Origin of the sequence: Micromonospora rubida (genome assembly GCF_009908295.1) — a bacterium.
In the GTDB taxonomy this organism is placed as follows: domain Bacteria; phylum Actinomycetota; class Actinomycetes; order Mycobacteriales; family Micromonosporaceae; genus Micromonospora; species Micromonospora rubida.
The window spans coordinates 343,188-430,438 of sequence record NZ_JAAALO010000006.1; the positions used below are offsets into that span (position 1 = coordinate 343,188).

Genomic DNA, 87,251 nt, shown 5'->3' on the forward strand with positions numbered 1-87,251 from the left:
CCGGGCACCCGCCGACCCCAGCCCGGCACCCGGGGCCGCAGAGCCGGATGCCGGTGCCGGGACGCCGGACGCGGCCGAGTTGCCGTCGCCCCGGCGAACCGAGGACGTCAGCCCCGCCGAGCGTGCGGAAGCACGGCCGGTCCCGCGCCAGCCGGAGCCCGCCGAGGAGTCGATCGTCCCGCTGCCTGCGGTCCCGGAGCCGCTGCCTGCGGTCCAGGTCACCCCTGGGCCGCTGATCGAGCCGGATTCGGGCACAGCCGATCCACGGCCCGCCGAGCCGGACGCCAGCCCGACGGGCGTCGACGGGTCGGACAACGCCGGCGTGGACAGCGACGGTCTCGGCGAAACCGACGGGCCGCGTGTCGGGGCCATTGAGGAGACGCCGCCGACGCGGCAGGAGGTCGGGCAGCCCGGCAGACAGCGCGTTGACGAGCTGTCGTCGGCTGTGACCGTCCCCGCGCCGCAGGACACCGTGACCACGGCCGACTCCCCCACGGCGCGGCCCGTACCGCCGCCGGACCGCCCCGACGCCCCGGTGTCGACCGGTCCTCCACGCGCTCCCGCGCCCGCACCGGACCACTCGGACGCCTGGTTCCGACCGAGCAATCCCGCGCCGCCGGCCCCCGAGCCGTCGACCCCGGACGCGGCCCGCCCGCCGGCCGCGACGGCCACCTCGGGAACCTCGTCCGTCGCGGTGCCGGCGGAGGAGGGACCGGCTTCCGCGCCGGGGGGCGGGGCTGCGGCGGCACCGGTGTCGGCACCCCCGACGCCGGAGCAGCCGACGCGTCCCGTCTCCGCGCCACCGGCACAACCCGTCTCGGGGCCACCCGCACAACCCGTCTCGGGGCCACCGGCGCGGCCGGTCTCGGGACCACCGGCACAACCCGTCTCGGGGCCACCGGCGCGGCCGGTCTCCGGGCTGCCGGCGTACCCCGTGTCAGGGGTGCCGGCGTACCCCGTCTCCGGGCCGCCCGGGCGGCCGGTGTCGCCCGCCGGGCCAGGGTCCGTCCCCGGGGTGGAGGCGCGGCCCGGGCAGGACCGGCGGGGCGCCGCCCCGGCCGACGGGGCGGCCGGGGCCGCTGACCCGGAGCAGACGCTCGCGGCGTTGCGGTGGCGCCTGCACCCGGAGACCCTGCGGGAGGAGACCGACGCCCCGGAGCGGTTGCGTGCGGTGCGGGACGGGCTCACCGCCAAGCTGGCCGTCGCCCTGGACAACCGGTCCCGGGCCCGGCTGCTCAGCCTGCGGGCCGTCGCGTCCCGGATCCTCGGCGACCTGGACGACGCGCTCGACGACGCCCGGCTCGCCCTGACGTACGCCGAGAGCACCGGCGAGTTTCGGCGGACCGCGCTGGCGCGGGCTCGGCTGGCCCACGTGCTGCGCTGGCGGGGCGAGTTCGCCGAGGCCGACCGGCTGTTCGCCGAGGCCAACTCGACCGAGCTGCCCGACCGGCTGCGCGCGGCCCTGCACGAGCACGCCGGGCGGTGCAGCTACGACCAGGGCCGGCTGATCGAGGCGTGTCACCACTTCGAGCGGGCGCTGGACCTGCACCGGGCGGCCGACGCCGAGCTGACCGGCCGGACCCGGGTGGCCCTCGACGCGGTCGCCGAGCGGGCTGGCCGGGACGGCTTCGGCCCGTATCCGCGCGGTCGGGACGAGATCCTGCACACCGGCCGGCCGCCGGTGCCCACGTACGACGAGGACCTGGACCGGTGGGGGTACGCCGACGCCGACGGCAACCTGATCGTCGGCACCGACTACGCCGAGGTGCAGCCGTTCCGGGAGGGGATGGCCTGGGTACGCCGCCCGGAGGGGGCCCGCTGGGCGCTGATCGACGAGGCCGGGCGCACCCTGATCCAGGCGAACAACGGCTACCGCGCGGCCGGATCGTTCTCCGACGGCCTGGCCTGGGTGTCGATGGACGGCACCGGCGACTGGATGGCGATCACCCCGTCCAACACGGTGGTGATCCCGCCGGGCTTCGACGACGTACGACCGTTCCGGCGCGGCGTGGCGGCGGTCCGGGTCGACGGCGGCTGGGGAGCCGTCGACCGGGACGGCGCGATGGTCGTGCCGACCCGGTACCACGGCCTCACCACGGCGCTCGCCGACGGACGCTACGTCGACGGCTTCACCGACGAGGGCCTGGCCGTGGTGGAGCTGAACGGCCGACGCGGGGTGGTGGACCGCACCGGCCGGATGGTCGTGGCGCCGACGCACCCCGCACTGGTCGTGCACCCGGTCGCGTTCCTGGTCGGCGACGGCGCCGGCCGCTGGGGCGCGCTCGACCGGCGGGGCGAGCCGTTGCTCGACCCGGTGCACCCGAGCCGGGACCAGGTGATCGAGCAGATCGACCGGCTCCTGGCCGATACCAGCCCGCTGCTGTGACCCGTGCCGGTGCGCCAGTGCGCCGGCCCGCCGGCAGGTGACCCTGATCCCGACCGGGCTAGGGTCGGAGCATGAAATTCCGACACCTGGGCCGCTCGGGCCTGATGGTCAGCGAGATCTCGTACGGCAACTGGATCACCCACGGCTCGCAGGTCGAGGAGGACGCGGCGACCGCCTGCGTCCGGGCCGCGCTGGAGACGGGCATCACCACCTTCGACACCGCCGACGTGTACGCCGGCACGAAGGCCGAGGCGGTGCTCGGGCGGGCCCTCAAGGGCGAGCGCCGCGAGGGTCTGGAGATCTTCACCAAGGTCTACTGGCCGACCGGCCCGGGCCGCAACGACCGCGGCCTGTCCCGCAAGCACATCATGGAGTCGATCAACGGCTCGCTGCGCCGGTTGCAGACCGACTACGTGGACCTCTACCAGGCCCACCGGTACGACCACAGCACGCCGCTGGAGGAGACGATGGAGGCCTTCGCCGACGTCGTGCACTCCGGCAAGGCGCACTACATCGGCGTCTCCGAGTGGCGGGCGTCGGAGATCCGCGAGGCCCACCGGCTCGCCCGCGAGCTGCGCATCCCGCTGGTCTCCAACCAGCCGCAGTACTCGATCCTGTGGCGGGTCATCGAGACCGAGGTCGTCCCGACCAGCGAGGAGCTGGGCCTCGGGCAGATCGTCTGGTCGCCGATGGCCCAGGGCGCGCTCTCCGGCAAGTACCTGCCGGGCCAGCCGCCGCCGGCCGGCTCCCGCGCCACCGACGAGAAGTCCGGGGCGAGCTTCATCGCCAAGTTCCTCACCGACGACGTGCTGACCCGGGTGCAGCAGCTCAAGCCGCTGGCCGAGCAGGCCGGGCTGACCATGCCGCAGCTCGCCATCGCCTGGGTGCTGCAGAACCCGAACGTCTCCTCGGCGATCATCGGCGCGTCCCGCCCGGAGCAGGTGCGCGACAACGTCAAGGCGGCCGGCGTGAAGCTGGACGAGGCCCTGCTGAAGGCGATCGACGACATCTTCGACCCGATCGTCGAGCGTGACCCGGCGAAGACCCAGTCCCCGCCCCAACGGCCGTGACCCTCGGGTCCGGCCGGCGCGAATGTGCCGGCCGGACCCGGATCAGCCGCGCCAGAAGCGGATCAGCTCCAGGCCGGCGGCGTAGAGCCACGGGGGCAGGCCGAGCAGGTCCGCCACGGCGAAGACCGCGTCGAAGAACCAGCCGCCGATGCGCGGGTTCCACAGCAGCGCGAAGAGCAGGATGAACCCGTACGGGGCGAACAGGTCGTACATCCGCCGCCACTGGGGGTTCAGCCACGGCTGGATCATGTTGCCGCCGTCCAGGCCGGGCACCGGCAGCAGGTTCAGCACGCTGGCGGTGAGCTGGAGGAACGCCAGCAGCGCCAGCCCGGCCCAGAACTCCACCGGCCCATCACCGCCGAACCCGATCCGCAGCACGGCCACCAGCATCAGGGTGAACAGCACGTTGGTGGCCGGGCCGGCGAGGCTGACCAGGGTGTGCCGCAGCCGCCCCGGGATGGCGTGCCGGTCCACCCACACCGCGCCGCCGGGCAGGCCGATCCCGCCGAGCAGCACCACCACCACCGGCAGCACGATCGACAGCAGGGGGTGGGTGTACTTGAACGGGTTGAGCGTCAGGTAACCCCGGTGCGCGACGCTGCGGTCCCCGGCCCGGTAGGCGACCACGGCGTGGGCGTACTCGTGCAGGCAGAGCGACACCAGCCAACCCGAGACGACGAGCAGGAACACGTCGAACCGGACGTTGCCGATCCGGTTCCAGGTCAGCACGGCGCTGGTCACGAACAGCGCGACCAACGCCAGGAACACCGGGCTGGGCCGGAACGCCGCCCGGGGTACGCCGAGCACGAGCGGCTCGCCGCCGCCCGGACGGTCCGACACCATCACTCGGCCGGGGGCTGCAGACTCATCCGGTAGTCCACCCGGTCGTCCTCGACGAGCGCGACCGAGGTGACGCCGGACGCCGCGAGCTCCCGCCAGGCCTGACCGATCCACGACTCGGCGTCCGCCTGGCTCCCGAACGTCTCCGTCGACCCCTCGGTCGACTCGCCGCTCGCGCCCTCGTACCGCCAGCTCCACGCCATGCCGCGTCTCCCCTCGCCGCTGAAGTCCCCTGTGACGAACCCCGCAAGCGTAGTCGGCCGCGGCCCCGGACGGCCCGACGCTCCGCCCGGGGACCGTGACTGGCCTCGGCGGGCGGTGGGTGACCGTGGTCGGCGCCGCCGGTACGGTGACGCGGTGTTGACTCAAGGGGTGGTGCTCAACGGCCGGTACCGGCTCGACGAGCGCGTCGCGACCGGGGGCATGGGGGCCGTCTGGCGGGGCACCGACACGCTGCTCGACCGCGAGGTGGCGGTCAAGGTGTTGCTGCCGTCGCTGGGCGACGATCCGGAGTTCACCACCCGGTTCCAGGCCGAGGCCCGGATGATGGCCGCGCTGAGGCACCCGGGCATCGTCGCCGTGCACGACGTCGGGCAGGCCGTCCTCGACGACGGCAGCCGGGTGAGCTACCTGGTGATGGAGTACGTCGACGGCGAGTCGCTGGTGGTCTGGCTGCGCCGCGCCGGGCGGCTGGATGCGGCGTCGACCATGTCGGTGGTGGCGCAGGCGGCGGGGGCGCTGCACGCCGCGCACACCGGCGGGATCGTGCACCGCGACGTCAAGCCGGGGAACCTGCTGGTCAAGCGGGACGGCACGGTGGTGCTGGTCGACTTCGGCATCGCCCGGTCCCGGAGCACGGCCGGCATCACCGCCGCGCACATGGTGCTCGGCACCGCGTCGTACATGTCTCCGGAGCAGGCCACCGGGCAGCCGGTGTCGGCGTCCTCCGACATCTACGCCCTCGGCGCGGTCGCGTACTACTGCCTGGCCGGCAGGCCGCCGTTCGACGGCGAGAACCCGTTGCAGGTGGCGCTGCGGCAGGCCCAGGACGAGCCGGAGCCGCTGCCGCCGGACACCCCGGCAGCGGTGGTCGAGCTGGTCGCCCGGGCGGTGGCGAAACGCCCGGCCGACCGGTACGCCAGCGCGGCGGAGCTGGCCGCCGCGGCGGAACAGGCCCGAGAGGCGACCCTGACCCGTTTCCCGGTCTCGGCCCGCCCGCCCTGGGCGGTCCCCGCCCCGGCTCATCCCGTCCCGGCACAGGCACAGGCACAGGATCAGGCACTGGCGCCGCCTGTTCCCGGCCCAGCCCAGCCTGCTCCCATTCCCGCCCAGGCCCCAGCCCAGGCCCCAGCCCGGGCTGTTTCCGGGCCGGCCTGGACAACGGGAGAAGCCGGCGCGGCCCGTTCGGGGAAGGAACCCGGCCCGGCCCGCCCAGTGGAAGGACCCGGCGCGGCCGATCCGGTGGCGGCACCCAGGCCCGGGCATCCGGTGCCGTGGTCCGTCGGGCCGGCCCGGCAGCCCGACAACCCCGCCGTCCGGCCCGGCACGCCGACCCCGCCGCCCTTCCCGCCGGCCCCGCCGACCCCACAGTCCGGCACGCCGACCCCGTCGACCCGCCCGCCGGCCCCGCCGCCCGGTGGTGGGCCGGTCCCGTGGCCAGCCTGGTCGCCGGCCCGGCCCGCGAGCCCGGAAGCCCGGCCCGTCGACGGGGCTCCGCCGCCGGGCGGCCCGAGCCCGTACCCGGCTGGTTCCGCCCCCATGCCCGGCGGGCCCAGCCGGGCGGAAGCCGACCCGGCACCCACCCGCGAGGATCCGGCCGGGCGGCCGCGCCGGAACCGGCGGCTCGCCCTGGCCGGGGTCGCCGGCGCGGTGGTCGCGGTGCTGGCCGCCGTGGTCGCCGTGACGACGCTGTGGCCGGACGGGGACCCGGTGCGACCCGAGCAGCGGACGGCTCTGACCGTCGGCTCGGCGTCCGCCACGCCCGCGCCGGACGGCACCGGGTCGGCACGCCCGGCGCGGCCCGGCGCGACCGGTGCCGCCGACCCGACCACGCCGTCCGGGTCCGCCCGCCCCAGCGCCTCCGCCCGGCCGACCCGCTCGGCCGGCGACGGGGCCACGGCCCGCCCCTCCGGCGCCGCGAGCGCCACCACCGCGCCGACCACGGCCGCCCCGCCGAAGCCGAACCCGTACACCGCGGCGCAGGCCTGCGGCAGCGGGTACCAGGTGATCGACACGGCCACCCTCACCGGCTCGGACAGGGTCCGGCGGGGCCGGGTGTTCCTGCTCTACCAGGCGTCGACCGGCCGGAACTGCGTGGTGACGCTCAAGGACACCGCCGTCGGCGTCAAGTCGGCCGTGTCGGCGTACCTGGAGGTGAAGGGGAAGGCCCGCAGCACCGACAGCGGCTCCTTCGCGTACTACGCCGGGCCCGTCCGGGCGGACGCGGACCGGACCTGCGTGCGGTGGGGCGGCGCGGTCGGCGGGGTCGGCTACGGCAGCCCCTTCGAGCACTGCGGGTGAGCCGGGCGTCGACGCCAGGGGATCGGCCGGCGCCGGGGCCGGGGCGGCAGCGCCGGGATGGCGGTCGACGATACGGGCCGGCGGGCGGCGCGGCGTCCGACGGCTTTAAGGTACGGGCATGTCCGTTGACGGGTGGAACACGGTCCTGGTGCTCGGCGGTATCCGCTCCGGCAAGTCCGAGTTCGCGGAGTCGCTGGTAGCCGACGCGCCCACGGTGCGCTATGTGGCGACGTCGGCGCCCGGCGACCCGGAGGACGCCGAGTGGACGGCTCGCCTGGAGGCGCACCGGAGCCGTCGCCCGGGGAGCTGGACCACCGAGGAGACCGCAGTCGACCCGCGCCGGCTGGCCGATGTCGTCTCCTCGGCCGGGCCGAACGACACGCTGCTCGTCGACGACCTCGGCGGCTGGGTGACGGTGCTGCTCGACCCGGCCCACCAGCCGGCGGACGACACGGCGACCATCGCCGAGCTGGCCACGGCGCTCCGCGACTGCCCGGCACGGGTGGTGCTGGTCAGCCCCGAGGTGGGGCTGTCGCTGGTGCCGACCACCCCGCTGGGCCGGGCGTTCACCGATGCCCTCGGGGCGGCCAACCGGGCGGTCGCCGACGCCTGCGACGCGGTGGTCCTGGTGGTCGCCGGCCAGGCGTGCTGGTTGAAGCCCTCCGCCGTCCCGCGCGCCACCACCGCCACCGTCCCGGCACAGGCCGGCCAGGGTGCCCAGGCCGCGCCGGTGACGGGGACCGCGGACGCGTCCGCGCGTTCGGAACCGGCCGCCGCGCGGCCCGACGACGGCGAGCGGGGGGCCGCTCTGCCGGACGTGCTCGCCCCGACCGCCCCGCCGGAACCGGCCGGCGTGCCGTGGTCGGCGCCCACCATGGCGCTGCCGGTGGTCGCCACGGGGCTGGTCATCCAGGCCGGCATGGAACTGCCCATGCCCGACGAGTACTCCGGGCCGCAGGCGACGGAGCGGCTCGCCACCCTGGACGTGCCCGGCGCCGGGCTGGGCGTGCTGGAACGGGTGGTCGGCTTCGCCGCCGCCACCCAGGGCACCGCCACCCCGGCGCCCTGGGGCACCGTGCGGGTGCTGCTGCTGCACGGCGACCATGCCGGGGGCGCCGCCGCCGGCTCCGTGCCCGGCGAGTCGGCCCGGCGGGCCGCGCAGGCCCGCGCCGGCCAGGGCGTGCTGGCCCGGCTGGCCGCCGAGAGCGGCGCCGGCCTCCAGGTGGTGGACGCGCCGACCGCCGAGCCGATGGAGGGCGTTGCGGCGCTGGACCACGAAACGGTGGAGAAGGCCCTGCGGCACGGCTGGCGGCTGGCCGAGGAGGCCGCCGACGCGGGCGTACAGCTACTGGTGTTGGCGTCCTGCGGGGCCGGGGCCGACGCCGCAGCGGCGGCGGTGCTCGCGGCGACCGCCGGCGCGGAGCCGCCGGCCGTGCTCGGCCGGGTGGTGACGGCGAGCGGCGAGATCGACGACGCGGCCTGGATGCGGCGCTGCGCGGCGGTCCGGGACGCGATGCACCGGACCCGGCGCTCCCCCCGCAACGCCAAGGACGTGCTGGCCGAGCTGGGCGGCGGGGACATCGCGGTGGCCACCGGCGTGCTGCTCGGCGCGACCGCCCGCCGGATCCCGGTGCTGCTGGACGGCCCGGTCGGCCTGGCCGCCGGCATGGTCAGCCGGGACCTGGCCGGGCAGGCCCGACACTGGTGCCTGCTCGCCGACTGCGGTGGCCACCCGGCGGTCCGGCTCGCCGCCGACGTGCTGGGGCTGACCCCGCTGCTGGACCTGCGCCTCGACCTGGGCGAGGGCGCCAACGCGCTGGCCGCGCTGCCGCTGCTGCGCTCGGTGCTGTCGCTGGCCGCCGCGCTGCCCACCCGCCCGGAGCCCACCCACCCCGGCCCCGGCGGCGACGAGCCCGGCCGCGAGGGCGACGGCGGGCAGGGCCCGGGCGACGGGGAGCCCGACTTCCGCGAGCCGGAGCCGGCCGGCCCCGGACCGACCACCCCCAGCCCGGCCGCCCCCAGCCCGAGCGAACCCGGACCGGCCACCACCGGCTCCGCCATCACCGGCTCCGCCACCACCGGACCGGACCAGCCGGCCCAGCCGGACCCGGCCGGCTGGCGTGCCGGCTGAACCCGACGACCGGGCCGGGCACGCCGGGCCGGCCGGGCACGCCGGGCACACCGGGCGAGGGCTCGCCGACGGCGTCCGGCTCGCGCTCACCACGTTCACCGTCCTGCCGGTACGCCCCGGCCGGGTCGACCGGGCCACGGCGGGCGCCGCGATGGCGCTGGCCCCGGCGGTCGGCGCGCTCCTCGGGACGGTGCTGGCCGGGACTCTGCTGCTCCTCGCCGCCGCCGCCGCACCGCTGGTCGCGGCGGGGGTGACGGTCGCGGTGGGCGCCCTGCTCACCCGGGGGCTGCACCTGGACGGGCTGGCCGACACCGTGGACGCCCTCGGGTCGTACCGGCGCGGGGCGGCGGCGCTGGAGATCATGAAGAAGCCGGACGTCGGCCCGTTCGGGGTGGCCGCGCTGGTGGTCGTACTGCTGGTGCAGGCGGCGGCACTCGCGGAGCTGGCGGGCCGGTCGTGGCCGGCGGCACTCGCGGCGGTGGTGACGGCGACGGCGGCCGGCCGGCTCGGGGTCACCCTGGCCTGCCGGCGCGGGGTGCCGGCGGCCCGGCCGGACGGGCTGGGCGCGCTGGTCGCCGGCACCGTCGGCCCGGTCGCGGCGGCGCTCGGCACGGCCGCCGTCGCGGTCGTCGCGGTAGCCGCCGTGCCGGGCCGCCCATGGCAGGGGCCGCTCGTCGTGCTCGCCGCCGTCGCCGTCGCGGTCGCGCTGCTGCGCCACGTGGTACGCCGCCTCGGCGGGATCACCGGCGACGTGCTCGGTGCTGTCGTGGAGCTCGTCACCACGCTGGTCTACCTCGGTCTGGTGCTGACCCGCTGATCCGGGCCCTCCGGGCCGGGTAGCGTTCGGGCGACAGGCCGGCACGGGGAAACGGGAGACCCACATGCTCATCACCGACGACTTCATGCCCGTCCCGGTCCCCGAGTCACTCAGCGCCACCTACCTGGTGCCGATGGCGGGGCTGCCGAGGGTCAGCGCGAAGACCGCCGTGCGGGCGCTGGCCGGCCGGCTCGCCGAGCCGGTGTACGGGCTGGCCGCCCAGATGCTGGACAGCCCGCTGATGAGCGTGGACACCCGGCCGATCGCCGAGTTCCCCGCGCTGCCGCCGGACCTGCTCACCGCGTTCGGGGCGACCGGGGAGCAGCTCGACCGGCTCGCCGCGGCCACCCACCTGGTGGTGGTGCAGGCGGAGTACCGGCCGGGCTGGCCGCCCGCGCACGAGTGGGCGGCCCGGGCGGTGGCCGCCGCGGTCGCCGAGAGCGTCGGCGGCGACGTGGTGGACGTCTTCGGGCTCCAGTTCCTCGACCCGGCGGCGGCGCTGCGTTCGCTGCCCGACGACCAGGGCCGGATCCGGCTGGTCGACTGGGTGCTGGTGCCGTACTCCTCGGACGCCGACGGGCTGTGGTTCACCACCAAGGGGCTGCGCCGGTTCGGGCTGCTGGAGTTGCAGACCCAGGGGGTGCCCGACCATCTCACCCGGGCCTGGGGCGCGGTGATGACCGGGGCGGCCCGGCGGCTGCTGCGGGACTGGACCGACGGGCTGGCCGGCGAGGACGTGCCGGCGTTCGTGCAGCTTCCGGTGCTCGCCACGATCACCGGGCACGACATCGCGGTGGCGTACGGCAATCCGGAGCAGCACGGGGCGACCGCGCCGGTGCTGCTCCGGCTGGAGCTGGACCCGGCCACGGACCCGGAGGCCGACTCGTTCCTGAGCCTGCGCCCGCCGACGGGGCACCCGGGGCCGGCGGGAAGATACTTCGCGGCGGCCTGCGCCACCCTGTTCGACGGCATCCAGCCGGACGTGCGCTACGCCCGCCGGGGCGACGCGATGAGCGCGGCGATCGCCACCGCCCGGGCCGGCCTGGACGACATCCGGGCCCGGTTCCTGGCCGACGGGCTGCCCGGCGAGTCACAGCTCGTGGTCAAGTACGGCCTGCCGGCCGACGAGGGCCCCGAGTACGTCTGGGCGGCGGTGACCTCGTGGGAGTCCCCGGAGCGGATCGTCGGGGCCAGCGTCACCGACGCCGACACCGACCCCACGGTCCGCATCGGCTCCCCCGTGACGATCGAGGCGACGGACGTGGTCGACTGGGCGATCCTCGACGGCACCGGCGTGACGGAGGGCGGCTGGACCCAGGCGGTCCTGGACACCGACGACCGCCCCGCCCTCCCCTGAGCAACGGCGCCCGGGCGGGGCCGGGCGAGGGGGCAGGCGGGGCCGGGCGAGGGGTCAGCGGACCGAGGGGGTTACGAAAGGCGGGCGGGTGAGGCGCATGGGGGTGCGGCGGCCGCGGATGTCGACCTCCACCGTGTCGCCGTCGGCGAGGGCGGCGGACGTGTCGAGCAGGGCCAGGGCGATGCCCTGCTTGCGGGTCGGCGAGAACGTGCCGCTGGTCACCGTGCCGACCTGCGTGTCGCCGGCGTACACCGCCATGCCGGGGCGCGGGATGGCCCGGTCGACCGCCTCCAGGCCGCGCAGCGTACGCGCCGGCCCGGCGGCCTTCTCGGCGCGCAGCGCGTCGCGGCCCCAGAACGCCGGCTTGTCCCAGCCGACCGCCCAGCCCGAGCGCCCCTGCACCGGGGTGATCTCCGGCGACAGGTCCTGCCCGTGCAGCGGGTACCCCATCTCGGTGCGCAGGGTGTCCCGCGCCGCCAGCCCGCAGGCCCGCAGCTCGTACGCCTGGCCCGCGGCGAAGATGGCGTCCCAGACCGCGACGGCGTGCTCGGCCGGCACCACCAGCTCGTAGCCCAGCTCACCTGTGTAGCCGGTGCGGCACACCACCAGGTCGGCGCCGGCCAGGGTGGCGGCGCGGAAGCTCATGTAGCCGTGGTCGGTGGGCAGGCCCAGCGCGTCGAGCAGCTCCCCCGAGCGCGGCCCCTGCACGGCCAGCACCGCGTACGCCTCGTGCTCGTCGGTGACGACCAGCCCCTGCGGCGCGGCGGCCCGCAGGCGGCGCACCACCTCGGCCGTGTTCGCGGCGTTCGGGATCAGGAAGACGTGGTCCTCGGCGTGCAGGTAGGCGATGATGTCGTCGACCACGCCGCCCGTCGCGTCGTCGCAGCAGAGCGTGTACTGCGCCTGGCCGGGGCCGATCCGGCCGAGGTCGTTGCTGAGGCAGGCGTTGACGAAGTCCGCCGCCCCGGGCCCGACCACCCGGGCCTTGCCCAGGTGCGACACGTCGAACACCCCGACCCCGGTACGGACCGCCGCGTGTTCCTTGAGCACTCCGCCGCCGGTGTACTCCAGCGGCATCTCCCAGCCACCGAACGGGGCGAACTTGGCGCCGAGGGCGGTGTGCCGCCCGTGCAACGGGGAATGACGCAGCCGGGTCGCGGCGGCGTCGGAGGTCACGTCGGTCATGGGTGGCAACTTACCGGTGCCTGAACGTCTGGTTAGCATCGGCGGGAGCCCGCCGAAGCAGTTCGGTGGGACAGCCAATCGTCCGGCGGTAGGTTACGCCGGAGACCTTCATCGCCGGTACGCGACGACGCGACCGGCCCGGCCCGCCCGGAGTAGCTTCAGTGACATCGCCCAGCACCACCATCAGCCTGGTCGACACCGACCCCGCCGAGCTCGCCGTCGACGCGATCGTGATCGGCCTGCACAGCCAGACGGGAGAGCAGGACGTCGCCGGTCCGGCCGGCGCCCTGCTGCTCGCCAGCGGCGCCGAGAGCATCGCCGCCGCCTTTGACGGCAAGCTGACCGAGACGCTGGCGCTGCTCGGCGCGACCGGCGCCCCGGGCGAGGTGATCAAGCTGGCCACCCTGGGCACCGTCACCGCCCCGATCGTCGCCGCGGTCGGGCTCGGCGCGGAGCCGACCGGTGCCGCCCCGGCGCCGGAGACGCTGCGCCGGGCCGCCGGCTCGGTGGTCCGGGCCCTGGCCGGGGCGCGCCGGGTGGCGCTGACCCTGCCGCTGCCCGACGACGCCGACGCCCCCGCCGCGCTGCGCGCGGTCGCCGAGGGCGCGCTGCTCGGCTCGTACCGCTTCGCCGGGTACAAGACCCGGCCGCAGCCGGCCCGGCGGGAGCCGGTGGCCGAGGTGCTGATCGCCGTCCCGGAGGCCGGCGACGCGACCGCCCGGGCGGAGGTCGAGCGGGCGCAGGCGGTGGCCGGCGCGGTCCGGCTGACCCGGGACTGGGTGAACACCGCCCCGAACATGCTGCGTCCGCCGGAGTTCGCCGACGTGGTGGCCGAGGCCGCGCGGGCGGCCGGGCTGGGCGTCGAGGTGCTCGACGAGGAGGCCCTGGCGGCCGGCGGCTACGGCGGCATCATCGCCGTCGGCCAGGGTTCCGAGGCCCCGCCGCGCCTGGTCAAGCTGACCTACACGCCGGAGGGTGGCGGCACCGGCAAGCGGGTGGCGCTGGTCGGCAAGGGCATCACCTTCGACACCGGCGGCATCTCGATCAAGCCGGCCCAGGGCATGTGGGAGATGAAGTCCGACATGGGTGGCGCGGCTGCGGTCGGCGCGGCCATGCTGGCGATCGCCGCGCTCAAGCCGGCGGTCACGGTGACCGGGTACCTGCCGATGGCCGAGAACATGCCGTCGGGCACGAGCTACCGGCCGGGCGACGTGATCACCATGTACAACGGCAAGAAGGTGGAGGTGCTCAACACCGACGCCGAGGGCCGGATGGTCCTGGGTGACGCCCTCGCCCGGGCCTGCGAGGACGGCGCCGACTACCTGTTCGAGACCTCCACCCTGACCGGCGGTCAGGTGATCTCGCTGGGCAAGCGGATCGCCGGCGTGATGGGCAGCCCGGAGCTGTGCGAGCGGGTCCGGGTGGCCGGCGACGCGGTCGGCGAGCCGGCCTGGCCGATGCCGCTGCCCGACGAGGTGCGCAAGGGCATGGACTCCGACGTCGCCGACATCTCGCAGGTCAACGCCGGCATGGACCGGGCGGGTCACATGCTCCAGGGCGGCGTGTTCCTGCGCGAGTTCGTCACCGACGAGGTGGCCTGGGCGCACATCGACATCGCCGGCCCGAGCTACCACTCGGGCGAGCCGACCGGCTACTGGACCAAGGGCGGCACCGGAGTCCCGGTCCGCACCCTGATCCACCTGGTCGAGGACGTCGCCACGAACGGCTGACCCCCCCCGCGCACTTTCACGGAAAGAGTGGCCATTCCGCGCGGAATGGCCACTCTTTCCGTGAAAGAGGGGCCCGTAGGGGCGGGGGTCAGGGGTGGTGGGGGCGGCGCTTGCGGCGTTCGTTGTAGTCGCGCATGCGTTGTGGGTAGCCCATCAGGCGGACGTCGTAGACGGGGATGGCCAGCTTGTGGGCGAAGCGGCGGGCGCCCTCGGGGCCGTCAACGCGGCGGCGGGTCCACTCCCCGTCATCGGCGATGAGGATCACGGTGGTCTCGGTGACGGTGGTACGCGGCTCGATGAACGCCTCGACACCCCGACGGGTTCGGACGAAGTTCTCCAGGTGTTCGAGATCGGCGCGGTCGAGTGCGCGATCGCGGCCCGCCGGGCGCGCCTGCTTGCGTCGTCGGAACAGCGCCACCGACCGTCTCCCCCTGTGTCCGTCATCGAAGCTGGCGCCAAGCGTACGTGTCGGTGACGTGTCGTTGGGCACCTCACTACGCGGCCGGTAGGCGGTGGTGACAAGATGACCGAGGTGGGGACTGTCCGTGCCACCCCGCCGTGACCCCCGATGCAGTGACGCGAACTGGGAGTTGAACGTGAGCGAGCCGAACGACGCAACCTTCGACATCGTCATCCTCGGAGGTGGCAGCGGCGGCTACGCGGCGGCGCTGCGCGCCGCCCAGCTGGACCTGTCGGTCGCACTGGTCGAGAAGGGCAAGCTCGGCGGGACCTGCCTGCACAACGGCTGCATCCCGACGAAGGCCCTGCTGCACGCCGCCGAGATCGCCGACCAGACCCGCGAGTCCGAGCAGTTCGGCGTGAAGGCCGAGCTGGTGGGCGTCGACATGGCGGGCGTCAACTCGTACAAGGACGGGGTGATCTCCCGCCTGTACAAGGGCCTCCAGGGCATGTTGAAGAGCAACAAGGCGATCACCGTCGTCGAGGGCCACGGCAAGCTGGTCGCCCCGAACGCCGTCGAGGTCGACGGCAAGCGCTACACCGGCCGCAACGTCGTGCTGGCCTCCGGCTCGTACGCGAAGAGCCTGCCCGGCCTGGAGGTCGACGGCGAGAAGATCATCACCAGCGACCACGCGCTGAATCTCGACCGGGTCCCCTCCTCGGCGATCGTGCTGGGCGGTGGCGTGATCGGCGTCGAGTTCGCCAGCGTGTGGAAGTCCTTCGGCGTGGACGTCACGATCATCGAGGCGCTGCCCCGGCTGGTCGCCGCCGAGGACGAGGAGTCGTCGAAGGCGCTGGAGCGGGCCTTCCGCAAGCGGAAGATCAACTTCAAGGTCGGCAAGCCGTTCGAGAAGGTCGAGAAGACCGACAAGGGCGTCAAGGTCACCATCGCCGGCGGCGAGACCGTCGAGGCCGAGCTGCTGCTGGTCGCCGTCGGCCGCGGCCCGAACACCGCCGACCTCGGGTACGAGGAGCAGGGCGTCAAGACCGACCGCGGCTACGTGCTGACCGACGAGCGGCTGCGCACCGGCGTGCCGAACGTGTACGCCGTCGGCGACATCGTGCCCGGCCTCCAGCTCGCCCACCGCGGCTTCCAGCAGGGCATCTTCGTCGCCGAGGAGATCGCCGGCCAGAACCCGGCCGTGATCGACGAGGCCGGCATCCCGCGGGTCACCTACTGCGACCCGGAGCTTGCCTCGGTCGGCCTCACCGAGGCGAAGGCCAAGGAGCAGTACGGCGCCGACAAGGTCAAGACGTACAACTACAACCTGGGCGGCAACGGCAAGAGCCAGATCCTCAAGACCGCCGGCTTCGTGAAGCTGGTGCGGGTCGAGGACGGCCCCGTCGTCGGCGTGCACATGGTCGGCGCCCGGGTCGGCGAGCTGGTCGGTGAGGCGCAGCTCATCTACAACTGGGAGGCCTACCCGGCCGAGGTGGCACAGCTCGTGCACGCCCACCCGACCCAGGGCGAGGCCCTGGGCGAGGCGCACCTCGCCCTCGCCGGCAAGCCGCTGCACGCGCACGCCTGATCGAGAACTGATTCCGCGGCGTCCGGCGACAGACGGGCGAGATCGCACCAGGGGAATGAAGGAGTCTTAGAACATGCCGGTATCGGTCACCATGCCTCGGCTCGGCGAGAGCGTCACCGAGGGCACCGTCACTCGCTGGCTCAAGCAGGAGGGCGACACCGTCGAGGTCGACGAGCCGCTGCTCGAGGTCTCGACCGACAAGGTCGACACCGAGATCCCGTCCCCGGCGGCGGGCGTGCTGAGCCGGATCGTGGTGGGCGAGGACGAGACCGCCGAGGTGGGCAGCGAGCTGGCCGTCATCGCCGGCGAGGGCGAGTCGGCGGGCGGCGAGGCCGCCGCGCCGCAGCAGGAGGAGCCGGCCGAGGAGGCCGCCGAGGCCGCCGCCGAGCCGCAGGCCGAGGCGGAGCAGCCGGCCGTCGAGGAGCCGGCGGCCGAGGCCGCCCCTGCTCAGGCTGCCCCGGCCCCGTCGGGCGAGGGCACCCCGGTCAAGATGCCGGCCCTGGGTGAGAGCGTCACCGAGGGTACGGTGACCCGCTGGCTCAAGCAGGTCGGCGACGCCATCGAGGTGGACGAGCCGCTGCTGGAGGTCTCCACCGACAAGGTCGACACGGAGATCCCGTCGCCGGTCGCCGGCACCCTGCTGGAGATCAAGGTCCCCGAGGACGAGACCGCTGCCGTCGGCGCCGACCTGGCGATCATCGGCGCGGCCGGTGCCGCCCCGGCCGAGGCGAAGCCCGAGCCGAAGGCGGAGGCCAAGCCGAAGGCAGAGGCCAAGCCCGAGCCGAAGCCGGAGCCGAAGGCTGAGGCCGCCCCGGCTGAGAAGGTGCAGGAGCCGACCCCGGGCCAGTCGTACAACGAGCCGGCGGCGGAGGCCGAGACCTCGGCCAAGCCGGCGCAGGCCGAGCAGCAGGCCCAGCCCGCGGCCCCGACCGCCACCCCGCAGCGCCCGTCGGCGCCCGCCGAGGGCGGCGGCGAGGAGGCTGCCGGGTACGTGACCCCGCTGGTGCGCAAGCTGGCCGGAGAGCACGGGGTGGACCTGTCCTCGATCAGCGGCACCGGTGTGGGTGGCCGGATCCGCAAGCAGGACGTGCTGGAGGCGGCGGCGAAGGCCAAGGCGGCGAAGGCAGCCCCGGCCCCGGCGGCGCAGCCGGCCGCCACGGCGGCCCCGGCCAAGCCGGCCGCGAAGCCGCAGCCGAGCGCGAAGCGCGGCACCACCGAGAAGCTGCCCCGGATCCGGGCGACCATCGCCAAGCGGATGCAGCAGTCGCTGCACGAGATGGCGCAGCTCACCACGGTGGTCGAGGTGGACGTCACCAAGGTCGCGAAGCTGCGGGCCCGGGCCAAGGACTCGTTCCAGCAGCGGCACGGGGTGAAGCTGTCGTTCCTGCCGTTCTTCGCCCTCGCGGCGGTCGAGGCGCTCCAGGCGTACCCGATCGTGAACGCCAGCATGGACCTCGACGCCGGCACGATCACCTACCCGGAGGCCGAGCACCTCGGCATCGCGGTGGACACCGAGCGCGGGCTGATGGTGCCGGTGATCCACGGTGCCGGCGACCTGAACCTGGGCGGGCTGTCCAAGCGGATCGCCGACCTGGCGGAGCGCACCCGGACCAACAAGATCAGCCCGGACGAGATCGCCGGGGCGACGTTCACGCTGACCAACACCGGCAGCCGGGGCGCGCTCTTCGACACCCCGATCGTGCCGTCGCCGCAGTCGGCGATGCTCGGCACGGGTGCCGTCGTGAAGCGCCCGGTCGTGGTGAACGACCCGGAGCTGGGCGAGGTCGTCGCGGTCCGCTCGATGGTGTACCTGGCCATGTCGTACGACCACCGGCTGATCGACGGCGCGGACGCGGCCCGCTTCCTGGTCGCGGTCAAGGAGCGGCTGGAGGCCGGCAACTTCGAGGCCGAGCTCGGCCTGTAGCTCCCGCTGTCCCACCCGACGGGCGTCCCGGTCACACCGACCGGGGCGCCCGTCGCCGTAGTCCTCGAAGTACCGCCCCGCCGGGCTGAGCCGAATCGACCCAGGGCCCGCCGCGCGCTGCGAGAGTGGACGGGTGGGCGGCAACCGGCGGCGGAGGCTCGGCCCCGCCGTGGCGATCGCCCCGGGCGCCCGGGTCGACAGGTTCGAGGTCTTCTTCGACCTGGTCTTCGTCTTCTCGTTCTTCATCATCACCCGGGCGACCGCCGCCGAGATCACCGGCACGTCCCTGCTGCACGCCATGCTGGTGCTCGCCATGCTCTGGTGGGCCTGGGTGTGGCACAGCCTGGTGGCCGCCCGGATCCGGCTCGGCCAGGGCTTCGTCCCGGTGCTGATGGTCGTCGGGATGGCCGCGCTCTTCTGCTTCGCGCTGGCGCTGCCCCAGGCCTTCGACGACCCACGGGAGGGCTCGGCCGGGCCGGTGGTCGTCGCGATCAGCTACGTGGTCCTCCGCGGCGTGCACCTGTTCCTCCTCTACCTGTACGCCGGGCGGGAGAGCCCGGAGGAGCGCCGGCAGCTTCTCCGGTTCACCCCGGAGGTGGCGCTCAGCACCCTCCTGCTGCTTGCCGCAGCGCTGATCCCCGCCACGATCGACGACCTGGACTGGGCGACCCTGGTCCGGGACGGGCTCTGGTTGGCAGCGGTGCTGATCCAGTACGCCACGGGATTCCTCTGCACCGACGGGTGGCAGGTGCAGTCGGCGGAGCACTGGACGGAACGCTACGACCTCATCCTGATCATCGCGCTGGGCGAGTCGGTCATCTCGGTCGGCGTCGGCAGCAACCTCCTCGGCCAGCCGCCCACCTGGCCTGCGGTCGCCGCCGCCGTCCTCGGCATCTTCTTCACCGCGGCGCTGTGGTGGGCCCACTACGACGTCGTCGGGCCGGCCGCCCGGATCGCGCTGCACGTTGCGAAGGGCCGCCCCCGGGCGGCGCTGGCCCGCGACGCCTTCGCCTACCTCTACCTGCCGATGATCGCCGGGATCATCCTGTTCGCCCTGGGCGCCGAGGAGATCGTGCACGGGATCACCAGTCCCGGGGTGCCCGTCAGCGAGGCGGCCCACGGCCCGGCCGTGCCCCTGCTCTTCGGCGGGGTGGGCTGCTACCTGTTCGGGAACATGCTGTTCCAGTTCCGCACGCTGCAGACGCTCTCCTGGACCCGGGTCGCCGCCGTCGTGGTGCTCGCCGTCTGCATTCCGGTCGGCGCGCGCCTGCCCGGGCTGGCCGCCATGGCGCTGTTGACCGCGATCTGCGTGGGCCTGGTCGCGGCCGAGGTGATCATCATGGCGGAGGGCCGGCTCGCCCTGCATGAGGAGGTCATCCGCGAGCGCGACAGCCACGAGGCGAGCGAGGCCGCCTGGCGGGCCCGGTGGCGCGAGGACGCCTCCGGGGAGCAGCAGGCCCCGCCGAGGATGACCGGTTCGCCGGCCGACCGCACCGGGCCCGGGTCCGCTGGGTCGGCGCGCGACGGCCACGGTGGGTAGGATCATCGCCAGCGTCGCGGTGCACCCGGCAAGGAGACCGCCGAGGGCATGGAGGCGCGGGACGTACGGGACTGACGTGCACCCTTCCCCCCGGCCGGGCGACCGCCTCACGGCGCTCGGCACCCAGTTGATCGAGATCCACCACTGGCTCCGCGAGGAGCTGGCCCGACTGCGGGCGAGCCTCGAACCCGGCGCCGCCCCGCCGGCCGGCGACGACCGGCTGCGCAGCCTGCGGGCTCACTGCCTCAGCTTCTGTTCCGCCCTCACGGCGCACCACACCGGCGAGGACGCCGGCGCGTTCCGGGTGCTCGCCGAGGAGGAGCCACGGCTGCGGCCGGTCCTGGAGAAGCTCGCCCAGGACCACCGGATGATCGACGCCATCGTCCGCCGGATCGAGGACCTGGCCGCCGGCCCGCCTGCTGCCGATCCGGCCGCCGCCGCCCGGGTGCTCGCCGAACTGGACGGCCTCACCGCCATCGTCGAGTCGCACTTCGGCTTCGAGGAGCGGACGATCATCGCCGCGCTCAACGCGCTGCGCGCCGACGCCGGCACCGCCGAGGAGCTGTTCGGCCTCGCCCCACCGGCCTGGTGACACCCCACCCCACCCGACCCGCCCCGTTGATCAAGGGGTTTCCGTCAGCCGGTCCGGCGTGTCGTGACTAAAACCTCTTGATCACCGGCGCGAACCGGGGAGAGGGTGGGAGGGGTGGGGTCAGTGGACCGGTGGGCGGGGGCGGCTGGGCGGTCGGCTGATTCGCCGGTTGGCAGAATCCGGCCCGGTGCGCTGGCCCGACGCGCGTGGACGCCGCACCCTGGGGCGATGGCGACCTTCTCCCTCCAGTCCACCCCCACCGACGCGGCGAGCTGGCTCGACCTGGCCCGCCGGGCCGAGGCCGCCGGCTTCGACGCGCTGCTCTCCGCCGACCACCCCGGCTCCTGCGCCAACCCGTTCGTGGCGCTGGCCGCCGCCGCATCGGTGACGTCGACGATCGGGCTCGGCTCGTACGTGTCGAACCTCGGCGTCCGCGAGCCGATGCTGCTCGCCGTCGACGTGGCCACCCTCGATGTGGTCTCCGGCGGGCGGGCCCGCCTCGGCGTCGGCGCCGGCCACACCCCGGCCGAGTGGCGGGCGGTCGGCCGGGAACGCCCCGACGTGGCCGGCCGGGTCCGCCGCTGTCTCGCCGTCACGGAGGCGGTCCGTGCCCTGCTCGACGGGCAGGAGGTGACCGTGGACTCCCCCGAGCTGACCGTGCACGCCGCCCGGCTGACCGCGCCCCGGCCGGTGCAGCGACGCGTCCCGCTGACCGTCGGGACGTCCAACTCGACGCTGTTGCGCTGGGCGGGGGCGCACGCCGACGTGGTCGGGCTGGCCGGCTTCGGCCGTACCCTCGAAGACGGCCACCAGCACGAGGCCCGGTGGCGGGCCGACCAGATCGAGGCGCAGCTCGCCCGTGTCGCCGAGGGGGCGGCGGGCCGGGACGTGCCGCCAGCCCTGGAGGCGCTGGTGCAGACGGTGCTGGTGACCGACGACGCGGAGGCCGCCGCCGCCGATCAGGCCGCCCGGACCGGCCTCACCGTCGCCGAGCTGCTGGCCACGCCGTTCGTGCTGATCGGCACGGAGGACGAGATCGTCGCGGCGGTCGCCGAGCACGAGCGCCGCTGGGGCGTCACCCGCTTCGTGGTACGCGCCAACGCCCTCGACCCGCTCACCCCGGTGCTTCCGCGCCTCGCGCCACTGGTCGAGGCCACGCCGCAGGAGCGATCCGCGTAGCACCTCGTAGCACAATTTCGACAGAATGCTCCCGTGGCTGAGCACGCTTCTCGCGAGATCACGCAACGCGAGCTACGGAACGACTCCGGCGCGATCATGCGCGGGGTGGAGCGTGGAGAGTCGGTGGGAGTCGATCCTGGGCCGCTGGCCGGCCATCGTGCTGGCGTCGCTGGTCTGGGCGGCCTGGCACGTCGGCATCCAGGGCACCGGACAACTCGGGACCGACCTGGCGGTCGTGGCGGTCAACCAGGGCGTGACAGGCCTCTTCCTCGGCTACCTGTGGTCCCGGTACCGGCGGATGTGGCCACTGCTCGTGACACACGGCGCGATCAACGCGGCACCCATCCTGCTCGGCCTCTGACCGGGGTCGTCAGCCCGCCGGCCGCTCGGCGACGAACACCCCAAGCCCGTGGACACCCTCGACCAGCCCCTCGGTCTTGAGCACGATCATGGCGTGGTTCACCACGCCGGCCGACACGCCGTGCTCTTTGCACAACTGGGCCGTGGACGGCAACTTGTCGCCGGGGGCAAGTTCTCCGGACGCGATCTGCCCGCGGATGAGATCCGCGAGCTGCGCCCACTTCGGTTTGGCGGGCATGTGGTCTCCCTGGTCTGCACCGCCATTCGATCACGCCTTTCCTTCTACTGACAAGTAAGCGGTAGTCAGTGGTTGACCTATGGGGAGTACTAAGTATAAGTTCGTGGCGGCTGGCTCCCTGGTCTGCAACCTGGAGCCGGTGGTCCTGCGCAGGACGCACCCGGTCGACCATTCCCCCGGTCGGCCGGGTGCCACCACCCCACCGATCCGGCGAGGAAGGGCGGGAAGGCGTGTGCTCAACAATCGACAAGGAGCGGTTCCGCGTACCCGAAGGATGGCGGTGATGTGGCCGGGCCGGCGGCGCTCCGCGACGCCGATTCCCCTCGGCCCGCGCCACCGGCGGACCTGGCGCGGATGGCAGCGCTGGTGCTCGTGCGGCCTGCGCTGGACGGCGTGCCCGGACCGGCACGCGACCCCGCCCACCGAGCCGCCGGCCCCGCCGCCGCGCAACACCCGCTGGCGGGACGGGTCGGCCGGGCCGGGCGCGCGGATCCGGCGGAACAACGGCGGTCGCTGGTGACGGGGGCCGGCCAGCACCTGCCGCTACGCCCGCTCTGGCTCTGCCGGGCCTGCGCCGCCCCCTGGCCGTGCGCGGTCGCCCGGCTCACCCTGCTACGCGAGTACGCCGACGCCCGGGTGACGCTCCTGATGTACCTGGCCGGGCTGCTGCACGACGCGGCCGACGAACTGTACACCCTCAACCCGCACGACGCCCCGGAGCCGGGGCAGCTCTTCGACCGGTTCCTGGCGTGGGCCCGCGTCCGCCCCACCACAGGGCCAACCCGACGCAGTCGCGCAAATACACGGAATTAGTGGCCTCCCACCGACGACGAGGCCACTAATTCCGTGAACTAGCGGGGTCTGCGAAGCCGGGTGCGGGACGCAGCTAACCCTCAGCCGAGCCGGTCGTAGAAGTTGATCTTCTCGCGGAGGTGGTCGTACTGGCGCTGGAGCAGGCGCGTCTGCTCCTCGACCCGCTCCGCGTGCCGGACCAGCAGCTCCCGCCGCTCCCCCGTCGTGTGGTCGCCCGCCCGGGACAGCTCGGCGTACCGGCGCATCTCGGCGATCGGCATGCCGGTGTCGCGCAGGCAGCGGAACAGCACCAGCCAGCTCAGGTCCTCGTCGGTGAACACCCGACGGCCGGCGGAGGTGCGGCCGATGCCGCTGAGCAGCCCGATCTTCTCGTAGTACCGAAGGGTGTCGAGGCTGAAGCCGCTGCGCCGGGCGGCCTCCGAGGGCGGGTAACCGGACATCGGCAGAGGATAGCGCTTGACCTGGAGCGCACTCCAGGTTGGAGGCTCGCCACATGACCATGACACGGACACTGGGCCGCAGCGGCATCGAGGTCAGCGCGATCGGGATGGGGTGCTGGGCGATCGGCGGCCCCCTCTGGGGCGACGGCGGGCAGCCGTTCGGCTGGGGCGAGGTCGACGACGACGAGTCGGTGCGCACCATCCACCGGGCCCTCGACCTCGGGGTGACCCTCTTCGACACGGCCAGCAACTACGGTGCCGGGCACAGCGAGCGGGTCCTCGGCCGCGCCCTCGCCGGCCGCCGGGACCAGGCGGTGATCGCCACCAAGTTCGGCAACCGCGCCGACGAGGCCACCCGGGCCTGGACCGGCACGGACGCCTCCCCGGCGTACGCGGTGGCGAGCCTCCACGAGTCGCTGCGCCGGCTCGGCACCGACCACGTCGACCTGTACCAACTACACATCAACGACCTGCCGGCGGCCGCCGCGCTCGACCTGGTCGACACGCTGGAGGGCCTGGTCGACCAGGGCAGCATCCGGGCGTACGGCTGGAGCACCGACAACCCCTCCTCGGCGCGGGCGTTCGCGGCGGCGGGCCCGCACTGCGCGACGGTCCAGCACGACGAGTCGGTGCTGAGCGACAACGCCGCGATGCTCGCCGTCTGCGCCGAGCTGGACCAGGCCAGCCTCAACCGGGGGCCGCTCGCGATGGGGCTGCTCACCGGCCGCTACCAGGAAAGTCCGGCGGCACGGGGCGCCGACGACGTGCGCGGGCGGGCACCGCAGTGGCTGGTCTGGTTCACCGACGGGCGGCCGACGCCGCAGTGGGTGGCCCGGGTCGCGCAGGTACGGGAGGCGCTGACGGCCGACGGGCGTACCCTCGCGCAGGGCGCGCTGGGGTGGTTGCTGGCCCGCAGCGAGCGGGCGGTGCCGATCCCCGGCTGCCGAACCGTGGCCCAGGCCGAGGAGAACTTCGCCACCCTGGCCCTCGGCCCGCTGCCGGCGGACGCCTTCGCCGAGGTGGAGCGACTGCTGGCCGACCTGCGCCCGGCCGCCGTCAACTGACCCGACCCGGCCCGGTCAGCGCCGGCCGCGCCGCCCGGCCCGCACTGTGATCGAGATCCGCTCACCGCGTCCGACCGGGGCCGCGTAGCCGAAGATGGGGGTATGCGCATCCTCATGGCCGGCGCGTCCGGCTTCCTCGGTACCCGGTTGGTCGATCGCCTGAAAGCCGACGGGCACCAGATCACCCGCCTGGTCCGGCGGCCGGCGCGCACCCCCGACGAGCGACGGTGGAATCCGTCCGGCGCGCAGCTCGACCCGGCGGTGGTCGCCGACGCCGACGCCGTGGTCAACCTGGCCGGCGCCGGCGTCGGCGACAAGCGGTGGAACGACGCGTACCGGCGGCTGATCCGGTCCAGCCGGGTCGACACCACGACCACACTGGCCATCACGATCGCCGGCATGCCGACCGCCGACCGGCCGGCGGTGCTGCTGAACGCCTCGGCCGTCGGCTGGTACGGCAACACGGGCGACCGGGTGGTCGAGGAGGACGCCCCGGCGGGCGAGGGCTACCTGGCCGACGTCTGCCGGGTCTGGGAGGCCGCGACCCGGCCGGCCGAGGACGCGGGAGTGCGGGTGATTCGGCTGCGCACCGGGCTGCCGCTGCACCGCGACGGCGGGCTGCTCAAGCCGCAGCTGCTGCCGTTCAAGCTGGGCGTCGCGGGGCGGCTGGGCAGCGGCCGGCAGTGGCTGCCGTGGATCTCGATGGCCGACTGGCTGGACGCCGTGCGGTTCCTGCTGGACCGCGACGACGTGGCCGGCCCGGTCAACGGGGTCGGCCCGGCCCCGGTCACCAACGCCGAGTTCACCAAGGAGCTGGCCCGCCAGCTGCACCGCCCCGCGATCGTGCCGATCCCGGCGCTGGCGTTGAAGGTGGTGCTCGGCGGTTTCGCCCACGAGGCGCTGACCAGCACCCGCGTCCTGCCGGGCGTGCTCACCGGATCCGGCTTCACCTACCGCCAACCCGACCTGCCCACCGCCCTGCACGCCGCCCTCACCGACTAGCCACACCACGCGCGGCTGTACGCGTACGCGGTCAGCCGGGCGGGCCGGCGATTCGCCGACAACGTGGTCAGCGCGAGGTACCCCTATGGGGCGGGTATGCGGGCCGCCGGGCGGATCCTACTCGAAATCGTCGTCGACGGCGGCAGAGAACTCAGCAGCGAACATCTCTGTGCCCAGCGTCGCGAGGACCTCGACCGTGATGCGGTCGACGTCGCCGCGCTCGGCTTCCGGAAGCGGCGCGCCGGAGGATTCGCGGGCCCGGACGGCGGCGCCCAGGAGGCGGGCGGCCCGCACGGGTTGGCCTGCGAGGGCGTATGCCCCGGCGAGGCCCTCGCGGGCGAGCGCGAGGGCCCGGGGGTCGCCGCTGTCCCGGGCGACGGCGAGGCCTTGGCGGTGCAGGGTGAGGGCCTCGGGTGCGTCGCCGCGTTGTTCGGCGAGGAATCCGAGTTCGGCAAGAAGGAGTGCCGGGCCCGGGCCGAATTCGACCTGGCGGTGCCACGCGAGAGTCTTGCGCAGGTATTCCTCAGCGAGGTCAAGGTCGCCCTCGCGCCGGGCCCCGAGAGCAAGACCGATCTCGGCGTGGATCTCGCCCGCCGTGTACCCGTGCTCGGCAGCCAGGGCCATCGCCCTAGCGTGGAGATCGGCGGCCTGCCGGAAGTCACCGGTGAGAAGAGCGATTCTGCCGAGCCCGGTGATCCGGTCGGCGGCCTCCGTCCAAAAGCCCAGTTCTTCGGCCAGGTGCAGGCCGGCCTGGTGCAGGTGTGCCGCGAGTGTGTAGTCGCCGGTGATCGTGGCCAGTGCCGCCAGCGGATAGGTGGTCCGCAGTTGTCCCCAGCGGTCGCCGAGTTTCTCGAAGTGCGCGTGGGCCTCCTTGGCGTCGCGACTCAGCGCAATGAGATCTCCCCGCAGCAGAGCCTGCGTGGCCCGGGTGCTGAGTGCTGCGGCGATGCCCCAACGGTCACCGGTCACACGGAAGTCGGTCAGGGCGCGGTTCACCAGTCTCTCGCTGCGGGCCAGGTCCTCGCCCGCGCCGAGCGAGGCGTGGCCGAGGAACCAGTTGGCGCGTGCGCAATCCGCCCGGCCGTCCACCTCCGCCTCGTTCGGGCGAGCCGGGCCATTCCATTTTTCCCCGGCCAACAGGGTGAATCCGGCGTACCAGAGCACGGCCTGGGGCCGGAGAACGTTGGGGGTGCTGCCGCCGACCCGCACGGCTTCGCCCAGCGATCGTCGGGCCTCGCTCAGCCGACCGCGAAGAAACCAGTACCAGGTCGAGGCCAGCGCCGTCCGCAGGGCCCCGGTGGCATCGTTCCGGCGCACGGCGCACTCCAGGGCGATGCGCAGGTTGGCGCTCTCGTGGTCCAGGAGGTCCAGCCCGCGCTGCTGCTCGGGGCCGTAGAGCTGGGCCGTCACCTGTTCGGCGAGTTCGGTGTAGTAGGCGTGGTGGCGCAGGTGGAGCGCCTCGGACTCGTCCGCCTCCCCCAGGCGTTCCAGCGCGTACGCCGCCACCGACTCCGGCAGCCGGTAACGAGGGCCGTCGGCCACGGTGACCAGCGAGCGGTCCACCAGCCGGATCAGTGGGTCGAGAACCTCGTTGTCGCCGCCGCACACGGCCTCGGCCGCGCTCAGAGTGCAGCCGTCGGCGAAGACCGCTAGGCGGCGCAGGAGCCCACGCTCGTCGTCAGCGAGAAGTTCCCAACTCCAGTCGATCACCGCCCGCAGCGTTCGCTGGCGCGGTGGAACGCCGCGTCTGCCGCCGGCAAGCAGCCGGAACCGGTCATCCAGCCGGCTGGACACCTCGTGCACGCCCAGCGCGCGGACCCGGGTGGCGGCCAGTTCCAGTGCGAGAGGTATCCGGTCGAGGCGGCGGCAGATGGTGGCGACGGCGTCCGTGTTGTCCGCGGTAACGGCGAACCCGGGCGCGGCGGCGGCGGCGCGCACCGCGAACAGCCGCTCGGCGTCGGCCTGCGGCAACGGCGGCACGGCCCACACCGCCTCACCGGCCAGCCCGAGAGGTTCCCTGCTGGTGGCCAGGACGCGCAAGCCCGGTGAGGCGGACAAGATCCGGCGTACGACATCGGCCGCCGCGTCGATGACGTGCTCGCAGTTGTCGAGGAGCAGCAGGAGCCGCCTCGAACGCAGCGCGTCCTCCAGCCCTCCTGGCCCCACTTCACGGATGCCCAGCGCTGCACTCAATTGCTCGGCCACCTCAGTGGATCCGGCGAGGCTGACGGTCCGGACGCTGTGCGGATACACGTCGGCCGCCCGGGCAGCGGCCTCCTCGGCCAGCCGGGTCTTGCCGACCCCGCCGGGGCCGGTCAGGGTCACCAGCCGGTGGGAGATGAGCAGTTCACCTACCGCGGACACGGCGTCGTCCCTGCCGATCAGGGCGGTGAGTGGAGCCACTGGCTCACCGCCGCGCTCCCGGAAGGTGGGGGCCGCCTCCAGCGCGGCGTCGTGCCCAAGGATGGCCTGGTGCAGGGCGGTCAGTTCCGGCCCGGGATCCACGCCCAGTTCGTCGGCCAACTGGTGCCGTAGCTGGGAATAGGCGGCCAGGGCCTCGGACTGCCGCCCGGCCTGGTAGAGCGCCCGGATCTGCGCGGCGCGCAGCCGTTCCCGCAGTGGGTGGCGGGCAACCTGCTCACTCAACCCATCGGTCAGCGTGCGGTGCTCGCCAAGCTCCAGACGAGTTTCGGCGAGTGCCTCAACGGCGGTCAGCCGCTGTTCCTCCAGCCGCCCGGCCACGGTCCGCACGAATCTGTGGTCACCGAGGTCAGCGAAGGCGTCCCCTCTCCACAGAGCCAGAGCTTCCGTCAACAGGCCCGCCCTGGCGTGCAGGTCCTCGGTGCGGTAGGCGGCGTTGGTCATCTCGGTGAACCGGTGGGAGTCGACGTTCTTGGGGTCAATCCGCAGCAGATATCCCGGCGGCCTTGACTCCACCAGCGCCCCGGCCCCGGGCTCGGCCCCCGCCAGGGAACGACGCAGTCGCGACACCTTCGTCTGCAGGGCACCGGCAGGGTTCCCGGGTAACCGGTCCGCCCACAGCTCGTCCACCAATCGGTCCACCGAAACCGCACGACCCGCGTGGATCAGCAGCAGAGCCAGCAGCGCGCGGACCTTCGCCTCGGGGACGTCGACCGCGGTCCCGGTGGCCGTCCGGACGGCGAGCGGGCCCAGCACGCGGAAGTACATGGCGGCACAGTATCCGGCCACCGACGGCGGCCGCCTGAAGACCGACAGCGGCTCGACAGAGTTCCGCCAGCGCCGGTCGGCACTGTGAACACACCGAACGAAGCGTCCGGCGACGCCGGCCGAAGGAACAAAGGAGGCATCAGATGTCGAAGAACGACAACCACGAGCGATCCGCGGTGTCAGTGATCGGCCTGGGGCAGATGGGGACCCGGCTCGCCCAGGCATTTCTGGCTGCCGGACACACGACGACCGTATGGAACCGTACGGCAGCAAAGGCCGACGCCCTCGTCGTACAGGGTGCCGTCCGGGCGGCGACCGTGGAGGCGGCGGTCGCCGCGAGTCCCCTCGTCGTGGTCTGCCTACCGGACTACCCGACCGTGCGGGATCTGCTCGGGCCGGTGGCAGAGAGTCTGCGGGGTCGGGCCCTGGTGAACCTGACCTTCGGCACCCCGGAGGACGCCGCGACGATGGCAGGGTGGGTGGCCGGGCACGGCGCCGACTACCTCGACGGTGCCATGATGGCCCTCCCCGAAACCGTCGCCACCCCGGAGGGCTTTTTTCTCTACAGCGGATCCCAGCATGCCTTCACCACCCACCGGCGCGATTTGGAGGTAATGGCACCGGCGCACTACTTCGGCACGAAGGCGGGCTCTGCGGAGATTCATGACCTGGCCCTGCTGGGCACCGGGTACGCGGCCCTCACCGGATTCCTGCACGCCGCGGCGCTACTCGACGTTGTGGGCACCACCCCGGAGGTGTTCGCCCCGCTGGCGGCACAATGGCTGCGCGGCATGGCCGAGTTCCTGCCCGAGCTGGCGCGCGAAGCCGGATCATCGGAGTACACGAATGCAGTCTCCACGGTCGACATGAACCGGGCCGGAGTCGACAGTCTCATCCAACTCAGCAAGGCCAACGGTATTGCCGCCGCCGTCCATGAGCCGCTGAAAGCCCTGCTCGACAGGCGGTCGGCCGACGGTCACGGCCAGGACAGCTTTTCCAGCGTGTACGAGCTGTTGAGATCACGAGCCCTGGGGGGCGATGAGCGCGGAACGCGGATCGGCTGACACACGGCCTTTCCGGCCCAGCGGCAGGGGACAAGGCAGACTTGGCCCCTGCCCGAGCTGGGCGCGATACCGAGCCGTCTCCTCAATCTCGGGGAACCGGGACGAATACGAGTTCGAGGTGCACGAGCCGCCGGAACTCGTCGCGTACCTGCGCGAGATCGCGGACGGGCCGACCGGGCGGCGGCCGGTACGCGTACCCGGTGAGGTTGCCGGGGTTCGAGTGCGTCCTGACCGGCGTGCCCGCTGCGGTTGGTAACGTCCCTGGGTGTCGACCTCCCCGTCCCTGGCGCCGTCGCCGGTCCCGCCGCCCCGTGTCGTCCGCCACCGGCGGGCCGACCTGACTGTGGCGCTCATCGCGCTGGCGCTCGCCGTCTGGGTGACCAGCGGGCTGTGGCGGGACCCGAACGCCCGCGCCATCACGGTCAACTCCAGCGACCAGGCGCTCTTCGAGTGGCTGCTGGCCTTCGGCGGGCACGCGCTCACCCACGGCGAGAACCCGCTCTTCACGTCCCTGATCAACGTCCCCGACGGGGTGAACCTCGCGGTCAACACCTCGATCACCGTGTACGCGGCGGTCTTCGCCCCGCTGACGTACCTGGTCGGGCCGCCGGCCACGTTCCTGGTGATCCTCACCCTCAACCTGGCCGCCACGGCGGTGGCCTGGTACCTGCTGCTGTCCCGGCAGTTCGTCCACAGCCGGCTCGCGGCGGCGGTCGGCGCGCTGTTCGTCGCGTACTCCCCCGGCATGGTGTCGCACGCCAACGCCCACCTGAACTGGACGGCCGGCTGGCTGGTGCCGCTGCTGGTCTGGCGGCTGTTCGCGCTGCGCCGCCCCGCGCACTGGCTGCGCGACGGAATCGTGCTCGGCGTCACCGTCGCGGTGGCCTTCTCCATCGCCGCCGAGGGGCTGTTCTTCACCGCCCTGGCGCTCGGCGTCTTCCTGCCCGTCTGGGCGCTACACCCGAGCCGGCGGGCCGCCGCCCGGGCCGCGCTGCCCACCTTCCTGCGCGGGCTGGGCGTCACCGCGCTGACCGCCGGGGTGCTGCTGGCGTACCCGCTGTGGCTGCACTTCGCAGGGCCGCAACGGTTCCACGGCACCGGCTTCGACCCGATCATCCACTCCGAGGACGTCGCCGCGTTCGGTGCGTACCCGCGCCGGTCGCTGGCCGGCGAGGCCGGGTGGGGCACCTCGCTCGCGCCCAACCCGACCGAGGAGAACTCGTTCTTCGGGGTGCCGCTGCTGCTGCTCGCCGCCGTCTGCCTCGGCTACCTGTGGCGGCGGGACCGGGCCCGCCGGGCCACCGTGTGGGCGCTGGGCGTCACCGGCGTGGTCTTCGCGGTGCTGTCCTGGGGCCCCCGGGCCACGTGGAACGGCGAGCGCACCGACCGGCCGCTGCCCTTCCTGCTGCTGGACAACCTGCCGGTGGTCAACGCCGCCCTGCCGTCCCGGCTGGCCCTGGTGGTGGCCCCGGTGATCGGGCTGCTGCTGGCGTACACCGTCGACCGGCTGCGCGCCGACCCGCCCCGGCACCGCGCCGTGTCCGCCGCCTGGGGCCTCGGCTTCGCGGCGGCGCTGCTGCCGCTGCTGCCCACCCCGCTGCTGACCAGCGTCCGCGAGCCGGTGCCGGCGTTCGTCACGGCGGGCACCTGGCGACAGTACGTCTCCCCGGGCGGGGTGCTCACCCCGCTGCCGCTGACCCTCGACGTGACCCCGGACGGGCAGCGCTGGCAGGCGTACGCGCTGGCCCACCGGCAGGGCGAGTTCCGCATCCCGGCCGGGTTCTTCCTCGGCCCGGGCGGCCCGGACGGCCGGGGCCGGATCGGCCCGCCGCCGCGCACCTTCGACACCCTGATGGACCAGGCCGGCAGCACCGGGCTGGTGCCGATCATCACCGAGGGCAGCATCGAGGAGTCCCTGGCCGACCTGCGGTACTGGGGCGTCGAGGTGGTCGTGCTCGCCGACCGGGTGCACGGCGCCAAGTACGACCTCGACGAGGAGGCCCTGCGCCGCACCGCCACCGCCCTGCTCGGCCCCCCGCAACGCGTGGACGACGTCTGGCTCTGGAAGATCCCCCCACCCTGACGTGGGGTGTGCGGGGCGGGGTGGGGGGTGGTGAGCCGGCTCACCGCAGGTGACCGGCGGGTACGGGGCTAGGGTGGTGGCGTGACCGCGACGATTTCGGGGCTGACCGCTGTACGTGCAGGGGTGCTCGACTACCAGGCCGCATGGGACGAGCAGCGGCGGCTGCACGAGTCGGTGGTGGCCGGCGAGCGCGGCGACACGGTGCTGCTGCTGGAGCACCCGAGCGTCTACACCGCAGGCAAGCGCACCGAGCCGTGGGACCGGCCGATGGACGGCACTCCGGTGGTCGACGTCGACCGGGGCGGCAAGATCACCTGGCACGGGCCGGGGCAGCTCGTCGGGTACCCGATCGTGCGGCTGCCCGACCCGGTGGACGTGGTCGCGTACGTGCGCCGCACCGAGCAGCTCCTGATCGACGTCTGCGCCGAGTTCGGGCTGACCGCCGGCCAGGTCGAGGGGCGCAGCGGCGTCTGGGTGCCCGAGGACGACCGGGGCCCGGCCCGCAAGGTGGCCGCCATCGGCATCCGGGTCGCCCGGGGAGTCACCCTGCACGGCTTCTCGATCAACTGCGACTGCGACCTGACATCCTTCGACCGGATCGTGCCGTGCGGCATCCGCGACGCCGGGGTCACCTCGCTCACCGCGGAGCTGGGCCGCCCGGTCACCGTGGCCGACGTGCTGCCGGTGGTCGAGCGGCACCTGCCCACCCTGGTCACCCCGCCCGCCTGACCCACCCAGGCCCGGCGACGCCTTCTAGGCTCGGCGGATGCAGATCGATCTCGTCACCCTCGTCGTCGCCGAGTACGACCCGGCCGTCGCCTTCTTCACCGAGGTCCTCGGCTTCGAACTGGTCGAGGACAGTCCCTCGCTGACCAACGACGGCCGCCCGAAGCGGTGGGTGGTGGTCCGCCCGCCGGGCGCGCAGACCGGCCTGCTGCTGGCCCGCGCCGACGGGGAACGGCAGGAGGCGGCGATCGGCGACCAGACCGCCGGACGGGTGGGCTTCTTCCTCCGGGTCGACGACTTCGAGGCCACCCACCGTCGCCTCGTCGACGCGGGCGTCGAGTTCGTCCGGCCCCCGCGCACCGAGCCGTACGGCCGGGTGGCCGTCTTCCGCGACATCGCCGGCAACCCCTGGGACCTCCTGGGCACGGGGTGAGGGGTGGGGTGGGCGACGAAGCGTTCCGCCCGACGGCGAAGGCGCCGGGGCCTCCATCAGCCGGGGCCTTCGCCGTCGGGCCCACCATCAGGCGGGCCCACCATCAGCTGGTTTCCGGATGCCGGGCCGCAGCCACGGGCCGCACAGGATGATCGCGACACCGATGCCGGCGCCGATCACCGTCTCGACCCCCCGGTCGTACAGCAGCGACGAGACCGGGCGGGCCGCCGCGAGCTGGCCCATCAGCAGCGCCATCGGCGTGACGAACAACAGGGCCAGACCGTAGTTGCGCCCGACCAGCAGCTCCGTGACGATCTGGAGCACCGCCACCACCAGCACGGTGGCGACCGCCGGAAGCTCCGGCGCGAGCAGCGCCGCGCTGGTCAGCAGGCCGAGCAGGGTGCCGAGGACCCGGTGCCCGGCCCGCACCAGCTGGGCACCCCGGCCCCGGGCGCTGAGCGGGGCGACCGCCGCCACCATGGCCCAGTACGGGTGACCGATCCCGACGGCGGTCGCCGTGCCACCGGCGAGCGCCACCGCGAGGGCGTAGCGGGCCGGCTCCCAGCTCCACACGTGCGCGAGCCGGGCCGGGCGGCTGTCCAGCCGGCGGAGGAAGCCGCCGACGTTGCCGACGGCCAGCGCGAAGAGGCTGCTCAGGCCGGCCACCATCGCGGCGACCGGCACCTCGGAGAGGACGTGCGGGGTCGATGCCACGGCGCCGAACCCGAAGACGAGGAACAGCGGCCCCGGCGGGTGCCAGTCCTGCGCGGCGGCGAGGACTGAGCCCAGGGCGGCGACGACCGCGGCGACCGGCACCGCGACCCAGGCCCGGTGCTCCACGGTGCCGACGAGCGCCCCCAGCACGACCGACGCGGTGAGCGCGGCACCGGCACTCGCCTGCATCGCCGCCCGGGACAGGTGCACGTGGTTGCGCCCGTACAGCGACGTGAACGCCCCGAACGCGGCGTAGGGGGTCCAGCTCGGGCGGCCCAGCACCAGCACCACGAGCAGCGGGACTCCGACGCTGACACCGGCCCGCAGCGCGACCCGGTGGGCGCCCTGCACCTCGCGGACGTGCAGCAGCCCCCGCAACGCCGCCCGAAGCCGCTCGGCCATTCCACTCCCCCGCCCGCTCGCGCGGGTTTGGCGACGGCCACAGGACGCGAGTCCGGGTCCCTCCTTCATACCGCGCGCGGGGTGGCCGCCCGCACCAACCGGGAGAATCGGACCGCCCGTAACGCCTACCAGCGGATGTGCCGCCCGCACCAACCGGGAGAATCGGGCCGCCCGTAACGCCGGGGACCAGCGGATGTGCCCGTCCCGCCGGTTCGACGGGACGGGCCATCGGCTACGGGGTGAGCCGGTGCAGGTCGCGGGGGAACGCGGTGACCTCGCGGACGTTGGCCGCGCCGACCAGGCGGGCGACGAAGCGTTCCAGGCCGATCGCGAAGCCACCGTGCGGCGGCATGCCGTGCCGGAACGCGTCGAGGTAGCCCGCGTACGGCCCGATCGGCTCGCCGCGCGCCGCGAGGGCGGCCAGGTAGTCGTCGTACCGGTGCAGGCGCTGCCCGCCGGTGACCAGCTCCACCCCCCGGAACAGCAGGTCGAACCCGTTGGAGTACGCCGGCCGGGCCGGGTCGGGGTGGGTGTAGAACGGCCGCTTCGCCATCGGGTACCCGGTGACGAAGACGAACTCCGAGGAGTGTTCGACGCGGGCCCACTCCCCCAGCGCCCGCTCGTGGGCGGGGGCGAGGTCCGGCTCGTCGGGCGGGGCGCCGGCGATCCGCAGGGCCTCGGCGAAGTGCACCTCCGGGATCCGCGCCGGCACCTCCGGCGGGGTCACGCCCAGCGTGGCCAGGGCGGTGCCGGCCCGGTCCGCCACGGTCGCCAGCATCCCCGCGAGGGTGTCCCGCAGCACGGCCATGACGTCGCGGTGGTCGGCCACGAAGCCCAGCTCGGCGTCGAGCGAGGTGTACTGGGCCAGGTGCCGGACGGTGTCGTGCGGCTCGGCCCGGAACACCGGCCCGACCTCGTACACCCGCTCGAAGACGCCCACCATGAGCTGCTTGTAGAACTGCGGCGACTGGGCCAGGTACGCGTTCCGGCCGAACCAGTCCAGCGCGAAGACGTTCGCGCCGGACTCGGTGGACGAGCCGACCACCTTCGGGGTGTGGATCTCCACGAAGTCGCGGGCGTCCAGGGCGGCCCGGAAGCCGGCCACCGCCGCCGCCGAGATCCGCAGCGCCGCCGAGCGGGTCGGGTGGCGCAGGGCGACGGGCGCATGGTCGAGCTGGGTGGGCAGGCTCGCGGTCAGCGCCGGCCGGTACAGGTCGAACGGGGGCGGGACGGCGGGCGGGCCGAGCGGTCGTACCGTCGGGTCGGTCAGCTCGACCCCGGCGGGGGCCGCCGGGTTCGCGGTGGCCGTGCCGACCACCTCGACGACGGTCTCCTCGGTGAGCGCCCCGACGGCGGCGCGGACGGCCGGGTCGGTGACCACGACCTGGGTCAGGCCGGCGGCGTCCCGCACGATCAGGAACGTCACCGACTTGAGCAGCCGGCGGCGGTGCACCCAGCCGGCGACCCGGACGGTCGCGCCGGCGTGGGCGGGAAGCTGGGTGGACAGGATGCGTTGCACGGTGGGCTGCTCCTCGATCGATCGCAACGCCTTCGCCGCCGCAGGGCGGCGAAGCGTCGCCTCAGCCCCGGGAGGTGTGGGCGAGCGGGTCCTCGCGGTGCCACCACACCTTCGCCCCCGCTCGCGCGGGGGCCTCGTCGTCGCCTGATGACCGGGGCCAGCCGGGCGGGCTCTACTGGGCGGGCGCCGGCAGGGTCGCCGCGCACGCCGTTCTTCCCGCAGCTCGGGAGGGTCTTCGCGCGCCGACGCCAGACCGCCTCGCAGCGTTCGGCGGCTCTCTCGACTGGCGGGGCGGCGCGCTACTCGGCTCCGTCGCAGCTTTGCCGCAAGCTAGCACCCGGGCGGGGGGCGGGTAACGGGATTTTCGGCGGTGGCGGTGGGCGGCGTCACAGGAATTGGGGGGTGACGGCCGTCGCCTCACGTTCATCGACGGCGGCCGTCCGGCGTAGGCTCGATTCGTGACGATCGAGCACTTCGCGCCGACGACGCCGACCACCGAGCAGCCGACGACCAGCCCCGCTGCGCGTACCGCGACGGTCGCCCCCGAGGGGCGGCGCATGCTGCGGATCGAGGCGCGCAACGCCGAGACGCCGATCGAACGCAAACCCCCGTGGATCAAGGTCAAGGCCAAGATGGGGCCGGAGTACACCCAGCTGCGCGGGCTCGTCTCGCGCGAGGGGCTGCACACCGTCTGCCAGGAGGCCGGCTGCCCCAACATCTACGAGTGCTGGGAGGACCGGGAGGCCACCTTCCTCATCGGTGGCGACCAGTGCACCCGGCGCTGCGACTTCTGCCAGATCGACACCGGCAAGCCGGCCGAGTTCGACGCCGACGAGCCGCGCCGGGTGGCCGAGTCCGTGGTGTCGATGGGCCTGCGCTACGCCACGATCACCGGTGTCGCCCGCGACGACCTGCCCGACGGCGGCGCCTGGCTGTACGCCGAAACGGTCCGCCAGATCCACGCCCTCCAGCCCGGCTGCGGCGTGGAGCTGCTGATCCCCGACTTCAACGCGGTCCCCGAGCAGCTCGCCGAGGTCTTCGGCTCCCGCCCCGAGGTGCTGGGGCACAACGTCGAGACGGTGCCCCGGATCTTCAAGCGGATCCGGCCGGCGTTCCGCTACGACCGCTCGCTCGACGTGATCCGGCAGGCCCGCGCCGACGGCCTGGTCACCAAGAGCAACCTGATCCTCGGCATGGGCGAGGAGCGGGCCGAGGTGTCCCAGGCGCTGCGCGACCTGCACGAGGCGGGCTGCGAGCTGATCACCATCACGCAGTACCTGCGCCCGACGCCCCGACACCACCCGGTGACCCGCTGGGTCAAGCCGGAGGAGTTCGTGGAGCTGCGCGAGGAGGCCGAGGAGATCGGCTTCGCCGGGGTGATGAGCGGTCCGCTGGTGCGCTCGTCGTACCGGGCCGGCCGGCTCTACCGGCAGGCGCTGGACGCCCGCGAGGCCGTCCGCGCCTGACCGGTCGGCCCGGCGCGCGCCGGGCCGGGCCGGGCCGGGCCGGACGACGTACGCCGGAGCCACGGCGGCCGCTGGGGCTACCCGCCCGGATGACGTACGCCGGACGCCTTCGGGGCCGCAGGCGGGGTCTGCCGCGTGCTAAATTCCGCGCGGCCCGGCCCCCCGACGTCCCACCCAGCGGGGCGACTCTTGCCGAGAGACGTCGAAGATGATGAATTTAGTCATGCCCCTGCCACATACTGTGATCATCGGCGCCGGCCCCGCAGGCCTGACCGCCGCCTACGAACTGACCAGGCGGAACGCCCCCGTCGAAGTGGTCGAGACAGACGACGTGGTGGGCGGGATCAGCCGCACCGTCGAGCGGGACGGCTGGCGGTTCGACATCGGCGGGCATCGGTTCTTCACCAAGGTGGCCCGGGTCGAGGCGTTCTGGCACGAGGTGCTGCCCGACGGCGACTTCCTGCTGCGCCCCCGGATGAGCCGGATCCACTACCGGGGCCGGCTGTTCGACTATCCGCTGCGGGCCGGCAACGCGCTGGGCAACCTGGGGATCGTCGAGGCGGTCCGCTGCGTCGGGTCGTACCTGTGGGCGCGGGTGCGACCGCCGGCGGACCAGAGCCACTTCGAGGGCTGGGTGTCGGCCCGCTTCGGCACCCGGCTGTACCGGATGTTCTTCAAGACGTACACGGAGAAGGTCTGGGGCATCCCAGCCACCGAGCTGCAGGCCGACTGGGCGGCCCAGCGGATCCGCAACCTGTCGCTCGCGGGGGCGGTGCGCAACGCGCTGCTGCCCCGCCTGGCCCGCGCCGACATCACCAGCCTGATCGAGGAGTTCCAGTACCCCCGGCTCGGCCCGGGGATGATGTGGGAACGCTGCGCCGCACTGGTCACCAAGGCCGGCGGCGTGGTGACGCTGGGGGCCCGGGCGGCGACCGTGCACCGCGCCGACGGCCGGGCGGTCGCGGTGACCGTGGCCGGGCCGGGCGGCACGCGCCGGGTCGCCGCCGACCACGTGATCAGCAGCATGCCGCTGGGCGCGCTGGTCCGGGCCGTGGACCCGCCCGCGCCGCCGGAGGTGCTGGCCGCCGCCGACGCGCTGCGGCACCGCGACTTCCTCACCGTGGCCCTGGTGGTGCCGGCCGCCGCCGGCTTCCCGGACAACTGGATCTACATACACACCCCGGGGGTACGGGTCGGCCGGGTGCAGAACTTCGGCTCCTGGTCGCCGTACCTGGTGCGGGAGGGGTTCACCTGCCTGGGGCTGGAGTACTTCGTCGACGTCGGCGACGACCTGTGGGACGCCCCCGACGACGAGTTGGTCACCCTGGGCACCGCCGAGTTGGAGGCGCTCGGGCTGGTCGACGCCGATGCGGTCTCCGCCGGGTACGTGGTCCGGATGCCGAAGGCGTACCCGCTCTACGACGCCGGGTACGAGCAGGCCGTGGAGACCGCCCGCGCCTGGCTCGCCGAGGCGGTGCCGAACGTGCACCCGGTCGGCCGCAACGGCATGCACCGCTACAACAACCAGGACCACTCGATGCTCACCGCGATGTTGACCGTGGAGAACATCCTCGACGGCCGCGAGCACGACGTGTGGGCGGTCAACGTCGAGGAGGAGTACCACGAGCAGGCCGGCAGCTCCCCGACAGCCGGGGCCTCCGGCCGGCACGGCACCGGCCGGGCCGCCCCGGTCCTGCCTCGCCGACCCTGACCGGCCGGAGCACCGGGCGCGGATCAACCCCGTTGCACGGCGACCACTAGACTCTGCGACATGGCAAAGCCCCAGGAGAAGGTCTCGTTCGGCCAGCGGCTGAAGCAGATCGGGATGGTGTTCCAGTTCACCGCCAAGCAGGACCGGTGGTTTGCGCCGCTGACCGCCGGCGCGGTGCTGATCCCGCTCGCGCTGACCGTGGTCGCGGTGATTTTCTGGGGCTGGTTCTGGCTGCCGCTGGGCATCCTGATCGCCCTCCTCGCCGCGCTGATCGTGCTCAACCTGCGGTCCAACAAGGCGATGATGAACGCTGCCGAGGGGCAGCCCGGCGCGGCGGCGCAGATCATGGAGAACATGCGGGGCGACTGGCGGGTCACCCCGGCCGTCAGCTCCACCACCCAGATGGACATGGTGCACCTGGTGATCGGGCGCCCCGGCGTGATCCTGCTGGCCGAGGGGAACCCGCAGCGGGTCCGCGGCCTGCTGGGGCAGGAGAAGCGGCGGCTGACCAAGGTCATCGGCTCCGCCCCGCTCTACGACTACGTGATCGGCCAGGCCGAGAACGAGCTGCCGATCCGCAAGCTGCGAATGACCCTGATGCGGCTGCCGCGCAGCCTCAGCGGCAAGGACGTCAACGCCCTCGACAAGCGGCTCAAGGCGCTCACCGCCCGCCCGCAGATGCCCAAGGGCGCGATCCCGAAGAACATGCGCCCGCAACGCGGCGCCTTCCGCCAAACCCGAGGCCGCTAACCCCCACCCCCGCAGGCCGCGCCCACAGGGCCGCGCGCCCGCGCCCGGCCCTGCAAGACGCGCTATTTCACGGAAAGAGTGGCCTCCCGGCGCTGGGAGGCCACTCTTTCCGTGAAATAGCGCTCTTTCCGTTGGGCGGGGGGTCAGGCCGCCCCGGGCGGGACGGGGGCGGGGCGGCCAGGCCGCCCGGGGCGGGGTGGGGCGGGGGTGTCCCGGGTGGGGGTGGGTGGTTAAGGGCGGGGGGCGGGGGCGATGACCGAGCCGGTGAGGCGGTCGTGCAGGCCGCGGCGGTGCTCGTCCATGATCAGGGCCGGGATCACCAGGGCCAGCAGGACGCCACGCAGCAGCGCGCGGGTCAGCCCGATCCGGCCGCCGTCGGCCCAGGACACGCAGCGGATCCGGGTGATGTACATGCCGGGGGTCTGGGCGAACAGGCCGAGGAAGAGGGCGTACTCGACGATCAGCACCACGACGGGGGCCCAGCCGTCGCGGACCGGGTCGGCGAAGAAGTTGGACACCAGCAGGCAGAGCACCCAGTCGATCACCAGGGCGCCGAACCGGCGGCCCAGGGGTGGCGGGACGAAACCGGGGTCGGTGGCGGGGGGCGCGGGATGCTGCGGCGTGGTCACAGTCGCCAAGGGTAGTCAGGCACGCCGGGATGGCCGGATCGGCACCGACCGCTGAATCGGACCAAAGGCGGTAATCTGCGGTACAACGCCGCGCCGGGTATCCTCCGAACGGACAACGGCTGGCGACTGACCGGCGAAGATGACGCAGCGCGAGCGACGTAACACGACAGAAACACTCAAGATACGGCCGGGCAACCGCGCGGTCATAGCGTCGCCAGGAGCCAGCCACCCCGTGGACGTGCCAGGAGGACGTGTGTTCGCCAATCCCGAGGAACTCCTGCGATACCTCAAGAACGAGGACGTAAAGTTCGTCGACGTACGTTTCTGTGACCTGCCCGGCGTGATGCAGCACTTCAACCTGCCGGTGGAGTCCTTCGACGACAGCGTCTTCAACGACGGTCTCGCCTTCGACGGGTCGTCGATCCGCGGCTTCCAGACGATCCACGAGTCGGACATGCTCCTGCTCCCGGATGTCGCCAGCGCCTTCATCGACCCCTTCCGCGCGCAGAAGACCCTCGCGCTGAACTTCTTCGTCCACGACCCGTTCACCCGCGAGGCGTACTCCCGGGACCCGCGGAACGTGGCGAAGAAGGCCGAGGCGTACCTCGCGGCGAGCGGCATCGCCGACACCGCGTACTTCGGCGCCGAGGCCGAGTTCTACATCTTCGACTCGATCCGCCACGAGACCTCGGCGCACCAGTCGTTCTACTACATCGACTCGATCGAGGGCGCCTGGAACAGCGGCCGCGAGGAGCCGGGCGGCAACCGCGGGTACAAAACCCCGTACAAGGGCGGATATTTCCCGGTGCCGCCGGTCGACCACTACGCCGACCTGCGCGACAGCATGGTCCGCCGCCTGGTCGACGCCGGCTTCACCGTGGAGCGGTCGCACCACGAGGTCGGCACCGCCGGCCAGTCGGAGATCAACTACAAGTTCTCCACGCTGCTCCAGTCGGCCGACCAGCTCCAGCTCTTCAAGTACCTGATCAAGAACGAGGCCTGGGTCAACGGCAAGACGGCCACGTTCATGCCGAAGCCGCTCTTCGGCGACAACGGCTCGGGCATGCACACCCACCAGAGCCTGTGGCTGAACGGTGAGCCCCTGTTCTACGACGAGACCGGTTACGCCGGCCTGTCCGACATGGCCCGCTGGTACATCGGCGGCCTGCTGCACCACGCCCCGTCGCTGCTGGCCTTCACCAACCCGACGGTCAACTCGTACCGCCGCCTGGTGCCCGGCTACGAGGCCCCGGTCAACCTGGTCTACTCGCAGCGCAACCGGTCCGCCTGCACCCGCATCCCGGTGACCGGCAGCAACGCGAAGGCCAAGCGCGTCGAGTTCCGGGTGCCGGACCCGTCGAGCAACCCGTACCTCGCCTTCTCGGCGATGATGATGGCCGGCCTGGACGGCATCAAGAGCAAGATCGAGCCGCCGGAGCCGATCGACAAGGACCTGTACGACCTGCCGCCGGAGGAGTGGGGCTCGGTCAAGCAGGTTCCGGGCTCGCTGCCCGAGGTGCTCGACGCGCTCGAGGCCGACCACGACTATCTGCTCGACGGCGGCGTGTTCACGCCGGACCTGATCTCCACCTGGGTGGGCTGGAAGCGGGCCAACGAGGTCGACCCGGTGCGCCTGCGCCCGACCCCGCACGAGTTCGCGATGTACTTCGACTGCTGAGACCTCGGGTCAGCACGCTCCTCCAGCACCGGCCGGGCCGGCTCCGCAGCACGCGGGGCCGGCCCGGCCGCCTTTTGCCCGTCGCCCGATGCGCCGCCCCAGATGCACCGCCCTCCGCCGGGCCGCCGCCCGGTCGGGCACCGCACGCCTGGCGGGAGGGCTGGCATGAGCGGGAGCGAAGGGGCTCGCGCGGGCGAGCTGGAGCGCCGCTACTGGCGGCTGCTGTGGGCGTACCCGTCGGCGTACCGGCGGGACCGGGGTGCCGAGCTCGTCGGCACGTACCTCGATCTCGCGAGCGAGGGCCGGCGTCGGCCCTCGCTCGCGGACGCCGCCGACCTCGTGGGCGGCGGCCTCCGCGAGCGGCTGCGGGCCGCCGGCACCGCCGGCCTGCTTTCCGGGGTACGCCTCGCGGCCGTCCTCGCCTTCCCCACCGCAGCCGCCCTCGCGGCCGGGTGGTCGGTGCTGGAATCGCACCCGCCGACCCCGGAGTTCCAGCTGCGAACGTTCCGCCCGTTCGCCAGCCTGGGGCGTGGTGGCCTGGGCCTCCTGGCTGGTCGCCGCCGTCACCCACGCGCTCGCCCCGGCCCGGCACGCGCGCTCGCTGATCGGGCTGGCCGTGCTGCTCACCGCGCTCGTGCTGCCGGCGGCGGCGCTGACCGGCACGCCCCGGCCGCCGCTGTCCGTGCTGGTGCCGCAGCTCGCGCTGGGCCTGCTGGCGCTCGCCCTGCCGGACCGGCTGCCCCTGTGGGTCCGCCTCGCCCCGGCGGCCGTCGCCGCCCTCGCCGCCGCGCTCGCCGTCCGCTGGCTCGCACCCGAGGGCGGCTACGTCAGCTACCACGGCGCCATGGAGTCGCTGGCCGCCGTCGGGGGCGCGCTGCTGATCGTCGCGTTGGTGCTCGCCCTCGCCCTGGCCGGCCGCCGGGACGCCCGAGGCGCCTGGGCGCTGCTGGTGCTGCTCACCCCAGCCGGCCTGCTCTCGGTGCGGGAGGGCGGCTGCTGCCCCACCTGCGGCGCGGCGCGCTGAACGGGAGCGGTCGCCCCGCCCCGCCACGACCGACGGGGGCGGGCGGGGCGAGGCGACCGCTCCCGTTCAGCGGGCGAGCAGGGCGTCCAGCTTGCCGAAGGAGCTGCCCCAGCCCTCCCGGGCGCCCGCCTCGACCTCCTGGGTGTACGGGCCCTGGCACAGCACGAGGCGAGTCTTGTCGTCGCCCTCGTCGTGGAACTCGATCCGCATCTCCAGCCGGGCCCCGTCCGGGAAGCCGGGGACGCCGTGCACCTCCTCGTAGCCGACGAGCAGCTCGTTCTCGACCACCTCGGTGAACGTGGCGTCGACCGGGGAGCTGAAGCTCGGGTCGGCGTCGTTGACCATGACGAAGCGCTGGTGGCCGCCGACCCGGGCGTCGACGCTGACGGTCTCCCGGGGCACCGAGAAGCCCACCGGGCCGAACCACTGGGCGAGCTGGTCGGGGTCGGTGAAGGCGCGGTAGACCAGCTCGCGCGGGGCGTCGAAGATCCGGGTGATGACGAGTGTCTCGGTGGCGGGGGCCTCGGTCATGGTGTCGTCCTCTCTCACTGCTTGTCGTTGTCGGTGGGCGTCTTGTCGTTGTCGGTGGGCGTCGCCTGCGCCTGCCGCATCCGCCGCAGGTGCGCGTCGAGTCGGTCGAAGTTCGCGTCCCAGAACTGCCGGTACCGCTCCATCCAGGCCGTCGCCTCGCGCAGCGGCTCCGGGTTGAGACTGCTGGAGCGCCACTGGGCGGACCTGCTCCGGGAGATCAGCCCCGCGTGTTCGAGCACCTTCAGGTGCCGGGAGATCGCCGGGAGGCTGATCGCGAACGGCTCGGCCAGCTCCGAGACCGTGGCGTCCCCCTCGGCGAGCCGGGCGAGGATCGCCCGGCGGGTCGGATCCGCCAGCGCCGCGAAGATGACACTGAGTCGATCAGTAGCCACGCTTTTAACCACCTCGTTAATTAACTTATCGGTTAAACGTAGAGGTGGCACTCCCTTCTGTCAAGCACCTCCGGTAACCCCGCGATGTGGCGTGCCCACAGCACAGCCGGCGTCGGCGCGGCGCGGCGCGGCGCGGCCCGGCGCGGTCGGGTCGGGGGTCGGGGGTCGGGGTCGGAACGCTAGGGAGCTGCCCGCATGGACGGGGCACGGCCTCGCGCTGGCCGGGCCCGGCCCGGCACGGTTGGGACGACCACGCATCGAAACGAAGGCAGAAACGGGCCGGACGCGCGCACGGCACCAGGACAGAGACGGACCAGACGCACACCACCGAACGAGGGCAGTTACAGGTCACGACACGAAACGACCCGGCGACACGGCACCGCACCGCACCGCAGACAGCAAAATGGGTCTGGGCGGACGGCTACCAGCTCGACCGACGTGGGGACGCGATTGCCCGGCGGTCCCTGTTCGTCAGTTCGCTGGGTTGCAGTGGCTGGACAAGCCGGCGGGTGAGCGGCCGGCCCAACGTCACCCTGTATCCCGGTCTCGTGCGCGGGCGGGGTGAAGCCCAGGGCCCGGGCAGAGTCGCGGAGTGTCCGGAACCGCGCATATCAAGGCCGGTGCGCGGATGTCTCCGGCAGGAATCCGGCCTCGGTAACGAGATCGCACGCGCCGACCTCAAGCGTGCGCGTCGCCACCGCGCAATCGGCCACCCGTCCCGCCGCCGCTCCCGTCCCACGGAAGCCCCGTCCCGCCGCACTGGCCCCGCCCCAACCCTGCGGATCCCACCCCAACTAACTCCACCATCCAGGAACTCCGTTCCACATCTTAGGATGATCGGAGATCTTGGAAGGAAACGGCCCCTGGAGGGGCCGTTTCCTTCCAAGATCTCCCGTGCGGTCAGTCGCGGCTTCGGCTTGGCGCCGAAAATGGCGCGCATGTTCGTGGTGCACGGCATGCGGGAGGGGACCTCAGCCTCGCCGGACCTCAGCTATCCCACAGCATTCTGCGAATGCCCCGGAAGTCGCCGCCACGCCGTCCCCACATTGGGTAGTCCGGTGAATGCCCGCCGGGTTGGGGGTGGGGGGACAAGGCCACGTGCACGCGCGGCACGAAGGCAGGAACGGGGTGGGCGCACAGACGGGGCAACTCCCTAGGGCGCGCGATGGTGTGCCCACTCCGGCCGGACCCGCGCCCGGGGACACACCCCAGGAAACCGAACTCTCTCGGGACATCACCAGACCCGCCGCCCTGGCGGCGAGGACGACCAGCTCCGACGGCAGTCAGGGAGGGCTGACCGTCCACGGGACGGGAGGGCTGACCGTCCACGGGACGGCAGCTCAGCCCCGACCGTCCCGTGCCCGTGCCGACCGAGCGGGGCGAGCCGGCGGACCGTGGCGACCCGCTCGGCGCGAGCCGCCTACAACCAACGCCCACCCCGTCAGCACGAGCATCAGCAGCGTCATCGCGATCGCGCCGGGGGCCTTGGTGAACCGGGCCAGGTTGGTGCCGTCCGGCAGCGTCAGGACGGCGGCGACGGCGCACGGCAGCACGAACCAGGTGGTTCGGGCGGCCGGGACCACCGAGACGGCCAGCAGCGTCAGGGGCCAGAGGGCGTACCAGGGGTGGAAGACCGGGGAGAGAGCAACCGTGGCGGCCAGCGCCAGGCCCGCCCCGAGCAGGGCCACCCGGGGCCGGGCCGCCGCCAGGGCGCGGGCCCGCTGCCGGACGTCGTTGAGCCGGCGCAGCGACCGCCAGGCCCACCACCACAGGGCCACCAGCAGCACCACCAGCAGCAACAGGCCGGCGACCCGGGCCACCGGGACCGCGTCCGGCCGCCGCCCGACCAGCTTCCCCGCGTAGTCGACGACGAAGCCGACGGCGGTCGGCGGTGAGGTCCACTGGGCGGAGTCGCCGCTATGGGCCAGCCCGCCGACCCAGCCCAGGCCCAGCCCGGAGGCCAGCGAGGTCGCCAGCATCGCCGCCAGCACGCCACCGGCCAGCCAGCCGCCGTCGCGCAGCAGCGCCCGCCAGGTGTACCGGCCGAGCACGGCGGCCAGCGCCGCGAACGGCAGCACCACCACGGCGGTCGCCTTCACCGCCACGGCCAGCCCGAGGAGCGCACCGGCCAGCAGCAGCGCGCGGGGCCGGCCGGGCCGGCGGACCAGCACCAGCAGGGCCAGCAGCAGCAGGCCGAGCGCCACCGCGTCGTTGTGCGCGCCGGCCACCAGATGCACCCCGACCAGCGGCGCGGCCAGCGCCAGCCAGGCGGCCCGCCGGGTCGGCACGCCCGCCGCCCGGGCCAGCCCCGGCAGGCAGAGCGCGGTCAGCAGCACCCCGGCCACGGCGTACAGCCGCAGCACCGCGAGCGCGCCGACCAACCCGCCGCCGAGGGTCACCGCGAGGGCGGCGAGCAGCACGAACAGCGGCCCGTACGGCGCGGGGGTGTCCCGCCAGATCGGGGCGACCGAGTCCAGCCACGGGCAGCCGGCCGCCGCCACCCCCACCTCGTACGGGTCGCGCCCGTGCGCGTACGACCAGCCCTGGCAGGCGTACGAGTAGACGTCGCGGCTGCCCAGCGGCGGCGCGGCCAGCAGCGGCAGCAGCCAGAGCCCGGCGGTGCGGTACGCCCACCCGGTCGACGGGGCGCCCCGGCGCAGCGACCACCACGCCCCGACCGTCAGCGCGGTGCCGGCCAGCCAGCAGCCCAGCACCGCCGGCCCGTGCGGGCCCCGCCAGATGTCGAGCGGGCTGCCGTCGGTGAGCTCGGGCAGCGCCCCGCCGAGCCAGCCGGCGACGGTGAGCAGCACCGCGCCGAGCAGCCCGGCCCAGCGGGCGAGCGCGGCCCGCCGGCGGGCGGGGGCGGGCGGGTCGCCGGGGACGGTCACCGGCGTACCCCTGTTCAATCGGCTCCTGCGGCGGCGGGGGCCGGCGCACGCTCGGCCCTGGCCGACCGTACCAACTTGACGACCACCCAGATCAGCAACAGCGTCATCAGCGGCGCACCGGGCAGCTTCGTGTACCGGGCCAGGCCGGTGCCGTCGGGCAGCACCAGGAACGATCCCACCAGCGCCACCCCGGCGAACCAGACGCCGTCGCGGGCGGTGGCGGCGAGCACCGTGAGCGGCCAGATCCAGTACCAGGGGTGCACGATCGGGGACAGCGCGACGATGGCGGCCAGCGCCAGGCCGGCATGGAAGAACGGGTCGCGGGTGCGGGCCCGCCACCAGAGCCAGACCAGCAGCACGGCCAGCACGACCAGGCCGATTGCCCGGGTCACCGGCAGCGCGTCGACGTGCGCCCCGAAGATCACCGCGAGGTACCCGACGGTCTGCCCGACGGCGGTCGACGGCGACGTCCAGGCGATCACGTCGCCCCCGCTCTCCAGCCCGGCGATCCAGCCGAAGTCCAGCCCACCGGCGAGGGTCACCCCGATCACGGCGGCGACGGCACCGACGACAACGGGGCCGCCGTCGCGGACCAGCGACCGGATCCGGTACGGCCCGACCGACGCGGCCAGTGCGGCGAACGGGATCACCACCAGGCCGGTGATCTTGATCGACACCGCCAGCCCGAGCAGCACTCCCCCGGCCAGCAGCGGGACGGGCCGGCCGGGCCGGGCGGCCACCACGGCCAGACCGGCGACCAGCAGGCCGACCATCAGCGCGTCGTTGTGCGCACCGGCCACCAGGTGCACGCCGATGAGCGGGCTGGCCAGGGCCAGCCAGAGCGCCCGCCCGACGGGGACCCCGCAGCGGCGGGCCAGCACCGGCAGGCAGGCGGCGGTCAGCGCCACCCCGGCGACCGCGAGCAGCCGGAACGCGACGACGGCGGCGGTCAGCGAACCGGTCGCCTTCACCACCGCCCCGGCGAGCAGCACGAACAGCGGCCCGTACGGGGCCGGGGTGTCCCGCCAGATGTACGAGATGGAGTCCAGCCACGGGCAGGGCAACGCGGACACGCCCTGCTCGTACGGGCTGATCCCGTTCGCGTAGCTGGCGCCCTGGCAGGCGTACGCGTAGACGTCCCGGCTGGCCATCGGCGGGACGAGCAGCAGCGGCAGCAGCCAGAGCCCGACGGTGACCAGGGCCCAGCGGGCGGACGGTGGCCCGTCCCGCAGCGACCACCACGCCCAGGCCATCAGGGCGGTGCCGAGCAGCCAGGCCGCGATGATCAGCGGCCCGTTCGGCCCCTGCCAGATGCTGACGGGGGTGGGGCGCAGGTCACCTTTCGGGAACGCCCCGCCGAGGTACGCGGACACGGCGAGCAGCAGTGAACCGGTCAGACCCGTCCAGCGCGCGAGGTGGTGAGGCACGCCCGCCATGCTGCCAGTACGGTGGTCGCGGTACGGAGGTGGGCATGCGACGCGGTGCGGTGGTGGCGGTGTCCGCCGGGTTCTCGGCCGTCCTGGGCTTGGGGTACCTGCTCCTGCCGAGGATGGGCTCCGACCTCTCGGCCCAGGTGGCCCGCGCCGACTTCTTCGCCGCGCACGGCCCCGCCCTGGTGGACCTGCGGTGGTACGGCGGAATCCAGCCCCTGGGCTACAGCCTGGTCTCCCCGCCGGTGATGGCCGTCCTCGGTGTCCGGGTGACCGGCGTCCTCGCGTTGGTGGTCGCGGCGGCGGCGTTCGCCGCGCTGCTGGTGCGTACCGGGGTGCCCCGCCCGCTGCTCGGCGGCCTGGTCGGGGTGGTCACCATCGCCGGCAACCTCGTCTCCGGCCGGGTCACCTACGGTCTCGGCGTGGCGTTCGGGCTCGCCGCGCTGCTCGCGCTCACCCTGCCTTCGGAGGCCCCTGCGGGGCGACGCCGGCTGCGCGCCGCCGCGGCCGTCGCGGGGGCGCTGCTGGCCTCGGCGACCAGCCCGGTCGCCGGCCTGTTCGTCGGGCTGGCCGGGGCCGCGCTGCTGCTCAACCGCCGGTACGGCGACGGCCTGCTGCTCGGCGTCGCCGCGGCGGCCCCGCTGGCCGTGACCGGGCTGCTGTTCGGCGAGGGCGGCTGGATGAACATCAGCCGCACCGACACCCTGCGCGCCGCGCTGGCCAGCCTGGTGGTGGCCGCGCTGGTGGCGTACCGGCCGGTCCGGGTGGGCGCGCTGCTGTCGGCGGCCGGGGTGCTGCTCGCCGCGCTGGTGCACACGCCGGTCGGGCTGAACGCGACCCGCCTCGTGGTGATGTTCGCGCTGCCGGTGCTGGCCGCCGCCGCCCGGCTGCCGGAGCGGGCCGCCCGGCGGCTGCCGGCCGCGCTGCGCCGGGGCGGGGTGGCCGGCACTGCCCTGGCGGCGCTGCTGGCCGCCGTCTGCTGGTGGCAGCCCCCGGTGGTGCCCGCCGACCTGCAAGGCGTCGGCGGCCCGACGACCGAGCCGGCCTATTTCGCCCCGCTGCGCGCCGAGCTGGCCCGGCGTGGGCTCACCGGGCGGGTCGAGGTGCCGCCGACCCGCGACTACTGGGAGGCCGCCCTCCTCGGCGACGTCCCGCTGGCGCGGGGCTGGCTGCGGCAGGCCGACATCGCCCGCAATCCGCTCTTCTTCACGACCGTGCCGGGCGCCACCGGCACGGGCGTTCCGCTGACCGCCGACAGCTACCGGGGCTGGCTGGCCGACAACGCCGTGCAGTACGTCGCCGTGCCCGACGCCGACCTGTCCTGGGTGGGGCGCGCGGAGACGGAACTGGTCGACGGCGGGCTGCCGTACCTCACCGAGGTCTGGTCCGAGCGGCACTGGCGGCTCTACGCGGTGTCCGACCCGACGCCCCTGGTCGCGCCGCCGGGCATGCTGACAGGGCACGATGCCGGGTCGGTGACGGTCGAGGCTCCCGCCGGGACCCCCGTGTCGATCCGGATCCGGTACAGCCGATGGCTGACCACCGATCCCCCCGCCCGGCTGTCCCCCGCCGGAGAGTGGACGACGATGACCGTGCCGACCACCGGCCGGTACACGATCCACTGACCGGCGGCCCCGCCCCGCCGGACTCCGACCGTCAGGCGTCGAGGACGCGTTCCATCGCCGTGCGGGAGCGGCGGCCGGTGCGCAGGTACTCGTCGAGGAACTCGCCCGGGTCGTCGCGGCCGAGCAGCCGCACCACCCCGGCCAGCTCCACGCCGTGCCGGGGCAGCTGGTCGCCGGCCCGGCCCCGGACCAGCATCAGCGCGTTGCGGACCTGCGCGGCCAGGGTCCAGCCGGCCGCCATCTCGACGGCGTCCGCCGGGTCGACCAGGCCGGCGTCGGCCGCCGCCGCGAGCGCGTCGAGGGTACGCGTGCCGCGCAGCGCCGGGAGCCGGCCGGCGTGCCGGAGCTGGAGGAGCTGCACCGCCCACTCGACGTCGGAAAGGCCGCCCCGGCCCAGCTTGGTGTGGGTGGCCGGGTCGGCGCCCCGGGGCAGCCGCTCGGTCTCCACCCGCGCCTTGATCCGGCGGATCTCGACGATCTGTTCCCGGGTCAGCCCGTCGGCCGGGTAGCGCACCGGGTCGACCATCGTCTCGAACTCGGCGCCCAGGTCGGCGTCGCCGCAGACGAACCGGGCGCGCAGCAGCGCCTGTGCCTCCCACACCTCCGACCAGCGGGCGTAGTACTGGGCGTACGCGGCGAGGCTGCGCACCAGCGGGCCCTGTCGGCCCTCCGGGCGCAGGTCGGCGTCCACCCCGAGCGGCGGGTCGGGGGCCGGGGCGGAGAGCAGCCGGCGCAGCTCCTCGGCGATGGCGTGGGCGGCGGCGCTGGCCGTGCCCTCCTCCGCCCCGGGCGGCTGGTCGTAGACGAACAGCACGTCGGCGTCGGAGAGGTAGTTCGACTCGTACCCGCCGAGCCGGCCCACGCCGATCACCGCGAACCGCAGCCCGGGTGGGGCGGGCCGGGCGGCCCGGGCGGCGCGCAGCGCGGCGGCGAGGGTGGCGTCCGTGACGCCGGCCAGGGCGGCGCCGACGGCGGTGATGTCGGCGAGGCCGAGCGCGGGCCGCCCGGTCGGGTCGGGGCGGGTCGGGGTGGGGGCGAGCGACCCGGCCCGGCTGAGCACGTCGGCGCAGGCGATCCGGACCAGTTCCCGGCGGCGCAGGGCGCGGACCGCGCGGGTCGCCTCGACCGGGTCGGCGTGCCGGGCCGCGGCGGCGGAGAAGCCCTCGCAGAGCACGTCGCGGGGGCGCGGGGTCAGCTCGTTCTCCTCGGCCAGCAGCCGCAGCGCCTCCGGCTCCCGGGCCAGCAGGTCGGCCGCGTACCGGGAGGAGGAGAGCACCCGGGCCAGCCGGCGGGCCACCGGGCCGGAGTCGCGCAGCAGCCGCAGGTACCAGGGGGTGCCGCCCAGCTTGTCGGACACCTTCCGGTAGTTGAGCAGCCCCCGGTCCGGCTCGGGCGCGTCGGCGAACTCGCTGAGCAGCACCGGCAGCAGGGTGCGCTGGATGGCGGCGGTGCGGCTCACCCCGCCGGTGAGGGCCTGGAGGTGGCGCAGTGCCCCGGCCGGGTCGGCGAAGCCGAGGATCTCCAGCCGGTGCCGGGCCGCCTCCGGGGTGAGCCGCAGCCCGTCGGCGGGGACCCGGGCCACCGACTCCAGCAGCGGCCGGTACAGCAGCTTGGCGTGCAGCCGGCGTACCTCGGCGGCGTGGGTGACCCACTCGGCGCGGAACTCCTCGACGGCGCTGCGGCCCGGGGTGGCCGCGTAGCCGAGGGCGGCGGCGAGCCAGCGCAGCCCGGCCGGGTCGGCCGGCACGGTGTGGGTGCGGCGCAGGCCCTGGAGCTGGAGCCGGTGCTCGACGCCGCGCAGGAAGCGGTACCCGCGCAGCAGCGCCTCGCCGTCGGCCCGGCCGACGTAGCCGCCGGCCACCAGGGCGCGCAGGGCGGGGATGGTGCCGGGCGCCCGCAGCGCCTCGTCGCCCCGGCCGTGCACCAGTTGCAGCAGCTGGACGGCGAACTCGATGTCGCGCAGCCCGCCCGGCCCGCGCTTGATCTCGCGGTCCAGCTCCTTCGGCGGGATGTTGTCGATGATCCTGCGGCGCATCGAGCGGACGTCCTCGACGGCCTCCGGCCGCTCGGCGGCCCGCCAGACCAGCGGGGCGAGCTGGTCGATCCACTCCTGGGACAGGGCCAGGTCGCCGGCCGCCGGGCGGGCCTTCAGCAGCGCCTGGAACTCCCAGGTGCGCGCCCAGCGCCGGTAGTACGCCAGGTGGCTGGCCAGGGTGCGGACCAGCGGGCCCCGGCTGCCCTCGGGGCGCAGCGCGGCGTCGACCGGCCAGGCGACCAGCCCGCAGATGTGGATCAGCCGGGTGGCGACCGTGGTGGCCGCCGGCAACTCGTCGTCCTCGGCGCAGAGGAAGATCACGTCGACGTCGGAGACGTAGTTCAGCTCGCCGCCGCCGCACTTGCCCATCGCCACCACGCCCAGCCGGGGCCGTGGCGTGCCCTCGGGCAGCTCACCCACCGCGATGTCGTAGGCCGCGCCGAGGGTGGCGTCGGCCAGCCCGGAGAGCGCGGCCATGGTCTGTTCCAGGGCGCGACCGCCGGTCAGGTCGGCCGCCGCGATCCGCAGCAGGGCCAGCCGGTACGCCTGGCGCAGCACCGCGATCGGCTGGGCGGACGCGGTGACCCGGGCCGCCGCCGCCAGGTCCAGCCGGCCCTCGGCGGCGGGGGCGAGCCCGTCCGGGTCGGTGGCGAGCACCGGCCACTGGCCGACGTTGGCCACCAGGTGGTCGCCGAGGGCCGAGGACGCGCCGAGCACGGCGATGAGCCGCCGGCGCAGCCCCGGGTCGGCGTGCAGGGCGTCCAGCAGCTCCGAGTCGGCGGGCTCGCCGGTGGCCCGGCGCGCACCCGTCGACCCGCCGGTGCTGCCGGCCGCGCGGCTCTCGGCCTCGGCGAGGCGGTGCAGCTGGCGCAGGGCCAGATCCGGGTCGGCGGCCCGGGACAGCGCGGCCAGCAACTCGGCGGCCCGCTCGTCGACCGGCTCCTGCTCCTCCGGCCGCCACAGGCCGAGCCCGGCCGGGCCGAGCAGGTCGGCGGCCCGGGAGCCGCCGTCGCCGTCGGCGGTGCCGAAGCCGTAGCGGGCCAGCCGGCCCCGGGCCGGTCTGCTGACCACGGGTCAGTGCCCGAGCAGGGGCAGGTTGCGCCGGACGCCGTCGCCGCTCAGCTCACCGAGGGCGAGGGCGGCGAACCGGATCGCGAACGGCTGCCACACCTCCTCGACGTCGGCCATCAACCGGTCGCAGGCGGCGACCACCAGCTCCGGGTCGTAGCCCAGCTCGGCGAGCAGGGCGGAGTCGGTGGCCCAGTCGGCGATCATCGCGGTGTCGGGCTCGATGTGGAACTGGAGCCCCCAGGCCCGGTCGCCGAGCCGGAACGCCTGGTGCGGGTAGCGGGTGGAGGCGGCCAGCAGGGTCGCCCCGTGCGGCAGCTCGGTGATCTCGTCGACGTGCCACTGGAACACGTCGGGGATCAGCGGCACGTACCGGAACAGCAGGTCGGTCTCGGCGGCGTCCCGGCGGCCGACCATGGCGGGGCCGACCTCGGGCCCGGACGGGCTGCGCTCGACCAGGCCGGCGTGCGACGTGGCCAGCAGTTGCGCGCCGAGGCAGATGCCGAGGGTGGGCACCCGGTTCCGGACGGCCTTGCGCAGCAGCCCCTCCAGCTTCGGGAACCAGGGCGCCCCCGGGCTGCCGTCGGGCAGCGGGTACGGCTGCTGCTCGCCGCCGAGCACCACCAGGGCCGCGTACCCGTCGAGGTCGGCGGGCAGCTCGTCCCCGGCGTGCGGGCGCAGCACCCGCAGCTCCAGGCCGCCCTCCACCAGCCATTCCCCCAGGCGGCGGACGTCGTCGGTCGGGTCGTTCTCGATCACCAGCGCGGTTGCCACGCCGTCGAGGCTATCGGGTACGCCGACCGAGGCCCGGAACGCCTCGGCATGGTGCTCCCCGAGACGGTGCCGGCCGGAGGCCTGGGTCTCCGGCCGGCGGCTAGGCTCTGCGGCTGTGATCACCGACGACGCCGTCCTGCGCCCACCGGTCCTGCGCCCCGGGGACACGGTGATGCTGGTGTCCCCGTCCGGGCCGATCCGGCCGGAGCGGGTGGCCCGGGGCGTCGAGCTGCTCACCGGCTGGGGGCTGCGCCCGGTGCTCGCGCCGAACGCGTACGCCCGCCAGGGATACCTGGCCGGGTCGGACGAGCTGCGCGCCGCCGACCTGAACACGGCGTTCGCCGACCCGTCGGTGCGCGGGGTGATCTGCACCCGGGGCGGCTACGGCGCGCAGCGGATGGTGGACGCCGTCGACATGGCGGCGGTGCGCCGGGACCCGAAGGTGCTGGCGGGCTTCTCCGACATCACCGCGTTGCAGCTCGCCCTCTGGCGCGGCGCCCGGCTGGCCGGCGTGCACGGCCCCGGGGCGGCCTGGATGGACGAGCGCACCCCGCTGCGCTCGGCCGAGTCGCTGCACGCCGCGCTGATGACCACCGAGCCGGTCACCGTCGCCGCCGTCGCCGAGGAGGAGACGTTCGCCGTCCGGGTTTCCGGCCGCGCCACCGGGACGCTGCTCGGCGGCAACCTCTGTCTGCTCGCCGCCACCCTGGGCACCCCGGACATGCCGGACCTGACCGGGGCGGTGCTGCTGGTCGAGGACGTGCAGGAGCCCCCGTACAAGGTGGACCGGATGCTGACCCAGCTGCGCCGGGCCGGCGCCCTGGACGGCCTCGCCGGGGTGGCCGTCGGGCAGTTCACCGGCTGCGCGGACGAGTGGGACACCAGCGTCACCGACGTCCTGACCGACCGCCTCGGCGACCTCGGCGTCCCGGTCCTCGGCGGCCTTCCGATCGGCCACGGCCAGGGCCAGCTCACGGTCGGCGTGGGCGTCCCGGCCACCCTCGACGCCGACGCCGGCACCCTCACGGTCGCGCCCGCCGTCCGCTGACCCCTCAGAAAGTCAAATGGGCCACTGCCCCCCGCTCCAACGCGGCGTGGACCGTGCCGTCGGGCAGGACCGCGAGGCCGTGCGGCTCCGAGTCCGGGGTGGGCAGGTCGTACGCGTCGACGCGGCCCTCGGGGGTGACGTGGCCGATGCGGTTGGCCGCCCACTCGGTGAACCAGCAGCCGCCGGCCGGGTCCGCGACGATCGCGTGCGGCCGGGCGGCCCGGTCCGGCAGCGGGTACTCCTCGATCCGGCCGTCCGGGGTGAGCCGGCCGAGCTGACCGGCGGCGATCTCGACGAACCAGAGGGCCCCGTCCGCGCCGAGGGTGATGCCGACCGGCCCGGCGGCTTCGGTGGGCAGCGGGTGCAGGCGCACCGCGCCGTCCAGCGCGATCCGGCCGACGGCGTTCGCCTGGTTGAGGGTGAACCACAGGGCGTCGTCCGGCCCTGCCGTGATCATCGACGGGAACCCGCCGCTGACCGGCAACGGGTACGCGGTGACCGTCCCGTCGGTGCCGACCCGACCCACGGTGTCGTTGCTCATCCCCGCGTACCAGAGGGCCCCGTCGGGGCCGGCGGTGATGCCGCACGGCGCGGTGCCGGCCGGCAGCGCGACCGACGTCGCCGCCCCGGCGGTGGTGATCCGGCCGATCCGGTCGTCCCCGGAGCGGGTGAACCAGAGCGCGCCGTCCGGGCCCGTCGTGATGATCAGCGGGCGGCTCGCCGGGTCGCCGGGGTGGGTCCGCACCGCGCCGTCGGCGGCCACCCGGGCGATCCCGCCGGTGCCGGCCAGGGTCAGCCACAGCGCGCCGTCCGGCCCGGCGGTGATCCCGTACGGGCCGCAGTGCGCGTCCGGCAGGACGGTCTCTCGGATGGTGGGGGTGGTCACGGACGCCCGCCTCTCTCTGCTCGACTCGATCCCCACCCTGTATGCCGGACCGTCCCGTGGCAACCGGTTTGTCCCCGGTTCGAAACCTGATTTTCAGCTCGCTGACAGGGTCGCCACGGCCCCTACCCAGCTCACCCCGTCACTGTCGGTGATGTCATCGCACCCGAGCAAACGAAATGGAGAACGAATGTCCCGCACGATTTCCAAGAAGCAGTTGCTGGCCGGCCTCGCGGCGGCAGGCGTACTCACCGTGGGGATCGCGGCGCCGGCCGTCGCGTTCGCCGAAGACAGCTCGACGTCGACCCCGAGCGCGAGCAGCAGCGAGGGCACCGACCGGCAGCAGCAGCGCGCCGACCGGCAGTCCGAGTTCGCCGAGGCGCTCGCCAAGGAGCTGGGGGTCTCCACGGAGAAGGTGACCGCGGCCCTGGACAAGGTGCGCGAGCAGAACAAGGCCGACCGGCCGGAGCGCGGCGAGCGCCCCGACGCCGCCGACCGGCAGGCCGCGCTGAAGGAGCGGCTGGCCCAGGCCGTCAAGGACGGCAAGCTCACCCAGGAGCAGGCCGACGCGATCACCAAGGCCGTCGAGGCGGGCGTCTTCCCCGGCCCGGGCGGCGGCCACGGCCGGGGCCACGGCGGCGAGCCGGCCGGCAAGTGACGCCCCGGGCCTGACACGCCGGTCGGCCCAGTGCGTCAACACCACGCGCCCCAGCGCGTGAACCACGGCGCGCCCAGCGCGTGAACGCCACGCGGCCCCGCCCGGACCGGACACGGGCGGGCCGCGTGCTCACCTCACCACGAGATTCAGGCGGCGGGCGGCGGCGTGAACACCCCGAAGCGGCTCCCCGACGGGTCGGCGAGCTGGGCGTGGGTCAGGCCGGTCGGCGCGGTGACCGGCGGCACCAGCACCTTCCCGCCGGCCGCCTCGGCCCGCCGGCAGGCATCCGCCACGTCGGCGACCTGGGCGTAGAAGATCGCGTAGTTCGGGGCGTCGCCGACGGAGCCGCGGATCGCCCCGCCGATGCCGCCGTCGCCGGACCCGCCGCCGGTCACCCGGTACGAGCGGCCCGGCGCCCCCTGTTCCTCGAACGCCCAGCCGAACAGCTCCCCGTAGAAGCGCTCGGCCCTCTCGGGGCGGTCGGTGCCGATCTCGAACCAGGTGACAGGCGTGCTGGACATGTTCCCTCCTCGTGCCGGCCGCTCGGCCGGCGTCAGGGACCAGCCTCGCCCGCGCCCACGACACCGTCCTGTCGGTGTTTCTCGCGGAGCACGGCCTCGTGCGACAGCTCACCCAGCCGTCGTGCGAGGCCGGGCCGGTGGCCGTCGTACCGGGCCGCGAAGTCGGTCGCCAGCCCGAGCGGCACCGACCGGCCCATACCGATCTCGTAGAGGCGTGCGAGCACGTCGACGGCGACGTCGTCGCTTCGCCACCCCTGGGAGAAGGCGCGCAGCGTGAGGCCAGCCTCGATGACCGCCTCGCCGATCCGCCGGTCGGCGGCCGGGTCCGCGCCCAGCGCCCGCTGCGCGCACCGGAACAGCGCGGCGGCCACCTCGGGGTACACCAGCAGAGCGGAGTCGTGGCAGGCGGACAGCACCTCGGCCACCACGTCGGCGGAGGCGTCGCAGTCCTCCGCCAGCCGGTCGAGCAGCAGCCGCAGGAAGGCGGCCCGGTCCCAGTTGGCGACCAGGTGTTCCGCGTCCAGCGCCACCCGGAGGCAGCGCAGGTACACGGTTCGCCGCTCCTGCCGGGTGGCCGAGCGCAGCGGCAGGAGCCAGGCGTCGACCAGCGCGTGGGCGGCCGAGGCGGCGACGCCGGACCCGGTGTCGGAGAAAACGGCGAGCGCCGTCGACAGCTTGTCGAACATCGGCTCCAGGGCGTGCACCACGACGGCGTCGTCCGGGTCGCAGGTCAGGTGGGCGTTGCGGCGCAACCGGGCGAGGCGCTCGCCCGGCAGCCCGTGGACGACTCCCCCGGGCAGGCCCAGCGCCCACGGCACGTCCAGCTCCGGCGGGGCGGCCAGCCGACCGTCCGCCCAGACCCGGACGTCCCGGCCCGCGCCGCCGCCGAGGCGCTCCAGCGCCAGCAGGTCACTCAGGCTCTCCCACTCCTCGCCGTCGAGCTGCGCACGCCACAGCCCCACCTGGGCCCGCCACCCGTCGACGGGGTCGGCGGCCTCCGGGAACAGCTCCCGCCCGGTCACCGCGTCGGCGGCGGCCAGGGCGAGCAGCAACAGGTTCGCCCCGTACGCGGCGTAGCGGGCGGGCACGGGCAGCCGCCGGGGGCGGTAGCCGTCGTACCGGCGGGTGCCGGCGGCGTGCGGGGCGGCGCGGAACAGCCGCAGCAGCAGGTCCGCCCAGGCGCGGCGGTGCGCCTCGTCCCGCCCGGCCAGCCACTCGGCGAGGAAGGCGAAGACGGTGGCCCGGGTACTGAGCACGGCGTACGACAGCAGGGCGTGCAGCAGGTCGTCGGAGACCGGCTCGCCGTCCCAGGACAGGCTGGCGGCGGCGTCCCGGGCCACCAGGTCGTCCACCAGCTGCCCGGCGAGCCGGGCGACCAGGTACTCGCCGAAGGTGGCGTGCAGGAACTCGTACGTCTCGCGTCGGCGCCCGGCGTCGTGGGCGCGGGAGCGGTGGACGAAGAAGAAGCGGCCCAGCACCACCTCTGCCGCCGCCAGCGGCGCCCGCAGCCCGGCCCGCTCCCCCGCGCCCGTCCCGCCGAACGACAGCGCCGCCAGGTCGGCGTCCAGCTCGGCCGAGCCGATCCACTGCGCGCGCCGGTTGAACATGGCGAACGCGACCACGGCCAGCCGGCGCAGCTCCGCCTCGACCGCCCGGTCCAGCTCCGGCTCCGGCAGGCCGTCGCGCTGCTTGGTCACCTCCCGCCGGGCGAAGCGGCGCAGCAGCCGCTCGTACAGCTCGCCGCGGCGCAGCTTCCCGGTGCGGCTCAGCTCGTTGCCCTCGGCGTCGTAGAGCGCCAGCATCAGCAGCAGCAACGGCTGCCCGGCCAGCTCCCGGTGCTCCAGCGCCGTCCCCCGGCCCAGCGGGCGCACGCCCCGCGCCCGGAAGGCGGCCTCGTTCACCCGGTTCCAGATCTCCAGCCACTCCCCGACCCGCGCGTCGTCGAAGGGCTCCAGCCGCACCGCCACCGCGCCGGGCGGCGGCTGCGCCCGGTCGGCCACGCTGGTGCGGCTGGTGACCAGCACCGCCACCGGGCGGCCCTGGTCGGCCTCCCGGCGCTGGAACGCCGCCACCCGGCGCAGGTAGTCGGTCTGGCTGACCCCGGTGGCCTGGAGCAGCTCGTCGAAGCCGTCGAGCAGCACCACCGGCAGCGCGTCGCCGGCCGAGCGGGCCAGCGCCGGCCAGTCGAGCCGCTCCCCGGTGGCGTCGCGAACCGCCTGCTCGATCTGGTCCTGGAGGTCACCGGCCGCGTACACGTCGCGCAGCACCACCCGGACCACCAGGAAGTCCGCCGCCGGCAGCCGGGCGGCGACGACCCGGGTCAGCAACGACTTGCCGGAGCCCGGCTGCCCGAGCACCAGCAGCGGCGCCCGGGTCGCGCCGGGCGAGGTGAGGTGCACGACGAGGGACTGCCACAGGTCGTCGCGCAGCGCCTGGCCGGCCCACCACGTCTCGTCGGCGGGCAGCGCCCCCGGGCCCAGCTCCGCGATCCGGCACAGCGGCGGGACGTACGCCTCGCCGAGCGTCGGCACGGTCAGTCCTTCCGGCACGTCCCCGGAGGAGATCACCGGCCGGCGCAGCTCGGCGGCGTACGCGGCGGCGAGCGCGGCGCGCCTGTCGTCCGGGGCCCGGCCCGTGGAGATCTCCGCCAGGGCCCGGTGCAGGTCGGCCAGCCCGACACAGAGGCGGCGCACCTCCTCCCGGGTCGCCTCGTGCTCGTCCAGGCCGAGCCAGAGGGACGCCTCGGGAAAGCCGACGGCGAGCCGGGTCAGCAGGTCGCGGTGCCGGTCGACCGCTGCCGGCGGCAGGTCGCGCAGTTCCCCTTCGACGCGCGCCCACCGTGTCGCGTCGAGGCGGTCGGCGACGGCGAGGCCCCGGAAGAAGACGACGACCCGGTCGGCCAGCCCGGCGTAGTAGGTGGTGAGCGCGGCGCGCAGCGTGCGGTAGGGCAGGTGCGGACCGGGCGCCGGGGCCGCCGTGCCGAACAGCGCCGCGACGAGGTCGCCCCCGGGGTCGCCGCCGGCCAGCCGCAGTTGCTCCTCCCGGGTGGGCCCGAGCCCGCCGAGGTCGGACGGGGCCCGCTCGCCCAGCACCTCGAAGAACGCGGTCACCGCGAGCACCGCGTGCGCCGCCTCCAGCCGTTGCGACCGCCCGTACCGGGACAGGCCGGAGCGCTTCTCCGCCGCGCCGCGCATCAGCTCGTGGCCGAGCCGGACGAACTCCGCCTTGGCGTCGAAGATCCCCAGCAGCGCCGGCACCGGGACCGCGGCGGCCAGCAGCGCGCCCCCGGTCAGCCTGTCGAACCAGCCGACCAGCCCGTTGTCCTGCCCACCGAGCAGGCGGACGGCGTCGGCGTAGCTGAGCGTGTCGGACACGCGGTCCTCCTCGGTGGCGGCGAAGCCGCCAGCATGCCCGGCCGGGGCATCCGGCGCTGTCGGGTTTTCAGGCCAGGCTGAGCGGGCGGACCCGCTCGGACGGGATGTCGAGGTCGTCGGGGCGCAGCTCCCGGGTGACCGGCTCCGGCAGCGCGGTCACCGAGCCGATCCGGTCCACCCGGAACGCGCGCAGGCCGTCGCGCAGGCGGCACCAGGCCAGCAGATACCAGTGCCAGGGGTTGCCGAGGAAGCCCAGCGGCTCCACGACCCGCTCGGTGACGGCCCCGGCCCGGTCGGCGTACCCGAGGCGCAGCACCCGGCGGGCGGTCACCGCGCCGGCGACGGCGGACGGGACGGGCGCGGCGGGCCCACCGCCGATGAGGTGCACCCGGCCGGCGAGCCGGCGGGCCTCTGCGGCGTCGGCGGGTGGCATCACCGCGAGCAGCTTGCGCAGCGCTGTGGTGCCCGCCTCGGTGAACGGGCCGCCGCCGAGGCGGTGCAGAGCCACGGCCATCGCCACCGCCTCGGCGGCGGTGAGGTTGACCGGCGGCAGGGTGTGCGCGCGGTCGACGACATAGCCGCCGGTGCGGCCGGCCTCCGCCCAGATCGGCACCCCGGCCTGCTGCAACGCGCCGATGTCGCGCTCGATGGTGCGCGAGCTGACCTCGAAGCGGTGGGCGAGCCAGCGGGAGCTGCGAGGCCGGGGCGACACCGCCCGCAGCTCCTCGACCAGCGCGTAGAGACGGTCCGTCCGGTTCACCCCCGCAGGTTAGCCGCCGGGTGCGACGAGGCCGGGTCAGGCGGGGCGGGCCGGGTCAGGCGATGCAGGCGCAGACGATCAGCGCGGCCCCGAAGTGGGTGGCGGCGCTGGCCCAGGCCGCCGGGTGCGGCTCCTCGGAGCAGATGACCTCGCCGAGCTTGCCCGGGGTGAGCAGGTCCAGCACGAAGAACGCCAGCGCCATGATCAACAGGCCGATCAGCCCGAAGATGATCGTGGAGGCCAGCCCCTTGCCGAAGTCGTCGTAGCTGGTGAGGACCGCGGTGAAGACGATACCGGCGATGCCGAGCTGGTTCGCGGCGAGCAGCAGCCCGGCGTTGGCGTTGCGTCGCACCCAGATCAGCTCGCGCAGCTTCCCCGGGGTGAGCAGGTCGACCAGGCCGAAGCCGGCCGCCATCAGACCCACCCCGACGACCCCGAACACGACGCTCTGCCAGGCTCCGCTGAGCAGGTCCTCCAGCACCGACTGCCTCCCGACCACCTACCGCCCGGCGGGGGTGCCGGCGCGGTGATCGAGACGATAGCGGCCCGCCGCAACCCCCGGCGGTCCGCGCCGGCGGCGGGCCCTACAGCGACAGGTAGCGCTGCCGCTCGTAGGGGGTTACCTCGCGGCGGTACTGCTCCCACTCGGCCCGCTTGTTGCGCAGGAAGAAGTCGAAGACGTGCTCGCCGAGCACCTCGGCGACCAGCTCGGAGCCGGCCATCACGTCGATCGCCTCGGACAGGTTCTCCGGCAGCGCCTCGTACCCCATGGCGCGGCGCTCGGCGCTGCTCAGCGACCAGACGTCGTCCTCGGCGCCCGGGGGCAGCTCGTAGCCCTCCTCGATGCCCTTGAGGCCGGCACCGAGCAGCATCGCGAAGGCCAGGTAGGGGTTGGTGGCCGAGTCCAGCGAGCGGACCTCGACCCGGGCCGAGTTCGGCTTGCCGTACGCGGGGACGCGGACCAGCGCGGACCGGTTCAGGTGCCCCCAGCAGACGTACGCGGGGCTCTCGGTGATCCGGTCCGGCAGCGCCAGCGGGAAGAGCCGCTTGTACGAGTTGACCCACTGGTTGGTGACCGCCGTGTACTCCCGGGCGTGCATGAGCAGCCCGGCGATGAACGACTTCGCCACCTTCGACAGCTTCATCGGGTCGGCGTTGTCGTGGAACGCGTTGCGCTCCCCCTCGAACAGCGACAGGTGGGTGTGCATGCCGCTGCCCGGCTGGTCGGTGAACGGCTTCGGCATGAAGCTGGCCTGCACCCCGGTGGAGAGGGCCACCTCCTTGACCACGTGCCGGAAGGTCATGATGTTGTCGGCGGTGGTCAGCGCGTCGGCGTAGCGCAGGTCGATCTCCTGCTGGCCGGGGGCGACCTCGTGGTGGCTGAACTCCACCGAGATGCCGATCCGCTCCAGGGCCAGCACGGCCTGGCGGCGGAAGTCCCGGGCCACCGCGTGGGTGGTGTGCTCGAAGTAGCCGCCGGTGTCGACCGGGACGGGCACCGAGCCGTCCTGCGGGCCGTTCTCCAGCAGGAAGAACTCGATCTCCGGGTGGGTGTAGAAGGTGAAGCCCTTCTCGGCGGCCTTGGACAGCATCCGGCGCAGCACGTGCCGGGGGTCGGCCCAGGACGGGCCGCCGTCGGGGAGCAGGATGTCGCAGAACATCCGGGCGCTCTCGCCGCTCACCCCGCCCTCGAAGGGGAACACCTGGAAGGTCGTCGGGTCGGGCATGGCCACCATGTCGGACTCGAAGACCCGGGCGAAGCCCTCGATCGCCGAGCCGTCGAACCCGATGCCCTCCTCGAAGGCCGCCTCCAGCTCGGCGGGCGCGACCGAGACGCTCTTGAGGGTGCCCAGCACGTCGGTGAACCACAGCCGGACGAACCGGATGTCCCGCTCTTCCAGCGTACGGAGGACGAACTCCTGCTGACGGTCCACTTCCACCCCTCGCGACACTGTTGCCCAGCACCGGCCGGGCCTGATCGCCCAGTCTCCACCGGGTCCTTTACGCAGACGTTACGCGACCTTTCCGGGCCGCGTCCTGTCGTGTCCCGCCACCTGGCGCGCGGGCCGGCGGACCCGCTCCCACGGGCCGGCGGCCCGGTCCCGGGACGCCCAGGCCGGTGGCCGCCGTCTCCCGCCGCCCGCCGTGTCGGGCCCGCCGGGCTGGGGCAAGATGAGGGCATGCCCACCCTGCGTCTCGCCCTGTCCCAGGTCAATCCGATCGTCGGCGACCTCGACGGCAATGCCGACCTGGTCCGCCGGTGGACCCGGCGGGCCGCCGACGCGGGCGCCCAGCTCGTCGTGTTCCCGGAGATGACGCTGACCGGATACCCGGTCGAGGACCTGGTCTTCCGTCGGTCCTTCGTGGCCGCGTCCCAGGCCGCGCTGCGCCGCCTCGCCGCCGACCTGGCCGCCGACGGCCTCGGCGAGCTGCCGGTGGTGGTCGGCTACCTGGACGCGGACGGCCCGCCGCAGGTCAGCGCCGACGCCCAGCCGGGCCACGGGGCCCGCAACGCCGCCGCCGTGCTGCACCGGGGCGAGGTGACGGCCACCTACTTCAAGCACCACCTGCCCAACTACGGCGTGTTCGACGAGGATCGCTACTTCGTCCCCGGCGACACGCTGACCGTGGTGCGGGTCGGCGGGGTGGACGTGGCGCTGACCATCTGCGAGGACCTGTGGCAGGCCGGCGGCCCGTTCGCGGTGGCCCGGCAGGCCGGGGTGGGCCTGGTGGTCACGATCAACGGCTCGCCGTACGAGCTGAACAAGGACGACGTCCGGCTACCGCTGGTGCGTCGCCGGGCCGCCGAGGCGGGCGCCACCGTGGCGTACGTCAACATGGTCGGCGCGCAGGACGAGCTGGTCTTCGAGGGCGACTCGATGATCGTGGGCGCGGACGGGACGCTGCTGACCCGCGCCCCGCAGTTCGTCGAGCACCTGCTGCTGCACGACGTCGAGCTGCCGGCGGCGCCGGAGCCGGTCGGCGGCACCGGGGAGCTGGAAGGCGGGATGCGGATCGTGCGCGCCACGGTCAGCGACCTGCTGCCGCCGGCCCCGGGCGGGGTGGCGGTCGGCGGGATCATCGAGCCGGCGGCCGACGAGGCCGAGGTGTGGCAGGCGCTGGTGCTGGGCCTGCGCGACTACGTCGACAAGAACCGGTTCCCGTCGGTGGTGCTGGGGCTCTCCGGCGGCATCGACTCGGCGGTGGTGGCGGCCCTCTCGGTCGACGCGCTCGGCCCGGACCGGGTGGTCGGGGTGTCGATGCCCAGCCAGCACTCCTCGGAACACTCCCGCGAGGACGCGGAGGACCTGGCCAAGCGCACCGGGCTGGACTACCGGGTGCAGCCGATCCAGCCGATGGTGGACACCTTCCTGGCGAACCTGTCGCTGTCCGGGCTGGCGGTGGAGAACCTCCAGGCCCGGGTGCGCGGGGTGCTGCTGATGGCGCTGTCGAACCAGGAGGGCCATCTCGTCCTCACCACCGGCAACAAGAGCGAGCTGGCGGTCGGCTACTCCACCCTGTACGGCGACTCGGTCGGCGGGTTCAACCCGATCAAGGACGTGTGGAAGACGCTGGTCTGGCGGCTGGCGAAGTGGCGCAACGCGGACGCCGCCCGCCGGGGCGAGACGCCGCCGATCCCCGAGAACTCGATCGGCAAGCCGCCGAGCGCCGAGCTGAGCCCCGGCCAGCTCGACAGCGACACCCTGCCCGACTACGACGTGCTCGACCCGATCCTGATCGGGTACGTCGACGGCGACCTCGGCCGGGCCGGGCTCGTCGAGTCCGGCCACGACCCGGCGGTCGTCGACCGGGTGCTGCGGATGGTGGACACCGCCGAGTACAAGCGCCGCCAGTCGGCGCCCGGCACGAAGATCTCGATGAAGGCGTTCGGGCGGGACCGCCGGCTGCCGATCACCAACCGCTGGCGCGAGGACGGCTGACCCGGCGCGGGTACGCCCGGCGGCCGACCCGTGCCGCCGGGGAGTGAGATCCTGCACTGACGCCTCCCGCCGCCGCCCGCCCGGTGCGACGATCGCGGCAGAACCCGGGGACCGCGAAGGCGGCCTCGAGGAAGGAGACAGTCATGGTGGAGTCCACCCCGACCGAGGTGACGGCGCTGTACGGCGGCCCGGCCACCCGGCGGGTCCGCACCCGCGACCTGCTCGCCGCCAAGGAACGCGGCGAGCGGTGGTCGATGCTGACCTCGTACGACCAGTACACGGCGTCGATCTTCGACGCCGCCGGCATCCCGGCGCTGCTGGTCGGCGACTCGGCGGCGAACAACGTCTTCGGCTACGAGACGACGCTGCCGGTGACCGTCGACGAGCTGCTGCCGCTGGTCCGCGCGGTGGTGCGGGCCACCCGGCAGGCGCTGATCGTCGGCGACCTGCCGTTCGGCTCGTACGAGGAGGGGCCGACGCAGGCGCTGCGCACCGCGGTCCGGTTCATGAAGGAGGGCGGCTGCCACGCCGTGAAGTTGGAGGGCGGCCGGCGCTGCGCGGCGCAGATCGCCGCGATCGTCGACGCCGGCATCCCGGTGATGGCGCACATCGGCTTCACCCCGCAGCGCGAGCACACCCTCGGCGGGTACCGGGTGCAGGGGCGGGGCGACGCGGCCGACGACGTGCTCGCCGACGCGCGGGCGGTGACCGAGGCGGGCGCGTTCGCGGTGGTGCTGGAGATGGTGCCGGGCGAGGTGGCCGGGCGGGTCACCGCGGAGCTGCCGATCCCGACCGTCGGTATCGGGGCCGGCCCGGGCACCGACGCGCAGGTGCTGGTCTGGCAGGACATGGCCGGCCTGCGCACCGGGAAGGCCCCGCGCTTCGTGAAGCGCTACCTCGACCTGGCCGGCGCGCTGACCGACGCCACCCGCCGGTTCGCCGACGAGGTCCGCGGCGGCGAGTTCCCCGCCGCCGAGCACACCTTCTGACCGGTACGCCGATGCGGTGACCGCGGGGTGGGCGCCCACCCCTCGGTCACCGCGCCCGCGCGTGGTCACGCCGCCGCCATCCGTTGCCCGGCGCCGGTGGCCCCGGTGGGAAGCTGCCCGCCCGGGATCTCCCGCCCCGGCGGCTCAGAGGTCGGTGACCCGGATGCCGGCGTGCGCCTTGTAGCGCTTGTTGATGGCGATCAGGTTGGCCGTGAACGCCTCGATCTGGTGGGCGTTGCGCAGCCGGCCGGCGTAGATCCCGCGCATGCCGGGGATCCGGGCCGCGAGCGCCCCCACGACGTCCACCAGCTCGCGGTCCTCGGTGCAGATCAGCACGTCGAGGTCGATCCGTTCGACCTCCGGGTCGGCCAGCAGCGGCGCGCTGACGTGGTTGAACGCGGCGCAGACCCGGGAGTCGGGCAGCAGCCCGGCGGCCTGCTGGACGGCGCTGCCCTCGGCGACGGGCAGCGCGTACGGGCCCTGCTTGTCGAAGCCGAGCGGGTTCACGCAGTCGATGACGATCTTGCCGGCGAGCGGCTGCGCGAGGGCGGCGACGGTGGCGGCGTGACCGTCCCACGGCACCGCGATCACCACCACGTCGCTGCGGCGGGCCACCTCGTCGTTGTCGCCGCCGGTGACGGTCGCGCCGGACGGCACGCCGGGCATGACGGCGATCTCCTCGGCGGCCTGCGCGGCCCGCCCGGCGGACCGGGAGCCGATCAGCACGGTCTGCCCGGCCCGGGCGAACCGGTAGGCCAGGCCCCGGCCCTGGTCGCCGGTGCCGCCGATGATCCCGACGGTCAGCCCGGACACGTCGGGCTGCGTGCTCGCGTCGTATGCCATGCGCCCATCCTCGCAAACGGCCCGCCGCTCCGGCGATGCCCGCCGATGTGAGAATCTTCGCTGGCTGCGGATCGCGCGCTCAGGCCAGCGGATCGCGCTCAGGCCAGCGCGAAGAGGACCTTCCGGGCAACCGGGTCGGCGGTGACCAGGCGGACCCGGACCCGCTCCCCCAGCGGCAGCTCGCCCGTGCAGCGGGCCCGCACCGGCGGGGAGTCCAGGGCCACCGTGCCGCCGGGCTGCCGGCCCGGCTTCGGCTGGCCGTTCGGCGAGGTGTCCACGTCGAGCACCGCCGCGTCGAACGTCTCGCCGACCCGGTGCTCCAGCAGCACCGCCTCGGCCAGCTCGACCGCGCCCCGGGTGGCCGCGCCTGCGGCCCGGTCGGTCACGGCCATCACCTCCGGCAGCTTCGGCAGCGCCGCCCGGGCCCAGTCGGGCACCGCCCGCCCCTCGTGCAGGGCCAGGCAGACCTCGGTGGCGTACCGGTCGGCCAACCGGCGCAGCGGCGCGGTGACGTGGGCGTACGCGGCGGCGACCCCGCCGTGCTGCGGCTGGTCGGGCGGCACGCCGTCGAACGCCGTGTACGCGGCGCCGCGCATCAGCTCGGCCGCCTGGTCGACGAACGCCGCCGCCCGGGGCTTCGAGGCGTCCAGCCCGGCCAGCACCTCGCCCACGCCCACGCCGGCCGGCCAGTCGACGCCGAGCGCGGCGGCTGCGGTGTGCAGCCGGGCCACCGCCTCCGGCTTCGGCGCCGGCATGGTGCGCAGCAGCCCGATCCCGCCGGCCAGCATGAGGTCGGCGGCGGCCATCCCGGTGAGCAGGGAGATCTGGGCGTTGTGGTCCTCCATCGGCACCGGCCCGCGCAGCACCAGCCGCCAGCCGTCGCCGTCCGCCTCGACGTCCTGCTCCGGCAGCGGCAGGTTCACCGCGCCCCGGCGCAGTCCGCGCGCGGTGAGCAGGGCGCCGATCTCGGGCAGCAGAGCAATCGGCTCGGGCAGCCGCCCGGCGTCGGCGTCGGCCTGCACGCCCGCGTAGTCCAGCTTGGCGCGGCTGCGCACCAGGGAACGTTCCAGCGTGACGGCGACCGTGTCGCCGTCGGGGCCGAGGTCGATGGTCCACACCACGGCCGCCCGGTCCTCGCCCGGCAGCAGGCTGGCCGCGCCCTCGCTCAGGGTGTGCGGGTGCAGGGGCACATTGCCGTCGGGCAGGTACACGGTCTGCCCCCGCCGCCACGTCTCCTCCTCCAGCGCGCCGCCGGGGCGCACGTGCGCGGCGACGTCCGCGATCGCGTACCGGACCCGGAAGCCGCCGCCGGGGCGGCGGGCGAGGTGCATCGCCTGGTCGAGGTCCCGCGAGGCGGCCGGGTCGACGGTCACGAACGGGACGTCGGTGCGGTCGGCGGCGGGCCGGGGTGGCGCGGCCGCCGCCGCCTCGGCCTCACGCTGCGCCGCGGGCGGGAACTGCTCGGGCAGCCCCAGCTCGCGGCGCAGCGCGCTGAAGTCGATACGGGGCGCCAGTACACGTCGGATCACCACGGGGTCAATCCTGACAGCGGAACGGGCGATCCGCTCCCCCGCCACCTCGCGGGCCCGCCGCCCGGTCCACGTACCCCGGTGCGGGTGGCGGGCCGGCGACGGGCGGTCAGCAGCGGGCGGCTGCGCTCAGCCGGCGGCCTTGCGGGCCGTCGCCCGGGTGCCGCGCGGCGCGCTCGCGCGAGCCGCCGCCGTCCGGGGCACCGCCGTCCGGGCTGTCGCCGTCCGGGGCGCAGCCGTGCGGGCCGTCGCCTTCTTCGCCGTGGTCTTCTTCGCCGTGGTCTTCTTCGCCGGGGCCTTCTTCGCCGCCGCCTTGCGGGTGGTGCTCGACGAGGTGGCGGTCGCCTTCTTCGCCGGGGCCTTCTTCGCGGCGGCCTTGCGGGCGCCGCCGGTGGGCCGGGTCGAGGCGGTCTTCTTCGCGGCGGTCGTCTTCTTCGCGGCGGTGGTCTTCTTCGCGGCGGTGGTCTTCTTCGCCGGGGCCTTCCTGGCCACGGTGGTCGTCGTCTTCTTCGCCGCCGGCGCCTTCGTCGCCCCGGCCTTCGCCGCGGTGGCCTTCGTCGCCCCGGCCTTCCTCGCCGGGGTGCCTGCGGCGGCGGCCGTGGTCCGCTTCGTCGCCGGGCCTGCGGCGGCGGTCGTCTTCTTCGCCGTGCTCTTCGAGGCCGGGGCCTTCTTCGCGGCGGTCTTCGAGGCCGGGGCCTTCTTCGCCGTGGTCTTCGAGGCCGGGGCCTTACGTGTGACGATCTTCGTCGCGGCGGCCTTCCTCGCGACCGCCGTCTTCGCCGGCACCCGGCCCGCCCCGGCGCCGGAGGCGTTGGGGGACGCCTTGGTCACGGTCGACCCCCGGGCCGCGCCGGCCGTCCCCGAGGGGCGCGCGGCCGTGGCACGGGTCCCGCCCGCGGCCTGCCCGGCCGTAGCGGTCTTCTTCGCGGGCGTACGTTTGGCGGCCGGGCGGGCGGTGGCCTTCTGTGCTTCGGCCATCTGGGTTCCCTCCTTGGGGACATTCGCTCGCGTGCCGCCTCGCGGGGCACGGAGTTCCTCGACACGGGCGGTCCCGCGCCGCTTATCTGTCCTCCCCGGCCCAACGGGCGTCTGCGGCGTCCCACGCGTCGTTACGCTCCCGCACCTGTTGCAGGGCGTTCTCCGCGTCGGCTGCCGAGGCGTACGGACCGAGCACGTGCCGCGCCGCGCAGACGTCGGCATCGGTCTCGACCCGGTGGTGTCGGGTGCACCAGTAGTAGTGCCCACCACTTCCGCTGTCGCTCATGGGATCACTGTGCACCGCGAACCGCCCGGCCGCCACCGGTTCAACCAGAACCGGTAGCGGCTTCCACAGTAGACGTGCTGGTCAGCGGCCGGGCCGGAACCGCGAAACCCGCCAAACCGGATGCGTCGCGCCCCCGCCGGGCGGCCCGGGCCCGCCGTCGGGGCGGCCACGAAAGGCTGGGCGGGGCAGCCGGGCGGCGGGCGATGGCGCACAATCCCGGGGTGCGACACGGAGGACGACGCGAGACCGGAACGGCTGCTGTGCCGCACCTGACCGCCGAGCCGACGGCCGTCCCCTGCCCCCGCTGTGCCACACCGACGGTGCCCACCGGGATGCCACTCCCTGGTGCGCCAGCTGCGAGTGGCAGCTCGACGCCTACGACCCGCACCGGCGCCCGGCGGAGTTCGGCTGGCCGTGGGTCGACCGCCGGACGTATCGGCTCGCCTTCCGGCTGGCCCGCGGGCAGTTCGACCGGCTGGTCGGTCGACCGCTCGACGCGCCGGGAGGCGGCGCGGCGACGCCGCACGTCATCGGCGTGGACGGCGCACTCAACGCGTACGCGACGGCGGTGGGGCCGCGCCGACGGCGGGTGCTCTGTCTGGGGCTGCCGCTGTGGGGCTCACTTCCGGCCCAGGAGCGGGTCGCCCTGCTCGGGCACGAGCTGGGCCACTTCGTCAACGGCGATCCCCGCCGGTCGCTGCTCACGCCCGCGTTCACCATGCTCGGCGCGGCGGCCGACCTGCTGAGGCCGGTGCGCACCGTATCCGGGGGCGGGTTGCTGGAGCAGGCGGGCGAAGCGATCGGCTGGGCGTTCGGGTGGGTGCTGTCGCGGCTGCTGTTCGGCGTACACCTGGTGTTGGTGGCGGTGGCGCGGAGCTGGCCCGTGAGCACGAGCGGGTCCGCCAGGCGGTGAGCTGGTCGGCCTGACGGCGGCGTCGGAGAAGGCCACGAGGGTCGGAGAAGGCCACGAGGGTCGGCGGAGGGACCACTGCCCCATACCGCCCGACCTGGGGAACTTCATATCAGCTGGACCCGAGATCAACCATCCGTCGGAGCGTCCCACTTACGGGACTGGCGGGACCAGTCCCTTCGTCCGCTCAGGTCGATGCGACCACCCTCGGGTGCGCCGGAACCGGCCATGTGCGAGCCTCGTCGGAGCATTTTCACGGCGTCGCGCCACCTGTCATCGAGGGGTGACCCTCGGTACGAGACGGTGGCGCCGGCCCGTCATAGCTGGGGAGATGAACTGTGGCGAATCTTGACATCGCGCTAAAGAGTGCGATGAGTATCGATGGGGCGATCGGGGTGGCCCTCGTCGATTACAACAGCGGCATGACGCTCGGCGTGGCCGGCGGCACCGGGGAGATCGACCTGACCGTCGCCGCCGCCGGCAACACCGACGTGGTACGCGCCAAGATGCGCACCATCGAGATGCTGAACCTCAACGACGAGATCGAGGACATCCTCATCACGCTCGGCAGCCAGTACCACCTGATCCGGCCGGTGAACAGCCGCACCGGCAAGGGGCTCTTCCTGTACCTGATGGTGAGCAAGAGCCGGGCCAACCTGGCGATGGCCCGTCACCAGCTGCGCACCATCGAGGAGAACCTGGAGTTGTGAGCGGACAGGACAACACCGGGACGATCCTCCCCCGCCGCACCGCCCGACCGCCCGAGGGGATGCCACCGCCCCGGTCGCTCCCGCCGTCGCTCGCCGGGAACCCGGCGCTGCCGTACCCGCAGATCGGTCAGGCGCTGGCCGAGCTGCGGTTGGAGATCCCCGGGGTGCACGGCTGCGTGCTGGGCGGCGTGGACGGTCTGATGATCACCCACAACATGCAGACCGACGTCGACCCCAACGACCTGGCGGCGCTCGCGGCGACCACGTACGGCCTGGGTCGTCAGGTCGGCCTGCGGCTGGGGCAGGGCGACTTCCAGCAGTCCACCGTCCGCAACGCGCTCGGCTACCTGAGCGTCTACGCGGTCAGCGCGCAGGCGCTGCTGGCCGTGGTCGGGGCTGACACCATCAACGTGGCCCGGCTGCACCTGCACGCCCCGCCGGTGGCCGAGCGGCTCGCCGCCCTGCTCGACGGCGTGACGCCGACCTCCTGGCGGCGGTGACCCGGCGCTTGCCGGCGAGCTGACGGCCGGGGAGCACGCGGCACCGCCACGGTCCGGCCGTGCCGACGCCGCAACCGGTCGGCCCCTCATGCCGGCCCGGGGCCATCCGCCCCGGGCCGGCACGCCACAATGCGGCATGGACCCGGACGTACGGCGGTACCTGACCGACCTCGTCGGGGCGGCCCGCGACGTGCTCGGCGCCGACCTGCTGGGGGCGTACGCGGCCGGCTCGGTCGCCCTCGGCGCGTACCAGGCGGGACGCAGCGACGTCGACGTGGCGCTGGTCTGCGCGCACGCCCTGACCGACGGGCGCAAGCGGGAGCTGGTGGCCCGGCTGCGGCACGAGGCGCTGCCCTGCCCCGCGCGCGGGTTGGAGCTGGTCGTCTACCGGCGGGAGGTGGCCCGCTCCGGCACCCCTGAGCCGGGCTTCGAGGTCGAGCTGAACACCGGCGCCCGGATGCCGTTCCGGGTGACCTGGTCCGGCGGCGGGCGGGCGGCGGCGGACGGCCGGTTCTGGTACGGGCTGGACCGCAGCATCCTGCACCACGGCGGGCTGGCCCTGACCGGGCCCCCGGCGGCGGAGACGTTCGCCGACCTGACGCCGGCCGACCTGCGCCGGCTGCTGGTGGACGCGCTGACCTGGTGGCTCGCGCTGCCGACGCCGCCCGGCGACGCGCCGGCGGCCGGCGCCGAGGACGCCGTGCTCGGCGCCTGCCGCTCGCTGGCGCGCTGCCGCGACGGGGTGTGGCTGCCCAAGGTCGCGGCCGGCCGGCGGCTGGTGGAGCGGGGGCATCCCGAGGCGGCGCTGATCGAGCGGGCGATCGCCGCCCGGCACGGCGGCCCGCCGCCGGGCGGCCAGGCCGCGCGGGCCTTCCAGCGGGCCGTCCTCGACGAGCTGCGCGCGATGCTATGACCTTACTGGTATATAGCCAGACGTGGATCTATCGATAGCCTGTCATCACGATCTCGGACCGCGTACGACCAGCTCCGACGCGGTCGACGACAGAGGAGACCGACAGATGACGCTCCCCCGCAAGGTCGCTGCCCTCGGCGTGCTGACCGTATCGGCGATGGCCTCGGCCATGATCGGCGGCCCGGCGACCGCGGCACCGACGACCGGTGAGATCCGCTCCGCCGGCGGTGCCACCGCCGTCCCCTCCAGCTACATCGTCGTTCTGAACGACACCGCCGTCGGCGGCAAGGCCGGCACCCAGGTCGCCGCCGTCACCAACTCCGCGGACAAGCTCGCGAAGCGCTACGGCGGCGACGTCGCCCAGGTGTACGGCGAGGCGCTCAACGGCTTCGAGGCGCGGCTGTCCGAGGCCGCCGCCAAGCGGCTGGCCGCCGACCCGGCGGTCGCCTGGGTCGAGCAGAACCACAAGGTCACCGTCGAGACCACCCAGACCAACCCGCCGTGGGGCCTGGACCGGATCGACCAGGTCAACCTGCCGCTGGACAGCGCCTACAGCTACACCACCACCGGGTCGGGCGTCACCGCGTACATCATCGACACCGGCATCCGGATCGCCCACAACCAGTTCGGCGGGCGGGCCGTCGACGGCTACGACGCGGTCGACAACGCCCTGCCGGCCGCCGACTGCAACGGCCACGGCACCCACGTCTCCGGCACGGTCGGCGGCTCGACGTACGGCGTCGCCAAGAGCGTCCGGCTGGTGGCCGTGCGGGTGCTCGACTGCGCCGGCAGTGGCACCAACGCCGGCGTCATCGCCGGGGTCAACTGGGTGACCTCCAACCACCAGGCCGGCCAGCCGGCGGTGGCGAACATGAGCCTCGGCGGCGGGCTCAACGCGGCGTTGAACACCGCCGTGGCGAACTCCGTCGCCGACGGCGTCACCTACGCGGTGGCCGCCGGCAACTCCAACGCCAACGCCTGCAACTACTCGCCGGCCGCCGTCGCCAGCGCCATCACCGTCGGCGCGACGCAGAGCAACGGCGCCCGCGCGTCGTACTCGAACTACGGCACCTGCGTGGACATCTTCGCGCCGGGCACCAGCGTCCTGTCCGCCTGGTACACCAGCAACACGGCGACCAACACCATCAGCGGCACCTCGATGGCCTCCCCGCACGTGGCCGGCGGCGCCGCCCGCGTCCTGCAGAGCCACCCGACCTGGACCCCGGCCCAGGTGGCCTCGCACCTGGTCTCCACGGCCAGCACCGGCACGGTGACCAGCCCGGGCACCGGCTCCCCGAACCGCCTCCTGTACCTCGCCCCCACCAGCTGATCACCCCACCCCTGGTGCGGCCCCGGAGCGCTCGATCGCTCCGGGGCCGCACCGTGTCCGGCGTCAGACCGGGACGGCGGCGGCCGGCCGCCGGCCCTGACAGCCCCGTTCACCTGCTGAAACGGGCGTAACCGATGTCCCCGGCGGCGGGTTGGTCCCCACGACGCGGGTGCGCGGTCCCGCAGGCACGCGTCGTGGGCTGGGGGTGAGCGATGCAGCGCAGACTCGTCGCCGTCGCCCCGCTGCTCGCCTGCGTGCTCCTGCTGCACCTCGGCTTCGCCTGCCGCCCACCGCCCGCTCCGGCCGTCCAGGGGCTCGTCGCGACCCATGCCCAGACGTCGGTCGACGCGCCGGCTCCCGAGGCGCGAGCCGCCGTCGCCGCGCCACCTACGCGGACCGGCACCGCGCCGCGCCAGGTACGGCTCAGCCTCGCCCCGTATTTCGCGCAGGCCGACCTGGCCCCGGTTCCCGCGCGGGCCGACCTCACCCCTGCTCCCGCGCGGGCCGACCGTGCCCAGGTTCCCGCGCGGGCCGACCGGTTGTGGTTCGCGACGTACCTCGACGTGACCAACCCAGCCGCGCGGACCGGCCGGTCGCCGCAGGGGACCGTGGTGGCGAGCTTCGACGGCAGGGCGTGCGGGTCGGTCACCCGCCCCGGGCGGAGCAACCCGACGACCGACCGCCGCGATCCGGTCAATCAGGAGGCGTCGACGCCGCCCGACGTGCCGTGCCGCAGGGACAACACCGCCGACGGGCGTCCGCTCACTGCGGACGCGGCCCCCGACCCGATCCGGCTGAGCATCCTGCGCTGCTGACCGGCCCGCTCCGGGCGTCACCGCCGCAGCCACCCGCCCGCCCTCCCAGGTCGGCCGACGGGACGGGCGGCGACAGCGACTCAGCCCGGAAACGTCGGAGCAGCCCACCGCATATCGCCGACCACGCGGTCGCCCGCCGACCACGCGCACCTCCGCCCCCGCACCGCCGACGGCCCGTCGGCGGTATGCCCGGTCTCCGCCGGGCGGTGGTGCGCAACCCGTTGCTCCCCCGCTGCCTCACGGAGTGGACCATGCTGCTTTCCGCCCAGTCCTGGCGCTCGCTGCGCGCCGACCTACCCGCCTCCCTCGTCGTCTTCCTCGTCGCGCTGCCGCTCTGCGTGGGCATCGCCGTCGCCTCCGGCGTACCCGCCGAACTGGGCCTGGTCACCGGCGTGGTCGGCGGCCTGGTCGTGGGGTTCATGCCCGGCAGCAGCATGCAGGTCAGCGGCCCGGCGGCCGGGCTGACCGTGCTGGTCGCCGAGGCCGTGGACCGCTACGGGCTGGCCGGCCTCGGCACGATCGTGCTGGTCGCCGGGCTGCTCCAGGTCTGCCTCGGGCTGCTGCGGCTCGGCCGCTGGTTCCGGGCCATCTCCGTGGCCGTGGTGCAGGGCATGCTCGCCGGCATCGGCCTGCTGCTCATCGCCGGTCAGCTCCACGTCCTCGCCGGTGGCACCGCGCCGCCTTCCGGGCTGGGCAAGTTCACCGCCCTGCCCGGGCTGGCGGGCGACCTCGTCACCTCCGCCACGGCCCGGCTCTCGCTCGCCGTCGGCGTGGCCACCCTCGTGGTCATGGCGCTCTGGGACGCCCTGCCCGGCCGGCTCCGGGCGGTCCCCGGCGCGCTGGTCGCCGTGGCGGCCGCGACCGGGGTGACCGCCGCCCTGAGCCTGCCGGTGCACACCATCCAGGTCGAAGGACTGCTCGCGGCGGTGCGGCCCTCCCCCGGGGACTGGGGCACGCTGGCGGACCTGGGCGTCCTCGCCACCGTCGCGACGTTCACCCTGGTCGCCTCGGCGGAAAGCCTGTTCAGCGCGGCGGCGGTCGACCGGCTGCACCAGGGCCCGCGCACCGACTTCGACAGGGAACTCGTGGCGCAGGGCGCCGGCAACACCGTCTGCGGCCTGCTGGGCGCGCTGCCGATGACGGCGGTCATCGTACGCAGCTCCGCGAATGTGCGGGCCGGCGCGCGGACGAAGGCATCCCGGGTGCTGCACGGGGTGTGGCTGCTGCTGTTCGCCGTCGCCGCGCCCGGCCTGCTCGGGCTGATCCCGCTGCCCGCGCTCGCGGCCGTGCTCGTCCACGCCGGGGTCAAGCTGCTGCCGCTGCGGGCGGTGCCGGAGCTGTGGCGGGGGCACCGGGGTGAGGTGGTGGTGCTGGCGGTGACCGCCGTGTCCATCGTCACCACCGACATGTTCGTCGGCGTGCTCGTCGGCCTCGGCCTGGCCATCGTCAAGACGGCGTGGGAGACGTCCCACGTGCGGGTCACCGTGCGGGACGGCCCGGCCGGGCCGATCGACGTCGTGATCTCCGGGAACGCGACGTTCCTGCGGCTGCCTACGATCCTCACCACGCTGAACGGGCTGCCGCCCGACCGGACCGTACGGCTGGACCTGCGCGGCCTGCGGCACGTGGACCTCGCCTGCCGGTCGGCGCTGGACGCCTGGATAGAGACGCACAACGGCAACGCGGGGGTGTCCGTGCAGATCGTCGCCCCGCGCCCCGCCGACGACGACCGGAGCCGGACGGTCGACGCCACCGAGTGACCCGCCGCCGCGACCGTCGCCCCGCGCTCAGGCCGTGCTGATGTGGGCGGCGAGGATCCGCCAGCCGCGTTCGCCGTACGTCCACGTCCTGGTGTACCGGAGCCTCGCCGTGACCGGGACGCCACCGAAGGTCCCCGTCACCCGGCCCAGGAAGAACGTCACCCCGGTCGTCCCCTCGACGATCAGGTCCAGTTCCTCCTCCACCAGCTCGTCGATGACGGAGGTCCGGTCGCGGTGGGCGATCAGGTCGTCCTGCTTGGTGAACCTGTTCCCGTCCGGGCCGAAGGCGATCAGGCGCTCGTCGAGCAGCCCGTTTAAGGCGGCCACGTCCCCCGCCCGCTGGGCGGCCTGAAGCCGGCGCTCGGCGTCGAGCAACTCGGCCTCACGTTCGCTGTCCGGCATCGCGCCCTCCTCCTCAGACCAGGCCTCGTCGGCACGCCCGGCCGGTGCTCGGGGCGCTGCCGCTCGGCCGCCGGTTGTCCGGCCCGCCCCCGCGTACCGATGGTTCGGGAAGACGGCCGGGCCCCGACGTCACGACCCTATGCGAGAGTCGCCCTGGCCGCACGCCGGCGTCCGGGAGAACCGTCGGTGGGGCCTGCTTCAATACCGGTCGGATTCGAGCGTGGAGAGGGTGCGGACACCATGGGAACCTGGGGCAGCGGGAACTTCGACGACGACACGGCGGCCGACCACCTGTCGGACCTGACCAGCCGGCTGATCGCCGAGGTCACCGAGGCGATGGCCGGCGACCCGTCCGGGATCGAGCCCGACGACTACTGGGGCGTCGCGGTGCCCTGCAACCTGGAGTTGCTGCACCTCCTGGCGCGGCAGAACTACGTCGGGGCCATCCTGCCCGACCCGGCCACCATCGCCGCCTGGAAGACCCGGTTCCTGGGCGTCTGGGACGGGGCGATCGACGGCCTGGAGCCCGGCCCGGAATACCGGGCACAGCGGCGCGAGGTCCTCGTGCGGACCTTCGACCAGCTGGCCGAGCTGGCGACCAGCAAGAGCTGACGCGTCCGCCGTTCACCGGCGTACCGCCTGGTGTGTGCGGCGGCCGGCGATGCGGGACGTCGCGACCTTCGGGCGAGCCGCCGTCGGACGAGCGGACCGGGAGGCCACGCCTCGTCCCCGGGCCCGGGCCCCCGGTCCACATCGGCTAGATGATCAGCGTCTCGAACCGGCCCTCGCGGCGGCGGACGTGCCCGCGCCAGCCGGCGAGCAGTGCGATGACGGCCCAGCCGGCGGCACCGAAGGCCAGCGCCACCAGCCTCCCGCGGGAGTCGACCCGATCGGCAGCCCGGAGCGCGACCACCCCGTCCGGATCGGTGAGCACGACCAGCGTGCCGCCGATCCGGTAGCCGGGGTTGCTGCCCCGATAGATCATCGGCTCGTCGAGCGGCCCCTCGTCGCCCCGGAGGGTGAACGCGTGCCTCTTGCCGGCGACCTCGACGCCGACGATGGTCACCTGCTGACGGACGCCGCGTTCCTCCAGCACCGCCTCGGGGGCGAGCTGCACCGAACCCACGAGCACGAACAGGGCGGGCACCATCGAGAGGAAGGCCAGCCATGCCGCCCGGTGCAACACACCCACGGCGACCGCGAAGACGACGCAGAGGGCGAGGCCGGTGCTGATCGGCACCGCCTTCGGCCAGCCGACCGTGACGTACGCGACAGCCACGCTCAGCCCGGCGACGGCCAGGCCGAGCAGCACCACCAGCATGGTCCTCCGGACCGACCTGCCGGCCGACCAGGCACCCGCCACCGGAACGCGACCGGTCGGGGGCCCTCCGGCCTGAGCGATCCCGTACGGATACGGCTGGGGCTGGGCCGGCCTCGGCCGGTCGTCTCGCCCGTCTACTGGTCGCCAGGGGCCAGACTGCATTCGGCCTGGTGGGGTGGGGTGAGCGGGCACGGCAAGATCGTAACAGCGACCCGATACCCGCCCTGCCGCCAGCGGAGGCCACGCAGGGAGAGCACGCGTCACGTGCCGATGCGGGCGAGGCGCGCAGCGGACGCTCCCGGATCGCGGAGCGCCCGGCCACCCAATCAGCTCACCGAACGCCGTGCCCAGAACAGGGTGTGTCCGCTGGTGCCCTCGGGAACGAATTCCTCCGCGGTGATCGTCAGTCGTCGGACCAGGTCCCGCTCGTCGTCGCCGTCCATCCTGGTGAGACTACGAGCCCCGTACAGCCGGCCAGCCGCACGCCTGCGGACTGCTGCCCTGCGTGCGGCCTCCGACCACTGCCGCTACCGTCAGTCTGACGGAAACGACCCTCAGTGAGGCAGTTCGCGCCAGGTCGGGTTACTCCCGCGCCAAGCCCCGGCGAGGATGCTCGCCGAGCTGCGGCTGGAACACTCCAGCACCTTTGAACGGCCCTGTGCACCACCGATCTGCGCCTGAACTTCCCAGCGCTGACCATCAGTAAGGATGTAGATGTCGCGACGTCCCCGCGGCGTCGCCTCCCCGTTCCACCAGTGCTCCTCGACGTTCACCTCGCGACCGTACCAGGAGACGCCAGTACTGCCAGGATCGTGTCCCGGCCACCCGGCCCGGGCGGGACCCGCATCCGCACCCCGGCCCCTCGCCCGCTGCTGGCCCGCGCGCCACAGAGCCCTCGACTCAACCCGAGCAAACGGGCTCTCACCTGCGGCTTCAGCCGATCCGCCGTGTCACCTCCTGAGGCTGACGCGTCCCGCCTGATGCTTGATGGCTGATTTCGGGATTGTCGTCCGGATACGGGGCCCCAGTCCCGTATGCCGAGGAGCCGGGCGGGGTGGGTCCGCAGCGACGGCCGCTATAGTCGCGCGGTGAAGCTGGAGCAGGTCCGGCGGGCCTATTCGTCCGTCGCAGAGCTCTACATCGGGCTGTTCGGCACAAGCCAGCAGGTACACGCCGACGACCTCGCCCTCATCGGGCGGCAGCTGGCGGGCCGACCCGGCACGGTGCTGGATCTGGGCTGCGGACCCGGCCACATCACCGACTACCTTCGCTCGTTGGGCGTCGACGCAACGGGAATCGACATGGTCCCCGAGTTCATCGCCCATGCGCAGGCGGCCCACCCGGGCGGCAGGTACCAGCTCGGGTCGATGGAAGCCCTCGACGTCGCCGATCACTCCACCGCCGGCATCCTGGCCTGGGGCTCGCTGATCCACTTGCCGCCGCAAGATCTCGACGGCGTGCTCGCTGAGTTCCGGCGCGCAATGGCCCCGGCCGGAAGGCTGGTGACCAGCTTCTTCGTAGGTGACGAGGTCGCCGCCTTCGACCACAAAGTCGTGACCGCCTATCGCTGGCCCGTTGATGAGTTCTCCGAGCGACTGGCGCGAGCCGGCTTCACGGAAGTTGAGCGCCTACAGCGGCCCAGCGAAGGCCCTCATCGGCCACACGCCGCCATCGCGGCAATCGCAACCGAGGGGTTGGGGCGGATTCGTCAAGCATCAGGTGGGAATCGGCACGAAGTTCTGCAAGAACCTCCAGTTGCTCGCCGCGCGCCTCGTCGTAGCGGCCCTCGGCGGTCAACTCCTGGTGGATGAACCCGGTCGAATTGATCCACATGCCCACGTAGGGGGAGTTGGATGACGGCTCGGCCGGCATGAACGACGCCCGGGGACCGGCCGGCGCTGCAACTGGTCGCGGAACTGACCGAGCGGGCGCCGGAGTTCCGGTCACTGTGGGAACGAAACGACGTACGCGGCAAGACCCACGAGGCGAAGACCTTCCACCACAACGCGGTGGGCGACCTCACCCTCTCCTACCACGCCTTCGACGTACGGGGCACCGCCGACCAGCAACTGATCATCTACCAGGCCGAGCCCAACAGCCGCAGCGCCGAGGCCCTCAAACTCCTTGGTCTGCTGTCCACCGTGCACCACTGATCTTCCAGGGTGGGCAGCCTGATCCGAGGCGGCGATCCGAACGGCTGCGGTCGCCGGCTGAACAGCGTGTTCTCAGCCTGCGGACGCCGGTTCGGCGGGCCCGGCCGCGAAGAAGCGGATGATGCCTTCCGCTGCGGTGGGGGACAGCATCATCGCCTGGACTCGTGCGGACATTTCGGCGATCGGGTGCGTCCTGGTGAACATCGCCTCTTCGTACGCCCGGATCGCCGAGTCCGGGTCGGTGGGGTTGGCGGCGAGTCGGCCGGCGAGTTCGGCGGCGTCGAGCATGGCCTGGTTGGCGCCCTCCCCGACCGGCGGCATGAGGTGCGCGGCGTCGCCGATGAGGGTGACGCCCGGCCGGCTGGACCAGCGCGTACCGATGGGCATCGCTTCGATCAGGCGCGGCGTCGGCGCGCTGTCGCCGGCCTCGATGAGTGCGGTGAGGCGTGAGTCCCAGCCACCGAACATGTCCAGCAGGGCCTGCTTACTACGGTATGTGTCGATGGGGCGATCGTCTGCGGGCAGCGAGATCCCGACCCGCAGGCTGCCGTCGCCGAGGCGCTGCGCTGCCAGGATCTGGCTCACGCCGACGCACCACAGGTTCCCGGGGCCGACCAGCTCGGCGAGATCAGGATGACGCCGGTCGACGTCGCTGATGTTCAGCTCCACGAGGGTGGCCACCTGGGACAGCTGGACATCGGCCAGCAGCGCCCGGACGACCGAGCGCGCGCCGTCCGCGCCGATGAGGATGTCGCAGCCGGTTCGGTGGCCGCCATGGAACGTCAGTTCCCAGCCTCCGTCAGGTCGCGGGGTCGCCGCGACAAGCCGGCGCCCCCAGACAACCGTGTCGCCGGGGAGTGAATCGAGCAGAAGATCGCGCAGTGCGCGCCGGTCAATCTCGGGACGCCCGGAGAACGAGCCGGGTTGCGGCTCATGGTGCACCAGGGTCCGTCCGGTCGGGTCGACGATCCGATGTTCCTCGCCCTCGGGCCGTGCCTCCGACCGGAACCGGTCGGCGAGACCCGCCTCGGCCAGGGCCTGTTGCCCGGACTCCGGGTGCAGGTCGAGCGTGCCGCCCTGCGGCCGCGAGGATCGGCTTGCCTCCCGCTCGTACACCACCGCATCGATGCCGTGCTGATACAGGATTCGTGCCAGCGTCAGCCCGCCAAGGCCGCCACCGGCGATCGCGATTCGCATTCTCACCCCGTTACCGTACACTGTATTGGTGGATACACCGTACGGTAGCGAAGCGTTGCCCGTTTGGGAACGGCCCGAGCCCCAGCCGCGGGCGGTGCCGGTGCCGCTGAGCCGCGAGAAGATCGCCGCTACGGCGATCCGGCTCGCCGACGCGCACGGCCTCGACGGCCTGTCGGTTCGCAAGATCGCCAAAGAGCTCGGCGTCGGTCCGATGCGGCTCTACGACTACGTGATCAACAGATCCGAACTACTCGATCTGATGGTCGATGTCGTCTATGCCCGGATCGCCGAGGTCGACCAGCACTCCGAGTGGCGCGCCACGGTGCTGGCCGTCGCCCACGCGACCCGCGACGTCGCCCTTGATCATGAGTGGTTTTCCGACCTGCTCGGCGGAAGGCCACACTTGGGACCTCACGCGCTCGCCGTCGGCGAAGCGACCGCGGCGGCGCTGAGTCAGGCCCCCGGCGTGCGCAGCCTCGACGATCTCCAGCGGGCTCTGGGCGCCCTCAATGCCTTCATCATCGGAGCGGTCCGCCGAGAGGTCACCGAGCGACGCACCGCCCGTTCCACCGGCACCGACGAGGCCGCCTGGCAGGCCAGCCTCGGCCCCTACCTCACCCGCATGTTGAAAACCGGCAGGTACCCCACCGTCGCCCGGCTCGTCATCGACGGCGTCCACCTCGATGCCGAGGAAACCTTCAACCACAACCTGACCACCGTCTTGGACGGCATCACCAGCCGTCCCCGCACGTGACCTGCTGCTCTGCGGCCAGCCGCCGGCTGGAGCCGATGCACCTTGCTCGGACATCCGGATCTGCCGCGGATCGCGCGTCGCTGGGAGTCGTGACCGGCGGAGGAGGCATGGACCTGGAGGGCGGATACCGCTTGGGTCGGCAGGAGGGGCGGCTATCCGAAGCGGTCAGCCAGCTTCGTCAGCTTGGCGACGTACGCCGGCCAGTCGTAGTCGTCGGGGATGTTGGTGTTCTCCCGCCGAAGGCCGATCGCGGTGTCGTGCTGCTCACGCATGATGTCGGCATGACCGGCGTGACGAGCGAGGTCGCAGGTCACGTGGACGATGATCTTTTGCAGCGTCACAGCCTGTCTACCTGGCCGCCACCACGAAACCCGCCCCGGCGCGTCGAGCGGTAGCTGTTCGATCGTCTGATCCGCGAACACCCCGACGCGGCGATACAGGTCGATCAGCCCATCCTTCGTCTCCTCTTCCCGCGCGTACCAGTCTGCCTGCGGATCCTCGTCGTACGCCTGCATGGGGACCAGTTCCTCAGGCGTCGGGAACTCGCGCCCGAAGGTAGGCCCGAAGTAGCTGGCCTCGACATTGAGGCAATGCTTGACGGCTCCCAGCAGGTTGTTGCCGGTCGCGGTGCGGGGCAGTCTGGCTTCGCGTTCGCTCAGCCCGTCGAGCTTCCAGAGCAGGTCTTCGCGAGCCGCTCGGAGGTAGTGGTGCAGCACAGCCTTCGCATCGCCCAAGTCAGCCATGCCCGCGAGTCTTCCCTATCCGCCGAGCCGACGGACAGGCCCCCGACCGGATGCGGATGCGGAGCCCAACCGTCAGGCCGCCACCCGACCGCCCGGTGCACGAGGCGGCATGCGGGGCGATCGGCTTCGCCGTCTCGCAGGGGTTCGCACGGGGCGAGCAGATCTCGCCGCTGTGGATGGCGATGATCGTGGGTGGTCTGCTGTCGATGCTGTACTGGCCGTGGGTGCGGTTGCGCGCGCGGCGGGGTCACCCAGGTAAAGGACACCCCTGAGTTCTGGATCGTGTACGTCGGCCGGATGCCGGCGACCGTGATCCCACGCCGCTTGATGTCCGCCGAAGACGCCGAGACGTTGCGAGCCCACATGACCGAACGTGGGTTGCTCCAGTTGCGGTGAACCCCCTGCCGCCCGCAAGGCGCGGCGGTGGGCCCGCTTCCCGCCTCAGGCCAGTCCCTCACGGCTGCGTCACCAATCCTGCTGTCACAGCCGCTTGTGCGCACCGGGTCGGCCGCCCGGCCTGGTCGAACGAGCGGATGCCTGGTTCCCGTTGACGGTCGGTTGACACAGGAACTTCTTGGGTAGATCGTGGAATCGATGGAGGTCACTTTAACTCCGGGCTGAGCTGAGCTTCGGCCCCTACCCTGAAGGCCGTCCAGGAAGGACACCCATGCGCATATCCGCCAACCGAATCGCCGCAGGTCTCGCCGCCGCCCTGCTCACCACGCTGACCGCGACGCTACCGGCGTCGCCCGCAGCCGCCGGCGAGCCGGTCCAGAGCCCCGACCAGGGCCTGGTCTTCTACTCGAGCGAGCCGACCGAAGTGGTCGGCAGGCAGGCCACACCTGACGGCGTCTGCCACCAACTCCCGGCCGACACGACCTGGCTGCTCGCCTGGAGCGGCGGCTTCCGTAGCGTCCCCGGCTACCGGACCCCTGACTGCAGCGGTCAGGCATCCGAGCTAAACAACTTTCACAGCTGGCCGAAGGGCCATTACCTCACATACAAGGCCAGCTGACCCGTGTTCCCGGTGGTCGTTCGCGGACGACCACCGGAAAGGCGGCATAGCACCGGGTCCGGGATGCACGGACCACCTCTGTCGGCCGGTCAGCCGGCGGTCGTGGCGGACCTCGGGTTGGTCAAGACCGCCACCATCGAGGTACGCGTCCACAGCGCCGCACCCCTGTTCAAGCTGTTCATCATCAACGAGCAGGAAGCCTTCTTCGGCTTCTACCCCGTCGTCGAGCACACCGTCTCCGTGGACGGCAAGCCCATGGCGATCTACGACGCAATGGGCAAAGACGCCATCCTGTCCCGTTCACACCCAGCGACGAGGACACCAGCAACGACGCCCTGTACGTCGAGCAGGCCCGCGCCTGGTTCGACAGCATGTGGAGCACGATCGCCCGGGAGTACGCGTCGTGGCCGCCGACAACTTGGCCGCCCTCGTCAACCGCGCCCGCGTGATCCTGCTCGACTTCGACGGACCCGTGTGCAGCGTCTTCGCCCAGCACTCGGCGTCGACCGTCGCCCACGAGTTGCGCCGGCTACTCGTTGACCAGGCCGTGACCCTGCCACCCGAGATCCTGGCCGAACGCGACCCCTCGCCGTGCTCCGCTTCACCGCCACCGTCGGGCGCCCTGCCGTCGTTCGCCTGGTCGACGAGGCCATGACCCGCGAAGAGGTCACCGCGGCCCGCACCGCCGAACCCACGCTGTACGGCCGGGAAGTCATCGTCGCCGCCCAGCAGACCGGCCGCCGGGTCGCCGTGGTGTCGAACAACTTCGCCGGCTCCGTTCACGCCTACCTGAACGGCCGCCGGCTCACCTCGTACGTGCATCCGGTCATCGGACGCCCCGAGGCCGCACCCGAGCGGATGAAGCCGGAACCGTTCTCGGTGCTGGCAGCCGTGCGCGAGCTGGGCGCCGAGGTGGCGGACTGCGTTCTCGTTGGCGACTCGGTCAGCGACATCGAGGCCGCCTACGCCGCAGGGGTCGCCGCCATCGGGTACGCCAACAAGCCCGGCAAACGCGAACGGCTCGCCACCGCAGACGCCGTCATCGACAGCATGGCCGAACTGGTGACCGCCTTCGCCGTCGACGAGCTGTAGCACCACCACACCGCACACGAGCGCCCCGGGAGATCATCACCGGGGCGTTTCTCGTGTCATCAGTCGACGTGCCACCTTGGACCCACCTCCAGAGCCAGCACCCACCTAGAGCTAGTCCAAGTCCCCGCGCTTGGCTGCGATCCACGCCTCAACGTCTTCGGCAAGCCAGACGTTGCCCATCTGGAGCGTGGCTACCGGCTCAGGGAAGTCACGCCGGTTGGTGATCTGGTAGACGCGCTGCCGCGAGACGCCGCCCAGCATGGTCCGGATTTCCCCCGAACCCACCAACCGCAGCTTCTTGCCCATGACGCTGACGCTAGGCACACGCCGACTAGGCCTGCGTCAAGTTGATGGACGCCTAGTGCGCGCATACCCTGTTCGCTTACTCTTGACGCATGACTAGGTTCAAGTGGTTCCAGCGCCCAGGCCAACCCATGGACTACGTAGCCGGCGAGCCGACCCCATCCACGCACGACCGGGAGCCGCAGACACGGACCGGCCGATTCGCCACCCCGCCACCACGAGACCCTTCGACGACCAAGGCCAGCGCTTGGCGTTTCGTCAAGGCCGTCAAGCGCCTCAACCAGAGGTAAGCCATGCCGATCCCGCAACGGCGACCAGAACCCCCGTTCCCCGTCCTGCGAGCCGGCTACGTCGTCGACTTTCACAACCGCTCCGCGTGCTCGCAGTGCACGAAGGACGGATGCCCCAGCCTGGCGGACGCCAGAGAGACCCTACGCGCCTGGCGGAACAGGAAGAACCGCTCGTGAAGGCCGGCGATGTGCTGCATCTGACCCGCGCGGCAAGCCCCCAGTTCATAAAGCCTATCTTCTTCCGCCTCATCAAGATTCGCACGGAACTACACACCTATTACGGCTGGATGTGGATGGACGGCTACCAGCTAGACGGAAAGGGCGAAGCCGTAGCTCGGAGGGAGTTGTACGTGCTTCAAGCAGGCGTGCGGGTGCTGCACTCGCCTCCCACACCACAGAGACCTAAGAGGCAAAATCCCAATTCGGTTCAGGCGCACTGATCACGGCGTGAGGAGCGCGCCCGGGAAGACCTCGACCACCCTAACGAGGAATTCAACGGCTGCGTGCTCGCCATCCGAGATTTATGTATCCCTTGCTTTCAAAATTGAAACGCCGCAGCGCCGACGAGGCGCTGAAATCTACCTCTAAGCTATCGCTAGCGCCGTTGGAAACTTTCGCCCAGGCAACTTCGGAAGCAAACTCCGCCAAGACCCGATCTTTGGTGAGTAGCACTTCCTTCGCGCGGATCGCTGTCGCAAGAATCAGGATATCATTCCAAGAATTTCGGAAATCTACTTTCAGGTTGTACCGAGCTTCGAAAACCGAAAGTAGCGGCAACGCTCTTTCGGCTATATCCAGCGTGAGCGGCAGGTATCGGACAGAGCTCTTCGCCAACTTCCTGAAGTGGCTACTAGCATGCGAGAAGGCGGCTTTGGGTAACGCCTCTCCGGCGTACGCCATAAAAATCTTGGACCCAATTTCAGGTGACGCGGCACTCAACTTCAACAGTCGACAAGTGGCGAGGTGACTATACTCGACCACAGTGGGATGATCTTGGGTGAAGTCGATGACCAGTCGATCAGTGCGAGGCTTTCGCTTCGATGTTCTCAACCTCCCCATCTTTTCTCTGACCATGTTCGCATGCACCCACAGATGACTTTCATTCTGGATCAGCGGCAGATAGAACCGGTTATTCGCGTTTTCGCCGAACTGCATCCCGAAAATCTCTTGGAGGGTGGTGGACGCAACCGAGAAGTCAAGTTCGCCAACGCCGCCTCTAAGCGCGGCCGAGGTTAGCTGAGTGTCCAGCATCACCATATTTACCTCCATCTGGATGATCGGAGACTATTATGCCACCTATGATTAACTTCGTCATGGGGTTTTGCGCGACCCATGAGCAAGTGCGCTCTCATCGACCTGGCAGAACGTTGACCTGCGGCTAGCCTGCCACCCCTCAATCGCCGAACCTGTCGCAGATCACCTGGCGGAGTTGCATCCCACGTCAGTTATCGCTTCACACAAGTAAGGCTGTTGAGCTTGCCGAATTAATCTTTTTTGTATCAAGGCACCGCGCTCCGCGCGGTGTGGGGCGGCAAGCCCGGCCGGCGGCAAGCCGCCCCGGCCGCCTACGGCGCCGGGGCGGTGAGCCACCGACAGCCGCCGGGGCACCGCCCCACCGAAGACAGGGCGAGCGCCAGCGAGGCCGTGACGGAAGCCGGCGGGGCTGCTCTGGTCGGGTGGTCGGGGCTTCCGGCTGCCGCGCCAGTCCAACCCCGGGACTGACTTGCCACCGGGTCACCGAGTCGTGGCACCAGCTCCACCGCCAGGACGTGCCCGGCCCTCCCCCGCAGCAGCCGGCCTGAGCCACCCCCGCTTTCATGGAGCTTCTTGATCATGGTCTGATGGCCGTGGGGGAGGAAGTCGTCCGTGGCAGCACCGAAGAAATACCCCGACGAGCTACGTCAACGCGCTGTGCGCTTGTACCGT

The 87,251-nt window shown here is 73.6% G+C and carries 73 protein-coding genes and 5 pseudogenes; 44 read left to right on the plus strand and 34 right to left on the minus strand.

Annotation, left to right across the window (positions count from 1 at the left end):
- Positions 1-751 precede the first annotated feature (751 nt).
- Positions 752-2,386, plus strand: coding sequence for a WG repeat-containing protein (locus tag GVV04_RS34490; protein ID WP_161690607.1), 1,635 nt, complete (start codon positions 752-754; stop codon positions 2,384-2,386).
- 71 nt (positions 2,387-2,457) lie between these two features.
- Complete coding sequence (locus GVV04_RS23405) at positions 2,458-3,456, plus strand: aldo/keto reductase family protein (RefSeq protein ID WP_161690406.1); 999 nt, start codon at positions 2,458-2,460, stop codon at positions 3,454-3,456.
- Between the two features lie 42 nt (positions 3,457-3,498).
- On the opposite strand, the gene GVV04_RS23410 is transcribed toward GVV04_RS23405, so the two are convergent.
- Together GVV04_RS23410 and GVV04_RS23415 are read right to left on the minus strand one after the other, a co-directional pair.
- Positions 3,499-4,299 (minus strand): site-2 protease family protein, encoded by an 801-nt coding sequence (locus GVV04_RS23410; protein ID WP_161690408.1) that lies wholly within the window; start codon positions 4,297-4,299, stop codon positions 3,499-3,501.
- Positions 4,299-4,499, minus strand: coding sequence for a hypothetical protein (locus GVV04_RS23415; protein WP_161690410.1), 201 nt, complete (start codon positions 4,497-4,499; stop codon positions 4,299-4,301). Before GVV04_RS23415 ends, GVV04_RS23410 begins: the two co-directional genes overlap by 1 nt.
- Before the next feature lie 154 nt (positions 4,500-4,653).
- On the opposite strand from GVV04_RS23415, the pseudogene GVV04_RS23420 reads away from it, so the two are divergent.
- The 4 genes and pseudogenes from GVV04_RS23420 to GVV04_RS23435 all read left to right on the plus strand — a co-directional run.
- Positions 4,654-5,472, plus strand: a pseudogene (locus GVV04_RS23420) (serine/threonine-protein kinase); the annotation flags it as partial.
- 1,462 nt (positions 5,473-6,934) lie between these two features.
- Positions 6,935-8,947: a bifunctional adenosylcobinamide kinase/adenosylcobinamide-phosphate guanylyltransferase gene (locus GVV04_RS23425; protein WP_161690412.1), complete on the plus strand. Its 2,013-nt coding sequence runs from the start codon at positions 6,935-6,937 to the stop codon at positions 8,945-8,947.
- Positions 8,937-9,764 (plus strand): adenosylcobinamide-GDP ribazoletransferase, encoded by an 828-nt coding sequence (locus GVV04_RS23430; RefSeq protein ID WP_161690414.1) that lies wholly within the window; start codon positions 8,937-8,939, stop codon positions 9,762-9,764. Before GVV04_RS23425 ends, GVV04_RS23430 begins: the two co-directional genes overlap by 11 nt.
- A gap of 64 nt (positions 9,765-9,828) precedes the next feature.
- Complete coding sequence (locus GVV04_RS23435) at positions 9,829-11,121, plus strand: DUF2314 domain-containing protein (RefSeq protein WP_161690416.1); 1,293 nt, start codon at positions 9,829-9,831, stop codon at positions 11,119-11,121.
- Between the two features lie 54 nt (positions 11,122-11,175).
- Here the strand turns inward: GVV04_RS23435 and gcvT are convergent, their stop codons facing one another.
- Positions 11,176-12,306, minus strand: coding sequence for a glycine cleavage system aminomethyltransferase GcvT (gene gcvT / locus GVV04_RS23440; RefSeq protein WP_161690418.1), 1,131 nt, complete (start codon positions 12,304-12,306; stop codon positions 11,176-11,178).
- A gap of 161 nt (positions 12,307-12,467) precedes the next feature.
- Between gcvT and GVV04_RS23445 the strand changes: the two genes are divergently transcribed.
- Positions 12,468-14,036, plus strand: coding sequence for a leucyl aminopeptidase (locus GVV04_RS23445; protein ID WP_161690420.1), 1,569 nt, complete (start codon positions 12,468-12,470; stop codon positions 14,034-14,036).
- An 88-nt stretch (positions 14,037-14,124) separates the two neighbouring features.
- On the opposite strand, the gene GVV04_RS23450 is transcribed toward GVV04_RS23445, so the two are convergent.
- Positions 14,125-14,454 (minus strand): hypothetical protein, encoded by a 330-nt coding sequence (locus GVV04_RS23450; RefSeq protein WP_161690422.1) that lies wholly within the window; start codon positions 14,452-14,454, stop codon positions 14,125-14,127.
- 178 nt (positions 14,455-14,632) lie between these two features.
- Here GVV04_RS23450 and lpdA point away from each other — a divergent pair, with 178 nt between their 5' ends.
- The 6 genes from lpdA to GVV04_RS23480 all read left to right on the plus strand — a co-directional run bounded on the left by lpdA (position 14,633) and on the right by GVV04_RS23480 (position 21,620).
- The gene (gene lpdA / locus GVV04_RS23455) at positions 14,633-16,024 is read left to right on the plus strand and encodes a dihydrolipoyl dehydrogenase (RefSeq protein WP_161690423.1); all 1,392 of its coding nucleotides are present in this window, start codon (positions 14,633-14,635) and stop codon (positions 16,022-16,024) included.
- Between the two features lie 73 nt (positions 16,025-16,097).
- Positions 16,098-17,948 (plus strand): 2-oxoglutarate dehydrogenase, E2 component, dihydrolipoamide succinyltransferase, encoded by a 1,851-nt coding sequence (sucB, locus tag GVV04_RS23460; RefSeq protein ID WP_161690425.1) that lies wholly within the window; start codon positions 16,098-16,100, stop codon positions 17,946-17,948.
- 133 nt (positions 17,949-18,081) lie between these two features.
- Positions 18,082-19,488: a low temperature requirement protein A gene (locus GVV04_RS23465; RefSeq protein ID WP_161690427.1), complete on the plus strand. Its 1,407-nt coding sequence runs from the start codon at positions 18,082-18,084 to the stop codon at positions 19,486-19,488.
- A gap of 76 nt (positions 19,489-19,564) precedes the next feature.
- Complete coding sequence (locus GVV04_RS23470) at positions 19,565-20,080, plus strand: hemerythrin domain-containing protein (RefSeq protein WP_161690429.1); 516 nt, start codon at positions 19,565-19,567, stop codon at positions 20,078-20,080.
- A 228-nt stretch (positions 20,081-20,308) separates the two neighbouring features.
- Complete coding sequence (locus GVV04_RS23475; RefSeq protein ID WP_161690431.1) at positions 20,309-21,259, plus strand: LLM class flavin-dependent oxidoreductase; 951 nt, start codon at positions 20,309-20,311, stop codon at positions 21,257-21,259.
- Positions 21,260-21,371: 112 nt separating this feature from the next.
- A complete protein-coding gene (locus GVV04_RS23480) occupies positions 21,372-21,620 on the plus strand; it encodes a CPBP family intramembrane glutamic endopeptidase (protein WP_328822528.1) in 249 nt (82 codons plus the stop codon).
- Between the two features lie 9 nt (positions 21,621-21,629).
- Here GVV04_RS23480 and GVV04_RS23485 read toward each other — a convergent pair whose 3' ends face one another.
- Entirely contained in the window at positions 21,630-21,857 is a 228-nt protein-coding gene (locus GVV04_RS23485; RefSeq protein ID WP_161690435.1) for a GntR family transcriptional regulator, read from the minus strand.
- 513 nt (positions 21,858-22,370) lie between these two features.
- Here GVV04_RS23485 and GVV04_RS23490 point away from each other — a divergent pair.
- The gene (locus GVV04_RS23490; protein ID WP_201754058.1) at positions 22,371-22,670 is read left to right on the plus strand and encodes a hypothetical protein; all 300 of its coding nucleotides are present in this window, start codon (positions 22,371-22,373) and stop codon (positions 22,668-22,670) included.
- A gap of 80 nt (positions 22,671-22,750) precedes the next feature.
- On the opposite strand, the gene GVV04_RS23495 is transcribed toward GVV04_RS23490, so the two are convergent.
- Positions 22,751-23,110, minus strand: a complete 360-nt coding sequence (locus tag GVV04_RS23495; RefSeq protein WP_161690437.1) for a MerR family transcriptional regulator — start codon at positions 23,108-23,110, stop codon at positions 22,751-22,753.
- Positions 23,111-23,163: 53 nt separating this feature from the next.
- On the opposite strand from GVV04_RS23495, the gene GVV04_RS23500 reads away from it, so the two are divergent.
- The gene (locus tag GVV04_RS23500; protein WP_161690439.1) at positions 23,164-24,174 is read left to right on the plus strand and encodes an aldo/keto reductase; all 1,011 of its coding nucleotides are present in this window, start codon (positions 23,164-23,166) and stop codon (positions 24,172-24,174) included.
- 102 nt (positions 24,175-24,276) lie between these two features.
- A complete protein-coding gene (locus GVV04_RS23505; protein ID WP_161690441.1) occupies positions 24,277-25,176 on the plus strand; it encodes a TIGR01777 family oxidoreductase in 900 nt (299 codons plus the stop codon).
- A gap of 117 nt (positions 25,177-25,293) precedes the next feature.
- Here GVV04_RS23505 and GVV04_RS23510 read toward each other — a convergent pair whose 3' ends face one another.
- Positions 25,294-28,365 (minus strand): BTAD domain-containing putative transcriptional regulator, encoded by a 3,072-nt coding sequence (locus GVV04_RS23510; protein ID WP_161690443.1) that lies wholly within the window; start codon positions 28,363-28,365, stop codon positions 25,294-25,296.
- An 83-nt stretch (positions 28,366-28,448) separates the two neighbouring features.
- Here GVV04_RS23510 and GVV04_RS34830 point away from each other — a divergent pair.
- From GVV04_RS34830 to GVV04_RS23530, 4 genes and pseudogenes are all read left to right on the plus strand, one after another.
- Positions 28,449-29,429 (plus strand): annotated as a pseudogene (locus GVV04_RS34830) (NAD(P)-dependent oxidoreductase); the annotation flags it as partial.
- A 265-nt stretch (positions 29,430-29,694) separates the two neighbouring features.
- Positions 29,695-31,512: a DUF2079 domain-containing protein gene (locus GVV04_RS23520; protein WP_161690444.1), complete on the plus strand. Its 1,818-nt coding sequence runs from the start codon at positions 29,695-29,697 to the stop codon at positions 31,510-31,512.
- A gap of 81 nt (positions 31,513-31,593) precedes the next feature.
- Positions 31,594-32,241: a lipoyl(octanoyl) transferase LipB gene (lipB, locus tag GVV04_RS23525; RefSeq protein WP_161690446.1), complete on the plus strand. Its 648-nt coding sequence runs from the start codon at positions 31,594-31,596 to the stop codon at positions 32,239-32,241.
- A gap of 37 nt (positions 32,242-32,278) precedes the next feature.
- Positions 32,279-32,671 (plus strand): VOC family protein, encoded by a 393-nt coding sequence (locus tag GVV04_RS23530; protein ID WP_161690448.1) that lies wholly within the window; start codon positions 32,279-32,281, stop codon positions 32,669-32,671.
- Between the two features lie 87 nt (positions 32,672-32,758).
- On the opposite strand, the gene GVV04_RS23535 is transcribed toward GVV04_RS23530, so the two are convergent.
- Positions 32,759-33,787, minus strand: a complete 1,029-nt coding sequence (locus GVV04_RS23535) for an FUSC family protein (protein ID WP_161690450.1) — start codon at positions 33,785-33,787, stop codon at positions 32,759-32,761.
- A 232-nt stretch (positions 33,788-34,019) separates the two neighbouring features.
- The gene (gene aspS, locus GVV04_RS23540; protein WP_161690451.1) at positions 34,020-35,306 is read right to left on the minus strand and encodes an aspartate--tRNA(Asn) ligase; all 1,287 of its coding nucleotides are present in this window, start codon (positions 35,304-35,306) and stop codon (positions 34,020-34,022) included.
- A gap of 458 nt (positions 35,307-35,764) precedes the next feature.
- On the opposite strand from aspS, the gene lipA reads away from it, so the two are divergent.
- The 3 genes from lipA to GVV04_RS23555 all read left to right on the plus strand — a co-directional run bounded on the left by lipA (position 35,765) and on the right by GVV04_RS23555 (position 39,233).
- The gene (gene lipA / locus GVV04_RS23545; RefSeq protein WP_161690453.1) at positions 35,765-36,772 is read left to right on the plus strand and encodes a lipoyl synthase; all 1,008 of its coding nucleotides are present in this window, start codon (positions 35,765-35,767) and stop codon (positions 36,770-36,772) included.
- 223 nt (positions 36,773-36,995) lie between these two features.
- Positions 36,996-38,483, plus strand: a complete 1,488-nt coding sequence (locus GVV04_RS23550; RefSeq protein WP_161690455.1) for an NAD(P)/FAD-dependent oxidoreductase — start codon at positions 36,996-36,998, stop codon at positions 38,481-38,483.
- Positions 38,484-38,543: 60 nt separating this feature from the next.
- On the plus strand, positions 38,544-39,233 hold the full coding sequence (locus tag GVV04_RS23555; protein ID WP_161690457.1) for a DUF4191 domain-containing protein: 690 nt from the start codon (positions 38,544-38,546) through the stop codon (positions 39,231-39,233).
- Between the two features lie 230 nt (positions 39,234-39,463).
- On the opposite strand, the gene GVV04_RS23560 is transcribed toward GVV04_RS23555, so the two are convergent.
- The gene (locus GVV04_RS23560; RefSeq protein ID WP_161690459.1) at positions 39,464-39,862 is read right to left on the minus strand and encodes an RDD family protein; all 399 of its coding nucleotides are present in this window, start codon (positions 39,860-39,862) and stop codon (positions 39,464-39,466) included.
- A gap of 253 nt (positions 39,863-40,115) precedes the next feature.
- Between GVV04_RS23560 and glnA (GVV04_RS23565) the strand changes: the two genes are divergently transcribed.
- Both glnA (GVV04_RS23565) and GVV04_RS23570 read left to right on the plus strand, forming a co-directional pair.
- Positions 40,116-41,540 carry a type I glutamate--ammonia ligase gene (glnA, locus tag GVV04_RS23565; RefSeq protein WP_161690461.1) on the plus strand — a complete coding sequence of 475 codons (1,425 nt, stop codon included), beginning with the start codon at positions 40,116-40,118 and terminating at the stop codon, positions 41,538-41,540.
- Between the two features lie 532 nt (positions 41,541-42,072).
- Entirely contained in the window at positions 42,073-42,564 is a 492-nt protein-coding gene (locus tag GVV04_RS23570; protein ID WP_161690463.1) for a hypothetical protein, read from the plus strand.
- A gap of 66 nt (positions 42,565-42,630) precedes the next feature.
- Here the strand turns inward: GVV04_RS23570 and GVV04_RS23575 are convergent, their stop codons facing one another.
- The 4 genes from GVV04_RS23575 to mptB (GVV04_RS23590) form a co-directional block, all read right to left on the minus strand.
- Positions 42,631-43,095 carry an SRPBCC family protein gene (locus tag GVV04_RS23575; RefSeq protein ID WP_161690465.1) on the minus strand — a complete coding sequence of 155 codons (465 nt, stop codon included), beginning with the start codon at positions 43,093-43,095 and terminating at the stop codon, positions 42,631-42,633.
- Between the two features lie 14 nt (positions 43,096-43,109).
- Positions 43,110-43,487, minus strand: a complete 378-nt coding sequence (locus GVV04_RS23580) for an ArsR/SmtB family transcription factor (protein ID WP_161690467.1) — start codon at positions 43,485-43,487, stop codon at positions 43,110-43,112.
- 1,340 nt (positions 43,488-44,827) lie between these two features.
- Entirely contained in the window at positions 44,828-46,375 is a 1,548-nt protein-coding gene (gene mptB / locus GVV04_RS23585) for a polyprenol phosphomannose-dependent alpha 1,6 mannosyltransferase MptB (protein WP_161690610.1), read from the minus strand.
- Between the two features lie 14 nt (positions 46,376-46,389).
- On the minus strand, positions 46,390-47,811 hold the full coding sequence (gene mptB, locus GVV04_RS23590) for a polyprenol phosphomannose-dependent alpha 1,6 mannosyltransferase MptB (RefSeq protein ID WP_161690469.1): 1,422 nt from the start codon (positions 47,809-47,811) through the stop codon (positions 46,390-46,392).
- A gap of 35 nt (positions 47,812-47,846) precedes the next feature.
- Here mptB (GVV04_RS23590) and GVV04_RS23595 point away from each other — a divergent pair, with 35 nt between their 5' ends.
- A complete protein-coding gene (locus GVV04_RS23595) occupies positions 47,847-49,430 on the plus strand; it encodes a hypothetical protein (protein ID WP_161690471.1) in 1,584 nt (527 codons plus the stop codon).
- A 31-nt stretch (positions 49,431-49,461) separates the two neighbouring features.
- Here the strand turns inward: GVV04_RS23595 and GVV04_RS23600 are convergent, their stop codons facing one another.
- Positions 49,462-52,536 carry a bifunctional [glutamine synthetase] adenylyltransferase/[glutamine synthetase]-adenylyl-L-tyrosine phosphorylase gene (locus GVV04_RS23600; protein ID WP_161690473.1) on the minus strand — a complete coding sequence of 1,025 codons (3,075 nt, stop codon included), beginning with the start codon at positions 52,534-52,536 and terminating at the stop codon, positions 49,462-49,464.
- A 3-nt stretch (positions 52,537-52,539) separates the two neighbouring features.
- Entirely contained in the window at positions 52,540-53,307 is a 768-nt protein-coding gene (locus tag GVV04_RS23605; RefSeq protein WP_161690474.1) for a type 1 glutamine amidotransferase, read from the minus strand.
- Positions 53,308-53,422: 115 nt separating this feature from the next.
- Between GVV04_RS23605 and GVV04_RS23610 the strand changes: the two genes are divergently transcribed.
- Positions 53,423-54,355 carry a S66 peptidase family protein gene (locus GVV04_RS23610; protein WP_161690476.1) on the plus strand — a complete coding sequence of 311 codons (933 nt, stop codon included), beginning with the start codon at positions 53,423-53,425 and terminating at the stop codon, positions 54,353-54,355.
- A 4-nt stretch (positions 54,356-54,359) separates the two neighbouring features.
- Here GVV04_RS23610 and GVV04_RS23615 read toward each other — a convergent pair whose 3' ends face one another.
- Positions 54,360-55,241 carry a Vgb family protein gene (locus GVV04_RS23615; RefSeq protein ID WP_161690478.1) on the minus strand — a complete coding sequence of 294 codons (882 nt, stop codon included), beginning with the start codon at positions 55,239-55,241 and terminating at the stop codon, positions 54,360-54,362.
- A gap of 187 nt (positions 55,242-55,428) precedes the next feature.
- On the opposite strand from GVV04_RS23615, the gene GVV04_RS23620 reads away from it, so the two are divergent.
- Positions 55,429-55,896, plus strand: a complete 468-nt coding sequence (locus GVV04_RS23620; protein ID WP_161690480.1) for a hypothetical protein — start codon at positions 55,429-55,431, stop codon at positions 55,894-55,896.
- 146 nt (positions 55,897-56,042) lie between these two features.
- Here GVV04_RS23620 and GVV04_RS23625 read toward each other — a convergent pair whose 3' ends face one another.
- From GVV04_RS23625 to glnA (GVV04_RS23645), 5 genes are all read right to left on the minus strand, one after another.
- Positions 56,043-56,417, minus strand: coding sequence for a VOC family protein (locus GVV04_RS23625; protein WP_161690482.1), 375 nt, complete (start codon positions 56,415-56,417; stop codon positions 56,043-56,045).
- Between the two features lie 32 nt (positions 56,418-56,449).
- Positions 56,450-59,791, minus strand: a complete 3,342-nt coding sequence (locus tag GVV04_RS23630; protein WP_161690484.1) for an NACHT domain-containing protein — start codon at positions 59,789-59,791, stop codon at positions 56,450-56,452.
- Between the two features lie 67 nt (positions 59,792-59,858).
- Positions 59,859-60,551, minus strand: a complete 693-nt coding sequence (locus GVV04_RS23635) for a helix-turn-helix transcriptional regulator (protein WP_161690498.1) — start codon at positions 60,549-60,551, stop codon at positions 59,859-59,861.
- Positions 60,552-60,606: 55 nt separating this feature from the next.
- Positions 60,607-61,032 carry a DUF350 domain-containing protein gene (locus tag GVV04_RS23640; RefSeq protein ID WP_161690500.1) on the minus strand — a complete coding sequence of 142 codons (426 nt, stop codon included), beginning with the start codon at positions 61,030-61,032 and terminating at the stop codon, positions 60,607-60,609.
- 103 nt (positions 61,033-61,135) lie between these two features.
- On the minus strand, positions 61,136-62,485 hold the full coding sequence (glnA, locus tag GVV04_RS23645; protein ID WP_161690502.1) for a type I glutamate--ammonia ligase: 1,350 nt from the start codon (positions 62,483-62,485) through the stop codon (positions 61,136-61,138).
- A gap of 246 nt (positions 62,486-62,731) precedes the next feature.
- Between glnA (GVV04_RS23645) and GVV04_RS23650 the strand changes: the two genes are divergently transcribed.
- The gene (locus GVV04_RS23650; protein ID WP_161690504.1) at positions 62,732-64,492 is read left to right on the plus strand and encodes an NAD+ synthase; all 1,761 of its coding nucleotides are present in this window, start codon (positions 62,732-62,734) and stop codon (positions 64,490-64,492) included.
- Positions 64,493-64,635: 143 nt separating this feature from the next.
- Positions 64,636-65,481: a 3-methyl-2-oxobutanoate hydroxymethyltransferase gene (gene panB / locus GVV04_RS23655; protein ID WP_161690506.1), complete on the plus strand. Its 846-nt coding sequence runs from the start codon at positions 64,636-64,638 to the stop codon at positions 65,479-65,481.
- Between the two features lie 144 nt (positions 65,482-65,625).
- Here panB and npdG read toward each other — a convergent pair whose 3' ends face one another.
- From npdG to GVV04_RS23675, 4 genes are all read right to left on the minus strand, one after another.
- Positions 65,626-66,324, minus strand: a complete 699-nt coding sequence (gene npdG / locus GVV04_RS23660; protein WP_161690508.1) for an NADPH-dependent F420 reductase — start codon at positions 66,322-66,324, stop codon at positions 65,626-65,628.
- A gap of 98 nt (positions 66,325-66,422) precedes the next feature.
- Positions 66,423-67,856 carry an RNB domain-containing ribonuclease gene (locus GVV04_RS23665; protein WP_161690510.1) on the minus strand — a complete coding sequence of 478 codons (1,434 nt, stop codon included), beginning with the start codon at positions 67,854-67,856 and terminating at the stop codon, positions 66,423-66,425.
- 126 nt (positions 67,857-67,982) lie between these two features.
- Positions 67,983-68,831, minus strand: coding sequence for a histone (locus tag GVV04_RS23670; protein WP_235966727.1), 849 nt, complete (start codon positions 68,829-68,831; stop codon positions 67,983-67,985).
- 82 nt (positions 68,832-68,913) lie between these two features.
- Positions 68,914-69,117 carry a hypothetical protein gene (locus tag GVV04_RS23675; RefSeq protein ID WP_161690512.1) on the minus strand — a complete coding sequence of 68 codons (204 nt, stop codon included), beginning with the start codon at positions 69,115-69,117 and terminating at the stop codon, positions 68,914-68,916.
- Between the two features lie 535 nt (positions 69,118-69,652).
- On the opposite strand from GVV04_RS23675, the gene GVV04_RS34505 reads away from it, so the two are divergent.
- The 7 genes from GVV04_RS34505 to GVV04_RS23710 all read left to right on the plus strand — a co-directional run bounded on the left by GVV04_RS34505 (position 69,653) and on the right by GVV04_RS23710 (position 76,055).
- Positions 69,653-70,030, plus strand: coding sequence for a M48 family metalloprotease (locus GVV04_RS34505; RefSeq protein ID WP_328822533.1), 378 nt, complete (start codon positions 69,653-69,655; stop codon positions 70,028-70,030).
- A 368-nt stretch (positions 70,031-70,398) separates the two neighbouring features.
- Positions 70,399-70,737 (plus strand): hypothetical protein, encoded by a 339-nt coding sequence (locus GVV04_RS23685; RefSeq protein ID WP_201753969.1) that lies wholly within the window; start codon positions 70,399-70,401, stop codon positions 70,735-70,737.
- The gene (locus GVV04_RS23690; RefSeq protein ID WP_328822535.1) at positions 70,734-71,237 is read left to right on the plus strand and encodes a roadblock/LC7 domain-containing protein; all 504 of its coding nucleotides are present in this window, start codon (positions 70,734-70,736) and stop codon (positions 71,235-71,237) included. Before GVV04_RS23685 ends, GVV04_RS23690 begins: the two co-directional genes overlap by 4 nt.
- Positions 71,238-71,373: 136 nt before the next feature.
- Positions 71,374-72,150 (plus strand): nucleotidyltransferase domain-containing protein, encoded by a 777-nt coding sequence (locus tag GVV04_RS23695; RefSeq protein WP_161690518.1) that lies wholly within the window; start codon positions 71,374-71,376, stop codon positions 72,148-72,150.
- Positions 72,151-72,256: 106 nt separating this feature from the next.
- Positions 72,257-73,480 (plus strand): S8 family peptidase, encoded by a 1,224-nt coding sequence (locus GVV04_RS23700; RefSeq protein WP_161690520.1) that lies wholly within the window; start codon positions 72,257-72,259, stop codon positions 73,478-73,480.
- Between the two features lie 212 nt (positions 73,481-73,692).
- Positions 73,693-74,295 (plus strand): hypothetical protein, encoded by a 603-nt coding sequence (locus GVV04_RS23705; protein ID WP_161690522.1) that lies wholly within the window; start codon positions 73,693-73,695, stop codon positions 74,293-74,295.
- A 251-nt stretch (positions 74,296-74,546) separates the two neighbouring features.
- A complete protein-coding gene (locus tag GVV04_RS23710; protein WP_161690523.1) occupies positions 74,547-76,055 on the plus strand; it encodes a SulP family inorganic anion transporter in 1,509 nt (502 codons plus the stop codon).
- Between the two features lie 27 nt (positions 76,056-76,082).
- Here GVV04_RS23710 and GVV04_RS23715 read toward each other — a convergent pair whose 3' ends face one another.
- Positions 76,083-76,457: a nuclear transport factor 2 family protein gene (locus GVV04_RS23715; protein ID WP_161690525.1), complete on the minus strand. Its 375-nt coding sequence runs from the start codon at positions 76,455-76,457 to the stop codon at positions 76,083-76,085.
- Between the two features lie 240 nt (positions 76,458-76,697).
- Between GVV04_RS23715 and GVV04_RS23720 the strand changes: the two genes are divergently transcribed.
- Positions 76,698-77,069 (plus strand): DUF4259 domain-containing protein, encoded by a 372-nt coding sequence (locus GVV04_RS23720; protein ID WP_161690527.1) that lies wholly within the window; start codon positions 76,698-76,700, stop codon positions 77,067-77,069.
- A 145-nt stretch (positions 77,070-77,214) separates the two neighbouring features.
- Here GVV04_RS23720 and GVV04_RS23725 read toward each other — a convergent pair whose 3' ends face one another.
- Positions 77,215-77,778, minus strand: coding sequence for a hypothetical protein (locus GVV04_RS23725; protein ID WP_201753970.1), 564 nt, complete (start codon positions 77,776-77,778; stop codon positions 77,215-77,217).
- A gap of 554 nt (positions 77,779-78,332) precedes the next feature.
- A complete protein-coding gene (locus GVV04_RS23730; RefSeq protein ID WP_161690530.1) occupies positions 78,333-78,551 on the minus strand; it encodes a hypothetical protein in 219 nt (72 codons plus the stop codon).
- A 315-nt stretch (positions 78,552-78,866) separates the two neighbouring features.
- Between GVV04_RS23730 and GVV04_RS23735 the strand changes: the two are divergent.
- Positions 78,867-79,469: pseudogene (locus tag GVV04_RS23735) on the plus strand (class I SAM-dependent methyltransferase); the annotation flags it as partial.
- On the opposite strand, the gene GVV04_RS34835 reads toward GVV04_RS23735, so the two are convergent.
- Positions 79,390-79,650, minus strand: coding sequence for an Atu4866 domain-containing protein (locus GVV04_RS34835; RefSeq protein WP_407938830.1), 261 nt, complete (start codon positions 79,648-79,650; stop codon positions 79,390-79,392). The pseudogene GVV04_RS23735 and the gene GVV04_RS34835 sit on opposite strands and share 80 nt — an antisense overlap.
- A gap of 44 nt (positions 79,651-79,694) precedes the next feature.
- Between GVV04_RS34835 and GVV04_RS23740 the strand changes: the two genes are divergently transcribed.
- Complete coding sequence (locus GVV04_RS23740) at positions 79,695-79,931, plus strand: MmyB family transcriptional regulator (protein WP_235966822.1); 237 nt, start codon at positions 79,695-79,697, stop codon at positions 79,929-79,931.
- A 72-nt stretch (positions 79,932-80,003) separates the two neighbouring features.
- Here GVV04_RS23740 and GVV04_RS23745 read toward each other — a convergent pair whose 3' ends face one another.
- Positions 80,004-81,128, minus strand: a complete 1,125-nt coding sequence (locus tag GVV04_RS23745; RefSeq protein ID WP_161690616.1) for an FAD-dependent oxidoreductase — start codon at positions 81,126-81,128, stop codon at positions 80,004-80,006.
- Between the two features lie 28 nt (positions 81,129-81,156).
- Here GVV04_RS23745 and GVV04_RS23750 point away from each other — a divergent pair, with 28 nt between their 5' ends.
- Positions 81,157-81,882, plus strand: coding sequence for a TetR/AcrR family transcriptional regulator (locus GVV04_RS23750; protein WP_328822536.1), 726 nt, complete (start codon positions 81,157-81,159; stop codon positions 81,880-81,882).
- Positions 81,883-82,034: 152 nt separating this feature from the next.
- On the opposite strand, the gene GVV04_RS23755 is transcribed toward GVV04_RS23750, so the two are convergent.
- Entirely contained in the window at positions 82,035-82,625 is a 591-nt protein-coding gene (locus GVV04_RS23755; RefSeq protein WP_161690534.1) for a DinB family protein, read from the minus strand.
- Positions 82,626-82,681: 56 nt separating this feature from the next.
- On the opposite strand from GVV04_RS23755, the pseudogene GVV04_RS23760 reads away from it, so the two are divergent.
- The 3 genes and pseudogenes from GVV04_RS23760 (at position 82,682) to GVV04_RS23770 (ending at position 84,732) form a co-directional block, all read left to right on the plus strand.
- A pseudogene (locus GVV04_RS23760) lies at positions 82,682-83,021 on the plus strand (YcxB family protein).
- Positions 83,022-83,292: 271 nt separating this feature from the next.
- Positions 83,293-83,640, plus strand: coding sequence for a hypothetical protein (locus tag GVV04_RS23765; RefSeq protein WP_161690536.1), 348 nt, complete (start codon positions 83,293-83,295; stop codon positions 83,638-83,640).
- Positions 83,641-84,013: 373 nt separating this feature from the next.
- Positions 84,014-84,732, plus strand: a pseudogene (locus tag GVV04_RS23770) (HAD family hydrolase).
- 111 nt (positions 84,733-84,843) lie between these two features.
- Here the strand turns inward: GVV04_RS23770 and GVV04_RS23775 are convergent.
- Both GVV04_RS23775 and GVV04_RS23780 read right to left on the minus strand, forming a co-directional pair.
- A complete protein-coding gene (locus GVV04_RS23775) occupies positions 84,844-85,038 on the minus strand; it encodes a helix-turn-helix transcriptional regulator (protein ID WP_028189453.1) in 195 nt (64 codons plus the stop codon).
- Positions 85,039-85,817: 779 nt separating this feature from the next.
- A complete protein-coding gene (locus tag GVV04_RS23780) occupies positions 85,818-86,582 on the minus strand; it encodes a PIN domain-containing protein (RefSeq protein WP_161690538.1) in 765 nt (254 codons plus the stop codon).
- Between the last annotated feature and the right edge of the window lie 669 nt (positions 86,583-87,251).

Excerpts from the sequence above, each read along its gene's own strand:
- GVV04_RS23745 (WP_161690616.1), bottom strand. The coding sequence starts at position 81,128 with ATGCGAATCGCGATCGCCGGTGGCGGCCTTGGCGGGCTGACGCTGGCA.
- GVV04_RS23575 (WP_161690465.1), bottom strand. The coding sequence starts at position 43,095 with ATGACCGAGGCCCCCGCCACCGAGACACTCGTCATCACCCGGATCTTC.
- GVV04_RS23620 (WP_161690480.1), top strand. The coding sequence starts at position 55,429 with ATGTCCCGCACGATTTCCAAGAAGCAGTTGCTGGCCGGCCTCGCGGCG.
- GVV04_RS23530 (WP_161690448.1), top strand. The coding sequence starts at position 32,279 with ATGCAGATCGATCTCGTCACCCTCGTCGTCGCCGAGTACGACCCGGCC.
- GVV04_RS23780 (WP_161690538.1), bottom strand. The coding sequence starts at position 86,582 with ATGGTGATGCTGGACACTCAGCTAACCTCGGCCGCGCTTAGAGGCGGC.
- GVV04_RS23710 (WP_161690523.1), top strand. The coding sequence starts at position 74,547 with ATGCTGCTTTCCGCCCAGTCCTGGCGCTCGCTGCGCGCCGACCTACCC.
- GVV04_RS23505 (WP_161690441.1), top strand. The coding sequence starts at position 24,277 with ATGCGCATCCTCATGGCCGGCGCGTCCGGCTTCCTCGGTACCCGGTTG.
- panB (WP_161690506.1), top strand. The coding sequence starts at position 64,636 with ATGGTGGAGTCCACCCCGACCGAGGTGACGGCGCTGTACGGCGGCCCG.
- GVV04_RS23500 (WP_161690439.1), top strand. The coding sequence starts at position 23,164 with ATGACCATGACACGGACACTGGGCCGCAGCGGCATCGAGGTCAGCGCG.
- GVV04_RS23435 (WP_161690416.1), top strand. The coding sequence starts at position 9,829 with ATGCTCATCACCGACGACTTCATGCCCGTCCCGGTCCCCGAGTCACTC.
- GVV04_RS23650 (WP_161690504.1), top strand. The coding sequence starts at position 62,732 with ATGCCCACCCTGCGTCTCGCCCTGTCCCAGGTCAATCCGATCGTCGGC.
- GVV04_RS23625 (WP_161690482.1), bottom strand. The coding sequence starts at position 56,417 with ATGTCCAGCACGCCTGTCACCTGGTTCGAGATCGGCACCGACCGCCCC.
- mptB (WP_161690469.1), bottom strand. The coding sequence starts at position 47,811 with ATGGCGGGCGTGCCTCACCACCTCGCGCGCTGGACGGGTCTGACCGGT.
- GVV04_RS23550 (WP_161690455.1), top strand. The coding sequence starts at position 36,996 with ATGCCCCTGCCACATACTGTGATCATCGGCGCCGGCCCCGCAGGCCTG.
- GVV04_RS23670 (WP_235966727.1), bottom strand. The coding sequence starts at position 68,831 with ATGGCCGAAGCACAGAAGGCCACCGCCCGCCCGGCCGCCAAACGTACG.
- GVV04_RS23700 (WP_161690520.1), top strand. The coding sequence starts at position 72,257 with ATGACGCTCCCCCGCAAGGTCGCTGCCCTCGGCGTGCTGACCGTATCG.
- GVV04_RS23705 (WP_161690522.1), top strand. The coding sequence starts at position 73,693 with ATGCAGCGCAGACTCGTCGCCGTCGCCCCGCTGCTCGCCTGCGTGCTC.
- GVV04_RS23725 (WP_201753970.1), bottom strand. The coding sequence starts at position 77,778 with ATGCTGGTGGTGCTGCTCGGCCTGGCCGTCGCCGGGCTGAGCGTGGCT.
- gcvT (WP_161690418.1), bottom strand. The coding sequence starts at position 12,306 with ATGACCGACGTGACCTCCGACGCCGCCGCGACCCGGCTGCGTCATTCC.
- GVV04_RS23765 (WP_161690536.1), top strand. The coding sequence starts at position 83,293 with ATGCGCATATCCGCCAACCGAATCGCCGCAGGTCTCGCCGCCGCCCTG.
- GVV04_RS23720 (WP_161690527.1), top strand. The coding sequence starts at position 76,698 with ATGGGAACCTGGGGCAGCGGGAACTTCGACGACGACACGGCGGCCGAC.
- GVV04_RS23755 (WP_161690534.1), bottom strand. The coding sequence starts at position 82,625 with ATGGCTGACTTGGGCGATGCGAAGGCTGTGCTGCACCACTACCTCCGA.
- GVV04_RS23405 (WP_161690406.1), top strand. The coding sequence starts at position 2,458 with ATGAAATTCCGACACCTGGGCCGCTCGGGCCTGATGGTCAGCGAGATC.
- GVV04_RS23475 (WP_161690431.1), top strand. The coding sequence starts at position 20,309 with ATGGCGACCTTCTCCCTCCAGTCCACCCCCACCGACGCGGCGAGCTGG.
- GVV04_RS23715 (WP_161690525.1), bottom strand. The coding sequence starts at position 76,457 with ATGCCGGACAGCGAACGTGAGGCCGAGTTGCTCGACGCCGAGCGCCGG.
- GVV04_RS23595 (WP_161690471.1), top strand. The coding sequence starts at position 47,847 with ATGCGACGCGGTGCGGTGGTGGCGGTGTCCGCCGGGTTCTCGGCCGTC.
- GVV04_RS23775 (WP_028189453.1), bottom strand. The coding sequence starts at position 85,038 with ATGGGCAAGAAGCTGCGGTTGGTGGGTTCGGGGGAAATCCGGACCATG.
- GVV04_RS23510 (WP_161690443.1), bottom strand. The coding sequence starts at position 28,365 with ATGTACTTCCGCGTGCTGGGCCCGCTCGCCGTCCGGACGGCCACCGGG.
- GVV04_RS23410 (WP_161690408.1), bottom strand. The coding sequence starts at position 4,299 with ATGGTGTCGGACCGTCCGGGCGGCGGCGAGCCGCTCGTGCTCGGCGTA.
- GVV04_RS23675 (WP_161690512.1), bottom strand. The coding sequence starts at position 69,117 with ATGAGCGACAGCGGAAGTGGTGGGCACTACTACTGGTGCACCCGACAC.
- GVV04_RS23685 (WP_201753969.1), top strand. The coding sequence starts at position 70,399 with ATGAGTATCGATGGGGCGATCGGGGTGGCCCTCGTCGATTACAACAGC.
- GVV04_RS23535 (WP_161690450.1), bottom strand. The coding sequence starts at position 33,787 with ATGGCCGAGCGGCTTCGGGCGGCGTTGCGGGGGCTGCTGCACGTCCGC.
- npdG (WP_161690508.1), bottom strand. The coding sequence starts at position 66,324 with ATGGCATACGACGCGAGCACGCAGCCCGACGTGTCCGGGCTGACCGTC.
- GVV04_RS23425 (WP_161690412.1), top strand. The coding sequence starts at position 6,935 with ATGTCCGTTGACGGGTGGAACACGGTCCTGGTGCTCGGCGGTATCCGC.
- sucB (WP_161690425.1), top strand. The coding sequence starts at position 16,098 with ATGCCGGTATCGGTCACCATGCCTCGGCTCGGCGAGAGCGTCACCGAG.
- GVV04_RS23495 (WP_161690437.1), bottom strand. The coding sequence starts at position 23,110 with ATGTCCGGTTACCCGCCCTCGGAGGCCGCCCGGCGCAGCGGCTTCAGC.
- GVV04_RS23485 (WP_161690435.1), bottom strand. The coding sequence starts at position 21,857 with ATGCCCGCCAAACCGAAGTGGGCGCAGCTCGCGGATCTCATCCGCGGG.
- GVV04_RS23555 (WP_161690457.1), top strand. The coding sequence starts at position 38,544 with ATGGCAAAGCCCCAGGAGAAGGTCTCGTTCGGCCAGCGGCTGAAGCAG.
- GVV04_RS23695 (WP_161690518.1), top strand. The coding sequence starts at position 71,374 with ATGGACCCGGACGTACGGCGGTACCTGACCGACCTCGTCGGGGCGGCC.
- GVV04_RS23415 (WP_161690410.1), bottom strand. The coding sequence starts at position 4,499 with ATGGCGTGGAGCTGGCGGTACGAGGGCGCGAGCGGCGAGTCGACCGAG.
- GVV04_RS34835 (WP_407938830.1), bottom strand. The coding sequence starts at position 79,650 with ATGCCGGCCGAGCCGTCATCCAACTCCCCCTACGTGGGCATGTGGATC.